This window comes from Rhodoplanes sp. (assembly GCF_013377085.1).
In the GTDB taxonomy this organism is placed as follows: Bacteria; Pseudomonadota; Alphaproteobacteria; order Rhizobiales; family Xanthobacteraceae; genus Rhodoplanes.
Window position 1 is genome coordinate 1 of sequence record NZ_JACAAX010000016.1, and the last position, 113,030, is coordinate 113,030.

107 protein-coding genes and 1 tRNA gene (1 of these 108 running past the window's edge) are annotated in these 113,030 nt (G+C 69.4%); 51 read left to right on the forward strand and 57 right to left on the reverse strand.

What is annotated here, in order from left to right:
• Positions 1–89: 89 nt before the first annotated feature.
• Positions 90–1,319, reverse strand: a complete 1,230-nt coding sequence (locus HXX10_RS12985; protein WP_296522729.1) for an FAD-dependent monooxygenase — start codon at positions 1,317–1,319, stop codon at positions 90–92.
• 63 nt (positions 1,320–1,382) lie between these two features.
• On the opposite strand from HXX10_RS12985, the gene HXX10_RS12990 reads away from it, so the two are divergent.
• The 5 genes from HXX10_RS12990 (at position 1,383) to HXX10_RS13010 (ending at position 5,788) form a co-directional block, all read left to right on the forward strand.
• Positions 1,383–1,829, forward strand: coding sequence for a hypothetical protein (locus tag HXX10_RS12990; RefSeq protein WP_296522884.1), 447 nt, complete (start codon positions 1,383–1,385; stop codon positions 1,827–1,829).
• A gap of 536 nt (positions 1,830–2,365) precedes the next feature.
• Entirely contained in the window at positions 2,366–3,238 is an 873-nt protein-coding gene (locus HXX10_RS12995; RefSeq protein ID WP_296522730.1) for a branched-chain amino acid ABC transporter permease, read from the forward strand.
• 144 nt (positions 3,239–3,382) lie between these two features.
• Positions 3,383–4,405, forward strand: coding sequence for a branched-chain amino acid ABC transporter permease (locus HXX10_RS13000; protein WP_296522732.1), 1,023 nt, complete (start codon positions 3,383–3,385; stop codon positions 4,403–4,405).
• A complete protein-coding gene (locus tag HXX10_RS13005) occupies positions 4,330–5,064 on the forward strand; it encodes an ABC transporter ATP-binding protein (RefSeq protein WP_296522733.1) in 735 nt (244 codons plus the stop codon). Before HXX10_RS13000 ends, HXX10_RS13005 begins: the two co-directional genes overlap by 76 nt.
• Positions 5,054–5,788, forward strand: coding sequence for an ABC transporter ATP-binding protein (locus HXX10_RS13010; RefSeq protein ID WP_296522734.1), 735 nt, complete (start codon positions 5,054–5,056; stop codon positions 5,786–5,788). Before HXX10_RS13005 ends, HXX10_RS13010 begins: the two co-directional genes overlap by 11 nt.
• Positions 5,789–5,971: 183 nt before the next feature.
• Here HXX10_RS13010 and HXX10_RS13015 read toward each other — a convergent pair whose 3' ends face one another.
• From HXX10_RS13015 to HXX10_RS13030, 4 genes are all read right to left on the reverse strand, one after another.
• Positions 5,972–7,036: an amidohydrolase family protein gene (locus tag HXX10_RS13015; RefSeq protein WP_296522735.1), complete on the reverse strand. Its 1,065-nt coding sequence runs from the start codon at positions 7,034–7,036 to the stop codon at positions 5,972–5,974.
• A 408-nt stretch (positions 7,037–7,444) separates the two neighbouring features.
• Positions 7,445–7,885, reverse strand: a complete 441-nt coding sequence (locus HXX10_RS13020) for an FKBP-type peptidyl-prolyl cis-trans isomerase (protein ID WP_296522736.1) — start codon at positions 7,883–7,885, stop codon at positions 7,445–7,447.
• Positions 7,886–8,167: 282 nt separating this feature from the next.
• Positions 8,168–10,048: a CocE/NonD family hydrolase gene (locus HXX10_RS13025; protein WP_296522737.1), complete on the reverse strand. Its 1,881-nt coding sequence runs from the start codon at positions 10,046–10,048 to the stop codon at positions 8,168–8,170.
• A 225-nt stretch (positions 10,049–10,273) separates the two neighbouring features.
• Positions 10,274–11,185, reverse strand: coding sequence for an NAD(P)-dependent oxidoreductase (locus HXX10_RS13030; RefSeq protein ID WP_296522739.1), 912 nt, complete (start codon positions 11,183–11,185; stop codon positions 10,274–10,276).
• On the opposite strand from HXX10_RS13030, the gene HXX10_RS13035 reads away from it, so the two are divergent.
• The 5 genes from HXX10_RS13035 (at position 11,184) to HXX10_RS13055 (ending at position 15,047) form a co-directional block, all read left to right on the forward strand.
• A complete protein-coding gene (locus tag HXX10_RS13035; protein WP_296522740.1) occupies positions 11,184–11,507 on the forward strand; it encodes a hypothetical protein in 324 nt (107 codons plus the stop codon). The two genes, HXX10_RS13030 and HXX10_RS13035, sit on opposite strands and share 2 nt — an antisense overlap.
• A 78-nt stretch (positions 11,508–11,585) precedes the next feature.
• The gene (locus tag HXX10_RS13040; protein ID WP_296522741.1) at positions 11,586–12,029 is read left to right on the forward strand and encodes a heme-binding protein; all 444 of its coding nucleotides are present in this window, start codon (positions 11,586–11,588) and stop codon (positions 12,027–12,029) included.
• Between the two features lie 96 nt (positions 12,030–12,125).
• Positions 12,126–12,779: a maleylacetoacetate isomerase gene (maiA, locus tag HXX10_RS13045; RefSeq protein WP_296522886.1), complete on the forward strand. Its 654-nt coding sequence runs from the start codon at positions 12,126–12,128 to the stop codon at positions 12,777–12,779.
• A gap of 249 nt (positions 12,780–13,028) precedes the next feature.
• On the forward strand, positions 13,029–14,012 hold the full coding sequence (locus HXX10_RS13050; RefSeq protein ID WP_296522742.1) for a D-glycerate dehydrogenase: 984 nt from the start codon (positions 13,029–13,031) through the stop codon (positions 14,010–14,012).
• A gap of 75 nt (positions 14,013–14,087) precedes the next feature.
• Positions 14,088–15,047: a C-terminal binding protein gene (locus tag HXX10_RS13055; protein ID WP_296522744.1), complete on the forward strand. Its 960-nt coding sequence runs from the start codon at positions 14,088–14,090 to the stop codon at positions 15,045–15,047.
• A gap of 103 nt (positions 15,048–15,150) precedes the next feature.
• On the opposite strand, the gene HXX10_RS13060 is transcribed toward HXX10_RS13055, so the two are convergent.
• From HXX10_RS13060 to HXX10_RS13080, 5 genes are all read right to left on the reverse strand, one after another.
• Positions 15,151–15,921 (reverse strand): SDR family oxidoreductase, encoded by a 771-nt coding sequence (locus tag HXX10_RS13060; RefSeq protein WP_296522745.1) that lies wholly within the window; start codon positions 15,919–15,921, stop codon positions 15,151–15,153.
• A gap of 16 nt (positions 15,922–15,937) precedes the next feature.
• Complete coding sequence (locus HXX10_RS13065) at positions 15,938–16,333, reverse strand: MAPEG family protein (RefSeq protein WP_296522746.1); 396 nt, start codon at positions 16,331–16,333, stop codon at positions 15,938–15,940.
• A 170-nt stretch (positions 16,334–16,503) separates the two neighbouring features.
• Positions 16,504–17,811, reverse strand: a complete 1,308-nt coding sequence (hisD, locus tag HXX10_RS13070; protein ID WP_296522747.1) for a histidinol dehydrogenase — start codon at positions 17,809–17,811, stop codon at positions 16,504–16,506.
• Between the two features lie 180 nt (positions 17,812–17,991).
• Positions 17,992–18,945 carry a cyclase family protein gene (locus HXX10_RS13075; RefSeq protein WP_296522748.1) on the reverse strand — a complete coding sequence of 318 codons (954 nt, stop codon included), beginning with the start codon at positions 18,943–18,945 and terminating at the stop codon, positions 17,992–17,994.
• Positions 18,946–19,284: 339 nt separating this feature from the next.
• Entirely contained in the window at positions 19,285–20,202 is a 918-nt protein-coding gene (locus HXX10_RS13080; protein ID WP_296522750.1) for an NAD(P)-dependent oxidoreductase, read from the reverse strand.
• Between the two features lie 224 nt (positions 20,203–20,426).
• On the opposite strand from HXX10_RS13080, the gene HXX10_RS13085 reads away from it, so the two are divergent.
• From HXX10_RS13085 to HXX10_RS13095, 3 genes are all read left to right on the forward strand, one after another.
• A complete protein-coding gene (locus tag HXX10_RS13085; RefSeq protein WP_296522752.1) occupies positions 20,427–21,287 on the forward strand; it encodes a fumarylacetoacetate hydrolase family protein in 861 nt (286 codons plus the stop codon).
• Positions 21,284–22,141 (forward strand): shikimate dehydrogenase, encoded by an 858-nt coding sequence (locus HXX10_RS13090; RefSeq protein ID WP_296522753.1) that lies wholly within the window; start codon positions 21,284–21,286, stop codon positions 22,139–22,141. Before HXX10_RS13085 ends, HXX10_RS13090 begins: the two co-directional genes overlap by 4 nt.
• 128 nt (positions 22,142–22,269) lie before the next feature.
• On the forward strand, positions 22,270–22,896 hold the full coding sequence (locus tag HXX10_RS13095; RefSeq protein ID WP_296522754.1) for a hypothetical protein: 627 nt from the start codon (positions 22,270–22,272) through the stop codon (positions 22,894–22,896).
• A gap of 103 nt (positions 22,897–22,999) precedes the next feature.
• On the opposite strand, the gene HXX10_RS13100 is transcribed toward HXX10_RS13095, so the two are convergent.
• On the reverse strand, positions 23,000–23,302 hold the full coding sequence (locus tag HXX10_RS13100; RefSeq protein WP_296522756.1) for a DUF1330 domain-containing protein: 303 nt from the start codon (positions 23,300–23,302) through the stop codon (positions 23,000–23,002).
• Positions 23,303–23,639: 337 nt separating this feature from the next.
• Between HXX10_RS13100 and HXX10_RS13105 the strand changes: the two genes are divergently transcribed.
• From HXX10_RS13105 to HXX10_RS13135, 7 genes are all read left to right on the forward strand, one after another.
• A complete protein-coding gene (locus HXX10_RS13105) occupies positions 23,640–24,632 on the forward strand; it encodes a tripartite tricarboxylate transporter substrate binding protein (RefSeq protein ID WP_296522757.1) in 993 nt (330 codons plus the stop codon).
• A 142-nt stretch (positions 24,633–24,774) separates the two neighbouring features.
• Positions 24,775–25,218 (forward strand): tripartite tricarboxylate transporter TctB family protein, encoded by a 444-nt coding sequence (locus tag HXX10_RS13110; RefSeq protein WP_296522758.1) that lies wholly within the window; start codon positions 24,775–24,777, stop codon positions 25,216–25,218.
• Positions 25,219–25,221: 3 nt separating this feature from the next.
• A complete protein-coding gene (locus tag HXX10_RS13115; protein WP_296522760.1) occupies positions 25,222–26,751 on the forward strand; it encodes a tripartite tricarboxylate transporter permease in 1,530 nt (509 codons plus the stop codon).
• 231 nt (positions 26,752–26,982) lie between these two features.
• On the forward strand, positions 26,983–27,420 hold the full coding sequence (locus HXX10_RS13120; protein ID WP_296522761.1) for a hypothetical protein: 438 nt from the start codon (positions 26,983–26,985) through the stop codon (positions 27,418–27,420).
• A 148-nt stretch (positions 27,421–27,568) separates the two neighbouring features.
• On the forward strand, positions 27,569–27,946 hold the full coding sequence (gene hisE, locus HXX10_RS13125) for a phosphoribosyl-ATP diphosphatase (RefSeq protein ID WP_296522762.1): 378 nt from the start codon (positions 27,569–27,571) through the stop codon (positions 27,944–27,946).
• Positions 27,947–28,210: 264 nt separating this feature from the next.
• The gene (locus HXX10_RS13130) at positions 28,211–28,792 is read left to right on the forward strand and encodes a YqaA family protein (RefSeq protein ID WP_296522763.1); all 582 of its coding nucleotides are present in this window, start codon (positions 28,211–28,213) and stop codon (positions 28,790–28,792) included.
• Positions 28,793–29,298: 506 nt separating this feature from the next.
• Positions 29,299–30,270, forward strand: coding sequence for an ABC transporter substrate-binding protein (locus HXX10_RS13135; protein ID WP_296522764.1), 972 nt, complete (start codon positions 29,299–29,301; stop codon positions 30,268–30,270).
• Positions 30,271–30,492: 222 nt separating this feature from the next.
• Here HXX10_RS13135 and HXX10_RS13140 read toward each other — a convergent pair whose 3' ends face one another.
• Genes HXX10_RS13140 through HXX10_RS13170 form a run of 7 tightly spaced genes read right to left on the reverse strand, consistent with a single transcriptional unit; the run spans position 30,493 to position 37,036 of the window.
• Complete coding sequence (locus HXX10_RS13140; protein WP_296522765.1) at positions 30,493–30,888, reverse strand: DUF4440 domain-containing protein; 396 nt, start codon at positions 30,886–30,888, stop codon at positions 30,493–30,495.
• A gap of 20 nt (positions 30,889–30,908) precedes the next feature.
• Positions 30,909–32,408 carry a tripartite tricarboxylate transporter permease gene (locus HXX10_RS13145; RefSeq protein WP_296522766.1) on the reverse strand — a complete coding sequence of 500 codons (1,500 nt, stop codon included), beginning with the start codon at positions 32,406–32,408 and terminating at the stop codon, positions 30,909–30,911.
• Entirely contained in the window at positions 32,408–32,887 is a 480-nt protein-coding gene (locus HXX10_RS13150; RefSeq protein WP_296522767.1) for a tripartite tricarboxylate transporter TctB family protein, read from the reverse strand. Before HXX10_RS13150 ends, HXX10_RS13145 begins: the two co-directional genes overlap by 1 nt.
• Positions 32,884–33,876: a tripartite tricarboxylate transporter substrate binding protein gene (locus HXX10_RS13155; protein WP_296522768.1), complete on the reverse strand. Its 993-nt coding sequence runs from the start codon at positions 33,874–33,876 to the stop codon at positions 32,884–32,886. Before HXX10_RS13155 ends, HXX10_RS13150 begins: the two co-directional genes overlap by 4 nt.
• A 1-nt stretch (position 33,877) precedes the next feature.
• On the reverse strand, positions 33,878–35,368 hold the full coding sequence (locus tag HXX10_RS13160; protein WP_296522769.1) for an FAD-binding protein: 1,491 nt from the start codon (positions 35,366–35,368) through the stop codon (positions 33,878–33,880).
• A 13-nt stretch (positions 35,369–35,381) separates the two neighbouring features.
• Positions 35,382–36,329 carry an isocitrate lyase/PEP mutase family protein gene (locus HXX10_RS13165; protein ID WP_296522771.1) on the reverse strand — a complete coding sequence of 316 codons (948 nt, stop codon included), beginning with the start codon at positions 36,327–36,329 and terminating at the stop codon, positions 35,382–35,384.
• Between the two features lie 17 nt (positions 36,330–36,346).
• Positions 36,347–37,036, reverse strand: a complete 690-nt coding sequence (locus HXX10_RS13170; RefSeq protein WP_296522772.1) for a GntR family transcriptional regulator — start codon at positions 37,034–37,036, stop codon at positions 36,347–36,349.
• A gap of 267 nt (positions 37,037–37,303) precedes the next feature.
• Here HXX10_RS13170 and acnA point away from each other — a divergent pair, with 267 nt between their 5' ends.
• The 7 genes from acnA to HXX10_RS13205 all read left to right on the forward strand — a co-directional run bounded on the left by acnA (position 37,304) and on the right by HXX10_RS13205 (position 45,935).
• Positions 37,304–40,018, forward strand: coding sequence for an aconitate hydratase AcnA (gene acnA, locus HXX10_RS13175; protein WP_296522773.1), 2,715 nt, complete (start codon positions 37,304–37,306; stop codon positions 40,016–40,018).
• An 11-nt stretch (positions 40,019–40,029) separates the two neighbouring features.
• On the forward strand, positions 40,030–41,391 hold the full coding sequence (locus HXX10_RS13180; protein WP_296522774.1) for an amidohydrolase family protein: 1,362 nt from the start codon (positions 40,030–40,032) through the stop codon (positions 41,389–41,391).
• A gap of 79 nt (positions 41,392–41,470) precedes the next feature.
• Positions 41,471–42,202: an isochorismatase family protein gene (locus tag HXX10_RS13185; RefSeq protein WP_296522775.1), complete on the forward strand. Its 732-nt coding sequence runs from the start codon at positions 41,471–41,473 to the stop codon at positions 42,200–42,202.
• Between the two features lie 14 nt (positions 42,203–42,216).
• A complete protein-coding gene (locus HXX10_RS13190; protein WP_296522776.1) occupies positions 42,217–42,912 on the forward strand; it encodes an SDR family NAD(P)-dependent oxidoreductase in 696 nt (231 codons plus the stop codon).
• Positions 42,913–43,041: 129 nt separating this feature from the next.
• The gene (locus tag HXX10_RS13195; RefSeq protein WP_296522777.1) at positions 43,042–44,403 is read left to right on the forward strand and encodes a Gfo/Idh/MocA family oxidoreductase; all 1,362 of its coding nucleotides are present in this window, start codon (positions 43,042–43,044) and stop codon (positions 44,401–44,403) included.
• 30 nt (positions 44,404–44,433) lie between these two features.
• Complete coding sequence (locus HXX10_RS13200; RefSeq protein ID WP_296522778.1) at positions 44,434–44,925, forward strand: heme-binding protein; 492 nt, start codon at positions 44,434–44,436, stop codon at positions 44,923–44,925.
• 38 nt (positions 44,926–44,963) lie between these two features.
• A complete protein-coding gene (locus tag HXX10_RS13205) occupies positions 44,964–45,935 on the forward strand; it encodes a tripartite tricarboxylate transporter substrate binding protein (RefSeq protein WP_296522779.1) in 972 nt (323 codons plus the stop codon).
• 45 nt (positions 45,936–45,980) lie between these two features.
• On the opposite strand, the gene HXX10_RS13210 is transcribed toward HXX10_RS13205, so the two are convergent.
• Positions 45,981–46,478: a cupin domain-containing protein gene (locus HXX10_RS13210; RefSeq protein ID WP_296522780.1), complete on the reverse strand. Its 498-nt coding sequence runs from the start codon at positions 46,476–46,478 to the stop codon at positions 45,981–45,983.
• 42 nt (positions 46,479–46,520) lie between these two features.
• A complete protein-coding gene (locus HXX10_RS13215) occupies positions 46,521–47,663 on the reverse strand; it encodes a RuBisCO large subunit C-terminal-like domain-containing protein (RefSeq protein ID WP_296522781.1) in 1,143 nt (380 codons plus the stop codon).
• Between the two features lie 278 nt (positions 47,664–47,941).
• Between HXX10_RS13215 and HXX10_RS13220 the strand changes: the two genes are divergently transcribed.
• Positions 47,942–48,541, forward strand: coding sequence for a hypothetical protein (locus tag HXX10_RS13220; protein WP_296522782.1), 600 nt, complete (start codon positions 47,942–47,944; stop codon positions 48,539–48,541).
• 14 nt (positions 48,542–48,555) lie between these two features.
• Positions 48,556–49,152, forward strand: a complete 597-nt coding sequence (locus HXX10_RS13225) for a TetR/AcrR family transcriptional regulator (RefSeq protein WP_296522783.1) — start codon at positions 48,556–48,558, stop codon at positions 49,150–49,152.
• Here HXX10_RS13225 and HXX10_RS13230 read toward each other — a convergent pair.
• The 5 genes from HXX10_RS13230 to HXX10_RS13250 all read right to left on the reverse strand — a co-directional run bounded on the left by HXX10_RS13230 (position 49,149) and on the right by HXX10_RS13250 (position 54,718).
• Positions 49,149–49,961, reverse strand: coding sequence for an enoyl-CoA hydratase-related protein (locus tag HXX10_RS13230; RefSeq protein ID WP_296522784.1), 813 nt, complete (start codon positions 49,959–49,961; stop codon positions 49,149–49,151). The two genes, HXX10_RS13225 and HXX10_RS13230, sit on opposite strands and share 4 nt — an antisense overlap.
• Positions 49,958–50,749 carry an alpha/beta fold hydrolase gene (locus tag HXX10_RS13235; RefSeq protein WP_296522785.1) on the reverse strand — a complete coding sequence of 264 codons (792 nt, stop codon included), beginning with the start codon at positions 50,747–50,749 and terminating at the stop codon, positions 49,958–49,960. The genes HXX10_RS13230 and HXX10_RS13235 overlap by 4 nt, the downstream gene beginning before the upstream one ends.
• A 45-nt stretch (positions 50,750–50,794) precedes the next feature.
• A complete protein-coding gene (locus HXX10_RS13240; RefSeq protein ID WP_296522786.1) occupies positions 50,795–52,624 on the reverse strand; it encodes an ABC transporter ATP-binding protein in 1,830 nt (609 codons plus the stop codon).
• Positions 52,625–52,714: 90 nt separating this feature from the next.
• Positions 52,715–53,854 (reverse strand): glycosyltransferase, encoded by a 1,140-nt coding sequence (locus HXX10_RS13245; protein ID WP_296522787.1) that lies wholly within the window; start codon positions 53,852–53,854, stop codon positions 52,715–52,717.
• 12 nt (positions 53,855–53,866) lie between these two features.
• Positions 53,867–54,718, reverse strand: a complete 852-nt coding sequence (locus tag HXX10_RS13250) for a hypothetical protein (protein ID WP_296522788.1) — start codon at positions 54,716–54,718, stop codon at positions 53,867–53,869.
• 187 nt (positions 54,719–54,905) lie between these two features.
• Here HXX10_RS13250 and HXX10_RS13255 point away from each other — a divergent pair, with 187 nt between their 5' ends.
• Positions 54,906–55,958, forward strand: a complete 1,053-nt coding sequence (locus tag HXX10_RS13255; protein WP_296522789.1) for a glycosyltransferase — start codon at positions 54,906–54,908, stop codon at positions 55,956–55,958.
• On the opposite strand, the gene HXX10_RS13260 is transcribed toward HXX10_RS13255, so the two are convergent.
• Positions 55,934–57,151: a glycosyltransferase family 4 protein gene (locus HXX10_RS13260; RefSeq protein ID WP_296522790.1), complete on the reverse strand. Its 1,218-nt coding sequence runs from the start codon at positions 57,149–57,151 to the stop codon at positions 55,934–55,936. The genes HXX10_RS13255 and HXX10_RS13260 overlap by 25 nt on opposite strands.
• Positions 57,148–58,308, reverse strand: coding sequence for an LPS export ABC transporter permease LptF (gene lptF, locus HXX10_RS13265; protein ID WP_296522791.1), 1,161 nt, complete (start codon positions 58,306–58,308; stop codon positions 57,148–57,150). Before lptF ends, HXX10_RS13260 begins: the two co-directional genes overlap by 4 nt.
• A 200-nt stretch (positions 58,309–58,508) precedes the next feature.
• Between lptF and HXX10_RS13270 the strand changes: the two genes are divergently transcribed.
• The 5 genes from HXX10_RS13270 to HXX10_RS13290 all read left to right on the forward strand — a co-directional run bounded on the left by HXX10_RS13270 (position 58,509) and on the right by HXX10_RS13290 (position 61,985).
• Positions 58,509–59,180 carry a DNA-3-methyladenine glycosylase 2 family protein gene (locus HXX10_RS13270; protein ID WP_296522792.1) on the forward strand — a complete coding sequence of 224 codons (672 nt, stop codon included), beginning with the start codon at positions 58,509–58,511 and terminating at the stop codon, positions 59,178–59,180.
• Between the two features lie 16 nt (positions 59,181–59,196).
• Positions 59,197–59,880, forward strand: a complete 684-nt coding sequence (locus tag HXX10_RS13275; protein WP_296522793.1) for a prolyl oligopeptidase family serine peptidase — start codon at positions 59,197–59,199, stop codon at positions 59,878–59,880.
• A gap of 143 nt (positions 59,881–60,023) precedes the next feature.
• On the forward strand, positions 60,024–60,581 hold the full coding sequence (locus HXX10_RS13280; RefSeq protein WP_296522794.1) for an HNH endonuclease: 558 nt from the start codon (positions 60,024–60,026) through the stop codon (positions 60,579–60,581).
• Positions 60,582–60,721: 140 nt separating this feature from the next.
• A complete protein-coding gene (locus HXX10_RS13285) occupies positions 60,722–61,138 on the forward strand; it encodes a hypothetical protein (protein ID WP_296522795.1) in 417 nt (138 codons plus the stop codon).
• A 214-nt stretch (positions 61,139–61,352) separates the two neighbouring features.
• On the forward strand, positions 61,353–61,985 hold the full coding sequence (locus HXX10_RS13290) for a DUF488 family protein (protein WP_296522796.1): 633 nt from the start codon (positions 61,353–61,355) through the stop codon (positions 61,983–61,985).
• Here HXX10_RS13290 and HXX10_RS13295 read toward each other — a convergent pair.
• The 7 genes from HXX10_RS13295 to HXX10_RS13325 all read right to left on the reverse strand — a co-directional run bounded on the left by HXX10_RS13295 (position 61,982) and on the right by HXX10_RS13325 (position 72,142).
• A complete protein-coding gene (locus tag HXX10_RS13295; protein ID WP_296522797.1) occupies positions 61,982–63,796 on the reverse strand; it encodes a hypothetical protein in 1,815 nt (604 codons plus the stop codon). The genes HXX10_RS13290 and HXX10_RS13295 overlap by 4 nt on opposite strands.
• A gap of 51 nt (positions 63,797–63,847) precedes the next feature.
• On the reverse strand, positions 63,848–65,671 hold the full coding sequence (locus HXX10_RS13300; protein WP_296522798.1) for a glycosyltransferase: 1,824 nt from the start codon (positions 65,669–65,671) through the stop codon (positions 63,848–63,850).
• Between the two features lie 650 nt (positions 65,672–66,321).
• Complete coding sequence (locus HXX10_RS13305) at positions 66,322–67,299, reverse strand: tripartite tricarboxylate transporter substrate binding protein (protein WP_296522799.1); 978 nt, start codon at positions 67,297–67,299, stop codon at positions 66,322–66,324.
• Between the two features lie 472 nt (positions 67,300–67,771).
• On the reverse strand, positions 67,772–68,929 hold the full coding sequence (locus tag HXX10_RS13310; RefSeq protein WP_296522800.1) for an alpha-hydroxy acid oxidase: 1,158 nt from the start codon (positions 68,927–68,929) through the stop codon (positions 67,772–67,774).
• Positions 68,930–69,306: 377 nt separating this feature from the next.
• Positions 69,307–70,092: an ABC transporter ATP-binding protein gene (locus HXX10_RS13315; RefSeq protein ID WP_296522801.1), complete on the reverse strand. Its 786-nt coding sequence runs from the start codon at positions 70,090–70,092 to the stop codon at positions 69,307–69,309.
• Positions 70,089–70,862: an ABC transporter permease gene (locus HXX10_RS13320; protein ID WP_296522802.1), complete on the reverse strand. Its 774-nt coding sequence runs from the start codon at positions 70,860–70,862 to the stop codon at positions 70,089–70,091. Before HXX10_RS13320 ends, HXX10_RS13315 begins: the two co-directional genes overlap by 4 nt.
• A gap of 329 nt (positions 70,863–71,191) precedes the next feature.
• A complete protein-coding gene (locus tag HXX10_RS13325) occupies positions 71,192–72,142 on the reverse strand; it encodes an ABC transporter substrate-binding protein (protein ID WP_296522803.1) in 951 nt (316 codons plus the stop codon).
• A gap of 137 nt (positions 72,143–72,279) precedes the next feature.
• Here HXX10_RS13325 and hutH point away from each other — a divergent pair, with 137 nt between their 5' ends.
• Positions 72,280–73,821 carry a histidine ammonia-lyase gene (gene hutH, locus HXX10_RS13330; RefSeq protein ID WP_296522804.1) on the forward strand — a complete coding sequence of 514 codons (1,542 nt, stop codon included), beginning with the start codon at positions 72,280–72,282 and terminating at the stop codon, positions 73,819–73,821.
• A gap of 131 nt (positions 73,822–73,952) precedes the next feature.
• Here the strand turns inward: hutH and hutC are convergent, their stop codons facing one another.
• The 7 genes from hutC to HXX10_RS13365 all read right to left on the reverse strand — a co-directional run bounded on the left by hutC (position 73,953) and on the right by HXX10_RS13365 (position 79,390).
• Positions 73,953–74,717 (reverse strand): histidine utilization repressor, encoded by a 765-nt coding sequence (hutC, locus tag HXX10_RS13335; protein ID WP_296522806.1) that lies wholly within the window; start codon positions 74,715–74,717, stop codon positions 73,953–73,955.
• Positions 74,718–74,794: 77 nt separating this feature from the next.
• Complete coding sequence (locus HXX10_RS13340) at positions 74,795–75,601, reverse strand: universal stress protein (protein WP_296522808.1); 807 nt, start codon at positions 75,599–75,601, stop codon at positions 74,795–74,797.
• Between the two features lie 51 nt (positions 75,602–75,652).
• Positions 75,653–75,889: a hypothetical protein gene (locus tag HXX10_RS13345; RefSeq protein ID WP_296522810.1), complete on the reverse strand. Its 237-nt coding sequence runs from the start codon at positions 75,887–75,889 to the stop codon at positions 75,653–75,655.
• On the reverse strand, positions 75,886–77,499 hold the full coding sequence (bchE, locus tag HXX10_RS13350; RefSeq protein ID WP_296522812.1) for a magnesium-protoporphyrin IX monomethyl ester anaerobic oxidative cyclase: 1,614 nt from the start codon (positions 77,497–77,499) through the stop codon (positions 75,886–75,888). The genes HXX10_RS13345 and bchE overlap by 4 nt, the downstream gene beginning before the upstream one ends.
• Positions 77,500–77,510: 11 nt before the next feature.
• The gene (locus tag HXX10_RS13355) at positions 77,511–78,284 is read right to left on the reverse strand and encodes a di-trans,poly-cis-decaprenylcistransferase (RefSeq protein ID WP_296522813.1); all 774 of its coding nucleotides are present in this window, start codon (positions 78,282–78,284) and stop codon (positions 77,511–77,513) included.
• A gap of 94 nt (positions 78,285–78,378) precedes the next feature.
• Positions 78,379–78,786 carry a transcriptional regulator gene (locus HXX10_RS13360; protein ID WP_296522815.1) on the reverse strand — a complete coding sequence of 136 codons (408 nt, stop codon included), beginning with the start codon at positions 78,784–78,786 and terminating at the stop codon, positions 78,379–78,381.
• Complete coding sequence (locus HXX10_RS13365) at positions 78,773–79,390, reverse strand: hypothetical protein (protein WP_296522817.1); 618 nt, start codon at positions 79,388–79,390, stop codon at positions 78,773–78,775. Before HXX10_RS13365 ends, HXX10_RS13360 begins: the two co-directional genes overlap by 14 nt.
• A gap of 277 nt (positions 79,391–79,667) precedes the next feature.
• Here HXX10_RS13365 and HXX10_RS13370 point away from each other — a divergent pair, with 277 nt between their 5' ends.
• Complete coding sequence (locus HXX10_RS13370; RefSeq protein ID WP_296522819.1) at positions 79,668–80,012, forward strand: hypothetical protein; 345 nt, start codon at positions 79,668–79,670, stop codon at positions 80,010–80,012.
• 40 nt (positions 80,013–80,052) lie between these two features.
• Here HXX10_RS13370 and HXX10_RS13375 read toward each other — a convergent pair whose 3' ends face one another.
• Complete coding sequence (locus HXX10_RS13375) at positions 80,053–80,607, reverse strand: disulfide bond formation protein B (protein ID WP_296522821.1); 555 nt, start codon at positions 80,605–80,607, stop codon at positions 80,053–80,055.
• Positions 80,608–80,748: 141 nt separating this feature from the next.
• Entirely contained in the window at positions 80,749–81,123 is a 375-nt protein-coding gene (locus tag HXX10_RS13380) for a hypothetical protein (RefSeq protein WP_296522822.1), read from the reverse strand.
• 1,106 nt (positions 81,124–82,229) lie between these two features.
• Between HXX10_RS13380 and HXX10_RS13385 the strand changes: the two genes are divergently transcribed.
• Both HXX10_RS13385 and HXX10_RS13390 read left to right on the forward strand, forming a co-directional pair.
• Positions 82,230–84,062 (forward strand): hypothetical protein, encoded by a 1,833-nt coding sequence (locus HXX10_RS13385; RefSeq protein ID WP_296522824.1) that lies wholly within the window; start codon positions 82,230–82,232, stop codon positions 84,060–84,062.
• 425 nt (positions 84,063–84,487) lie between these two features.
• The gene (locus HXX10_RS13390) at positions 84,488–84,931 is read left to right on the forward strand and encodes a hypothetical protein (protein WP_296522825.1); all 444 of its coding nucleotides are present in this window, start codon (positions 84,488–84,490) and stop codon (positions 84,929–84,931) included.
• 237 nt (positions 84,932–85,168) lie between these two features.
• On the opposite strand, the gene HXX10_RS13395 is transcribed toward HXX10_RS13390, so the two are convergent.
• Positions 85,169–85,654: a DUF992 domain-containing protein gene (locus HXX10_RS13395; protein ID WP_296522827.1), complete on the reverse strand. Its 486-nt coding sequence runs from the start codon at positions 85,652–85,654 to the stop codon at positions 85,169–85,171.
• 175 nt (positions 85,655–85,829) lie between these two features.
• Between HXX10_RS13395 and HXX10_RS13400 the strand changes: the two genes are divergently transcribed.
• Complete coding sequence (locus HXX10_RS13400; RefSeq protein WP_296522829.1) at positions 85,830–86,294, forward strand: GNAT family N-acetyltransferase; 465 nt, start codon at positions 85,830–85,832, stop codon at positions 86,292–86,294.
• Here HXX10_RS13400 and HXX10_RS13405 read toward each other — a convergent pair.
• The gene (locus tag HXX10_RS13405) at positions 86,236–87,201 is read right to left on the reverse strand and encodes a LysR substrate-binding domain-containing protein (protein ID WP_296522830.1); all 966 of its coding nucleotides are present in this window, start codon (positions 87,199–87,201) and stop codon (positions 86,236–86,238) included. The genes HXX10_RS13400 and HXX10_RS13405 overlap by 59 nt on opposite strands.
• Positions 87,202–87,317: 116 nt before the next feature.
• On the opposite strand from HXX10_RS13405, the gene HXX10_RS13410 reads away from it, so the two are divergent.
• The 3 genes from HXX10_RS13410 (at position 87,318) to HXX10_RS13420 (ending at position 89,919) form a co-directional block, all read left to right on the forward strand.
• Positions 87,318–88,415, forward strand: coding sequence for a mandelate racemase/muconate lactonizing enzyme family protein (locus HXX10_RS13410; RefSeq protein ID WP_296522832.1), 1,098 nt, complete (start codon positions 87,318–87,320; stop codon positions 88,413–88,415).
• Positions 88,416–88,465: 50 nt separating this feature from the next.
• Positions 88,466–89,449 carry a tripartite tricarboxylate transporter substrate binding protein gene (locus tag HXX10_RS13415; RefSeq protein WP_296522833.1) on the forward strand — a complete coding sequence of 328 codons (984 nt, stop codon included), beginning with the start codon at positions 88,466–88,468 and terminating at the stop codon, positions 89,447–89,449.
• Between the two features lie 98 nt (positions 89,450–89,547).
• The gene (locus HXX10_RS13420; protein WP_296522835.1) at positions 89,548–89,919 is read left to right on the forward strand and encodes a hypothetical protein; all 372 of its coding nucleotides are present in this window, start codon (positions 89,548–89,550) and stop codon (positions 89,917–89,919) included.
• A gap of 194 nt (positions 89,920–90,113) precedes the next feature.
• On the opposite strand, the gene HXX10_RS13425 is transcribed toward HXX10_RS13420, so the two are convergent.
• From HXX10_RS13425 to HXX10_RS13460, 8 genes are all read right to left on the reverse strand, one after another.
• Positions 90,114–91,442, reverse strand: coding sequence for a TAXI family TRAP transporter solute-binding subunit (locus tag HXX10_RS13425; protein WP_296522837.1), 1,329 nt, complete (start codon positions 91,440–91,442; stop codon positions 90,114–90,116).
• Positions 91,443–91,559: 117 nt separating this feature from the next.
• On the reverse strand, positions 91,560–91,910 hold the full coding sequence (locus tag HXX10_RS13430; protein WP_296522839.1) for a hypothetical protein: 351 nt from the start codon (positions 91,908–91,910) through the stop codon (positions 91,560–91,562).
• Between the two features lie 93 nt (positions 91,911–92,003).
• On the reverse strand, positions 92,004–94,505 hold the full coding sequence (locus tag HXX10_RS13435; protein WP_296522840.1) for an arylsulfatase: 2,502 nt from the start codon (positions 94,503–94,505) through the stop codon (positions 92,004–92,006).
• 65 nt (positions 94,506–94,570) lie between these two features.
• Positions 94,571–94,864, reverse strand: a complete 294-nt coding sequence (locus HXX10_RS13440; RefSeq protein WP_296522843.1) for a hypothetical protein — start codon at positions 94,862–94,864, stop codon at positions 94,571–94,573.
• Positions 94,865–94,979: 115 nt separating this feature from the next.
• Complete coding sequence (locus tag HXX10_RS13445; RefSeq protein ID WP_296522845.1) at positions 94,980–97,442, reverse strand: arylsulfatase; 2,463 nt, start codon at positions 97,440–97,442, stop codon at positions 94,980–94,982.
• Between the two features lie 32 nt (positions 97,443–97,474).
• Positions 97,475–98,548, reverse strand: coding sequence for an HAD family hydrolase (locus tag HXX10_RS13450; RefSeq protein ID WP_296522847.1), 1,074 nt, complete (start codon positions 98,546–98,548; stop codon positions 97,475–97,477).
• Between the two features lie 138 nt (positions 98,549–98,686).
• The gene (locus HXX10_RS13455) at positions 98,687–100,363 is read right to left on the reverse strand and encodes an arylsulfatase (protein WP_296522848.1); all 1,677 of its coding nucleotides are present in this window, start codon (positions 100,361–100,363) and stop codon (positions 98,687–98,689) included.
• 55 nt (positions 100,364–100,418) lie between these two features.
• Positions 100,419–101,696 carry an anaerobic sulfatase maturase gene (locus HXX10_RS13460; RefSeq protein WP_296522850.1) on the reverse strand — a complete coding sequence of 426 codons (1,278 nt, stop codon included), beginning with the start codon at positions 101,694–101,696 and terminating at the stop codon, positions 100,419–100,421.
• A gap of 465 nt (positions 101,697–102,161) precedes the next feature.
• Here HXX10_RS13460 and HXX10_RS13465 point away from each other — a divergent pair, with 465 nt between their 5' ends.
• A complete protein-coding gene (locus tag HXX10_RS13465) occupies positions 102,162–103,247 on the forward strand; it encodes a transporter (RefSeq protein ID WP_296522852.1) in 1,086 nt (361 codons plus the stop codon).
• A gap of 34 nt (positions 103,248–103,281) precedes the next feature.
• Here the strand turns inward: HXX10_RS13465 and HXX10_RS13470 are convergent, their stop codons facing one another.
• The 3 genes from HXX10_RS13470 to HXX10_RS13480 all read right to left on the reverse strand — a co-directional run bounded on the left by HXX10_RS13470 (position 103,282) and on the right by HXX10_RS13480 (position 106,604).
• Positions 103,282–103,881: a HupE/UreJ family protein gene (locus HXX10_RS13470; protein WP_296522853.1), complete on the reverse strand. Its 600-nt coding sequence runs from the start codon at positions 103,879–103,881 to the stop codon at positions 103,282–103,284.
• Between the two features lie 67 nt (positions 103,882–103,948).
• A complete protein-coding gene (locus tag HXX10_RS13475; RefSeq protein ID WP_296522855.1) occupies positions 103,949–105,373 on the reverse strand; it encodes an FAD-binding oxidoreductase in 1,425 nt (474 codons plus the stop codon).
• A 217-nt stretch (positions 105,374–105,590) separates the two neighbouring features.
• Positions 105,591–106,604, reverse strand: a complete 1,014-nt coding sequence (locus HXX10_RS13480; RefSeq protein WP_296522857.1) for an L-threonylcarbamoyladenylate synthase — start codon at positions 106,602–106,604, stop codon at positions 105,591–105,593.
• Positions 106,605–106,666: 62 nt separating this feature from the next.
• Between HXX10_RS13480 and HXX10_RS13485 the strand changes: the two genes are divergently transcribed.
• The 3 genes from HXX10_RS13485 (at position 106,667) to HXX10_RS13495 (ending at position 109,016) form a co-directional block, all read left to right on the forward strand.
• A tRNA-Pro gene (locus tag HXX10_RS13485) sits at positions 106,667–106,743 on the forward strand.
• Positions 106,744–106,852: 109 nt separating this feature from the next.
• Complete coding sequence (locus tag HXX10_RS13490; protein WP_296522859.1) at positions 106,853–108,361, forward strand: glycosyltransferase family 1 protein; 1,509 nt, start codon at positions 106,853–106,855, stop codon at positions 108,359–108,361.
• Between the two features lie 91 nt (positions 108,362–108,452).
• Positions 108,453–109,016 (forward strand): NADPH-dependent FMN reductase, encoded by a 564-nt coding sequence (locus tag HXX10_RS13495; protein WP_296522861.1) that lies wholly within the window; start codon positions 108,453–108,455, stop codon positions 109,014–109,016.
• 167 nt (positions 109,017–109,183) lie between these two features.
• Here the strand turns inward: HXX10_RS13495 and HXX10_RS13500 are convergent, their stop codons facing one another.
• Positions 109,184–109,432 carry a hypothetical protein gene (locus HXX10_RS13500; RefSeq protein WP_296522862.1) on the reverse strand — a complete coding sequence of 83 codons (249 nt, stop codon included), beginning with the start codon at positions 109,430–109,432 and terminating at the stop codon, positions 109,184–109,186.
• Positions 109,433–109,726: 294 nt separating this feature from the next.
• Here HXX10_RS13500 and HXX10_RS13505 point away from each other — a divergent pair, with 294 nt between their 5' ends.
• The 4 genes in view from HXX10_RS13505 to HXX10_RS13520 are tightly spaced (at most 45 nt apart) and all read left to right on the forward strand, a layout consistent with a single transcriptional unit that may run on beyond the window.
• The gene (locus HXX10_RS13505) at positions 109,727–110,557 is read left to right on the forward strand and encodes a GntR family transcriptional regulator (RefSeq protein WP_296522864.1); all 831 of its coding nucleotides are present in this window, start codon (positions 109,727–109,729) and stop codon (positions 110,555–110,557) included.
• 45 nt (positions 110,558–110,602) lie between these two features.
• Positions 110,603–111,577, forward strand: a complete 975-nt coding sequence (locus HXX10_RS13510; RefSeq protein ID WP_296522866.1) for a tripartite tricarboxylate transporter substrate binding protein — start codon at positions 110,603–110,605, stop codon at positions 111,575–111,577.
• A gap of 18 nt (positions 111,578–111,595) precedes the next feature.
• The gene (locus HXX10_RS13515; protein WP_296522867.1) at positions 111,596–112,495 is read left to right on the forward strand and encodes an isocitrate lyase/PEP mutase family protein; all 900 of its coding nucleotides are present in this window, start codon (positions 111,596–111,598) and stop codon (positions 112,493–112,495) included.
• A 7-nt stretch (positions 112,496–112,502) separates the two neighbouring features.
• A protein-coding gene (locus HXX10_RS13520) for a 3-isopropylmalate dehydratase large subunit (protein ID WP_296522869.1) crosses the window boundary here: on the forward strand, positions 112,503–113,030 show its beginning. It continues 879 nt past the right edge of the window; 528 of the gene's 1,407 nt are visible here — the first part of the coding sequence; it begins with the start codon at positions 112,503–112,505; its stop codon lies beyond the right edge, outside the window.

Genomic DNA, 113,030 nt, shown 5'->3' on the forward strand with positions numbered 1-113,030 from the left:
CCATTGGTGGTCAGACATCATAAATCCGAGCTGATCACCCGGAAACCGTATCAGTTGTTTTGATCCGGGCTGATTACCCGGAACCCGGCTCACGCATGCAGAAAATCCAGCACTGCGGTTTCCGCCATCACGGCCTGCGGAATGCCGTGCCGGCGCGAGCGCGCCGCCTCCTCGGCGGTCTGCGCGGCCTGCAGATAGGCGCCGAGATGGCGGGCGTGCCGGACGATGCGGGCATTGACGGGCAGCCGCGCCGCCTCGAAGCCGCGCAGCGCCCCGGCGATGTCGTCGGCCTCGGCGACCGCCTCGGCCAGCGCGGCGGCATCGTCCGCCGCCTTGGCGACCCCGGCGGCGACATGCGGACGCGCCACGCAGGCGGCGTCGCCGACGATCGCCACCCGCCCGAAGGCGAGCTTTCGGGCCTCGAGATCGTAGATCGGCTGCAGGATCGGCTCGTCCATCAGGGCGACCAGGTCGGCGAGCTGCGGCGCCAGCAGGCGCCGCGCGTCGGCCATCAGCGCCGCGATGGCGGCGCGGCGGATCAGCGGCGGCGGGATCGAGATCGTGTGCGTGGTGCCGGTCTGGTCGGTGAGCAGCTCCTGCAGCGCGCCCGTTTCGTCGGCAGGCCGGTACCAGACCACGTTGTAGCGCCGGTGGCCTGGCCGCAGGTCGTCGTCGGGGCCCGCCACCGGATAGCCGAGAAATTGCTCGCCGGGCGGCAGGCAGAACGTCATGTAGTCGAACAGCGCCGCGTGGGCGTCGGGCGGGAAGGCTGATTCGGCGATCAGGCTGCGCCAGGCGACATAGCCGGCATAGACCGGCACGATCCCGGGATCGCAGATGTGCCGCACCGTCGAGCGGATGCCGTCGGCGCCGACCAGGAGGTCGCCGGATTCGGTGCCGCCGTCGGCGAAGCGCAGGACGACGCCGGCCTCGCTCTGCTCGAAGCCGGCCAGCGCCCGGCCGCGGTGGTAATGGGCGGGCGGAAAGGCGTCGCGCAGCAGGCGCCACAGGCGCTCCCACGCCGTCAGGGTCTGGGCGCAGGCGAGCCGGCCGGCGACGCGCCCGTCCTGCTCGACGATCTGCCGCGTGGTGATCTCCACCCCGAGCCCGCTTGTGTCGAGCCCGAGCGCGGCGATGCGGGCAATCAGGTCGGCCTGGGCCACGATGCCGGCGCCGCGCCCGGAGAGTTCGCTCGCCACCCGCTCGTAGACGTCGACGTCCCAGCCGCGCGACCGCAGCAGCAGACCGCCGAGGAGCCCGCTCATCGAGCCGCCGACGATCAGGGCGCGGCGGCCGCGCCGTCGCGATGGGTCGCGCATTCCCCCCTCCCGGTCTCGTTGTTATATCTAGTTCGTATAATGCGGAGGACCCCCATGAGCGCAATGTCCATGCTGGACAAGAAGGCTGCCGCCGTCGACACCTCGGCCTGGCCGACGAGCATCCGCCAGGAATTCGAGCGCGAGGCGAAGGCGCCCAACGGGTGCGTCGGCCACGAGCTCGTCTCCGAGACCGATACGCTGCGGGTGTGGATGCTCCGCCTCGCCCCCGGCGAGCGCGTCGGCTTCCATCGCCACGTCCTCGACTATTTCTGGACCGCCGTGACGGCGAGCCGCGGCCGCCAGCATCTGATGGACGGCACCACGGTGGAGTACGACTACCAGCCGGGCGAGACGCGGCACGAGACCTACGGCCCGGGCGAGTTCAAGGTGCACGACCTGGAGAACATCGGCACCACCGAGATGGTGTTCATGACGGTGGAGACGCTGAACAGCGCCAACCCGCCGCTGCCGATTCCCGCCGGCGTCCGCCGCGAGGCGGTGGCGGCTTGACGTGACACGGACGCTCTTCCGGCTGGGGGTGGGGCTTTGAAGACCTCGTCATTCCGGGGCGCGAACCGACGGTTCGCGAGCCCGGAATCCATACGCCCGGCGCCCATTGCTCTCGAACTACCGGGGCTATGGGTCCCGGGCTCGGCGCTTTGCGCCGCCCCGGGACGACGGAAGTGACTTCTGCAAAGCCTGCCGCCGGGGAGAGGTGAAAGCGCCGAGTCCGGCCGCCAGCGCTCTGCATCAAAACCACTCTAGCCAACGCCCGCGCCTTCCTGCACACTCGGGCCAAGCAAACGACAAGCTCCGGCGCAAGATCGGGGCGGCGAGGATGACGTTCGGGAGAGGAGACCACGGCGCCGTCCGGCGCATCGCACCACGCATCATTGCCGATATGGTTCGACGTCGCGCGCTTTCGCTCGATGGCGCGCGTGTCGCCGCCGGCTCCGTCCGGCGGCAAAAGCTTTCGATGACGCTCTCCATCGCGATCTTTCGTCTTTGCCCTCCCGTCGTCTGCCGGGCCCTGCCTCGAGGAGTTCATGGTCGAGCTCGATCTGGTGCTGAACGCCCTGCTGGCCGGGCTGCTGCTCGGCGGCTTCTACGCGGCCGTGACGGTCGGCATCTCGATCTCGTTCGGCATTCTCGACATCGTCAACATCGCGCACCCGGCCTTCATCATCCTCGGCTCCTACGTGGCGTATCTGGCCAATGCCGCCTTCGGCATCGATCCGATCGTGGTCGGCGTGCTGGCGCTGCCGCTGTTCTATGTGCTCGGCGCCGCCATCTATCAGATCTACTATCTCTCGTTCGAGCAGCGCGGGCAGGATTCGCTGCGCGGCCTCGCCTTCTTCTTCGGCCTCCTGTTCATCACCGAGGTCGGCCTGATCCTCGCCTTCGGGGTCGACTACCGCTACGTCCAGGCCGTCTACATGGACCGGTCGCTCGATCTCGGCATCGTGCAGATCCCGCTGCGCATGCTGGTGCCGTGCCTCGTCTCGCTCCTGATGCTGGCGGTGCTGCAGCTTCTTCTCACAAAGACCTTCGTCGGCCGCGCCGTGATGGCGGTGGCGCAGGACCAGCTCGCGCTGCAGCTCATGGCCTGCGATCCGGTGCGCATCCGCCGCATCGCGTTTGCGGCGTCGATCGCCACCTGCGCCATGGCGGGCGCCTTCCTGATCGTCATCCAGCCGATCGAGCCGTCGATCGGGCGCGAATATATCGGCCGGGTGTTCGCCATCTGCGTCCTCGGCGGGCTCGGCAGCCTGCCCGGCACGCTGATCGGTGCCATGCTGCTCGGCGTGGTCGAGAGCCTCACCGCGACCTTCTACGGCCCGTCCTGGGCGCCCGCCGTCGGCTTCGGGCTTCTGCTGATCACCCTGGCGGTGCGGCCCGCCGGCCTGTTCGGACGGTAGGCATGATCCGTCGAAATTTCCCCACGACGCTCCGCTCATTCCCGCGAAAGCGGGAATCCAGGTGCGTCAAGCCCTGGGTCCCCGCTTTCGCGGGGACGAGCGGAACGATCCGATCCCGCTGGAACGCATTTCAGGGACGCTGACATGCGCAACAGCCTCTTCATCCTCGTCGTCAGTCTGGTCGCCGCCGCCGTGTTCGCGGCCGCGCTGCTGTTGCGCAGCGACTATCTGCTGTTCGCCGGCTACACGGTGTTGCAGTTCGTCGTGCTGGCGACGGCCTGGAACATTCTGGGCGGCTACACCGGCTACGTGAACTTCGGCACGGCGGCGTTCTTTGCGGTCGGGGCCTACACGTCGGTGTTCCTGCACAAGGCCTTCCCGCTGCCCGTGCCGGTGATGGTCGTGGTCGCAGGCGCGGTGGCCGGCCTGCTCGGCTTCGGCATGGGCTATCTGACGTTGCGGCTGCGCGGCGCCTTCTTCTCGATCGCGACGCTGGCGCTCGCCGTCGTGCTGCAGACCGTGGTGGTCAACTGGCACTACGTCGGCGGCTCGCGCGGCGCCTACATTCTCCGCCCGCCGGCTGGCCCGATCGCCGGCCTGAGCTACATCGAGTATCTGTTTCTGATCATGCTGGCGCTCGCCGCGCTGTCGCTGATCGCAGCGCGCGCCATCGAGTGCTCGCGGCTCGGCTACGGCTTCGCCGCGATCCGCGACGACGAGCTCGCCGCCGAGGCCAACGGCGTGCCGACGCTGCGCCTCAAGCTGATCGCCACCACCATCTCGGGCGCCTTCATGGGCATGGCCGGGGCGCCGTTCCCCTCCTATATCGGCTATATCGAGCCGGCCTCTGCCTTCGGGCTGCCCTATGCGGTCAATGCCATCGCGATGCCGATGATCGGCGGTACCACGAGCTGGGCCGGCCCGCTGATCGGTGCCGTGCTGCTCGGCTCGCTGCAGCAGATCGCCACCGTGACGATCTCGTCGGCCGTCAATCTCCTCATCGTCGGCCTGCTGCTGGTCGGCTTCGTCATCGTCGCGCCGAACGGCATCGTCGGCCTGTGGCAGAGGTTCTTTGGACGGAACAGGACATCATGGCGACCCTCCTCGAAGTCGACGGCGTCGGCAAGCGGTTCGGCGGCTTCATCGCCCTCGACTCCGTCAGCCTGACGATCGCGAGAGGCGAGCGGGTCGGCTTGATCGGCCCGAACGGCTCCGGCAAGAGCACGCTGGTGAACTGCCTCTCGGGCACGCTGGTGCACGAGACCGGCACGGTGCGGTTCGAGGGCCGCGATCTCGCCGGCCTGAAGCCGCACGAGCGCACGCGGCGCGGCCTCGCCCGCAGCTTCCAGCTCCCGCGGCCGTTCGCCAGCTTGTCCGTCGCCGACAACATCCGGGTGCCGCTGCTCTATGCCGCCGCGAGCCGGCGCGGGCGCCATCTCGGCGAGCGCGAGATCACGGACCGCATCGCCGAGGTCTTGGAGGCGATGGCGCTCACCGACCGCGCCCGCCATTTTCCCCGCGATCTCACCCAGGTGGACATGCGCAAGCTCGAGCTCGGCCGCGCCATGGCGGCGGAGCCGACCCTGCTGATCGCCGACGAGGCGATGGCCGGCCTCTCCAATTCGGAGGTCGAGGACATCGTCGCGCTGCTGATCCGGCTCAACGAGACCGGCATCACCGTGATCCTGATCGAGCACATCATGAAGGCCGTGATGCAGTTCTCGCAGCGGCTCGTCGTGCTGGTGTCGGGCCGGAAGATCGCCGACGGCCCGCCGGCCGAGGTGGTGCGCCATCCCGAGGTGGAGAGGGCGTATCTTGGCCAGTAGCAGCATCAGGATCGAGGGCGTCGACGCCGCCTATGGGTCCGTGCGGGTGCTCGAGGACGTGTCGCTCGACGTGCGGGCCGGGGAGACCGTGGTGCTGCTCGGCACCAACGGCAACGGCAAGAGCACCCTGATCAAATGCATCATGGGGCTGTTGAAGCCGCTGAAGGGCCGCATCGCCGTGACGATCGACGGCACGGCGCACGACCTCGCCGGGCTGACCACGGTCGAGATCGTCGATCTCGGCATCGCCCTGGTGCCGGAGGGGAGGCGGTTGTTTCCGCGCCTCTCGGTCGAGGAGAACCTGCTGCTCGGCGCCTTCCGCAAGAAGGCGCGCGCGGCGCTCGCTGACAACCTCGCCTTCTGCTACGAGGCGTTCCCGCGGCTCGCCGAGCGGCGGCGCCAGCTCGCCGGCTCCATGAGCGGCGGCGAGCAGCAGATGCTGGCGCTCGGCCGCGCCCTGATGCTGGCGCCGAAGATCCTCATCGTCGACGAGCCGTCGGTCGGCCTCGCCCCCGTGCTGGTCAGCCGGACGGTCGACACGATCAAGGAGCTGAAGGAGCGCTACGGCCTCACCGTTCTGATGGCCGAGCAGAACTTCACCCAGGCGCTGCGCATCGCCGACCGCGGCTACGTCATCGTCCACGGCCGCATCGCCTTCGAGGGCAAGTCGGCCGACGAGCTCAACAACAACGAGCTGATCCGGAAGTTCTATCTGGGGCTGTGAAGGTGGGGGACTCTGAAATGCGTCGCCGTGCACCGCGCCAGTCGTTCCGGGGCGGCGCTTAGCGCCGAGCCCGGAACCCATAACCCCTGTCGATCGTGGGTCGCCGACACCGGGAGTATGGATTCCGGGCTCGCGGGTCTTCGACCCGCGCCCCGGAATGACCGACTGTGTGGCACTGTCGGTTCAGATCCCCAGGAGCGTCTTCGAGTTGCCGCCGCAGATCTTCGCCACCGTGTCGGCGTCGAAGCCGGACGAGACGATGTGCTCCACCGGCTCGTACTCGGCCATGTCGTAGGGATAGTCGGTGCCGAGGATGACGTGATCCGGGCCGAACACCTCGACCAGCGCGCGGAGCTGATGTGGCGTGAACACCACCGAGTCGACATAGATCTTCTTCAGGTAGCTGGTCGGCGGGTTCGGCAGCGTGCCGTGGGTGTCGGCGCGCGCGCCCCAGGCATGGTCGATGCGGCCCGAATAGGCGGCGAGGTACCCGCCGCCGTGCACCGCGACGATCTTCAGGTTCGGATGCCGCTCCAAGACGCCGTCGAAGATCAGATAGTGCAGCGCCATCGTGGTCTCGAACGGATTGCCGATGACGTTGTTGAAGTAGTAGCGGGTCAGCCGCTGGCCTTCGGTGAAGCCGTTGGGATGCAGCAGCACCACGGCGCCGAGCTCCTCGGCCTTCTTCCAGAATGCCGCAAACGCCGGATCCGACAGCTCCTTGCCGGCCACGTTGGTGAGAATCTGGACGCCCTTGTGGCCGAGCCGCGTCATGCAATGCTCGAGCTCCTTGGCCGCCTCCTCGCCGTTCTGGAGCGGCACGGTGCCGAACACCAGATAGCGGTCGGGATTTTTGGCGGCGTATTCGGACAGGCCCTCGTTGACCATGCGGCTCGCCGGCACGGCGATGTCCAGCGGCACCGTGTAGTAGCACTGGGGCGGCGGGCACATGATCACCTGGAGATCGAGCCCCATGGCGTCGAGATCGGCGAGCCGTTCCTTGAAGCCGGTCATCTGCGGCTGGCGCTCGGCGTCCTGCCTCTGGTTGAGCGCCTTGGTCTCCGGCGTCGCGAAATGGGCGAGCGGGATGGTCGACCAGTCGAGATGCGGCTTGGTGAACTCGGCCGCCCGCGGCACCGCGACGTGGGAGTGGATGTCGATGGTGACGCTCTTCGGTCGGACCTCGCGGCCGGGGCGGCCCTGCGGGCGCGCCGCGCTGGGGCCGTAACGGTTCCAATCGTTCGCCATGAGGCGACTCCTTCTCGTTTGCTGACTGCTGTCTTTGAAAACAGACGTGGAAAGCAGACAGGGCGGGGCGGAAGCTGCCCGATGCGGGGAGGAGCGAGACAAGACCGGGCTCGCCGAACCGCCTGCCGTGGCCGTCGGTCGCATGCCCGCGAAAAACCGCCGGCGGAACGCGACCGTGACCCGTGCTCTGTATAGAAGCCTTCGCGCCGCCTCACAATCCACGCGCGCGACGGTGCTGGGGCGCATTTATCGCAGCATGGACTTGGTCGTTCCGCGGCGCTGCGCAGCAGCGAGCCCGGAACCCATATCCCCTGTGTTGCGAGAGCATTCAGCACCGGGGCTATGGATTCCGGGCCCGCGCGCTCACGCGCACGTCCCGGAATGACGGTCTCGGAGTGACGCCGTCGGCTACTCGATCCCCAAAAGGTCGATCTCGAACACCAGAACGCTGTTCGGCGGAATCTTGGGCGGCGAGCCGGCGGCGCCGTAGCCGAGCTCGGGCGGGATGGTGAGGCGGCGCTTGCCGCCGACCTTCATGCCGGCGACGCCCTGGTCCCAGCCCTTGATCACCTGGCCGCCGCCGAGCGTGAAGACGAAGGGCGACCGGCCGATCGAGGAGTCGAAGGTGGTGCCGTTGGTCAGCTTGCCGGTGTAGTTCACCCGCACGCGCTGGCCGGCGCGCGCCTCCGCCCCGGTGCCGACCTTCAGATCCTGGCTGTTGAGCCCGGCGCCCGGCGCAGCGGCGGCTGGCGGCGCCGTGGCTTCGGGCGCCGGCCCGTCCGACCCGCTGGCGCAGGCCGCCAGCGCGAGCAGCGCGCAGAGCGCCACGGCGGTTCCGCTCCGGTGCATGGTGTCGTCCCTCCTGCCGCCTCCGGCGGCTCCCGGCCGCAGGCTACACCGTCGCGGCGGAGCGGGGAACAGGTCGGGACGGAGGAGGGAATTGGCGCCGGGCGCGCCTTCACCTCTCCCCGCTTGCGGGGAGAGGTCGGGGTCCGCGCGATCAGCGCGAACTCCGGGTGAGGGGGCGTCACCGCAAGTCTCTGCGCCGGGGCGGCGCCCCCTCACCCGGCTCGATCTCGCTGCGCTCGATCGCGCCACCCTCTCCCCGCGCGCGGGGAGAGGGCTTTTGGCTCACCGCCCGCGCACGGGTGAGCCTCGTCCGCTCACGCCCTGCACCGGGCTGACGACGCCGGCCACGGGCGACTCCACCCGTGCGGCTGCGCCGGCCGGCGCCGGGATGACCGGCACCAGCAGCCACGATTGCCGCGTCGGGGTGACGTGCAGCGTCGTGGTGCCGCCGAAAATTTCGGCCGGCCGGTCGTCCGGGTCGTCGTGCAGGAACGGCCCGCAGCCGGTCAGCTCGTTCTTGAAGTTGGACAGCTTGCCGCCGCTGCCGCCCGGCCAGACATAGTCCTTGCCCCGCACCGTGAGGCCGAGCCGATAGCCGGCCGGGATCACGATCGAGGTCGGCCACACCTCGATGTCGAGCTCGACCATCTCGTCGGGCGTCAGCGGCTGCTTCTGGTCGTGGCTGTGATAGGGCCGCCACGGCTCGGAGAGCTTGCGGTCGAGCTTGCGGTGGGAGGCGCGCAGCCAGCCCTGCGCCACCGGCGTGTGCGGATCGATGGCACCCTGGAACGTCACCTCGGTCATGTCGGGGGAGAACACCCGCACCACCAGGAACAGGTCGGCGTCCTCCGTGGTCGAGGAGACGAACAGCTTGGCCGCCATCGGCCCGGTGATCTCGACCTCGTCGGCGAACGGCGCGGTGAGGAACGTGACGCCGTCGCCGAGCGCCGAAAAGCTCACCCGGCCGGTCGTGCCGGAGGGCTCGCGCGTCAGCGAGCCGGTGGCGAAGTCGAGATGCAGCCGCGTCCACTTGGTGCGGGCGAGCGGCCATTCCGTCTCGGCGCGCGGGACGAACTTGTCGACATGGCGCACCTGCAGGAACACCGGCGGCTGGTCGCGCCAGCCGTTGTCCTTGCCGTGCAGGAAATGGTCGAAGAATTTGAGCTGCAGTGCGCGGCCGTAGTCGGTGTAGAAGTGCGTCCAGTGCTCGATGCCGTGCACCTCGAGCCACTTGTCCTTCGACTTGGCGCGGAAGAATCCTTCGAAATTGCCGCGTGGATGCAGCGGTTGCCCGCCCCAGTTGGCGGCCGAGAGGAACGGCACCGTCACCTTCTCCCACACGGCCGAACGGGCCTTGTGATAGTCGTCGTCGAGCGGATGCGCGGCGATCTCGGCGCCGAAGTCGCAGCGGTTCTGCTCCAGCTCCTTCTTGGACAGCTCCTCCGGCCCACACACCGGCTCGCCGGTGGCGCGGCTCTTGGCGCCGCGCTTGCCGAGCCCGTACTGCACGGTCTTCACCTGCATGTCGTACCAGTTCTTGGCGAACGTGCAGAGGATGCCGCCGTGATGCGTCATCTCGCGGTAGAAGTCGGCGCAGCCCTCCCAGATGCACATGGCGGCGAGATGCGGCGGCTGCAGGCCGGCGACGTGCCACTGGTTGATGGCGTAGTAGGAGATGCCGGAGAGGCCGACCTTGCCGCTCGACCAGTCCTGCGCGGCGGCCCATTCGATGCAGTCGTGAAAGTCCTTGGTCTCGCGCGGCGACCAGTGGTCGATGTAGCCGGGCGAGCAGCCGCAGCCGCGCGAGTCGACCCGCACGCAGACATAGTCGTGCGGCACCCATTTCTCCGGGTCGACCACCTCCCAGCTCTGGTAGAGGTTCGACGAGCCGGCCGTGACGTCCGGATGCTTCTCCGCCATCCGGTTCCACGCGCTCGGATAGCCGTCCTGGAAGGCGAGGCCCTTGGCGTAGGGCCCGTAGCTCAGGATCACCGGGTAACGCCCCGGCTTTTCCGGACGAAAGACGTCGGCCCGCAGCACGAGCCCGTCGTCCATGACGATCGGCACGTTCCAGTCGACCTGCATGCCGTCCCGCGTTTCGCTCTTCGCGACGATCGCTGCGTCCGACTTGGTGTCGAGTTTGGTATCGGGCTTGGTGTCCATGTTTCTCTCCCGTTTGGTCTTTGTCGCGGACGCTTGTTGTGTCTCGTCGACCGTTGCTCGTGCCGGCGCGTCAGTGCATTGACTTTCCCCTCATGGTGAGGAGAGGCCGACGGCCGCGTCTCGAACCATGTGGCCCCTGCGGTGCCCGCCCTCGCCCTTCGAGACGCCCGCTGCGCGGGCTCCTCAGGGTGAGGGCGGAGCGAGACGGTTCGATAACGCCGCCCCTCACTTTTTGCGCGGCTTCTTGCTCCGCTTCACCCCGGCCAGGCCCTCCAGCACGGTGCAGACCGCGCCGGTGTCGAGCATGCCGAGGCCCATCGAGCGCGCCGCCGCGTAGATCGGCATGGTGGCGTTGAAGGTCGGGGTCGGCACCCCGAGGCTGTCGGCGAACGCGCCGATCACGTCCATGTCCTTCTGCCACGTCTTGATCTTCATGGTCGGCGGCTCGTACTTGTCGTTCGCCATCATGGGGGCACGCGCCTCGAACATGCGCGACGTGCCGGCGCCCGCCTTGATCACCTCGACCACCAGCTTGGGATCGAGCCCGGCCTTCATGGCCAGCACCATGGCCTCGGCGCTCGCCACGTTGTGGATGGCGACCAGAAGGTTGGCGACGTACTTCATGCGGCTGCCGTTGCCGAACACCCCGAGGTCGTAGACGACCCGCGAGAAGCCCTCCAGCATCGGCCGGATCGTCTTGATCGCCTTGGTGTCGCCCGAGGCCAGCACCACCAGATCCTTGACGGCGGCCTGGCCGCCGGTGCCGCTCATCGGCGTGTCGAGCAGCGTGTGGCCGGCCTTGCGCAGCGCCTTCTCGGCCGCGACCTTGTCCTCGATCGTGAAGGTCGACGCCTCGGCGATGATGCGCGGCGAGAGCTTCGCCGCGACGATCGCGTCGACGACGTCGCGCAGCGCCTGCGGGCTCGGCAGGCTGGTGATCACGGCGGGCGCCGCCGCGACGGCTGCGGCGACGTCCGGCGCGATGATGACGCCGGCGCGCGCCATGGTGCGGCGGCGGGCCGGGTCGATGTCGTAGCCGGTGACGCGCCAGCCCGATGCGACCAGGTTCTTGGCGAACGCGCCGCCCATGATGCCGAGGCCGATGATTCCGACCGCGCCTTTCGACCGAGCCGCCATGGTCTTCTCCAGTCCTGTGTCGAGTGTCGAGGATGTCGCTTGGGTGACGATGATGGTGACGATGATCGTGTCGGGGATCGTGTCGGGGATCGTCGAAAACTGCCGCCTCGACGCTATACGCTCGGTCAGCGTGCTTTCAAGGGACCTTTCTATGCGTGTAGCGATCGCCTATCGTGCCGTCCGCACAATGCGGCGTCCGCGCTCCCGCCTCTCGATACACTGTATGATCTCCTGCACGCGGGCCGCCGACGAGGCGCGGCCAGGACGCAGTGCGCTGCAACAGCGCGGCGTGCGTGCAAGCGACGAGATTCGGGCGCGGTGACGAAACGCATCGCGATCACACCGCATCGCGATCACACGGCATCGCGATCACACGGCATCGCGATCACATGGAGGACACATGACATCGGTCGGATTGTCGCAGGCGAGCATCATCGTCGACACGGCGCTGGCGAAGGGACGGGAGACGGCGTGCGACCCGCTCACCGTCGTGGTGCTCGACGCCGGCGGCCACGTGGTCGCGGTCAAGCGCGAGGACGGCTCGGGCATCATGCGGTTCGAGGTGGCGTTCGGGAAGGCCTGGGGCGCGCTCGGCATGGGCTTCGGCTCGCGCGGCTATGTCGAGCGGGCGAAGGTCAATCCGGCCTTCGTCAACGCCCTGATGGCGGCGAGCGGCGGCCGCGTGGTTCCGGTGCCGTCGGGCGTGCTGATCCGCGATAAGGCCGGCCATGTGGTCGGTGCCGTCGGCATCTCGGGCGACACCTCGGACCGTGACGAGGTCTGTGCCGTCGCCGGCATCAAGGCGATCGGCCTGACGCCCGACACCGGCGGCGCGAAGGCGTAACGCTCGGTTCTTCCCTCTCCCCGCGAGCGGGGAGAGGTGAAGACTGCGTGCAAATAACAATAAATATCAAATAATATCAGGGAGGATCCCATGTCGATAAAGCTCTATTCGTTCTGGCGCTCGCTCGCCACCCATCGGGTCCGCATCGCGCTCGCCCTCAAGGGTGTGACGCCCGACGAGGTGGTGACGATCGACCTGACCAAGGGCGACCAGCACGGCGCCGCCTACGACGCCGTCAATCCGATGCACGCCCTGCCGACCCTGGTCGACGGCGACGGGCCGCCGCTCGTCCAGTCGCTCGCCATCATCGAGTATCTGGACGAGACGCGGCCCGACCCGCCGCTGCTGCCGGCCGATCCGCGCGGCCGCGCCCGCGTTCGCAGCCTCGCCTTGATGGTCGCGGCCGACGCCCATCCGCTGATGGTGCCCCGCGTGCGCGAGTATCTGGAGCGCGAGCTGGGCGTGCCGGAGGCGGCCCGCACGGCCTGGTGCCGCCACTGGATCGCGACGGCGCTCGGCGCCCTCGAACGGCGCCTGTCGGGGGAAGCCGGGACCGGCCGCTTCTGCCACGGCGACGCCGTGTCGCTCGCCGACATCTGCCTGGTCAGCCAGGTCGCCGGCGCCGGCTTCTTTTCGGTCGACACCACCCCCTATCCGTCGGTGCGGCGGATCGCCGAGGCCTGCAGCGCCATCGAGGCCTTCGCAACCGCACACCCGCTGCGGCAACCGGGCGCGCCGACCACCGCGTGAGTTGCGTTTCCAAGGGGAGGCGTATGCCGGAACGGGGGCTTCAATTCACCGAATCGCCTCGATAGAGTCCCGTCCCGTCGCGTCGCCCGGCCGAAGCGTCAGCGCGCTCCGACCGGGCGGGCGTCGCCTTTCGACGCCGCGACGTCCTGAAATCCTGCCGCGACGGCCTCGCCTCTCGACGTCGCTCCTTTCACCTCGTCCCGTGCACCTCGTCCCGTGCACGCCGTCCCGTTCACAGTGGATGCAGGCATGCGCCCCCGGATTTTCGTCACCCAGCCAATCGCGACGTCTGCGATCGCGCTGATGCGCGCCGTCGCCGACGTCGAGGTGCATCCCGACGCCACCGCCCCGATCGCCAAGGCGTCGATGATCGAGGGCGTCAAGCGGGCCGACGTGCTGTTCTGCCTGATGCACGACAAGGTCGACGCCGACGTGATCGCGGCCAATCCGAACCTGAAGGGGATCGCCGCCATGGCGATCCACCCGCAGGACATCGACGTCGCCGCGATGGAGAAGCGTAACATCCCGCTCACCGTGATCCCGCCGATGGTGAGCGAAGCCACCGCCGACATGGCGATGGCGCTGATCCTCGCCTGCGCCCGCCGGGTGCTGGATGGCGACCGGCTGCTGCGCGCCGGCATCTATCCGGGCGGACAGTCGAACTACCTGGCCGGCCTAGGCGTCACCGGCAAGACCATCGGGCTGATCGGCGGCGGCGGCCGCATCGGCAAGCTGGTGGCGAAACGGTGCCGCGGCTTCGACATGAAGGTCCTGTACTCGACGCCGCGGCGCAAGCCGGAGGCGGAGGAGCGCGAGGCCGAGATCGTCTATGCCTCGGTCGACGACCTGCTGCGTCAGTCCGACATCGTCTCGGTGCACTCGCCGCTGCGCGACGACACCCGCCATTCGATCGCCGACCGCGAGTTCGCCCTGATGAAGCCGACCGCGTATTTCGTCAACACGTCGCGCGGGCCCATCGTCGACGAGCAGGCGATGATCCGGGCGCTCCAGAGCGGGACCATCGCGGGCGCCGGCCTCGACGTGTTCGAGCACGAGCCGCACGTCCCGGCCGAGCTGCTCGCCCTGAGCAATGTCGTGCTGACCCCGCATCTCGGCAGCGCCGTGGTCGATCTGCGCGAGGAGATGGCGCTTATCGTCGCCGCCAATGCGGTGGCGCTCGCGCAAGGCACGACACCGCCGAATCTGTTCGACTTTGCGGGCCCGGTGACCTGATCCCGGCCCGACACCCCGATGCCCGGTCGTCGACCGGGTGAGCGTCACAAGGCCTGCCACGACCGGAGCCGATCCATGAGCAAAATCAAAATCGTCGTTTGCGACAGCCCGTTCCCGTCGCTCGATCCCGCCAAGGAGGCGCTGGCGCGCCTCGACCCGATCGTCGTGCAGGCCAAGAGCGCGTCGGCCGAGGACATCCTGGCCGAGGCGAAGGACGCCGACGGCATTCTCGTCACCTACGCCAAGCTGCCCGGCGATCTGCTGCGCCAGTGCAAGAAGCTGAAGGTGATCGGCCGCTTCGGCCTCGGCGTCGACAATATCGACATCCCGGCCGCCAAGGAGCTCGGCATCGTCGTCACCTATGTGCCGGACTACTGCCTGCACGAGGTGTCCGACCACGCGATGGCCCTCCTGCTCTCGATCGCGCGGAAAATCCCGCTGGCCAACACGTCCGTGCAGAGCGGCGAGTGGAAGATGCCCGTGGTGGTGCCGCTGCGCCGCTTCAACACCCAGACGCTCGGCCTGATCGGCTTCGGCGGCATCCCGCGCTCGCTCGCCCCGAAGGCGCAGTCGTTCGGCTTCAAGGTCATCGCCTCCGACCCGTTCCTGCCGAAGGAGATGTTCGACGCCGCCAAGGTCGAGAGCGTCACGCTGGACGAGCTCTATGCCCGCTCGGATCTCATCTCGGTGCATGCGCCGCTGATGCCGCAGACCCGCGGCCTGGTGAACGACGACGCCTTCGCCAAGATGAAGCAGGGCGTCATGATCGTGAACACGGCGCGCGGTCCGCTGATCGACGAGGACGCGCTGGTGCGCGCGCTCGACTCGGGCAAGGTCGCGGCCGCCGGCCTCGACGTCGTCACCACCGAGCCGCTGCCGAAGGACTCCAAGCTGCTCGGCCGCGGCAACGTGGTGATCACGCCGCACACCGGCTTCTACTCGGTCGAGGCGCTGCTCGAGCTCGAGACCAAATGCGCCAAGGACGTCGCCAGCGTGCTCTCCGGCGAGAAGCCCGTCTATCCGGTGAAGATGTGATCAACGTCGTCGGCCACGAGCCGGCTTAGTTTCACCCTCCCCTGGAGGGGAGGGTGAAAGGGTGGCTCGGGCTTGCGCCGAATTCTCGGCCGCAGAGCGTCGCTCAATCCGCCGTCCAGCCGCCGTCCAGCATCAGGGCGGAGCCGGTCATCAACGACGAGGCGTCGGAGGCGAGGAACAGGATCCCGCCTGTCACCTCGTCGAGCTGGCCGACGCGGCCGAACTTGATCTTGGTCGTCACCTCGTCGCGGAACGCCTTGTTCTCGAAGAACGGCTTGGTCATCGGTGTTTCCAGAAAAGTCGGCCCGATGGTGTTGACCCGCACATTGTGCGGCGCCAGCTCGACCGCCATCGCTTTCGTGAAACCCTCCATGGCGTGCTTGGTGGCGCAGTAGATGGTGCGCCGCGCCGCGCCGACATGGCCCATCTGCGACGAGATGTTGATGATCGAGCCGGCCCGCTTCTCGGCGACCAGACGTAAGGCCACGGCGCGCGCCATGAAGAAGGCCGCCCGGACGTTGAGATTGAAGATGGTGTCGAAGTCGGCGACCGTCACGTCCGCCAGAAGCGCCGGGCGGTTCATGCCGGCATTGTTGACCAGCACCTCGTAGGCGCCGCGCGCCGCAAGCGCCTTCTCCATCGCATCGAGATCCGTGACGTCGAGCACCAGCGCGTCGGCGCTGTGGCCGCGCGCCCGGATCGCCGCGGCCGCCGCCTCGATCTCGGCCGCCGTGCGGGCCGCCAGCGTCACATGGGCGCCGGCCTCGGCCAGCACCGCGGCCGCCGCGAGCCCGATGCCGCGTCCGGCGCCGGTGACCAGCGCCCGCTTGCCGTCGACGCGGAACGACGGAGTCTTGGGGAGTTCGATTGTCATCGTCCTGTCCGGGTGATCAGAGGATGCGTGAGACGCGAGCCAGCAGCATCGCGCTCGTGAGGCCTGCGACCGTGAAAGTCATGGCCATGCCGGCGACGCGCAGCCGAAAGTCTTCGTTCTGGCGCGACAGCCCGTAGGCGTGGATGGAGCGGCCGATCAGCAGGGCGAGGCAAAGCAGGTGGATCGACCATCCGGGGAAACCCTGCATCTCGGCGAAGGCGAGCAGCAGCAGCGCGAGCGGTACGTACTCGGCGAAGTTCCCGTGCACCCGGACGGCGCGTTCGAGCTCGGCATTGCGGCTGGTTCCGACCGGCACCCGGGTGCTCCGCCGCAGCCGAATCACCCGCACCGAGAGCGCGATGAAGATCAAAGCAAGGATCGCCGCATAGCCGGGCACGATCGTCGGAACCATGGCCGTCTCCGTGGTGTGTCACGGCGCGGGCGTGGCCCGCGCGTCCGCCGTCCATGCGGAACACCAGCATGGCGCGGCGATCGCCGTGTGTCATCGCACCATTCGGCCGCCGGGTAGCACTGCCTTCACCTCTACCCAGCGGGGAGAGGTGAAGCGGAAGCGGGCGTAGATCACTCCGCCGCCTCGCCGTAGGGGACGTTGCGGTGGCCGTAGCGGCGCACGCGGACATTCGCCTGCTCGGCGTGGGCCACGAAACCCTCCAGCATGCACAGCCGCGAGGCGTACTCGCCGACCATGGCCGAGGCCTCGTCGGTCAGAACCTTCTGGTACGTGCAGGTCTTGATGAACTTGCCCACCCACAGGCCGCCGGTGTAACGCGCCGCCTTCTTGGTCGGCAGCGTGTGGTTGGTGCCGATCACCTTGTCGCCATAGGCGACGTTCGTGCGCGGCCCCAGGAAGAGGGACCCGTAGTTCTTCATGTTGTTCAGGAAGAAGTCCGGGTCGCGGGTCATCACCTGGACGTGCTCGGAGGCGACGCGGTCGGCCTCCGTCACCATCTCCTCGTAGGAGTCGCAGATGATCACCTCGCCGTATCCGGCCCACGCCCTGCCGGCGAGCTCGGCGGTCGGCAGGATTTTCAGCAGCCGCTCGATCTCGCCCATGGTGTCGCGCGCGAGCTTTTCCGAGTTGGTGATCAGCACGGCCGGCGAGTTCGGCCCGTGCTCGGCCTGGCCCAGAAGGTCGGTCGCGCAGATCTCGCCGTCGACCGTGTCGTCGGCGATGATCAGGGTCTCGGTCGGCCCGGCCAGAAGGTCGATGCCGACGCGGCCGAAGAGCTGGCGCTTGGCCTCCGCCACGAAGGCGTTGCCGGGGCCGACGATCATGTCGACGGGCGCGACCGTCTCGGTGCCGAGCGCCATGGCGGCCACCGCCTGCACGCCGCCGAGCACGAAAATCTCGTCGGCGCCGCCGAAATGCATGGCCGCGACGATGGCCGGATGCGGCCCGCCCTTGAACGGCGGCGCGCAGGCGGTGATGCGCCGCACGCCGGCCACCTTGGCCGTGACGATCGACATGTGGGCGGAAGCGACCATCGGGTAGCGGCCGCCCGGCACGTAGCAGCCGATGCTGTCGACCGGGATGTGGCGGTGGCCGAGGATCACACCGGGCAGCGTCTCGACCTCGAGATCCGTCATGGTGTCGCGCTGCTTCCGGGCGAAGTTGCGCACCTGAGCTTGAGCAAACTTGACGTCCTCGAGGTCGCGCTTCGGCACCTGCGCGATGGCGCGCTCGATCTCCTGCGGGCTCAGCTTGAAGCTCTCCGGTGCCCAGCCGTCGAACCTCTCCGAAAGCTCGCGCACCGCCACGTCGCGCCGCTCCTCGACGTCGGCGAGGATGTGTTCCACGGTCTTGCGGACCTGATCGTCCGCCGCCTTGATGGCGCTCGCGTCCATGCCGCGCTTGAGATAACGGGCCATGATCGGCCTCCCATTGTGGCGTCGTTGTTGGTTATGCAGTCCCTGCTCTCGGCGTCGTCATTCCGGAAGCCGGCCGAAGGTCGGCTGTCCGGAATCCATAACCCCGGTCTGTGTGTATGGATTCCGGGCTCGCCGCTGCGCGGCGCCCCGGAATGACGGGACTCTGATCGTGGCTTTTATTTATTTGACCGCCTGCGGGTTGATCGGCGAGCCGGTGCCGCCCGTGATGATCAGGGGCGGGCCGCAGAAGAAGAACTCGTAGACGCCGTCGTCGGCGCAGTCGGCGGCCAGATCCTTGAGATAGAACATCTCGCCCATGCACAGGCCCATGGCCGGGATCACCACCCAGTGCCAGGGCTGGTTGGCCTCGTCGGTCTCGTTCGGCCGCACCTCGACGCCCCAGGTGTCGGAGCAGATTGCCGCGATCTGGTGCTCCTGGCACCAGTAGCAGTTCTCGAACCGCACGCCGGGCGCGTCGCCGCCGGCAAAGCCGCCCCACTGACCTTCGCTGAGGCAGCGCTCCATCTGGCCAGTGCGGACGATGACGAAGTCACCCTTGCGGATCTCGACGTTCTGGGCGCGGGCGCATTTGTTCAGCTCGTCGTTGGAGATCGCCTCGCCGTCCTTGAGCCAGTCGACGCCGCGGAACCGGGCGATGTCCAGGAGCACGCCGCGGCCGACCATCTTGTTCTTCGAATGCTCGATGCCGAGCACGGCGAGGCCGCGCGAATCGATCAGCTTGGCGTCGTGGCCGTTATAGGCCTTGTCCTCGTAGAAGACGTGGCCGAGCGCATCCCAGTGGGTGGCGCCCTGGACGCACAGATTGAGCGTGTCGTCGGCGTAGCGGATCTTGTTCCAGTCCTGCTGGCCGGCCACCGCGTCGGTGCCGGTCGCCAGCATCTGGTGGATCGGGTTGAAGCGGCCGCCGAACAGGCCGGTCTGCGGGCCGTTGCGGTCGAGCGGGATGCCGAGCGCGAAGGTCTTGCCGGCCCGGATCAGCGAGGCGGCGTTGACGATGTCCTCCGGCGAGACGTGGTTGAGGGTGCCGATCTGGTCGTCCTTGCCCCAGCGTCCCCAGTTGCTCAGTTTTTGCGAAGCTTCGGCGATCGCCTGCTTGCCGACTTTGATGTTCATCGGTTTGTCCTTGGTGTCGTCGTGACGGGCGGCCGAATGACGCCGCACCGCCGTCGGCGCCCGTGCGGGCGCTCCCCGTTCAGAATGTCGATATTGGCGCGGTCCTGGCCGCCCGTCTACGGATGGAAACGGGCTAATCGCTGGTCGTTCGCGGCCGGCGACGGCGTTCGGCCGCCGGGCGGGGCGCCGCGGCCGAACGCCGCGGAGGGGAGAGGGCGAGACGTCCCTCCGTCGTTCCGGTGCGGCCCGCAGGGCCGAGCCCGGAACCCAACCCCGGTGTCTCGAGGGTAATCTGCACAGGGGCGGTGGATTGACGGAGCCGGTAAGGCGAACTCCGACCTACCCGGCCGTCGTCCCGACGATCCCCCGCACGATGTCGATGGCGCGGCGCAGCAGCGTCTCGGACGCCTCGGCGGTGCGGAAGGCGGCGTGCGACGTGAGCGTCACGTTGTCGAGCTGCGTCAGCGGGTGGTCGGCCTTCAGCGGCTCGGCATGGAAGACGTCAAGCCCGGCGTGGCGCAGTCGGCCGCTGGTCAGCGCGTCGAGCAGTGCCGCCTCGTCGACCAGGGCGCCGCGCGCCGTGTTGACCAGGATGGCGCCGGGCTTCATCAGGCCCAGGCGACGGGCATCGACGAGGCCGCGGGTCTCGTCGTTGAGGACGAGATTGAGCGACACCACGTCGGCGCTCGCGAGAAGCTCGTCGAGGCCGACCATCGGCACGCCGGCGTCGGGCCGCGGCGTCCGGTTCCAGGCGATGACCTTCATCCCCAGTCCCGAGGCGATGCGGGCGACCTCGCGGCCGATGCCGCCCAGGCCGACGATGCCGAGCGTCTTGCCGAGGAGCTGCATGCCTTCGAGCGGCTTCCAGATGCCGGCCCGGACGGTGCGGTCCATGCGGGCGACGTCGCGGGCGCAGGCGAACATCAGGGCGACGGTGTGCTCGGCGACCGCGGTGTCGCCATAGCCCTTGATGGTATGGACCGTGACGCCGAGCCCGGCGAGAGCGGGAACGTCCATGTAGCTGGCCGCGCCGGTGCCGAGAAAGACGATGTGACGCAGGTCCGGGCAGGCGGCGACCTGCTCGGTCGGCATGTAGGAATGGTCGTCCAGGCAGATGGCGCAGCCGGCCAGGAGCCGCGGCAGGTCCGCCGTCCCGAACGGGATGGTGTTGACGCCGATCGGCGGGTCGTCGGGGCGGTGCACCCGGGCAAAGACGGGCTCGAGCTGGTGATTGCAGTCGATGAACAGGGCTTTCATGGGGGCGGCCGGCGGCTCCGGGTTAAGCGGGCAGGGTGCCGGTTCATAGCGCGATCGGATCGCTTTTCGAAGGGGTTGCGAAGGGGTTGCGGCGAATGGGCCGGTCCGGCCGGGGCCCCGGCCGGGCCGGTGCGGCGAAATCGAAGGGGGCGGCCGTCCCCCGCCGCCTTGCGCCGGAGCGGGGACCGGTGTTGTGTGCGACCGACGATTCGGGGGGACGGGGCATGCGACTCGCGAGCTATGTCACGCACGGCCGGTCCGGGTTCGGTGCGGTGGTCGGAAACGGGGTGGTCGACATGCGGCTTCGCATGGGACCGCGCTTCCCGACGCTTCTCGACGTGCTGCGCGAGGGGGCGCTGGACGAGCTGCGGGCCGGCGCCTCGGGCGTGCGGCCCGACTATCCGCTGAGCGAGATCCGCTTCCTACCGCCGGTGGTCGGGCCGGAAAAGATCATCTGCGTCGGCATCAACTATTCGGGCCGGCCCGGCGAGTACCAGGACCCGGCCGAGGATTCGAAGTTCCCCAACCTGTTCTTCCGCACCCCGGGGTCGCTGGTCGGCCACCTGCAGCCGCTGGTGCGGCCGCGCGAATCCGATCAGCTCGACTACGAGGGCGAGATCGCCTTGGTGATCGGTCGCACCGGGCGGCGGATCCCGCGCGAGACGGCGCTCGACCATGTCGCCGGCTATACGCTGTGCAACGAGGGCACGGTGCGCGATTGGCTGCGCCACGGCTCGCGCAACATCACGCCGGGCAAGAATTTCGACGCCTCGGGGAGTCTCGGCCCGTGGATCGTCACGGCCGACGAGATCGACGGCCGGGAGCCGCTGCGCCTCACCACGCGGGTGAACGGCGAGCTGCGCCAGGACGCCACCACGGCCGCCATGATCTTCGGCTTCGCCGAGCTGATCGCCTATGTCAGCATCTTCGCGACACTGATGCCCGGCGACGTCATCGTCACCGGCACGCCGGTCGGGGCGGGGGCGCGGTTCGAGCCGCCGCGCTGGCTGGAGCCGGGCGACGTGGTCGAGGTCGCGGTCCCCGAGATCGGCGTCCTGCGCAACGAGGTGATCGACGAACCATGACGGATGCCACGTCTGGCATGCGGGCAGCCTGCGTCATCGGCTGGCCCGCGGCGCATTCCCGCTCACCTCTGATCCACCGCCATTGGCTCGCGACCTACGGGATCGCCGGCGACTACCGCATCGAGGCGGTGCCGGCCGCCGAGCTCGAGGATTTCCTGTCCGGGCTCGCGGAGCGCGGCTATGTGGGCGCCAACATCACGCTGCCCCACAAGGAGGCCGTGCTCGCCCTGACGATGCCGGACGAGCGCGCCCGCAAGATCGGGGCCGCCAATACGCTGTGGCTCGACGGCACCAGGCTGCGGGCGACCAACACGGACGCCGAGGGCTTCATCGCCAATCTCGACGCCTCGGCGCCCAATTGGGACCGCGGCATCGAGACGGCGCTGGTGCTCGGCGCCGGCGGCTCGGCCCGCGCCGTCGTCTACGGCCTGATCGACCGCGGCGTGTCGCGCATCTATGTCGCCAACCGCACGCCCGGCCGGGCCGAGACGATCGCCAACCGGTTCGGCTCGGCGGTCCACCCGATCCGCTGGGAGGAGGCGCGCGGCCTGTTCGGCGCCACCCAGCTCCTGGTCAACACCACGACGCTCGGCATGGTCGGCCAGCCGGCGCTCGACTTCGGGCTCGGCCGGCTGGCGGCCAATGCGGTGGTCGCCGACCTCGTCTATGCGCCGCTGGAGACGACGCTGCTCGCGGCCGCGCGCGAGCGCGGCCTGCGCCGCGCCGACGGCCTCGGCATGCTGCTGCATCAGGCGGTGCGCGGCTTCGCGCTGTGGTTCGGCGTCACGCCGGAGGTGACGCCGGAGCTGCGCAAGCTGGTCGAGACGGACCTCTTGGCGCCCGCCAAGGTCTAGGCCGACGGCGATATCCTGGTCATCCCGGGGGGTGCGGGCGTCAGTCAGCGGGCCCGGAGTGACGGCGAGTTGCGGCCGCACGGCCGATCCGCCATCCTGCACGCCCCGCACCGCAGGAGCCCACCCCCATGGCATCCCTCGTCAAGACGCTCGCCGGCGCCGCATTCGCCGCCGTTCTGGCCGGCACGGCTTTCGCCCAGTCGGCGCAGCCGGCCGCCCAGACGGCGCGCATCCGCGGCCAGATCACGGCCGTCGACGGCAAGACCCTGACCATCCGCACCCGCGAGGGCGGCACCGCGTCGGTCGATCTCGCCGACGACGCCCGGGTGATGGCGCTGGAGAAGGCCTCGATCGCCGACGTCAAGCCGGGGCGCTACATCGGCGTGACGGCGATGCCGCAGCCTGACGGCCGCCAGCGGGCGATCGCCATCCACATCTTCACCGAGCAGCAGCGCGGTGTGGGAGAGGGTCATCGCCCCTGGGATCTCAAGCCCGACAGCACCATGACCAACGCCGCCGTCGACACCGTGCTGGCGGAAGGCAAGGACGGCGAGCTTCTCACGGTCAAGTACAAGGACGGCGAGAAGACCATCGTGGTGCCGCCCGACACGCCGGTGGTCGCCTATGCGCCGGGCCGGCGCGACGAGGTGAAGCCGGGCGCCGAGATCATCATCTCGGCCGCCACCCTGCAGCCGGACGGTCGCTGGCGGGCCCCCGCCATCAATGTCGGCCGTGGCGTCACCCCGCCGATGTGAGGCGACTTTCTGTTCACGCGAGATGGTCTGTTCTCGATGAGCCGCCGCCCACCTCTCCCCGCCGGGGAGAGGTGAAGCGGAGAGCGTCGCAGGTGCTTTGATCTCACTTCGTCGCGTCGCCGGCGTCGACCACGATGGTCTCGACCTCGCCGGCACCGCCGCGGCGGAACTTTGCGGCCGCGTCATATTCGGGCGACTTGAAGCAGGCGACGCCCTGCTCGAAGGTCGGGAACTCGATCACCACGAAGCGCTGGAACTTCTCCGGCCCTTCCATGATCTGATAACGCCCGCCGCGTGCCAAGACCTTGCCGCCGTGCTTCTTGATGATGCCGGGAACGAGGTCGGTGTACTTCTTGTACTCGACCGGATCGTTGATCTTGGAGCGGGCAACCCAGTAGGCGGGCATCGCGGTCTCCCTGGTGGATGAAAGCAATGGCGACGAGGAACGCGGTGGCGACAGAAGCGCGGAGGTTCGGTCGCCGGACCGGCGATGTCAAAAGCCGAGACCGCATGGGCCGCACGCAGAATTGCATCGCGGCGGCACGCCGCACCGCCCGCACCTGGCATGCAAAGGGCGCCCGCCTCCACCCCGTCGTGCTCGTGTTCTGTTGACCGCGCCTCCACGCTCGCTACCATGACGGACGAGACGGACCGACCAGCCTCGATGCTGCGCCGCACACCGTCCACGATCAAAACGACCAGACGAAAACGGCGGACAACGCCGGTTCAGGGAGGAAGACCACGTGAGCACCCCCGGTCTCGACCGGCGGAGCCTGATGCTCGGCGCCGCCGTTTCGGTTCCCGCACTGTCACTCGGTCCGGCACACGCCGAGGACTACCCGAGCCGCCCGATCACGATCATCAATCCGTTCCCGCCGGGGGGAGCCGCCGATGTGGTGGCGCGCCCCTTCGCGGCCGTGGTCGAGCCGATCATCAGGCAGCCGATGGTGATCGAGACCAAGGCGGGCGCAGCCGGCGCCGTCGGCGCGCAGGTCGCCGCCAGTGCCAAGCCGGACGGCTATACGCTGCTGATGCATCTCGTCTCGATCTCCGGCTTCGCCGAGGTCGACCGGCTGTTCGGCCGCAAGCCGAAATTCACCCGCGACGACTTCGTGCCGGTCGCCCGGCTGATCGCCGACCCCTGCGTGCTGATCGTCAACGACCAGCAGCCCTACAAGACGCTGCAAGAGTTCGTCGACGACGCCAGGAAGCGACCGAACGAGCTGCTGTTCTCGTCGTCGGGGCTGTACGGCGCGCTGCATCTGCCGATGGCGCTGTTCATGAAGGCGGCCGGCCTGCAGATCCGTCACCTGCCGACCAATGGCGGCGGTCCGGCCCTGACCGCGCTGGTCGGCAACAACGCGCAGGCGCTGGTGTCGTCGATCGCCGCGGCGAGCGGACAGATGAAGGCCGGCAAGGCGCGCGCCCTCGCCTCCTTCGGCGCGACCCGCGCCCCCGCCTGGCCCGACGTGCCGACCATGAAGGAGCTCGGCTACGACCTCGAATACTATCTGTGGGTCGGCCTGTTCGCGCCCAAGGGCACGCCCGAGCCGATCGTGACGAAACTGCGCGACGTCACCCGGCAGGCGGCGGCGAGCGACGCCTTCAGGCAGGCGATGACCAATCTCGGCCAGGACGTCGCCTATCAGGACCAGCCGGAGTTCAGGACCTTCTGGGACGCCGACGCGCGCCACATCGAGGACGCGGTGCGCAGCATCGGCAAGGTGGAGGGATGAGGGGGCACACAAGGGCGTCATGCGCGGGCTCGACCCGCGCATCCATCAAAAGAAGACGGCATCGTCGTTTCGAAACGATGGATCGCCGGGTCGAGCCCGGCGATGACGGTGCGGCTTGGTCACCCATCCGGGCCAGCCTGCCATGAGGCTCAAGCGCGACACCGTCGCCGGCGGCGCCTTCGTCGGGCTCGGCGCCGCCTTGTGGGCGTCGAGCGGCGACCTGCCGGTCGGCTCGCTGGCGATGCCCGGCGCCGGCATGGTGCCGATGATCGCCATCGGCCTGGTGATGGTGCTCGGCGGCGTGCTGCTGGTGCGCGGCACCGCCGGCCCGTCCCTCTCGGCCGACCACTGGAGCGACGCCGACCACGCCATCCGGGTCGTCGTCGCCACCGCCATCGCGACGGCGCTCTACACGCGGCTCGGCTTCCTGATCACGGTGCCGCTGCTGCTGTTCGGTCTCGTCGGCTTGGTCGAGCGGCGGAACATCGTCGCTGCCGCCGCCTTCAGCATCGGCGTCACGGCCGTCGCCTGGCTGCTGTTCGCGATGCTGCTGAAGACGCCCCTTCCGCCCGTTCCCTGGTCGTAGCCCGTGGACTCCACCCTCGACAGTCTGCTGCTCGGCTTTTCGGTGGCGCTGCAGCCGGACGTGCTGCTCTATGCGTTCGTCGGCTGCCTGGTCGGAACGCTGGTCGGCATGCTGCCCGGCATCGGGCCGCTCGCCGGCATCAGCATCCTGCTGCCGGCGACGTTCGGGCTCGACGCCACCAAGGCGATCGTGATGCTGGCCGGCATCTATTACGGCTCGCAATACGGCGGCTCGACCACCTCGATCCTGATGCGCATCCCGGGCGAGGCCGCCTCGGTGATGACCTGCATCGACGGCTACGCGATGACGCAGAAAGGCCGCGGCGGCGCGGCGCTGTGCATCGCCGCGGTCGGCTCGTTCGTGGCCGGCACGTTCGGCGTGATCATGCTGACGCTGGTGGCACCGCCGCTCGGCGCCTTCGCGCTGCGCTTCGGGCCGCCGGAGTTCACGGCGCTCCTGGTGCTCGGCCTCGTCTTCCTCGCCTACATGTCGTCGACCTCGCTGGTGCGCACGTTGCTGATGGCAAGCGTCGGGCTGCTGCTCGGAATGGTCGGCATCGACGTGATGACCGGACATTTCCGCTGGGCCTTCGACATCCCCGAGCTCGGCGACGGCATCGGCATCGTGCCGGTGGCGGTCGGCCTGTTCGGGCTCGGCGAGATCCTGTCGACCCCGAGCCGCAGCGTGACGACCAAGGTGGTGTCGCCGCGGCTCCGCGATCTTCTGCCGAGCCGCACCGAGTGGCGCGAGGCGGCGGCGCCGATCGCCCGCGGCAGCGTGCTCGGCTTCATCATCGGCATCGTCCCGGGCTCCGCCCACATCATCTCGAGCTTTTTGTCGTACGCGCTGGAGCGACGGCTCGCCAAGAACCCGGAGGACTTCGGCCGGGGCGCGGTCGCCGGCGTCGCCGGGCCGGAGTCCGCCAACAATGCCGCGTCGACGGGGGCGTTCGTGCCGATGCTGGCGCTCGGCCTGCCGACCGGACCGGTCACCGCCGTGCTGATGGCGGCGCTGCTGATCCACGGCATCCCGCCCGGCCCGCAGCTCGTCACCGAGCATCCGCAAGTGTTCTGGGGCTTCGTCGCCTCGATGTATGTGGGCAATCTGATGTTGCTGGCGCTGAACCTGCCGCTGGTCGGCCTGTTCGTCAGCGTGCTGCGCATCCCCTACGCGTATCTCTACCCGCTGATCGTGATGTTCTGCATCCTCGGCGTCTACGAGGTGAACCATTCGATCGTCGACGTCTGGATCATGCTGATCATGGGCGTCGCCGGTTATCTGCTGCGCAAGTTCGACTTCGACCCGGCGCCGCTGGTGCTCGGCCTGGTGATCGCGCCGATCCTGGAGATGAGCCTGCGACAGTCGCTGGTGATGTCGAACGGCCACTGGAGCATCTTCGTGCAGCGGCCGATCGCCGCAGCGCTGCTCGGCCTCTGCGCGGCGCTGCTGGTGCTCTCCGCCCTCTCGATCCTGCGGCGGCGGCGCGACTGGCGCACCAAGCTCGCCGCCGAGGAAGCCGGCGATGCCGCCTGACCGGCCGGCTCGAAGAACCGGCTTGGCAATTTCTCGGCTGGGCCCGCGGAACCAACTCCACAATCGCGCATTGTCTTGGTTCACCGCGCCGGTGCGTCACTGCCGGCGCCCTTCCATCGGGTCGGGAAGGGTCGGGCGTATCCCGAGCGTCCATCCGGACGCTGTCGCGCTCCTCGAATCCCCCGCCGCCAAGCCGACACTCCGGACCCCCCGGAGCAACGAGAGGATCACATGGGCAAGAGGAACACCAAGGGCATCATCACGGTCGCAGCCGCGGCGATCGCAGTGGCCGGCTTCGGCTTCGCGCCCGCCACTGCGGCGCCGGCCAAGAGCGACACGCCGGATCTCAGTGCCGGGACCGTGGACGCGAGCGCGCAGCGCCGCGCCTATCGGGGCGGCGTCTACCGGGGAGGCGCCTATCGGGGCGGCTACCGGGCCTATGGCTATCGCGGCGGGGCCGGGGTGCCCCTGGCGCTCGGCGCCGCCGCCGTGACGGCGGCCGGCATCGCCGCCGCCAGCAGCTACCAGCGCAACTACTATCAGCCGGCGCCCTACGGCTATTACGGTGGGGGCGGCTACGCACCCTATGGCGCCTACGGCGGATACGGCGGATACGGCGGCTACGGCGGCTGCGGCAATACCCTCGGCTGCGGCTACGGCCGCTGGTGAGGCCGGCGGCCGGCCGGGCGACGCGCGCCATGCGCGACCGCCCGGCACAGACATCGCGATGCGTGATGGCGCTGCCTCGCAGCGCCATTTTTTTGTTGCTTCCGGCGGTGCGTAGTAGCCCGGTCGCCGCGGACCGTTATGGTTGGGCATGGCTGATTCGATCGATCGACTCTTCCGGGCCGTGATGGCCGAGGCGGAAGCCCGTCCGGCGAGCTCCCGGACCGCGCGCCTGCTGCGGTCCAGCCGCGCCAAGATCGCCAAGAAGCTGGTCGAGGAGGCCGCCGAGGTGATCATCGAGGCGATGGACGAGCACCACGACAATGTCGTGCGCGAGAGCGCCGACCTCGTCTACAACCTCACGGTCCTGTGGGCCTCGGTCGGCGTCAAGCCGGTCGAGGTGTGGAAGGAGATGCAGCGGCGCGAGCGCCTCTACGGCATCGCCGAGAAGCTCGCCAAGCGTGCCCCGAAGCGCGCCCCCAAGGCCCGCCGCAAGCGCCCCGCCGCCCAGGCCCGCAAGCGCGGGTGAGCCGCGGGGCAACCGACCGCCTCCTGCGTCGTGCCGCGCGCACAAAACCGTCATGCGCGGACTCGACCCGCACATCCATCACGCTCCGCAAAAACGCTTTGTTCGCAGGATGATGGATCGCCGGGTCAAGCCCGGCGATGACGCCATGCGTGAGGCTCGCTCGCTGTCCCGCTTGATCGTCTCGAGCACGGCCTCGCGTTTGGTGGCGCCAGCATCCGGAGGCCCCGCATGGACATTGTCACACGCGCCGGTTAAGCAGGCGCCATGTTGAGAAAGCTGTACGACTGGTGCATCGGGGCAGCCGGCAAGCGGCGCGCCGCATGGGCGCTCGGCGCGGTTTCGTTCGCGGAGAGCTCGTTCTTTCCGATCCCGCCCGACACGATGCTGATCCCGATGGCGCTGGCGCGCCCGGACAAGGCCTATTACTACGCCGCCGTGTGCACGGTCGCCTCGGTGTTCGGCGGCATGCTGGGCTACGCGATCGGCGCCTATCTCTACGACTCGGTCGGGCTGTGGCTGATCAGCCTTTACGGCTACGGCGACAAGGTCGAGGCGTTCCGGGAGGCCTATGCCCGCTGGGGCTCCTGGATCATCCTGATCAAGGGCGTGACGCCGATCCCCTACAAGATCGTCACCATCACGTCGGGCTTCGCCGGCTATAATTTCCCGTTGTTCGTGCTGCTCTCGTGCATCACCCGCGGCGCCCGCTTCTTCCTCAGCGCCTTCCTGCTCGACCGCTACGGCCCGCAGGCCCGCGCCGCGATCGAGAAGCGCCTCGGCTTCTGGTTCACGGTGTTCCTGGTGGTGCTGATCGGCGGCATCGTCGCGGCCCTCTACGTCATGTGAGACCAAATCCGTTCGCCGTCATTCCGGGGCGCGCTGAAAGCGCGAACCCGGAATCCAGCGGCGATCTCCGAAGGCATGGCTGGATTCCGGGTCCGGCGCTCCGAAGTCGGCTGCAACCGACTTCGGCACGATATGATGCCGATCCCGGGTAAACCCGGGATCGGTGCGCCGTCCCGGAATGACCTCGGAATCCATAACCCGCCTGTGGCCATGGCGCATCCGCCCCGGTTTCCGGTTCCCCCTCGGCGCGAAAACGATCTAGAGTGCCTCCAGGCGAACGCAGATTTGCCGTCCGGGAGGCCTCGACGTGACTGCATTTCCCCTGCCAGAACCATCCTGCCTGCCTGCCACCCCTCGGCGGGCCCGCCCGCATGGCGCGCCGCCCGGCGCCTCGCGACCGACGACCGCCCGGACCGTCTGACCCGCCGCCGCGCCGCCTCCCGCCGCCCCCTCTCCGGCGCGGATCATCTCTCCGCCACGAGACACAAGACCAACAAGGAGCATCCATGACGCGTGGAGTCCGAACCCTCACCCTCGCCGCCGCGACCGTAGCCCTCCTGGCCGGATCGATCCCCGCGGTCGCGCAGACCAAGCTCACCATCATGGTGTTCGCCGGCATGCAGAACCTGCCGATCTTCGCGGCGCAGGCGAAGGGGTTCTTCGCCAAGCGCGGCCTCGAGGTCGACATGAAGATCGCGCCGAACTCGGACGAGCTGCGCAACGGCCTCGCCGACGGCCGCTTCCAGATCGTCCACGCCGCCGCCGACAACTCGGTCGCCATGGTCGAGATGGCCAATGTCGACGCCAAGATCGTGATCGGCGGCGACGACGGCATGAACCGATTGTTCGTCCAGCCCGAGATCGGCTCGGTCGCCGATCTGCGCGGCAAAACCGTCGCGGTCGACGCGCCCAACACGGCCTACGCGTTCCAGCTCTACGAGATGCTGCGGCTCGCCGGGATGGAGAAGGACAAGGACTACAAGATCGCCATCGTCGGCGCGACCTTCAAGCGGGCCGACGCGCTGCTCGCCGACAAGACCATGGCCGGCACCATGCTCAACCCGCCGTTCTCGCTGCGCGCCGCCAAGGGCGGCCTGAAGGATCTCGGCGAGGCGACCAAGACGATCGGCCCCTACCAGGCCTCCGCCGGCTTCGTGCTCGCCACCTGGGGCCGCGCCAACGCCGACACGCTCACGAAGTATCTCTCGGCCTATGTCGAGGGAATGCGCTGGGCCGCCGACCCGAAGAACAAGGCCGAGGCCGTCAAGCTCGTCGCCGACAACCTGAAGATGCCCGAGGACATCGCGACCGCCGGCTACGAGGCGCTGATGACCGGCATGAGCAAGGACGCCGCCTTCGACATGAAGGGCTTCGAGAACGTGCTGGCGCTGCGCGCCCGCCACACCGGCAAGCCGACCAAGCCGGCGGCGGACTACATCGACCTCTCCTACTATCAGAAGGCGATCGCCGGGATGTGAGACCGGATCCGGGTGATCCCTTCGCTGGTCATTCCGGGACGGCGCGGAGCGCCGGACCCGGAATCCAGTCGAGAATGCAGAGTTTGCAGATGGATTCCGGGTTCGCGCCTTCGGCGCGCCCCGGAATGACGGCGACCCCATCATCCGGAAAGCGTATGAGACCGCCCTGCCCGGGACCTCGTGTCCCGGGCCGCGACCTCTCGACGGCTCGCGTGATCGCGATCAGCCGGGCGCCGCGCGATGCTCCCCGGCGTCGTTCCACACGTCCTGACGACGAATCCCCCGCGCGTCGACCTCGAAGCGGTCGATGAAGCGGATGTCGGAAAAGGGCGTTCCGTTCGGCCATTCGCCGAACAGCATGCCGCGGCAGTAGACGACCCAGGCGTCGTTCTGACGCGAGACCTCCCAGGCCTCGATCGTCTTGCCGATGCGGCGATAACGCGACGCCGAGCCGGCGGCGATCGCGGCCGCCCCTTCGCGGCGCACGCCGCCCGGGAAGGTCAGCACCGCGCCCTCGGTCAGGCAGCCCGATGCCGCCGCGCAGTCGCGCCGCTGCATCGCCGCCAGATAGTCCTTCACCAGGGTCAGCGCGGCTTCGCCTGACTCGATCGACCGCATGGTTTCCCTCCGTCAGGCCATCACAGCTCGTTCACGGCACGCGCCGGGGACAGCACCTTGCGCACCACCGAGAACAGCGGCAGAACCGCGATGACCGCGGTGGACACGAGGATCGTCAGCGCGATCGGCCGGTCCAGCAGGAACTCCCAGGAGCCTCGGCCCAGCATCAGCGTCTGCCGCAGGTTGAGCTCGATCGCACCGCCGAGCACATAGGCGAGGATCAGCGGCGCGGTGTCGAACGCGAGCTTGCGCAAGCCGTAGCCGAGCAGCCCGAAGAACAGCAGCAGGCCGAGATCGAACACGCTGTTGTTGAGCGAGTAGCCGCCGACCAGGATGAACAGGATCAGCGGCGCGTACAGAATCTTGTACGGCACCTTGAGGAGCTGCACCCAGACGCCGATCAGCGGCAGGTTCAACAGGAGCAGCATGACGTTGCCGACATACATGGACGCCACGACACTCCAGAACACCTCCGGCTTGCTCTGGATCATCAGCGGCCCCGGCGCGACGCCGTACATCACGAAGGCGCCGAGCAGGATGGCGGTGACCGGGTTTCCGGGCAGGCCGAGCGTCAGCAGCGGGATGAAGGACCCGGCCGCCCCGGCATTGTTGGCCGTCTCGGGCCCGGCGACGCCCTCGATGGCGCCCTTGCCGAACCGCTCGGGATGGGCCGACAGCCGCTTCTCCAGTCCGTAGGACACGAAGGAGGCGAGCGTCGCGCCGCCGCCCGGCAACAGGCCGATCAGGAATCCGAGCACCGAGCCGCGCGCGATCGGACCGGCACACAGCTTCCAGTCCTCGCGCGAGGGCATGAGCTGCTTGATCGGGACCATCTGCACGCTGCGCTGGGACAGACGCTCGAGGTTGTAGAAGATCTCGCCCAGGCCGAACATCCCCATGGCGATCACGACGACGCCGACGCCGTCGGCGAGCTCGGTGATCCCGAACGTGAACCGCGGCTCGCCGGTGACGACGTCCTGCCCGACCATGCTGAGCAGGAGCCCGGCCAGGATCATGACCAGCGACTTGATCACCGAGCCCTTGGCCAGCACCAGCAGCACGACGAAGCCGAGCAGCATCAGCGCGAAATACTCCGGCGGCCCGAACTTGATGGCGAACTCGACCAGCGGCATGCTGATGAGCGCGATGGCGACGGCGCCGAGCGTTCCGGCGATGAACGATCCGATCGCGGCGATGCCGATGGCCGGGCCGGCGCGGCCCTGCTTCGCCATCTGATAGCCGTCGATGCAGGTCATCACGCTCTGCGCCTCGCCCGGGATGTTGACCAGGATCGCCGTGGTCGAGCCGCCGTAGCTGGCGCCGTAATAGATTCCCGCGATCATGATGATCGCCGTCACCGGCTCGAGGCCGACGGTGAGCGGCAGCAGCATGGCGATCGACGCGCTCGGGCCGAGACCGGGCAGCACCCCGATCAGCGTGCCGATCAGCGCGCCCAGGAAGCAGAACATGACGTTGTAGGGTTGCAGGACCGTGATGAACCCGCCGATGAGACCGTCCATCAAAGTCCTCCCAGGATCCCGGCGGGCAGCCGCACGCCGAGGATCAGCACGAACAGCCCATAGGCGGCGAGCGACGAGACCACGGCGGCGACGAGCGCAAACCGGCTGAACGGGCGTCCGATCCCGATGGCGTAGAAGACATACATCAGGGCGAAGCTCGAGATCAGAAAGCCGGCGACCGGCAGCACCAGGATGAACAGGCCGATCAGCACGATGACGGCCGCGACGCGGGCGTAGCCCCAGGTGTCGGGCGGCTCCTCCTCGACGACGCCGGCCTCGGGCCGGCGAACCGCGCGCACGATCAGCGCCGCCGCCAGGCCGATCATCGCGACCCCGACCGCGATCGGCATCGCCCCCGGCCCGACCAGGCGAAGCGTGCCGACGTCGAGGTCGGTCGCCAGCCAGATCGTCAGGAGGCCGACGGCGAGGAACGCCACGCCGCCGACGAGATCGCGCGAGATCGCGGGCGCGACGATCATTTCGCCATTCCGAGATCGCGCAGCAGGCCGAGATAGAACTTGTCCTCGGCCTCGAGATCGCGCTGGAACTGATCCGGTCCGGTCACGTCGACCTCGGCCAGCGCCCGCTTGGCGAAGTCGACGAACTCGGGCGCGGCGCTGGCCTGCCTGACGGCGTCGGCGATCCTGGCGACGACCTCGTCGGGCGTCTTCGCCGGCGCGAGGAAGCCGACGCGCGGCGGCATGGCGAGATCGACGCCGGCCTCGCGGATGGTCGGCACGTCGGGGATCACCTTGGCGCGAGTGTCGCCGAACTGGGCGATCGCGATCAGGCGCTTGCCCTCGACCTGCGGCCAGATCGCCTGGGCGAAGCCGAGCGCCAGATCGACGGTGCCGCCGACCGTGGCGGTGACGGCCGGCGTCACCCCCTGGAACGGAATGTGGTTGAGCTTGATGCCGGCCGCGCGCGCGAACGCCGCACCGGCCAGATGGGTGGCGCCGCCCGTGCCGGCGCTGCCGTATGTCACCTTGTCGGGATTGGCCTTGGCATACGCGATCAGCGACTTGAGGTCCTTGAAGGCGGCGCCCGGATAGGCGCCCATCATGTTCGGGCCGGTGGTGACCTGGGCGACGCCGCGCAGGTCGGCAAAGCCGTAAGGCAGCTTGTTCTGGTGCGGCGCGACCGTCTGGACCGAGGTGACGGCGAACAGCAGCGTGTGGCCGTCCGGCTTGGCGTTCTTGGCGACATAGTTGGTGCCGACCGAGCCGCCCGCGCCCGGCTTGGTCTCCACCACCACCGGCTTGCCGAGGATCTTCTCCATCTGCATGCCGAGGATGCGCACGAGCTGGTCGGTCGAGCCCGGCGAATACGGCACGATCACGGTGATGGGCTCGGTCGGATAGGCGGCGCGCGCGTTGCGGGTGCCGATCAGCCCGGCCGCCGCCGTCCCGGCGGCGACCTTCAGCATGGTCCGCCGGCTCCACCCGGGCGTCGTCAAGATCTTGCTCATCTCAAATCCCTTCGCGATGGGGGCTTGCGTTGCTCGCAGGTGAAAGCGTGGCGGTCGGCGACCTGCCGGTCGCCGGCTTGCCCTTCGCCGCCGCGGCGCGGCGGGCAGCCGCCCGGCCGGCGATGAAGCCGAGCCCGAGCGCCGACAGCAGACCGTTGCCGGACACGTAGCCGAGGCTGCCGTGACGGCCGCTGATGCCGCAGGCGGCGCCACCGCCGGCATAGAGGCCCGCGATCGGCGTGCCGTCCGCGCGCAGCACGCGGGCCTCGGTGTCGACGATCACGCCGCCCTGGGTGTGGAACAGCGCCGGCGCGATGCGCGTCACCACATAGGGCGGCACCAGCGGCGCGAGGCCCCAGGCGGTGCGGCCGAACGGATCGGCCGCTTCGCCCCGGGCCGCGGCGTCCGCGCTCGCCAGGACGGCGGCGAGGCGCGCCTCCGGGCAGCCGACCAGGCGGGCGAGATCCGCCACCGTGGCGGCCTCGCGGGCGCCACCGTGATCCACGAGCTCGCCGAACTCGGGCTGGCCGGCGGCGGTGAGATCGCGGATGCGACGATCGTAGATCGCGAAGGTCGGCCGCTGGTGGCGGGCGGCGTGCTCGGCGAAGGCCGAGTAGCCCTGGCTCTCGTCGGCGAACCGGGCGCCCGCGTCGTCGACGACGACGCCGCCCTTCTCGACGATCGTCCAGGTGACCAGCGCGCCGTGCGGCTGGGCAACCCCGGCATGAGCCTGGAAGGACGCCATGTTGCCGAGCCGGGCGCCGAGCGCCTCGCCCCACACCACCGCATCGCCCTCGCTGCCGGTGGCGCCGAAATGCGGGATCGCCGCCATGTCCGGACAGAAGCGATCGAGCAGCGCGCGGCTGTTGCCGAAGCCCGAGCAGGCCAGCACGGTCGCCGCCGCGCCGATGCGGGCGGTGTCGCCGCCGTCGGCCTTGGTCACGGCGCCGCACACGGCCCCGCCGTCGACGATCAGCGCCACCGCCGGATTGCCGAACGCGACGGGGATGTCGCGCGCCTCGGTGGCGCGCTCGAGATCTCGGATCAGGTCGGCGCCGCGGCGCGAGGGCGGCGCGTGCAGGCGGCAGACGCTGTGGCCGACATGGCGATAATGGGTGATCAGCGTCAGGTCGACGCCGACGCGGTCGAGCAGGAAGTGCACCAGCTCGGCCGAGATGCCGGCGAGACGATCGACCATGTGGTCGGCGTCGTGGCGGCCGGCCACCCGCCGCAGATCGGCGGCGAAGCGGTCCGGATCGTCGGCGATGCCGGCGGCGCGCTGCAGCCGCGTGCCGGCGGCCGGGATGGATCCGCTCGACAGGACCGTGTTGCCGGCGAAGCGATCGAGCTTCTCCACCACGGCGACCTCGGCGCCCGCCGCCTGGGCGGCCAGCGCCGCCACCAGGCCGCAGCCGCCGGCGCCGACGACCAGCACGTCGACCTCGGCGTCGAAGCGCGCGTCGAACTCCGCGGCCGGTACGAGCGAAACCACCTTGGTCCTCCGGCTATTTCTCGGCCGGCGCGATGCCGTACTTGGTTTCCAGCACGTCGGTCGTCAGCAGCCTGGCCTCCAGGCTGCGCATCTCGGAATAGCCCATCAGCGCCGTGATCTCGTCGATGCCGGCGACCATTTCCGGATGGTCGACCGGCTCGCCGGTGGCGACCACCTGCTTCATCATCTCCAGCGCATTCGACATGGCGCGGATGGCGGCGCCCGGCAGCATGCGCGGCAGGCTGACGCGGCGCACGCCCAGCGCCTTCAGGCGCGGCAGCGGGATCAGCGGCGTCGTCGGCCGCGCGCGGATGCCGAAGCCCATGTTGATCGAGACGGGCACGCCGGCCGCCGCGACGATGCGGGCGATGTCCTCCTCGCGCTTGACCGCGTCCGGAAAGATCATGTCGGCGCCCGCCTCCGCATAGGCGCGGACGCGGCGGACCGCACCCTCGATCCCCTCGATCGCCAACGCATCGGTGCGCGCGACGATGACGAAGCCGTCGTTGCGACGGGCGAGGCACGCCGCCTCGATCTTCTTCACCATCTCGGCGAGCGGAATCACCTCCTTGCCGGGCATGTGGCCGCAGCGCTTGGGCGCGACCTGATCCTCGATGTTGATGCCGGCGACGCCCGCCTCCTCGAACATCTGCACCGTGTAGTGGACGTTCATCGGGTTGCCGTAACCGGTGTCGGCGTCGCAGGTGATCGGGATCGCGACGGACCGGGCGAGATAGCGGCAGTGGTCGACGTTCTCGCGCAGCCCCATGACGCCGATGTCGTCGATGCCCAGGATGGCGTTGGAGATCGCCGCGCCGCTGGTGGCGGCACACTTGAACCCGGCCTTCTCGACCAGCCGCGCGCTGTAGCCGTCGTAGATTCCGGGCGCGACCATGAGCTCGCCGGAGTTCATGTAGGCGCGGTACTGCTCGACCTTGCCGGTCGCTGCTTGTGAATTCACCAAGGCCTCACCCTGTGTCATGCCGCCGAGACGTCGGCATCGGTGCCGACGGCTTCGGCCGAAGCGGGAAGATGGCGCAGCACGTTCTCGGCCGCGCGGGCGATGTGGGAGCGCATCAGCGATTCGGCGAGCTCGCCGTCGCGATTGCGGATGGCCAAAACGATCTGCCGGTGCTCGGTATAGGCGATAGACCGGCGCTCGCCGGCGGAGCCGGACCAGCGCCGGTACAGGCGCAGCAGATGATAGAGATCGCCGCACAGCGTATCGACGATGCGGGCGTTGCCGCTGGCGCGCACGATCCGCTCGTGGAAGTCGAACGTCTCGGCGGGAGACTGGCGGTCGTCCGCGCCGAGGCCGATGCGGCGATTGTGGTCCAGACCGGCCGCCAGCGCCTCGACGTCGGCCGGGTCCATGCGCTGCGCGGCGAGCCGGCTGGCATAGCCTTCGAGCGCCTCGCGCATCTCGAACAGCTCGCGCACGGCCCGCGGCTCCAGCGTGATCACGCGGGCGCGCATGAACGGCTCCCGCGAGACGAGCTGGATGCCCTGCAGCCGGCGCACCGCCTCGCGCACCGGACCGCGACTGACACTGAAGCGCGCGGCCAGGACCGACTCGTTGACGACGGCGCCGGGCGGCAGCTCGCAACTATAGATCAGGTCGAGCAGCCGCTCGAACACGTCGTCGCCCAGAGTGGCCTTCTGCGCCATGTGCGATCCTCGACGGACGGAAATAGTGTCAACACTCTCACAAATCTTGTGAGAGGCGTCAATGTCGCTGGCCGGGGTCATGGCGGTCTCTGATGCGCGAATTTCGGCCATTTTCATGCATTTCTTGGGCAATCCGCTCAAATTTGCAGCAGACCGGGAAAGCGCGCATCTCTTCCCAAGACGGGAAAATGAGCTATAAGTGTCAACAATTCAGGGAGCGGCCCGTGCCTCCTTCCGGCACGGCTGCCGACGTCACGGACAACATCGATGACCGCCGCCGGTGATGATGACGACGTCCCGCTGAACTGGGGCGCAGACACGCTGGCGATCGCCGACGTCGCCGCCACGGCCGCCCGCGCCGGCCGCGCCGTCGCCGAGATCCCGTATGCGATCCGGGTGCTGGTGGAGAACCTCAAGCGCCATCGCCGCGCCGGCCCACCCGGCGTGGTCGGCTCAGACGACGTCGCCGCCGCCGTCCTGTGGGACCGGAACCGCAACCGCGGCCTGCCGCTCCATGTCGAGCGGGTGATCCTCCCGGACTCGAGCGGCCTGCCGGTGCTGCTCGACCTCGCCGCGCTACGCGACGCCGTCGCCGCCCGCGGCGGTGATCCGCACCAGGTCGAGCCGGTGGTGCCGGTCGACCTCGTCGTCGACCACTCGCTGCAGGTCGACTGGGCCGGCGCGAGCGACGCCATGGCGGCCAACATGCGGCGCGAATACGAGCGCAACGGCGAACGCTATCGCTTCCTCAAATGGGCGGACGGCGCCTTCAAGTCGCTGCGGGTGTTTCCGCCCGGCACCGGCATCATCCACCAGGTCAACCTCGAATTCATCGCCGAGGTCGTGCGGCGCCGGAGCCACGGCGGCACGCTGTGGGCCGTGCCGGACTTCGTCATCGGCGGCGACTCCCACACGCCGATGGTCAACGGCATCGGCGTTCTCGGCTGGGGCGTCGGCGGCATCGACGCGGAATCGGCCATGCTCGGCGCCGCCTACGTCCTCCCCTGCCCCGAGGTGGTCGGCGTGCGGCTCGACGGCACGCGACGCGCCGGCGTCACCACCACCGACATCGCGCTCGCCGTCACCGAGCGGCTGCGGCGCGAGACCGTCGTCGCCGCGATCGTCGAGTATTACGGCGACGCCGTGGATGCGCTGGCCATTCCGGAGCGTGCCACCATGGCCAACATGGCGCCGGAATACGGCGCCACGGCCGGCTTCTTCCCGATCGACGCACGCACCATCGACTACCTCGCGCTGACCCGGCCGGGCCGCGACCTCGCCGGCCTGGTGGACGCCTATGCCCGGCGCAACAGTCTGTTCCGGCACCCGGACGCACCCGTTCCGCACTATCAGCGCACGATCGAGATCGATGTCGGCGCCATCGGCGCAGCCGTCGCCGGGCCGCGCCGGCCGCAGGACCGGCTGGATCTGGCCGCCGTCGCCGCCGATTTCTCGCAGCGGCTCGCGCGGCCGCTCGCCGCCGGCGGCTTCGCGGCGAAACCGGCTGCGCCGACGGCCGCGCCTGCCGCCGACCGCCCCGACAACGGCACGATCGACGACGGCACCATCGTCATCGCCGCCGTCACCTCGTGCACCAACACGTCCAACCCGGCCGTCATGCTCGCCGCCGGCCTGGTCGCCAAAAAAGCGCGGGCGCGCGGGCTCACGGTCGCGCCGCACGTCAAGACGTCGCTGGCGCCGGGCTCGCGGGTGGTCACCCGCTATCTCGACCACGCCGGCCTGCTCGGCGATCTCGAGGCGCTCGGCTTCCATGTCGTCGGCTACGGCTGCACCACCTGCGGCGGCAAGTCGGGCCCGCTCGCGTCCGATATCGCGCAGGCGATCGAACGGGACGGCCCGGTCGCCGTCGCGGTGCTGTCCGGCAACCGCAATTTCGAGGGCCGCATCCATCGCCTGGTGCGGGCGAACTACATCATGTCGCCGCCGCTGGTCGTCGCCTACGCCCTGGCGGGCCGCATCGACCGCGATCTGTCGCGCGAGCCGGTCGGGCACGATGGCGACGGCGCGCCCGTGATGCTCGCCGACCTCTGGCCGAGCGCCGACGAGATCGCCGCCGTGATGCCGCACGCGCTCGATTCTGCCCTCTTCGCCGAGGTGTACGGACACGCCTCCGCCGATCCGCTGTGGGACGGGCTCGCCGCCCCCACGGGCGAGCGCTACTTGTGGGACGCGGCGTCCACCTATCTGGTCAAGCCCCCCTTCTTCGACGACACGCCGGCGCCGCTCGCCGACCGCATCGACGGCGCCCGCGTGCTCGGCCTGTTCGGCGACTCGCTCACCACCGACCACATCTCGCCCGGCGGCGAAATCCCGGCCGACAGCCCGGCCGGCCTCTATCTCCAGGGACAGGGCATCGCGCCGCGCGACTTCAACACCTATGTGGCGCGCCGCTGCAACCACCACGTCATGGCCCGCGCCACCTTCGCCAATCTGCGCATCAAGAACCGGCTGCTGCCCGACCGCGAAGGCTGGTTCACCATCCATCATCCGAGCGGCGAGACGGTCACGTTCCACGAGGCGGCCCGCCGCTATCTCGACGCCGGCACTCCGACGATCGTGCTGGCCGGCCGCGAATACGGCACCGGCTCGAGCCGCGACTGGGCCGCCAAGGGCTCGGCGCTGCTCGGCCTCCGGGCCGTGATCGCCGAATCCTACGAGCGCATCCACCGCGCCAACCTGATCGGGATGGGCATCGTGCCGCTCGCCTTCAGGGACGGCGAAGGCTGGGCGAAGCTCGGCCTCACCGGCCGCGAGACCTGCACGATCGAGAACCTGCGTGCCGGCGTCCGCACCAGCGCCCCGATCACCGTCACGACCCGCGACGGCGACCGCACGATCACGTTCGCGGTCACGGCCCAGGTGTTCACCGAAAGCGAGCGCCGCCAGATCGAAGGCGGCGGCATTCTCGCCATGATGGTCCGCGATCTCTCGGCCGCGCCGCAGCGCGCGACCACGCCTTGAGGAGTGATCCCATGCTCGATGTGGTTCTCGCCGGCGGCGAGCTCGTCATTCCGGAGACCGGAGTCGTGCGCGGCTCGGTCGGCATCAAGGACGGCAGGATCGCCACCGTCGCCGACCCGGACGAGACTCTGGCCGCGCGAAAAACCGTCGACTGCCGCGGCAAGTGGGTGATGCCCGGCCTGATCGACCCGCACACCCATATCGGCTTCGGCGACAAGGAGCACGACTTCCAGACCGAGTCGCGCTCGGCGGCGCTCGGCGGCGTCACGGCACTGTTCACGTTCCACCGCTCGGCCGACCTGCGCGAGTCGTCCGCACCCTGGATCGCCCACGGCGAGAGGCTGAGCTGCATCGATTTCGGCCTGCATTTCGGCCTCACCAGCGCGCTGCATGTCGACACCCTGGTCGAGACGGCGAAGCGCTTCGGTGTCAGCTCGTTCAAGGTTTATCTGATGTACAAGGGCGCCGCCGGCGCCGCCAAGGGCTTCACCGAGATCGACGACGGCCTCTTGTTCCGCACCATGCTGGAGGCGCGCAAGGTGCCGGGCGGCGTGGTCGGCGTGCATTGCGAGAATGTCGAGGTGATCCCGGTGTTCCGCGGGCCGCTCAAGGCCGCCGGCCGCACCGATCTCGCCGCCTGGGACGAGCAGAGCCCGGACTTCCTCGAGGCCGAGAACGTCAGCCGGGTGATCTATTTCGCCGCCAAGGCGGACTGCCCGGTCAACATCGTCCATCTGTCGAGCGCCGAAGGCCTCGGCATCATCCGGCGCCACCGCGCCGTCTATCGCAATCCGGTGCACGTCGAGACCTGCGCGCACTACCTGACGATGACGCGCGACGACCCCAGCGGCTTCCTCGCCAAGGTCAATCCGCCGCTGCGCCGCCAGGCCGATTGCGACGCGCTGTGGGAGGGCATCATGGACGGCTCGATCGAGACCGTCGGCTCGGACCATGTGCCGCGCAAGGTCGCCACCAAGGCGCCGGATCTGTGGGGCGCCAGCGCCGGCTTTCCCGGCCTCGCCACCCTGCTGCCGCTGATGATCGAGGAGGGCCACTACGCCCGCGGCGTCCCGCTCACCCGCATCGCCGCCGTGACGAGCCTCAACGTCGCGCGTCTCTACAACGTGCCCTCGAAGGGCTCGATCGCGGTCGGCAAGGACGCCGACCTGATGGTGATCGATCCGCACGAGACCCGCAAGGTCGACCACGCCGCGCTCGCCTCCTATTCCGACTACACGCCGCTGCAGGGCCGCGCGCTGCGCGGCTGGCCGGTGCACACTTTTGCGCGCGGCCGTCATCTCGTCGACGGCGGGCGCCTCACCGAGACGGCGCTGACGGCGCCGGCCGGCCACTATCTCAGGCGCGCCGTGTGAGGCCGCTCATCCGCAGAGGACGGGCCGCCACCGACGCGGCGACAGCACGACACAGGACACCGGACGGAAGGTCGACGACATGACGCAGACACGCATCTGGGACAAGTTCCTCACCGCGCGCGACCAGAAGGTGCTGGCGGCCTCCGGCTACGGCAAGCGCGGCGGCTTCGGAACGCGGCCGGCGCTGTTCATCATCGACGTGCAGTACAATTTCTGCGGCGACACCCCGCAGGACATTCTCGACGGCCTCAAGCAGTACCGCACCCATTGCGGCCGCGAGGCCTGGGACGCGGTCGCCCATATCGAGCCGCTGCTGCACCTCGCCCGCGAGAAGAATTTTCCGGTGTTCTACACCGAGAGCGCGCGCCGCACCGACATGCTCGATTCCGGCGTCCAGGTCGGCAAGAGCCATCGCGGCACCGAGAAGACCGTGATCGAAGGCACGCATGCGACCCAGACGGTCGAGCCGCTGGCGCCGCGTCCGCAGGACATCCGCATCGGCAAGCGCAAGCCGTCGTGCTTCTTCGGCACCATCTTCATGAGCCACCTGAACTTCCTCGACATCGACACGCTCATCCTGACGGGCTGCACCACCTCGGGCTGCCTGCGCGCCACGGCGGTCGACGCCTACTCGTACAATTTCAAGGTCGTCATCCCGGAGGAGTGCTCGTTCGATCGCTTCGAGGCGAGCCATGCCGTCAATCTGTTCGACCTGAACTGCAAGTACGCCGACGTCATCCCGACCGCCGAGGTCGAGACCTATCTGGGCGGCCTGCCGGTCCGCCCGCCGTTCACCGCGCCCGTCGGTTGACCGGGGCTGCGGCGATGACCGACCGGCGCGCCATCGTCACCGGCACGGCCTCGGGCATCGGGCGCGCCATCGCCCGGCGGCTGCTCGCCGACGGCTGGGAGGTGGTCGGGCTCGACCGCGAGCCGCAGGGGGAGAGCGCCGGCTTCACGCCGATCACGATCGACCTGCTCGATCGCGACCGCCTCGGCGAGATCGCCGAAAAGCTCGCCGCCGGGCGGCCGACCGCGCTGGTGCATTCGGCCGGCATCATGCGGGCCGACGACGACCCGGAGACGCGCGACACCGGCGGCGAGACCTTGTGGCACCTGCACGTCGCCGCCGCCGAGCTGCTGATCAGCACGCTGACGCCGGCGATGCCGGATCGCGACGGCCGCGTCGTGGTGATGTCGAGCCGGGCGGCACAGGGCCGGCCCGGCCGCATGTTCTATGCGGCCTCCAAGGGCGGCGTCGAAGCCATGGTGCGCTGTGCCGCCGGCGCGCTGGTGGCGCGCGGCATCACCGTGAATGCCGTCGCGCCGGGCGCCACCGACACGCCGCAGCTCGTCGACCCGGCCCGCGCCGGCGCCCCCATCCGGCTGCCGCCGATCGGCCGGCTGATCGCGCCCGACGAGGTCGCCGCCCTGATCGCCTTCCTGGTCGGCCCATACGGCGGCGCCATCACGGGCCAGACGCTGACCATGTGCGGCGGCGCCAGCCTGACGCTCGCCTGACGCGTCCGGCGGTCGGACCGGTCGCGATCGCCGCCAGGATCTCCGCAACGCGACGCGTGACGGCCGCGCCGGAGCCTCGTTAAGATGCCGGCAAGCGATCCGAAAAAAATCGTCGCCGGGAGGTCCGTCGTGAATCTGTTCCAGAAGCTCGTCGAGCGCGAGGAGGCCGGGCTGCCCGTCACGGTCGGGGTGATCGGCGCGGGCAAGTTCGGCACCATGTTCCTGGCCCAGGCGCGGCTGACCCGCGGCCTGCACGTGGTCGGCGTCGCCGACCTCGACGTTGTTCGCGCCAGGCGTCAGCTCGCCGCGGCCGGCTGGGAGGAGGAACGCAGCACCGCCACCTCGCTGGCCGACGCGATCGAGACGCGCCGCACCCATGTCGGCCCCGACGCCGACGCGCTGATCGCCCAGCCGGACGTCGAGGTGATCGTCGAGGCGACCGGCGTGCCGGCCGCCGGCATCCGCCACGCGCTGGCGGCGATCGCGCACGGCAAGCATGTGGTGATGGTCAATGTCGAGGCCGACGCGCTCGCCGGTCCGCTGCTCGCCCGCGCCGCCCAGGCGGCCGGCGTCGTCTACAGCCTCGCCTGGGGCGACCAGCCGGCGCTGATCTGCGAGCATGTCGACTGGGCGCGTGCCTGCGGCTTCAAGGTGATCTCGGCCGGCAAGGGCACACGATACGAGCCGCACTACCACGCCTCGACGCCCGACACAGTGTGGGACATCCTCGACAAGTATCTGTCGATCGCCGACCGCGGCTCGATCAATCCAAAAATGTTCAACAGCTTCGTCGACGGCACCAAGTCGGCGATCGAGATGACGGCGGTGTGCAACGCCACCGGCCTGCTGCCGCAAAGCGACGGCCTCGCCTTCCCGCCGGCGAGCCGCTTCCAGCTCGCCGACGTATGCAAGCCGGCCCGCGACGGCGGCACCCTGGAGACGGCCGGCGTCACCGAGGTGGTCTCCTCGGTCAACCGGCAGGGCCGCGACGTGCCGCATCATCTGGCGCTCGGCACGTTTGTCGTGATCGAGGGCGAGACCGAGTATGCGCGGCGCTGCTTTCGGGAATACGCCATGCTGCCGGATGCGAGCGGGCGGTATGCGGCACTCTACCGGCCGATCCACCTGATCGGGCTGGAGCTCGGCATCTCGGTGGCGAGCGCTGCGCTGCGCGGCGAGCCGACCGGCAGCCCGACCGGCTTCCGTTCCGACGTCGTCGCAACCGCCAAGCGCGCGCTGCGCCGGGGCGAGGTGCTGGACGGCGAAGGCGGCTTCTGCGTGTGGGGCAAGCAGACGCCGGCGGCGCGCTCTCTCGCCGACGGGCTGCTGCCGCTCGGCCTCGCCCACGGCGTCACGCTCTTGCGCGATGTTCCGGAGGGCGCAGCCTTGCGCTGGGCCGACGTGACCATCGACGAGACCGACATCGCCGTGAAAACGCGGCGGGAGATGGAGGCGTCCTGTGGCGAGACGGCAGGTGCATCGGCGCGTTGAGAGACTGCTCTCGAATCGGAGGATCGAAATGTGAGTGACTACTACGTTCATCGCCTGCAAGTGTCGATGTCGCTGGCGACGGCCGACAAGATCGCGAACGAAGCCATCGCGGCCGGTCACGAAGCGAAGCTGCTGCCGTTGACCGTAGCGATCCTCGACGCCGGCGGCACGCTGGTCGTTCTCAAGCGGGAGGACGGATCCGGCATACTGCGCGGCGATATCGCCATCGGAAAAGCCTGGGGTGCGCTCGGCATGGGCATTTCCAGCCGCACCATCCGCGATCGCCTGCGCGAGCGGCCGGCCTTTCAGAGCGCGCTCGCCGCGGCATCGGACGGACGGTTCATTCCAGTTCCCGGCGGCGTTCTGGTGATGAACGACAGGAAAGACGTGATCGGCGCGGTCGGCATCAGCGGCGACGCGTCCGACAAGGACGAGTATGCGGCCGTCACGGCGGTGCAGCGCGTCGGGCTGATGCCGCATCCCGAGATGCCGGCCGAGCACTGGCGCGAGGCCGGCCTGTGACGACACGATCGACGAAACGAGACCGGGAAGGAGTCCAGATGAAGACGCTTGCGGCCGCAATCATATGCCTTGGCGCCTTGCTGTCGCCGGCAATGGCGCAGGACGCTTATCCGAGCCGCGCTATCCGCCTGGTCGTCCCCTTCCCGGCCGGCGGACCGACCGACGTCTTCGCCCGGCAGTACGCGGCGCGGATGTCCACCGTTCTCGGCCAGCAGATGTTCGTGGAGAACAAGGCCGGTGCGGCCGGCGCGATCGGCTCGGCCGAGGTCGCCCGAGCCGCGGCGGACGGCTACACGCTGCTGTTCGGGACGGCCTCGACACACGGGCTGTACAATCTGCTGTCGAAGAATCCGGTCTACGATTCCCTGAAGGATTTTTCCCCGGTCGCCATCGTCGGCGCGGCGCCGGCGGTCGTCGTCGTCCATCCCTCGGGACCTGCCGACCTGAAGGCCCTGGTCGCGGCCGTGAAGGCCAATCCGGGTAAGCTGCAATACGGCTCGCCCGGCACCGGCACGTTCCTGCATCTCGCTGGCGAGATGTTCAAGACCGAGGCCGGCAAGCTCGATATTCCACACATCCCCTACAAGGGCGCCGCCCCGGCCATGAACGATCTGATCGGCAACCAGATCGGCATGGTGATCGATACGCTCGGAACGTCGCTTCAACAGTACCGTGCCGGCACGGTCCGCATCCTCGCGGTGGCCTCGGCGAAGCGGTCCGAACTGGCGCCCGACATTCCGACCGTGGACGAGGCGCTGAACATCCAAGGCTTCGAAGCGGGCTTGTGGAACATGGTGGCCGTACCCGCGGCGACACCGGCTGCGGTGGTGGCGAAGCTCTCTGACGCCACGTCGCGCGTCATGGCGGATGCGGAGTTTCAGGCGCAGTTGCGCAAGCTCGGCATCGATCCGGTCACCGACTCGTCGCCCGCGGCTGCCCGCGCCTTCATCGAACGGGAGCGGATGCGCTTCAAGCCCGTGGTCGCAGCTTCGGGCGTCAGCATCGACTGACCGTTGGAGCGGCCAGACGGGGCCTCCAGGAACGGTCCGTCCGATTCACGTTTTCGTCTGATCATCGGATGTCGACACCGCCGGCGTGCCGCCCAGGAAGGTGGCGATCACGGGATCTTTCACGAGCACCGCAAGATCATCGGCGGTCGGCAGTTGCGGCTTGTCGCGCCTCGCATTGACCAGGCACAGGAAGCCGAGCAACGCGTCGCCTGTCGCACGGAACTGATGCCAGGTCATCGGCGGCACCGAGACGAGATCACGCTCCGCGACCGCCCGCACGGTGTCGCCGATCAGGCAGTGGCCGTGCCCGCGAAAAATCATCACGGCGTGGACGTGCTCGTGCCGCTCCAGCGTCGAGAAGCCGCCGGGCGCCACCTCGAAATAGCGCAGCTCGCCGTCGAGCGCCGGATCCGAGAACAGGATCTGGCGCGTCACCGCCTTGAACAGCGCGCGCTCGTCCTCCTTGTAGGGCATTTTTTCGACGCCCTCCCAACGGAAGTCTTGTTCGGCTTTTCGATAGTGAGTCGGCTGGTCGGTCGTCATGACGATCTCGTTCGGTGCATCTTCACGCTGCGCGTTTCGACCTCATGGTGAGGAGCGGATCGAGGTCCGCGCGCGCACGGCTTTCACATAATCATGCCCATGCACGGCGGCCACGAAATCCGCCGTTGCTTCGATCAGCCGCGGACCGGCCTCCAGCAGCGCGCCACCGATCAGCAGCATGACGTCGGGACCGTAAAAGTCGAGGAGCTCCGGCACGCGCTCGCGCGTCATGCCGCCGGCCGGCCCCGGCAGGCTCGGCGCCAGACCGTGCCAGGGTGCGCGCGCCGCATCGGCCAGCGCCCGGCATGTCTGCGCCGACCAGCCGAAGCGTCCGCCGAAATTCGGATAGACGATGGCGTCGCAGCCGATCAGGCGAAAGAGCTTGCCGAACAGCAGCGGCGGCGCGACGCGGCTCGCCCCGCCGAGCGCCGGATGGGCGACGAAGGCCATGTCGGGGTTCTCGGTCACCAGCGTGCGCACCGTGGCGAAGCCCGCCACCATCGGGGCGACCATCACGGCGGCGACGCCGGCGGCGCCGGCGCAGGCGAGCTGGACGCGCATGCTATCGAGGTCGCCCGAGAGGTTCGGCACGTAGAGCGTGGGCCGCCCGGTCTTTCGCACCGCCTCGCGCACGGCGTCGGCGATCCGCGGCACCCGCGCCGCGAACGGCGCATAGCTCTGGTCGGCGATGCCGTGGTCGTCCTTGATCAGGTCGATGCCGCCGGCGGCGAACTTTTGGGCCAGATCGGCGAGCGCCGCGGGCGGCAGGCCCTGCGGCTTCAGCGCCGTCGCCGTCAGGGCGCGGCGCTCGGCGCCGAGGCGGCCGCGAAACCCGGCGATGCCGTGCCGCGGCCCGCCGAAACCCGCGGCCATGTCGTCCGGCAGCGCGACGTCGGCGAGGACCACGTCGTCGTGCAGCGACGAGTTGCCGAACAGCATGTTCAGAAGCTGGCCGGCATCGGCCTCGATGGTGGCGCAGGCGAGGGCGATCGTCACGGCGAAGCGGTCGGCGCCGGCCGGCTCGATCGCGTCGACGCGGCCGACGATCCCGTCGCGCAAAGCCGCATCCGTGATGGCCGCGACCGGCATCTCGACGCTCTGCTCGACCGCGAGCGCGCGGGCGCGCGATTCGACCGCCTGAACCCCGCAGGAGACCAGATACGTGACCTTCAAACGACCGCCCACGCCTCACTCCCGACTATTCACGACGCAGCCTTCGGCGCCCCGCGCGCTCTGCTTGTCGGAACACGATCCCGAAAAGTCGGACTTGGTTGTCGGAAAAGATCATGCTCGGCACAAAACTTAGAGCGAAAAGACCAGACCAGGAAACGGCATCCGGCTCCAGCAGGCACGCGATGCAAAAGCCTGCCCGCCGCAAAGCCGAACCAGGACTGCCACGGCGGCGTCCAATCTCCGCCATGAAACGCTGATTCTATGGAGCTGGGGACTGGGGGAGTATGTGTATGGTGGGCTGGCCGAAGCTCCTTCGGAGCGTGACGGCGCGTGCGCTCGTCAGGCGTTTTTCGAAAGATCTGGTGATCGCGGGCACGGCGACGACAGCCGCGGTGCTCGTCCTGGCAGCCATCCACGACAATCCGATGACGGACAAGCCGCCGCGGCCACCCGCGGATGTGCTGCGGACCGCCATCCGCATCGAGCCGCCCGCCACCGTGACGGTGACGAGCCATCTCACTGAAGCCGAACCTGCAGCCACGCCCGCGCCACACGCTTCCATCCGGAAGCGGAGCGGACCGCGGCTGTCCGGCCCCGAGACGACCCGGCCCGTTGCGCCGGCCCAGCGTCTCGCCTCGGCCGCACGACCGGCGCCCTCCGGCGCCGCGATCTCCGACGAGCCCCCAACCGTATCGCCGCCGCTCGACCTGCAGGCCTTCGCCCGGACCTCCGACGGTCCCAGGGCGAGCCCCGAGACCGAGCGTCCTTGGACTTTCGGTTCATCGCTCCGCCTCGCGCGCACGGCTGCCGAGACGGCGACCAGCAGGGTGCTCGCATGGAAACACCGCGTCACGACTTCGACCGCTTGGCTGCTCGACGGCCTGCCTTGACACGCGAGCGGCTCTTGCGAGCCGCCATCGCGGTCTTCGCGGACCACGGCTATGCGGGCGCCTCGGTGCGCCGCATCTGCCAGCGCGCCCGCGCCAATCCGGCCGCCGTGAAGCACTATTTCGGCAACAAGGACGGCCTCTATCAGGAGGTCCTGCACGTCGCCTCGGCGGCCTTCGCGGGTGACGAGACCGGCAAGATCGAGCGCGGCGAGCGCCCGCCCGAAGCGATGCTGCGCGACATGATCCGCCACCAGCTCCGCCCGGTGCTGCGGCGGAACACGATCGGCCGCTATCTGCGGGTCTTCGCCTGGGAGGACATGGCTCCGTCGCGGCCCTACAAGCAGTTCCTCGCCGCCGGGCGCGTGCCGGTCGTCGCCCGGGCCAGCACGATCGCGCGCGAGCTCTTGTCGCCCGATGCGACCAGCGAGGAGGTTGCGGTCGCGACCGTCTGGCTGATGAACCAGGCGATGCCGTTCGTGCGCAGCCGCGACACCCTGACGGCGCCGCCGTTCGGCCTGCGCTTCGACCAGGCCATGGTCGACCGGCTCGCCGACCGGCTGACGCGGCTGGCGCTCGCCGGCCTCGCCCGCGCGCCGGCGCGGCTCGATTAGGAGGTCGCCTTCGGCTTCCGATCCTGCGGCGCCCAGGCGGGCGGACGGCGATCGCGAAAGCTCGCCCGCCCCTCGACGCCCTCGGACGCCTCGAAGCCGCGCCGGAACTTTTCGCGCAACGTGTCCATCAGCTCCGCGGTCGGCGCGCGGCCCGAAAGCTCGCGCAAATCCTGCTTGGCGACGGCGGTCGCGGCGGGCGCCGACAGCAGCACCTCACCGATCACGTTTTCCAGTTGCTGCTCGATCGCGGCGGCCGAGCAGATCCGGTGGGCGACGCCGAGCCGCAGCGCCTCTTCGGCGCCGATCCGCTCGCCCGTGATCAACAGCCGCCGCAGGGCCCGCGCGCCCAGCGCCCGCTCGAAGAACGGCAGATAGGGCGCGACCGGAAAGCCGAGCCGCAGCTCCGGGACCGCGAAGCTCGCATCGTCGGCGGCGAGCAGCACGTCGCAGCAGGCGGCGAGCGCGAAGGCGCCGCCCATGCAGGCGCCATGCACCAGCGCGATGGTCGGCTTCGGGCAGGCATCGAGCGCCAGGCACACGGTCGGCATCACCACGCCGCCGCCGTCCTCTCGCCCGACGATCGCCTGCGGATCGCCCAGAACGTCGCCGCCGACGCCGAAGTGGCGTCCGCTGCCGCGCAGCACCAGCGCCCGCACGCCGGCGTCGGCCGAGACGCGCGCGATGCCGTCGGCGAGCCCCTCGAGCATGCGCCCGTCATAGGCATTGCCCTTGTCGGGCCGGTCGAGCGTCAGGGTCGCGACGCCGCGCGAATCGCAATCGAGACGGACGGCGCTCGTCGGCGCGGTCACGCACCGGCCCCGTCGAGGAAGTCGAGCAGCACGCGGTCGAACAGCGCCGGCTGGTCGAGATTGGAGATATGGCCGGCGCCCGGCATCTCCTCGTAGCGCGAGCCGGGCAGCGCCGCCTGCAGTCGCCGCATCGCCGCCGGGGTGGTGCCGTCCTTCTCGCCGACCACGAACATCACCGGGCTGCGGATCGACGCGGCCGCGGGGCGCATGTCGTGATCGGCGAGCGCCGCGGCGCATCCGACGAAGCCGTTCACCGGGGTGGTGCGGATCATCGCCCGCAGGCGGTCGAGATGAGCCGGCGCGGCCGCCACCGTCTCGGGCGGGAACCAGCGTCCGATGGTCGGCTCGACCAGCGCATCCATGCCGTGCTGGCGCGCCACGACGATGCGCTCCTCCCAGCCCCGCGCGCTCTCCGGCGTCGAGGCGCCGCCGGTGTCGCAGGCGACGACGCGGTCGACCCGGTCGGGATTGCGCCCGGCGAAGCCGAGCACGGTGGCGCCGCCCATCGACAGGCCGACCACATGGGCGCGACGGATCGCGAAGGCGTCGAGCAGCGCGGTAAAATCGGCGAGCAGCAGGTCGAACGTGTAGCGGCCGCCCGGCGCCTCGCTGCCGCCGTGGCCGCGCTGGTCGTAGCGCAGCACCCGGAAATTTCCGCGCAACGCCTCAGCCTCGGCATCCCACATGGCGAGGTTGGTCGCCAGCGAGTTGCTGAACACGACCCACGGAGCGCCTTCGGCGCCCTCGACCTCGCAATGGATGTTGATGCCGTTGGCTCTGATCTGCATGGACATCGCCTGTTGGGCCGACCGACCGGGTGCGGGAGGCGGACGTCAGCCCGCCGCGACCATGTCGCCGGCCGGCGCCGCGGTCCCGTGGTCGGCGAGGCGGAGCTGATAGAAGGTGGCGTATCGCTGGCCCCGGCGGAGCAGCTCCTCGTGGCTGCCGGCCTCGACGATCTCGCCGCGCTCGACGACGTGGATACGGTCGGCATGGGCGATGGTGTAGAGGCGGTGGGCGATCACCAGCGTGGTGCGTCCCTTGATCAGCTCCGCCATCGCGGCCTCGACGAAGGACTCCGCCTCCGAGTCGAGCGCCGCCGTCGGCTCGTCCAGCAGGATGATCGGGGCGTCGCGCATCAGCGCGCGGGCGATGGCGATGCGCTGGCGCTGGCCACCGGAGAGCTGGGTTCCCTGCTCGCCCACCTTGGTGTCGTAGCCGTCCGGGAACGTCATGATGAAGTCGTGCGCATAGGCGGCCTTGGCGGCGGCGACGATCTCGTCGTCGGTCGCGCCGATGCGGCCGAGCGCGATGTTCTCCTTCACGGTGCCATGGAACAGGAAGACGTCCTGACCCACATAGGCGAAGGCGCGCCGCAGCGAATCGGGCGACACCTCGGCGACATCCTGGCCGTCGATCAGGATGCGGCCCGCCTGCGGCCGGTACAGGCCGAGCAGCAGGTTGAAGATCGTCGACTTGCCGCCGCCCGAGACGCCGACAAAGGCCGTGACGGCGTGTGGCTTGGCCTCGAACGACACGTTCTTGAGCACCGGATCGCCGGGCCGATAGGCGAACTCGACGTTCTCGAACTGGACCTTCCCGTCGCCGACCGCGAGCAGCGCCGTGCGGGTCTCGCCGGGCGGTGTCGGCAGGTCGAGCAGCTCGAACAGGATGCGCACGCCGACCAGGCCGGACTGGAGCTCGATGTTGAGCCGCGCGATCCGCTTGGCCGGCTCGTAGGCGAGGATGAAGGCCGTGATGAAGGAGATGAACCCGCCGGGCGTCGCATCCAGCACCAGCACGCTGTAGCCGCCGATCAGCAGCACCGAGGCGATGGCCATGCCGCCGAGCGTCTCCATCAGGGGCGTCGAGCGGTTGGAGACCCGGGCCAGCTTGTTCGACGCCTCCTCGATGGCGTCGACGTGGTGATACACCCGCTGGCGCATGACGTCCTCGAGATTGAACGCCTTGATGATCTTGAAGCCCTGCGCGGTCTCTTGCAGGGCCTGCAGGATCATCACCGTGCCGCCGAACTGGGTCATCGTGATGTTGCGCACCCGCTTGATCAGCTTGCGCAGGGTCAGCACGGCCGGCGGCATGATCAGCAGGCCGACGATCGACAGCAGCGGCTGCTGGTAGACCATCACGACGATCAGGCCGAGCAGCGTGAGCAGGTCGCGGCCGAGCGCCGTGATCAGCATGTTGAGGACGCCCGAGGCGGCGCTGGCGCCGTAATTGACCCGCGCCACGAACTCGGAGGAGTGCTTGTCGGTGAAGAACGACAGCGTCTGGTTCACCAGCCTGTCGAAGCTCTGCTTCTGATTGCCGGCGATGATGCGGTTCGAGATCCGCGCCAGGGTGACGGCCTGCCCGTAGGTCGAGATCCCCTTCACGGCGAAGATCACGATCGCCGCGAGCGACACCGCCGCGACGCCGTAGAAGCTCTTCGAGACATAGACCTGGTTGACGGCCGAGCCGATCAGATAGGCGGTCGCCGCCGTGCAGGCCGCGCCCATTCCCATGAAGCAGAAAGCGATCGCATAGCTCTTCGCATGGCCGCGGCCGAACTCGCTCAGCAGCCGAATGATGATGTTCCACGTGCCCGCCGGATCACCTCCGCGGCGGTCCAGCCATGTGGCTAAATACCTGAAAATACTGTGCATCGACGACTCGTTTGGACGGCGGACCGGTGGCGGGCGGGACTGTAGTCGATCGTCGTCCCCACGTCCAACCGCACGGGACGCACAGCCGCCCTACGGGGGGGCCGGTGTTGCTGCAGACACAAACGGCCGACCGGCCCGCCGCAGCGTCGTCTCGACGACGTGCCGCGCGATCGCGGCCGGGGTGTGATGGGCGAGCACATGGGCGCGTCCGGCCGCGGCGATCGTCGCCAGGCGCGGGCGATCGGCGAGCGCGGCGCGCACGGCGCGGGCGAGGCCGCCGGGCTCGACATCGTAATAGAGCGCGTGCTCGCCGTCGACGAGCGGCGCGTGCTGCATGATGGACGGCCGGTTGGCGAGCGGCACCGAGCCGCACAGCGCCGCCTCGTAGAGGCGGAAGCATTGCCAGCCGTAACCTTCCGGCGTCCACACCAGACGGGCGCGGGCGAGCCGGTCGAGATACGCATCGAGCGGCAGCGGCGCATCCGGGATGTCGATCACGATGCCTTCGTGGCGCAGCGACAGCAGCTCGTCGAGGCCGCGCTCGCGCACCGTGGAGGAATCCTTCACACGGCCGGCGAAGAAGACATCGGCGGTCTTCTCGTGATCGGGGATCGGGCTCGGGACGGTGCAGCCGAACACCTGGAGCGGCACGCCGAGCGACAGCGGCGCGAGCTTCTCGAGGCGGCGGCGGTTGCGCGCGACGCGGCGGAAGCGTGCGGTCGGCACCCGCCAGTGCAGCGTTCCCGTGAAGGCCTGCCAGTTGTCGGGCGGCAGCTCGCGCTTGAACCACACGGTGGCGCGGTCGAGCAGAAACGCGTTGGCGCGATCGATCACGGCGGGATCGTCGAAGTCGAGCACGGCGATCGGCGCGGCGACGCGGCCACGCAGAAGCTGCGGCGCCAGCGCCCGCGCCAGCGGCAACGATCCGTGCATCACGCTGCGCCGGAACACGAGTCGCCCGAGCGCGCGAAAACTCCACGGCGCGAAGGGGAGCGCGTGGACGACGACGAGATCGAAGGACGGATCGGCGAGACGCGCGGCGAGCTCGCGCAGCGTCGCGACCGTCACCAGATGGCGGCCGCGTTCGGGATCGGACGCGGTCTCGTCGGGCCAGGTCGAATAGAACTGCGTCGTCTGCGGAAACGCCGCATGCATGAAGCCGGTCTGGCCGATCTCGAGGATCCGTGGCGCGGCGGCGCCGGAGTCTGGCACGCGGGAGGATTCGGGCATGGCGGCGCAGCCTCAGGACGAGGCCGCGGTCTCCTTCTCGACGAAGGGCCGCATGGCGGCGGCGAGATGAGGCATGATGATCGCCTCGACGCTGTCGCGCTTCTCCTCGAACAAATCGGACCGCCCCATCAGGCCGACCTCGTGCAGCCACGCGCCGACCCATTGCAGCGGCCCGTCCTCGACGGCGAGACCGGGGCGGAACGGCACGAACCGCGTCTCCGCCTGCCGGATCGTCGTGAGGTCGATATGGCTGTACAGCGGCTCCCAGTTGCCGCCGCCGGTGTCGAGCCCGATGAACCAGTCCTGGCCGAAGTCGAGCGGCAGGCCCGCGACCTTGTCGAAGCGGAACATGCAGAAGCCGGCCCACAGGAACCAGCGCTCGCCGTTGCGGCGGACCTGGCCGTAGACGTCCTGCTCGGCGAGCGGCGCGAAGGGATCGTCGGGCGCGGTCGGAAACAGATCGTCGTCGATGAAGCCGAAGGCGTGCGGCGCCGCCGGGCGGATCAGATTGTGCCAGGTCCAGTTCAGCGCGATGCCGTGCGAACGGCTCGGCGCCTTCCCGGTCCACGGATTGGGCGGAAGCTGCAGGTAGAGCGCGCCCTCCGCCTCGACCACGTGGCGCAGGCGCGTCGCCGTCTCGGGCGTCGGCGAATTGTCGGCGATGACATGGACGACGTCGGGAACGTAGTGGCGCAGCAGCGCGATCTGCCAGCGCGCCGCATTGACGTCGGCGAACGCCACCGTGACGAGCACGTTGCGCCCGGCGATCTCCCGCATGATCGCGCCGACATCGCCGACGACCGCCGGCCGCCGCCGATAGGCGGTGTCGACGGCGCGATATCGCGCCGTCTTGAATATGTGCATGAGCGGGCGCAACCGGGCCCACTCACGCAACGTATAATCCGACAAGGCCCGCGGCATGTCTCCGTCATACGGAATCGGGCCGGATTGCGCCAGCCTCGGCTTTCGGACGGAGCCGACCGGCCGCGCCCCCGGTGGGGCTAGTCCGGGTGGGGTCGTCGCGGCGGCGCGGTGTCTCTATACTGGACCGATGACGATCCGGGTTTCGGTGGTAATGCCGGTCCGCGACGGCGGTCCGTGGGTGCGCGAGGCCGTCGAAAGCGTGCTGGCGCAGGATTTCGGCGCCTTCGAGCTGATCGCCGTGGACGACGGCTCGACCGACGACACCCCGGCGATTCTGGCCGAAGCGGCGGCGCGCGATGCCCGGGTCCGGGTGCTGCAGCCGCAGGGGCGCGGCCTGGTGGCGGCGTTGACCTGCGCGGTCGCGGCGGCACAAGGGGCCTACCTGGCCCGGCTCGACGCCGACGACGTGGCGGCACCGGGCCGACTCGGGCGCCAGCTCGCCGTCATGGAGGCACGGCCCGCCCTCGGCCTGTTGGGGAGCTGGGCCGACAAGATCGACCAGAGCGGGGCGCCGATCGGCCGGCTGACGCCGGAGACCGATCCGCACAAGCTCGTCGACCTGCTCGCCCGCACCAACCCGTTCATCCATTCCTCGCTGATGCTGCGCACCGAGCTGGTGCGCTCGCTCGGCAGCTATCGCGCGGCCTTCGAGGCCGCCGAGGACTACGACCTTTGGTTGAGAGTGGCCGAGGTCGCCGAGGTCGCGAACCTGCCCGAGGCGCTGATTCGCTACCGCTGGCATCCCGGCAATGTCACGAGCCGCAAGGAGGTGCGGCAGTGCTTCTCGGTGCGGCTGGCGCAGCATGCCGCCGCCGCCCGCCGGGCCGGACGGCCCGATCCCGCCGCAGCCCTCGCGTCGCCGCCCGACTGGACCGATCCGGCCTGCGACGCCGCCTTCTTCGCCGAGGATGCGCGGCTCTATCGGGTGCTCGCGCTGGCCGACCCCGACACCGCACCGGCCGGGAGCACGCCCGTCGACCTCGCCCCGCTTCTCAGCCCATCGACGCCGTTGTCGCATCGCGAGCGAAAGCTCGCCCAGCGCGCCCTGGCGACCCTGCTGCGCCGGCCGGACCTCGCCGGCGGAACCGGCGCGGCGGAGCTCCTGTGGCACGCCGTCCGGCTGCATCCGGCCCGCGCCGCCTCGCTCGCCTGGCGCTATTTCACCGGCGCAACCGCCTGAGCCCCGACCGGCGCCGGGCCGCCCCGCGCCGCAGCCTTGGCGGAAGCCGTCTCGATGATCAGGTCGGCGGCCTTTTCGCGCCCGGCGTAGAGGTCCGGGCTGGCTCCATAGGCCGCCCCGGCCGCCGACCAGGCCGCCCGCCGGGCCGGATCGCTCGCCGTGGCGAGCGCCGTCGCAAATGCCGCCGCGTCGAACGGCTCGGGCACGACGAGCCCGGCCCCGGCCGCCGCCACATGCTCCGCATAGCCGCACACGCCGCCGGCGATCACGGGCAGGCCGTTCACAACAGCTTCGAGGATGACCGTGCCGGTGGTGTCGAGCCGCGCCGGATGCACCAACAGGTCGGCCACGGCCATCACGGCCGGCACATCCTCGCGATGGCCGAGCCAGATGACGCGATCGGCGACGCCGAGCTTTCGGGCGAGTCGGAGGGTCTCGCCGGCGGCCTTGTCGGTCGCGGCGAGGCCGGCGACCAAGAGGCGCGCATCGGGATGCCGGACCAGGGCCCGCAGGGTGCGGTCGAGCCCCTTGGTGGCGGGCTGCACGGCGACGGCGAGCCAGACGATCTCGCCGCCGAGCCCCAGCGCCGCCCGCAGGTTGTCGCGCGTTCCGTCGCGGCGCAGCGCCGGCTGGCGGCGGGCGAGCGACAGGGTCGGCGGCAGCACCGTGATGCGCTCCGGCTCGGTGCCCCAGGCCGCGCGGTAGGACTCCGCCTGCGCCTTGCTCAGCAGCAGGAGCCGGGTCGCCCGGCCGGGCGCAAAAGACTCGGCCTCGAGGGCTCGAAATGCCCGGTAGCGCGGCAGCAGCGCCAGAATGGGCACCTCGCTCATCCGGGCGGCGATCGACGGATCGGCGCAGTAGAGCGCGTCGAGGCCGGGGAGCTTGTTGAAGCCGATCACGGCATCGAAGCGCGCCGCCTCCGCGGCGACGCGCGTCGAAAAGGCCGCCTGCCGGCCGTGATTGGTGCGGGCCGCGACCGGCAGCGCGCGCACCGCGAGATCGTCGGCGAAATCGCCGGCCGCCCGCTCGGCCGTGAGGATCTCGACCGCGTGGCCGCGCGCCTGCACGACCCGGGCGAGCGCCAGGCAGTCGCGCTGCAGCCCGCCGCCCGGAAACAGCTTCACGATCGCGAACGCCATCCGCAGGGCCGGCGCGGCAGCCGGCGCGATCCGGGAGCCGGCGGTCGTCGTCACCGCAACGCCGGGCGCGACAGCCTGGCGAGCAGCCGGTCGCGGATCATGCGGAAGTCGACGGCAGTCTCGTACTCGAGACCGCGGCCCGTGTAGATGGCGAAGAGGCCGAGGCCGATCGATCCGAGCAGGGCCGGATAGAGCAGATAGAGCGCGCCCGGCGAGCTCTGCCCGATAGCCATGCAGGCGAAGCCCATGATGCGCAGGCCGAACACGCCGGCGATCACCAGCACGGTGGACATCATCCGGCCCTGGCGGGTCGAGCGCGGCGTGCACAGGAGCACGAAGGCGATCACCACGAAGGCGAGCGGATAGAGCGGCGCGACCAGGCGGTCATGCAACTCGACCTGGAACTGGTTGGGCGCCGACTTGAGCAGCTTGTCGTCCGCATCGGGAAAGAGCAGCTCCCACAGATATCGCTCGCGCAGGCCGTAGGAGACCCGGCCCGCCACCGTGTAGGGCGAGAGGTCGAAGGCGTAACGCTCGAACTTCACCATGGTCGGGTCGCGGTCGGCGTTGCGGCGGCGCTGCACCCAGCCGTCGGTCATCACCAGATAGGTGCCGCGGGCGGTCTGCAGGATGTTGCCCTGCTCGGCCAGGATGGTGGCGCGCTCGGCAGGGTCGCGGAAGTCGTCGATCAGGATGCCGCCGAACTGGCTGTCGCTGCGCTTCTCGCGGATGTGGAAGGTGAGGCCGCGCTCGATCGACGTGAAGGTGCCGGGCCGCACGATGTTGGCGACCACGTCGGCACGGACCTTGGCGAGCCGCTCGTTCATCTCGCGCTGCAGGAACGGCGACAGCCACGCGGCGATGAAGGCGACCATCAGGCAGACCACGACGGCCAGCAGCAGGAAGGGTCGGAACAGCCGCTGCGGTGACACGCCGGCGGCGCTGATCACCACGAGCTCGGAGTCGTTGTTGAGCTTGGTCAGCGTGGTGACGACCGCGATCAGCATGGCGATCGGCGCCAGCACCAGCATCAGGGTCGGCACGATCAGGCTGGTGATCCCGAGGAACACCAGCACGGTCTGGCCCTGGCCGGTGATCAGATCGATCTGGCGCAGGATCTGGGTGACCCAGATGACCGCGGTCAGACTGCACAGGACCAGCAGGAACAGGTTGAAGCCGGTCTTGAACACGTATCGGTCGAGCGAATCCATCGGGTCTCGTCGCGGGGGCCCGGCGCGCCGCCGGCCAGCCAGCCCATTCGGGCGATCTTATAGGCGATGTTGTGACGCTTGGCACGCGACGGCGTCGCAGGGGGCGTGGGCGAGGTCGGCCATGCCGCACCGACCACCGGCCGGGATTCCGGGTTCCGCCGGCGGGGCGGAGGGCTTATCTCCGGGCCATGGATGGTCCGATGCCGCCTGCCCTCCCGCCGCCACGGATCGACACCGAGGCCGATCTGGCCCGCGGCGTCGCTTACCTGATCGCCGCCGACCCGCGGCTTGCCGCCGTGCTGGCGACCGGCGGTCCGCCGCCCTTGCGACGCCGGCCGGGCGGCTTCGCCGGGCTCGCCGCCACGGTGCTGGGCCAGCAGCTCTCCACCGCCAGCGCCGCCGCCATCGGGGCGCGGCTGTTTTCGGCGATCGACCCGTTCGAGCCGGCGGCCGTGCTGAAAGCGCGGCCCGCACGCCTCGCCCGGATCGGGCTGTCGGCCCCGAAGATCAAGTCGCTCAAGGAGATCGCCCGGGCGCTCGGCTCCGGCGCGCTCGACCTCGAGGCGATCGCGGCGATGCCGGCCGACGAGGCGCATCTGGCGCTGGTCGCCGTGCATGGGATCGGGCCGTGGACGGCCGACAGCTACCTGTTGTTCTGCCTGGGACACGCCGATGCCTGGCCGGCCGGCGACCTCGCCTTGCAGGAGGCGCTGCGGCTCGCCTTCGCGCTCGACGCCCGGCCGACCGCCAAGGCCATGATGGCGCTCGCCGAGCCGTGGCGGCCGTGGCGCGGAGTGGCGGCGTTCCTGCTGTGGACCTATTATCGCACCGTCAAGCAGCGCGATCCCGTGCTGCCCGGGCCGCCGCCCTGACCTCGAGGAGATGCCCGTGCCCGCAGTGCTCGACGGCCCCCGCCTGGAGCCGCGTTCGAAAAGACCGGCGCGCCAGCTCGTCGTCTTCCTGCACGGCTACGGGGCCGACGGCAACGACCTGATCGACATCGGCCGCATGTGGCAGGAGATCCTGCCCGACGCCGCCTTCGTGTCGCCGCATGCGCCGCGCCCCTGCGGCCAGGCGCCGGTCGGCCGCGAGTGGTTCCCGCTCACCTTCCGCGAGCCGGGCGAGCGCTGGCGCGGCGTCAATGCCGCCGCCCCGGGGCTGGACGCCTTTCTGGACGCCGAGCTCGCCCGCCACAACCTGCCGGGCCAGGCGCTGGCGCTGGTCGGCTTCAGCCAGGGCACCATGATGGCGCTCCATGTCGGCCTTCGCCGGGCCGTCGCGCCGGCCGCAATCGTCGGCTATTCGGGCATCCTGGTGCTGCCCGACGACGGCGGCGCCGAGGCGGCCGAGCTGGTGGCGAAGGACGTTCGGGCGCGACCGCCGGTGCTCTTGGTGCACGGCGCCGAGGACGAGCTCATCCCCGTCGAGGCCCTGATGCAGGCCGCCAATGGCCTCGCCGTGCTGGGCGTGCCGGCCGAATGGCACATCTCCTACGGAATCGGCCACGGCATCGACGAGGACGGCCTGCGGCTCGGCGGCGCCCTGCTGGCGCGGCGATTCGGGAGCCGCTGAGCGGCGCCGGTGTCGCCGGACCGCCGCAGGTCACGAAAAATCGAGGAGGACCCGTCCGGCTTCACAACGCTGTCACGCCTGCCTATAAGATACGGGTGCTGGTTGCTGCGCTGCAGCGGTCCGAGAAACGAGGTGGAGGAGCGTTGAACGCTCATACTTCCCCGAGCGGATGGCCGGTTCTCGTGCTCAACGCCGACTTCCGTCCGCTGAGCTATTACCCGCTGTCTCTGTGGTCGTGGCAGGACGCGATCAAGGCGGTGTTTCTCGATCGCGTCAACATCGTCGCGCATTACGACAAGGCCGTGCACAGCCCGACCTTGGAGCTGCAGCTCCCGAGCGTGGTGTCGCTGAAGACCTTCGTGAAGCCGACGACCAATCCGGCCTTCACCCGGTTCAACGTCTTCCTGCGCGACCGCTTCTCCTGCCAGTATTGCGGCCAGCACGAGGATCTCACCTTCGACCACGTGATCCCGCGCTCGCGCGGCGGCCAGACGACGTGGGACAACGTCGTCACGGCCTGCGCGGCCTGCAACCTGCGCAAGGGCAGCAAGACCCCGACCGAGTCCGGCATGCGGCCCGGCCAGGTGCCGTTCCAGCCGAGCGTCAACCACCTGCACCGCAACGGCCGGCTGTTCCCGCCCAACTACCTGCACGACTCGTGGCTCGACTATCTCTACTGGGACACCGAGCTCGATCCGTGAGGGCTTCGCGCGGCACCCGTACGCCCGCCCCGATTCGCCGTGCTATGGATCGCGGCTCGGCCGAACCCTGCCTCGTACGGGCAGGACGATGGCCGACGCTCCCCTGCCGGACCGCCCGGCGAACACGAAGAACCACTCCGATGGACCGATCCGTTCTGCTGTCGATGGCGATGCTGTGTGCTGCTTCGGCGTATGTGTGTGCCGAGGAGCGCGCGCGGCCGAACAACCTGTTCACGGCCTCGGGGTTCAAGGTCAAATACGCCGACACGCCCGAGAAGCTCGCATTGCTGCGGTCGTTTCCGCCCGACAAGCTGGCGATCCGGCGGAAAGGCGGCAAGAGCTACTACGTCTACGCCGACCCGAAGGGCTGCGGCTGTGCCTATGTCGGAACGCCGGAGGCCTGGGCGGCCTACCAGAACGGTGGCACCGTGACGCCGTTCGACCCCAGCGGGGGATCGCCGCCCGCCTATGTCCGCGACGTCGAGGACAGCATCGCCGAGGACGGCTCGATCGACATGCCGGGCAGCCTGCTGGGGAATTTCCTCGACCAGGAGTGATACGAGTCTCGGATGATTCGTTCGGTGGTCATTCCGGGACGGCGCGGAGCGCCGGACCCGGAATCCAGCCGAGAACGCAGAGTTTGCCGCTGGATTCCGGGTTCGCGCCTTCCGGCGCGCCCCGGAATGACGGTGAGCTTTTCATCCGGAAAGCGTATGACGGCGTTCCGCAAAGCCCCCGGGATCGATCCGTGACGAGGCGCCCAGCGAGGCGATGACGGCTCCGGTCGAGGTGCTCACCATCGGCCACTCCGCCCATTCGGCGGAGGCGTTCGTCGCGCTGCTGCGCCGCGCCGGCATCACCGCGATCGCCGACGTGCGCAGCTCCCCCTGGTCGCGCCAGAACCCGCAATTCAATCGCGAGCCCCTGCAGAAAAGCCTGCAGGAGAATGGCATCGCCTACGCGCATCTGGGCGATGCGCTCGGCGGCCGGCCGCGCGAGACAAGCTTCTATTGCGACGGCGTCGCCGACTACGAGCGGATGGCCCAGGCGCCGGGATTCTTGGACGGACTCGACCGGGTGATCGCCGGCGCCCAAAAATACCGGATCGCCCTGATGTGCGCCGAGCGCGACCCGCTGACCTGCCACCGCTGCCTGCTGGTCGGCCGCGCGCTGGCCGAACGCGGCGTCCATGTCCGCCATGTCCTCGACGATGGCGCTCTGGTTCCCCAGTCCGAGATCGAGGAGACGCTGCTGGCGCTGTCGGGCCGCGCCGGCGACGACCTGTTCGCGCCGCGCGCCGAGCGGCTGGCGCTGGCCTACCGGGCACAGGCGCGAAAGCACGCGTTCGCCACGCCCGAGCGGGCGGGCGGCATGCCTGCGCGCCGCACGGCGCGGCCCGACTAGGGCGTCGGCGCCGACATCGTGGACCTCTCGTCCTGGATCGTCGCCAGCGCCGGCTCCGCGGACTCGCCGCCGGCGCCTGACGACATCGTCTGCACCGAAACGCCGCTCGCATGGACGAGGAACGGAGCGTCGGCATCGTCCTGCAGCACCACGATGCCGGCGAAACGGCGGCGCGCCTGCAGGGTGCGGACGAGAGGATCGAGCGGGACCGGTTTTCGCGATCGTCCGTGACGGATCGACAGGCCGCGGGCGAGAGCGGACGTCGCGATCACGACCAGCCGCTCGGCGACACCGGCGGCGCCGCGGCGCCGGCGCGTCCAGGCGGAGAGCTGTGCGGCGCTGTCGGCGAGCCGTTCCACCATCTCGTCGCGCAGCGCCCGGCGGCCGCGGCCGGACGCCGCGACCACGAGCTCGAGGACCGGAACGCCGCGCGCGGCGAGTTGCGCGAGATGCCGGCGGCACAGCGCCGCCGCGTGCTCGCTGAGCTGCGCCGAGCGGACATAGAGGACGGGGCGCGGGGCGGCGCGCGGCGCTCGCTCGGCCGTCAGCCGGTCCGTCATCGCGTGCCACCGCGTCAGCCGCGCGGCGACGCCGTCCCGCGTGCCGTCGACGCTCGCGCCGCCGCGACGGGAACCGTCCAGCAGCACGGCGGCCCGGGCGGGCCACGACGTCCAGTCGTCCACGAAGACCGCGAGACTGCCCTCGCCCTCCTCCTCGGCCTGCGCGGCGATCCCGGCGGAGGCGACGACCGGGCGGCAGGCGAGCGAGGCTTCCAGGAACACGCGGCTGACCCGTCGACCGAAGACCGCGGCGTCGTAGGGCAGCAGGAGCACGTCGGCGAGGCCGAGCAGCGCGTCATAGGCGGTATCGGTCAGAAGCTCCCGGATCACCGTGACGCGCGGGTGCCCGTCGAGCGCGTCGACCTCGGCGGATCGCCCGGTCGTCCCGGTCGGCGCCTGCACGACGAGATGAAAGCGCGGATCGGCGTCGAGCGCCTGCACGATGGCCGGCAGCCGGCCCTGGCCCTTGTCCGGACGCATCGACCCGGGGCACCAGGCGATGTGCCGTCCCGACCGCTTCAGCGCCGCGAGCCGACCGACGACACCCGGCCCGCCGCTCTCGGCCTCGCCGTTCGCGGGGCGCGCGGCGACGGCGCGGAGGCGGTCGATCTCGCTGGTGCCGAACACGTCACCGATGTCGTCGACGGGCGCGCCGAGCACATCGGCGAGGCGTCGTGCCAGCGGCGCGTTGGTCGCGAAGCAGTGCAGCGCGTCGCCCCATCCGGATCCCCGCAGGCGCGCCGGCAGCGCGTCGAGCCGCAACGGGCGATACCAGTGAGCGTAAAGCTCGGGCTCCTCGTGGAACAGCAGCGCAGTGGGCGGCAGCTCGCCGTCGAGGAGCAGCGGCAGCGCCGACAGCTCGGCCAGGATCGCCGGCGTCGCGGTCGGCACGAGCAGGCGGACGTCGCGGCTCCGCCGACGCTCGCAGGCCAAGGCGTCGCGGACGATCGCGGCGAACGGCGACAGCGTGCTGCGGGCGCGCGACGGGTCGCGTCGTCGCCACAGCCCCCCGCCGCGTCCCGCGTCGCGATCGCGGAGCTCGTAATAGGAGCGCGAGAACACCGGCGCGACCGGCGCATCGCCGATCCTGGCGGGACCGTCGTAGACCGCATGCGCCAGGATCCGCACCGACCATCCGGCGGCGGCGAGACGATCGACCAGAGCGTGCGCATAGCGCCACGGATGACCGAACCGGCCTTCGAGGTGCGGCTCGACGATCAAGACCGTGCCGCCCGCGGCGTGGTCACCCATCCGGCGTCCCCCGAAAGTCCTCGTCATCGGCGCGTCGCGGCCGAAGCACCGTCAGGCATCGGACGAGACCATGGGCGGGCGCACCTCCTCGCGCGTCTCGGTCCGGAGGAGCGAGGCGACGTGGTCCGCATAGCGCCGTCCGATCGACGACCAGTCGGCGGTCGCCCGGGCGGCGACGCGGGCTCTGGCGCCGAGCCGGCGGAGCTCCTCGCGCTCCATCGCCGCGAGGTTCCGCAGGGAGGTCTCGATGTCCCCGGTCTCGACCAGGATCAGGTGCTCGCGAAGCGGCGACCCGGCACCGCGCGCGCCGAACCGCGTCGTCATCACCGGAAGTCCGGCGGCGGCGTACTCGAACAGCTTGATGTTGCTGCCCGACCCGGAGTCGATCGGGTTCAACGCGACATCGGCGATCAGATAGGCGGCCCACTTGGTGCTTTCGTCGATCTCGCCGAGGCACACGACATTGTCGGGCTTGGCCGCCTTCGTCATGTCGTGCCAGCAGACCGTGCCGACGAGCAGGAAGACGATGTGCGGCAGGTGTTCCGCCGCCCGGAGGATCCGCGCGACCGCCTCGAAGTTCGGGTAGTGATACGAACCGCCGAAAATCGCCACCAGGCGCGAGCCGATGCCCAGATCCGCGCGCACCCGGTCGAGCTGGTCCGGCGCGAGGCGCGGAACCCCGAGCGCATCGACCCCGTTTTCGACGAGTTCGATCCTGGCACGATCGACGCCGTACTCGGCGACGAGGCCGTCCCGATCGTCCTCGGAGCAAGACACGATCAGGTCGGCGCGCTCGACGGCGGTGCGCTCGATGGTCCGGACGGCCTCGAGCAGCGCCGGATGGCGCTCCAGCAGCGGCTGCTTCAGCCGCACCTCGACGTTGTGGGCGTCGTAGACGATCGGAATCGAGCGGTCGCCCAGCGCGTCGATCAGCGCGCCGATCGAGTAGGCGTGCGTGCTGATCGCGATGTCGGCGTCGCGGAGCCTCTCGGCCAGGACGTGCTGATAGGCCCGACATTCCTGCCAGTACATGGCATAGGCCGCGTCGGACGCCATCTTCACCGTGTCGTCGACGGCGTCTGCCAGACGATTGAAGCCGGTCTCGGTGGCGATCCTGATCTCCTGGAAACCGGGGCCGAACGACAGGCTGCTGTTGCTGCCGAGCCGATGGGGAACGACAATCTCGACGTCGAAGTGCTTCGACAACTCACGGGCGAGGAAGAAGACCCGCCGCTGGCCACCGTGCGTCACCGGCCACACCGGATAGAGATTGGCGATCACGACCTTCCTGGCGCGGCGCGCCGACCGCGACTGCACCTCGTTCAGCCGATGCAGGCATTCGAAGGTGAGCCGCCGCAGCGAGAGGGCGGCGCCCAGCCTGACCGAGAGCCGCCGCACCCTCTCCCGGAAGATTTTCAGGATCAGCCGACGCAGGAGCAGCAGGCCGGGGCGGCGCAGCCGGTCCGCGAGCCGCCAGAGCCTCGCCTCCCACTCGATGCCTTTCACCTTCGGGCCGCGTCTTTCGCGGCGGTTCTCGGCGTCGAGCGCGAGAATGAAGTCGAGCTTCCGCCAGACCCGGTCTTCCGTGTCGAACGTCCGATACTCGGCGGGGCTCGGCCGCCGTCCGCGCAGGGCGAAGCTCGCCAGCTCGACGAATTCGTGGTGATCGAAGCAAAGGAGATCCTCGATCTGCCAATCGTGCCGGCTCGGCAACAGGTTCAGCACGCTGCGATGCGTGTTCGGTGCGCCGGGCACGAAAAGGAGCCGCTTGACGTCGGCACAGAAGTCGTAGCGGCAGTCGGCGGCGCCGTAGTCCTCGAGGATCCTCAGAAACGCATCAGCGGAAGGCAGCTTGGAACCGTCGTTATGCGTCATGATCCGCCCGAAACAGGTCTCGCTTCCGCCAACGATCAGCCGGTGCCGAATCGCGGCGCCCCGCGAGGGGGACGGCCTGGACAGCGAGCGGCGATTCTCGGTGGGCTAGCCGATTACGTAAACCATACCTCCACGCCACCGACCAGGGAAACCCTCGGACATGATCGCCCATAACGCCGCACGCCGGTTCCGCCACCTGCGGCTTTAATGCTCGACGAACTCTATCTCAAGGATTGGTTTTCGCGGCCGCGATCGGCTGCGGAGCAGCCTGGCTGCACGCGCCGTACACCGCGCACGACGTCGGCGTCCGCCACGTCCTCGACGACGGCGCCCAGGTTCCTCGATACGAGATCGAGGACAGGCTACTGGATTTGTCGGGCCGGGCCGGCGACGACCTGTGCGCGCCGCGCGGCTGGCGCTGGCCTATCGGGGGCAGGCGCGAAAGCGCGCGTTCGCCGCGCTCGAGACGAATCGACGCCACCCGGCCGGCACGGCGGCGGGATGATCACCCCGCGAGATGGCAGGCGGCCAGACCGCGTTCGAAGACCGACCAGGAGCGCGGCCAAGACGCGCTGCGAGGCGCGCCCGGCCTTCGGGCGCGCACTCGCCGGGCAGACGGCGGACGTCGAGACCGGCTCGACGCCGGCCGCTCACCAGCCGGTCAGCTTCTTGGTGGCGATCTCGTTGTCCTTGAGAAACTTCTTGTTGTCGTCGCCCTTGATCATGTGGACCAGGAGGCCGAACGTCTCCGCCTTCTGCTTGTGCTCCGGCGACGTCAAAATCGTCTTGAGCGCGGCGAGCAGCTTGGCCTGGACGTCCTTGGGCGGTCCGGCGGGCGCCGCGATGCCGCGCGACACCGACCAGTCCTGGTTGAAGCCCTGCTCCCGAAAGGTCGGAACCGTCGGATGGAACTGCGAGCGCTCCGGCGCCATCACGCCGAGCCCCCGGAAGGAACCCGACCGCGCCTCCGCGATGATCTCGCTGACGTTCGAGCTGAGAACGTCGATGTGGCCGCCGAGGGCCTGGGTCTTGCCTTCCGCCGTGCTGCGGAAATGCACCGCGATCATCCTCACCTTGCTCTCCGCCTGGTTGGACAGGAGGGCGAGATGATCGTCCGACCCGACCCCGTAGGTCGTGACCGTGAGCGTATCGGGTTTGGCCCGCGCCGCCTCGATCACGTCCTTGACGGTCTTGTAGGGCGAGTCCGCGCGCACCGACCACGCATTGTAGTCGAGCACATGGCTGACCAGCGGCGTGAAGCTGTCGAGCGTCTCGGTGCGCTTGTATTGCGGGTCGAGATAACCGGCATAGAGGCTCGGCACGTTGAACAGGCCGAGCGTGTAGCCGTCCGGCCGCGCCTGCGCGAGCGCGCCCCAGCCGACCCAGCCACCACCGCCCGACCGGTTCTCGACGGTCACGGACTTGCCGAGCAGCTTCTCCAGATCGGTCGCCAGCATGCGGGCGCCGATGTCGGTGCCGCCGCCGGCGCCGTAGGGCACGATCAGCGTGATGTTGCGTTCGGGGTACTCGGCCAGCGCCGGTGCGATGGCGGCCGAAAACGCCAGTGACAACGCCGAAAGGCCGGCCGCCACCGTAAAGGCTGTGCGTGTCGCGGTCTTGGAGGGCATGGTAGTCCCCTGCGGTCGGCCCAGGATGGGCGCGAGGTCGGCGATGGGCGTGACAGACGTGAGGCGGCATCAGACCGGTCGGTCCGCCGCTCGCAGGTGGATCACCTGCGCTTCGAGCAATGATGCATCATCCGCACAAACGAGGATCACGCCAGCGGGCCGGCCCGAACGGCCGGTAGCACGCCCGAATGCATGTGCGGTGCAGCACCGAACATGGCCACATCCCTGCGAGGACTGCGGGTCGTGGGAGGCGGCGCAGTCATGTCACGCTCGCCGCTCTAGCCCTCGAAAACCGAAACACGGACGGCGTCGAACTTGCGTCCCGGGACCGCGTTCCCGCCTCCGAAGGAACTCCCGGCGAGAGAGTCTCCAAGCGAAGTGCGAACCGGTTCGCCCGAAGAAAACGCTCCTACTCCCAAATCCCGGGGCGCGTTCCGACGCAAAACCGGGAGCCACTTTTGCTGAACCCGCTCTAGGTCGGGCCGCCCACCCGCCGCACCACCGACGAACCCGCCGCCTTCAGCTCGTCGATCGAGCCGAGGCCCATCAAAGCGAGCGTGATGGCGATCTCGGTGCGGAGAATGTCGATCGCCTGGGCGACGCCGGCCTCGCCGCCGACCGCCAAGGCAAAGGCATAGGCGCGGCCGAGCAGCACGCCGGAGGCGCCGAGCGCGATCGCCTTGACGATGTCGGCGCCGCGGCGGATGCCGCCGTCGACCAGCACGTCGAAGTCGCGCCCGACATGGTCGATGATCCCGGGCAGCACCGAGATGGTCGACGGCGCGCCGTCGAGCTGGCGGCCGCCGTGATTTGACACCACGATGGCGTCGGCCCCCGCCTGGCGGGCCAGCGCGGCGTCGGCGCGGGAGAGGATGCCCTTGATGACCAGCTTGCCGGGCCAGCGCGAGCGCAGCCAGGCGACGTCGTCCCAGCTCACCGTGCGATCCATCCGCCGCGACAGGCTGGCGGCCTGCTCGAGTGCGCCGCGGCCGAACTCCGGATGCTTCTCCAGCGCCTCGACGGCCGGCAGGCCGAGCCGCAGCAGATCGACGAGCCAGGCCGGCCGCATCATCATGCTGGCCAGCATGGCGGGCGTCGGCCGCGTCGCCGAGCGAAAGCCGTTGCGCACGTCGCGCTCGCGGATGCCCGTGACGGTGCAGTCGACGGTGAGAAACAGGGTGGCGACGCGCGCCTCCGCCGCGGCGGCGAGGAGCTCCTCGTTCAGGCCGCGATCGTCCAGCATGTAGAGCTGGAAATGCAGCTCACCCGTCACGGCCTGCGCCAGCGACCCGATCGAGGCAATGGAAAAGGTGGAGAGGCAGAAGCCCGTGCCGGCCGCCGCCGCCGCGCGCGCCGCCAGCATCTCGCCGCGCCCGCGATAGAGTCCCAGGAACCCGACCGGACCGAGCATGAACGGCAGATCATGCCGGATGCCGAAAAACGTCGTCGCGAGATCCGGGATGCGGCCGCTCGCCAGCACCCGCTGCTCCAGCACCAGATCGTCGAAGTCGCGCCGGTTGGCCGCCAGCGTCGTCTCGCCGAAGCTGCCGCCGTCGATGTAGTCGAAAAAGAGCTTCGGCAGGCGCGAGCGCGCGGCCTCGCGCATGTCGTCGATATTGACGATCGTCATCTGTTCGATATCCCCGGGGCGCAGACCGGTTTTCGCCGGACTCGCCCCACACTCCGCTCATTCCCGCGCACGCAGGAATCCAAGGCCACACGTCGTGCCGCTCCTGGGTCCCCGCCTTCGCGCTACGGGATGCACAGATCTCGTTTTGTCGAGACCATCTGGTGGTACGGCAAAAAGAGCGCCTTCCCCACCGTCGTCATCGCCGGGCTTGACCCGGCGATCCATCATCCTGCGAACAAAGCATTTTTGCGAAAATCGATGGATGCGCGGGTCGAGCCCGCGCATGACGCTCTCATGCATGGCAAGCGATGTGTGCATCCCGTAGCGCCTTCGCGGGGACGAGCGGAAACGGGGCCGCTTCACCATAAAATTGTCCCTCAATGCTCCGTCGCGGCCAGCACGGCCTCGGCGCGGATCTCCTCGGTGAGGCGCGCCTTGAGCTCGGAGAAGGCCGGCGTCGTCTTGAGGTGATAGTCGCGCGGATGCGGCAGGTCCACCGTGATGTCGGCCTTGATGCGGCCGGGGCGCGCCGTCATCACCACCACGCGCGAGGCGAGAAAGATCGCCTCCTCGATGTCGTGGGTGACGAACATCACGGTCTTCTTCTCGCGCTCCCAGATGCCGAGCAGCATCTCCTGCATCAGGCCGCGCGTCTGGGTGTCGAGCGCACCGAAGGGCTCGTCGAGCAGCAGGATCTCGGGATCGTTGGCGAGCGCACGGGCGATCGCGGTGCGCTGCTGCATGCCGCCGGAGAGCTGCTTCGGCCAGTGATGCTCGAAGCCCTTCAGCCCGACCTTGCTCACGAAGTCGGCGACGATCGCGGCGCGCTCGGCCTCCGGCATGCCGCGCTCGGCGAGCCCGAAGGCGATGTTCTCGGCGACCGTGAGCCACGGGAACAACGTGTAGGACTGGAACACCATGCCGCGATCGGCGCCCGGCCCCTTCACCTCGTGGCCGTCGAGCAGCACGCGCCCGGTGGTCGGCCGGTCGAGCCCGGCGACGATGCGCAGCAGCGTCGACTTCCCGCAGCCGGAGGGCCCCAGCACCGTGATGAAGTCGTTCTGCGCCACGCCGATGGTCATCGGCTCGAGCGCGCGGGTGGGACCTGCGCCCTTGCGGCCCGGGAAGCGGCGCGACACCCCCTCGACGAGAAGCTTGGTCATGCGAACTTCCACGGGAAGAGGACGCGGTTGACGGCCTTGAACAGGAAGTCGGAGACCAGCCCGATGACGCCGATGACGATGATGCCGAAGATGATCTGGCCGGTCGCCAGCAGCGACTGGCTGTCGACGATCATGTGGCCTATCCCGGAGGACGCGCCGATCAGCTCGGCGACGATCACATAGGTCCAGGCCCAGCCCAGCACGAGCCGCAGGATCTCGGCGATCTCCGGGGCGTTGGCCGGCAGCATGACGCGGGCGACGATGCCGCGGTCGCGGGCGCCGAGCGTGTAGGCGGCCTCGACCAGGTCGCGCCGTGTCCCGCCGATCGACAGCGCGACCATCAGGATGATCTGGAACACCGAGCCGATGAAGATCACCATCAGCTTCTGCACCTCGCCGGTGCCGGCCCACAGAATCAAGAGCGGGATGAAGGCGGAGGCCGGCAGGTAGCGCGCGAACGAGACGAAGGGCTCGAAGAAGGCCTCGATCGGCTTGTAGGCGCCCATGGCGATGCCGAGCGGCACCGCGACGATCGCGGCCAGCACGAAGCCGCCGAACACGCGCCACACCGTCATGCCGATGTCGTGCAGGAAGCCGTAGAGCACGAACAGCTCCCAGCCGTCGCGCAGCATGGTCAGCGGATCGGCCAGGAACGTCTTCGACACATAGCCGCCGAAGGTCGCCCACGACCACGCCGCGAACAGGAGCACGAAGAACAGGATGCCCAAGACGATCTTGGCGGTACTGCCGACCGGCTCGAGCGGTTTCATGGGCTGATGTCTCGTTCGGGCGCCCGGGGCCGGGGGACCGTGAAAGATCCCCGTAAAAGACGCGCGGAGGCTGCGGAGTCAACGGCCGAGGACGCAACCCGGACGTTCGTTTCAGGTTTTCGGAGCCGGCGCCGTCCTGTCGTGCCTTGCACGACCCTCCTCCTCATGGTGAGGAGCGATCCGCAGGATCGCGTCTCGAACCATGTGGCCACCAAGGGTGTGGGGCCACCCTCGCCCTTCGAGACGCGGCCTGCGGCCGCTCCTCAGGGTGAGGGTGGAGAGAGGTCGGCCGGCGCGTCACTTCACGGCGGGTCAGGTGGCGCCGTGCATCACTTCACGAAGCGGTCGTCGACAATGGCCTTGATGTCGGGCTTCTGCTTGATGATGCCGGCCTCGAGCAGGATGGCGGCGGCCTCGTCGGAGAACCTGAAGATCTCGTCGCTCAGGAATTTCTGGCTCGCCGCCTTGTCCTGCCAGCGCAGATAGGAGGCCGACTTGCCGAAGTCCTCGGCCGACTGCCGCACGTCGGCGCCCATGATCTCGTAGGCTTTCTGCTTGTCGGCCGCGATCATCTCCAGCGCCTGGAAGTAGCTGTCGGCCAGCGCCTTCGCGGCCTTCGGATTCTCGTCCAAAAACTTCGGCGTGCAGCCGACCGTGTCCATGATCATCGGATAGTCGAGCGTGGTGGCGATGATCTTGCCGGCCTCCGGCTTGTCGCGCACCGCGCCGAGATACGGCTCGTAGGTCATGGCGGCGTCGTTCTGGCCGGCCAGGAAGGCCTGCGCGGCCGGACCGGGCTCCATGTTGACGACGGTGACGTCCTTGACGGTGAGGCCGTTCTTCTTGAGGAACCAGGCGAGCGTGAAATAGGGCGCGGTGCCGGGCGCCGAGGCCGCGATGGTCTTGCCCTTCAGGTCGGCGATCGACTTGATGTCGTTGCGCACCACCATGCCGTCGGCGCCGTAGGACTTGTCGAGCTGAAAGATCTGCTTGGTGGCGACGCCGGCGGCGTTCCAGACGATCCAGGTCTCGATCGTGGTGGCGGCGCACTGGATGTCGTTGGCCGCGATCGCCAGGTGGCGGTCTTTCTGCGGGATCTTCTTCAGCGTCACGTCGAGGCCGTTCTTCTCGAAGATCCCGGCCTTGGCGGCGAGCGTGAGGGGCGCGAAGCCGGTCCAGCCCGAAATTCCGATACCGACCTTGGTGTTCTGGGCCTGCGCCGTGCCGGCCAATCCGAATGCCGCGATGCACGCGATCGCCGACAGCTTTCCAAACCGCATGGGACCCCCCACGTTGAAATTCGGGCGGATTTGAACAGAAGGGCCAAACCGTGTCAAATGTATAGACATAACGCAGATTGGCTGGTTTTTAGGCAACGCCGCGGCATCGGCGAGGCCTCGCGGAGGCGGAAGAGACGATGACGACAAACATCACGCCCGGCGACGTTGCGCTCTCCGACTGGCGCGCCATCTATCGCGGCGCTCCGGTCGCGCTCGATCCGGCGACGCGGGCGCAGGTCGCGGCGAGCGCCGACGCCGTGCAGAGCATTCTCGCCAAAGGCGAGCCCGTCTACGGCATCAACACCGGCTTCGGCAAGCTCGCCTCGGTGCGGATCGGCGATGCCGATCTGGAGACGCTCCAGCGCAACATCGTGCTCAGCCACGCCGCCGGGGTCGGCGCGCCGATGCCGAAGCCGGTGGCGCGGCTGATGATGGTGCTGAAGCTCGCCAGCCTCGCCCAGGGGGCGTCGGGCGTGCGCCCCGCGACGCTCGACCTCCTCGCCGCCATGATCGCCGAGGACCTGATCCCGGTGGTGCCGGCGCAAGGCTCGGTCGGCGCCTCCGGCGATCTGGCGCCGCTCGCCCACATGACCGCGGCCATGATCGGGGTCGGCGAGATTTTTTCCGGCGACGCGCGCCGGCCCGCCGCCGAGGCGCTCGGGAACGCCGGACTGTCGCCGATCGTGCTCGGCGCCAAGGAGGGGCTGGCGCTCCTCAACGGCACGCAGTTTTCCACCGCCTATGCGCTCGCCGGGCTGTTCGAGTCGGAGCTGCTGTTCCGCTCGGCGCTGGTCACCGGAGCGCTGTCGACCGACGCGGCGCGCGGCTCCGACACGCCGTTCGATCCGCGCATCCATGCGCTTCGCCGTCACCGCGGCCAAATCGAGACCGCCGACGCGCTGCGCAACCTGATGGCCGGCAGCGCCATCCGCACGTCGCATCTGACCGACGATCCGCGCGTGCAGGACCCCTACTGCCTGCGCTGCCAGCCGCAGGTGATGGGCGCCGCCCTCGACGTGCTGCGCCAGGCCGCCGGCACGCTCGCCACCGAGGCGAACGGCGTCTCCGACAATCCGCTGATCTTCGCCGACACCGGCGAGGCGCTGTCGGGCGGCAACTTCCACGCCGAGCCGGTGGCGTTCGCGGCCGACATGATCGCGCTCGCCGTGTGCGAGATCGGCTCGCTCGCCGAGCGCCGCATCGCCATGCTGGTCGATCCGGCGCTCTCGGGCCTGCCGGCATTCCTGACGCCAAAGCCCGGCCTGAACTCCGGCTTCATGATCCCGCAGGTGACGGCTGCGGCGCTGGTGGCCGAGAACAAGCAGCGGGCCTATCCGGCGAGCGTCGATTCGATTCCGACGTCTGCCAATCAGGAGGACCATGTCTCGATGGCGGCGCACGGCGCGCGCCGGCTCGGCGGCATGGTCGAGAACGCCATGCACGTGATCGCCATCGAGCTTTTGGCGGCGGCGCAGGGCTGCGACTTTCACGCGCCGCTCCTGTCCAGCCCGCCGTTGGAGGCGGTGCGCCGGCTGGTGCGATCGCGCGTTCCGCATCTCGACGACGACCGCCACCTGCATCCCGATCTCGTCGCCGCCGCGAATCTGGTGCGCAGCGGCGCCGTGGTCGACGCAGCCGCCCCGATGGCGCTGCCGGGATTTGATGCGGACGAGGCGTAATCGCGAACTGATCAGTTCGTCATTCCGGGGCGCGGGCTGAAGGCCCGCGAGCCCGGAATCCATAACCCCTGTCTGTGAGTATGGATTCCGGGCTCGCCGCTGCGCGGCGCCCCGGAATGACAAAGGAGAATTCACCGTCCGGCGCCGGCGTCGGTCGACGGGGTGAAGCGGGCGACGAGCTTCTGGCGGTCGCCCGGATACCAGACCCGCACCGCCGTGATCGGCTGGTCGCTGCGCCAAGTGCGGCGCTCGATCACCAGGCAGGCGGTGCCGACCGGCACGGCGAGCTTTTCGGCGATCGCCGCATCGGCGCCGGCGGCCACGATGGTGTGCTCGGCCTCGTGCCAGGGCACGTGGCGCAAGAGCCAGGTGCCGGGCAGCTCGGCCGCAAAATCGGCCGCCGCCGCCTCGGGCACGCTGTCGAGCGCGATCAGCCGGTCCTCCAGCGCATAGGGCCGGTCCTCGGCGACATGCCGGCACAGCAGCGCCAACACGGGCGCGCCGGCGGCGACGGCGATCCGGCCGCGGTCCTCGCGGGTCGCCCGCCGCCGCGCGCGCGACAACAGCTCGTAGCGATAGGTTTCGCCGCGGGCCAGCACCTCGGCCTTCACGTCGGGGATGCGCAGCACCGCCGACTGCCCGACCGGCCGGCGCACGAAGCTGCCGGCCCGGCGGCGACGCTCGATCAGGCCGGCCTCCACCAGGCTCGACAGCACCCGGTTGACCGTCATGCGGGCGCAGCCGTACTGCGCCATCAGCTCGTGCTCGAAGGGAATGCGGTGGCCCGGGCTCCAGGCCCCCGACAGGATGCGATCCTCGATGTCGGCGCGGATGCGCTGGTGCAGCGACCGCTCGATCGGCTGCTCCGTCCTGGCGCGTCCGCCCGCGGTCGACATGGGTCCTCCAGACTCCGGAGCGCGTTCAGCCAACGCCCGGTCCGGTCGTCGTTTCGAACGCGCTCACGAGCGACACCTCAGCACGCGCACAGCACCGGCACGGTGAGCTCGCGCAGCGTCGGCTTGGGCCGGCCGCGATCGAACAGCGACAGGCTGGCGCGGCCGGTGAGGCCGAGCGTCATCAGATCGGCGCCATGGTCGGACGCGAAGTTCAACAGCACGTCCATCATGGTCTCGTCCTCGAGCGCGAAAGGCTCGAACTGGGCCGCGACGCCGTGGCTCTTGAGATGCGCCAACGCCCGCTCGGCGAACTCGCTGCGCTGCTCGCGCTCGTAGGCATAGAGCACCAGCGCGTCGGCGTCCGTCGTCACCAGGGTCAGCCCGTCCTCCAGCGCGCGGGCTGCGCTGGCGCTCTCGCTCCAGGCGAACATCGGCCGCCGCCCGACATCGGGGAAATGCCCGGCATAGGGCACGACCAGCACGGGCCGGCCGCTGGCGCTGCAGACATGGCCGGCGAGATCGGCCGGCACGATGCGGCGCACCGAGTCCTCGTGCTGGCCGACGACCGTCATGTCGAAATAGGTGGCGAGCGCGCCGAGGCGATGCAGGATCTCGTCCTCGCCGCCGCGGTTGAGGTCGATCCACTCGGCATCGCGCAGGCTGCCGGCGGCCGACGAGAACGCCGTGCGGCTGGCGGCGGCGGCGTCGGCATAGACGGCCGGCGGCCAGTCGGCGACCACGCCGACCCGGTGCGCCTCGGCGAGCTGGCCGAACACGCCGGTCAGCCGCGCCTGATGGCGCTCGGCGAGCCGCACCGCCAGCGCCAGCCGCTCGGCGGCGCGCGACCCGGTGTCGAGGTGGACCAGAAGGTTCTTCAGAGCCATGTCGTTCCTCCATGGGCGATGATCGATGCACCGCCGCGTTTTGTAAGTCGGTCATCGAAGCGGGCGCGGGCGTCCTCGCGGGCCCGGAGCCGGGGATTTGGACGCGTCGCGCCGCAGGGCGGCATCATGCGGCGGGACGGCGCGCAGGGCGGCATTACGCGAAACGCCGCGTAGCGCGGCGAGCCGCTCGGCGTCGCGCCGCCGGCCCCAGCCGAAATGCCAGACGAACGTCGCCGCGAGCACGACGCCAGCGGCGATCATCTCCACCAGGACCGGCGTGTAGCTCATCGCCCTCCCCCCGCGACCTCACGGGCCGCCGATTCTGCGAGGATCGCGCGGGCGCCGCCCGGCCGCAACCTCCCGTTCCCGGTCGGAGCCGGGTTGAGCACATGTGCCAGCTCCCGCAGCCGGTCGAGCGCCATCGCCTCCTCCTCGGCCGCCTGCGGCGCGCCCCAGAAGGCCGACAGCGTCGGCCCGGTCGCGGCCGGCCGATGGCGCAGGAAGCCGAAGACCTCGTGCGGCCACACCCGCCGGCCCATGGCCGTGTACCAGCGCATGGCACGGCGCAGGCTGCGGTCGGGATGGAGCCAGGTGCGCCACAGCGCCCGCGGACGGAGCTGCAGCACCGCCTCGGTGAGCTTGACCCAGGCGAGCACCCGCCAGGCCGGCATGTGGCGGGTCGCCAGCACCTGATGCTTGTAGTCCCAGCGGGTGCGGTCGGTGCGGATGACCCGGCGGTGGGCGATGTCGCCGAACAGCGGCGTCCAGCGGTGCGGCGTCACGTAGAGGAGCTGGACCTGATCGGGATCGTAGGACAGCAGCCGCCGCATCCCGGCGAACAGGCTGCGGTCGGTCTCCTCCTCGAAGCCGACCACCCAGGTCGCCATCGACAGGATGCCGTGCTGGCGCAGCAGCCGGATCGCCTCACGATCGGTCGCGGTGCGGGATCCCTTGCGGACGCGGTCGAGCGTGGCGGCGTCGGTGCTCTCCAGGCCGAGCAGGAAACGCTCGAAGCCGGCCCGCTTGTAGAGATGGAGGATGTCGGCGTCGCGGACGATGTCGTCGGCCCGGGTCGAGCCGACCAGGATCAGCGGCACGTTCTCGGCAATCAGCGCCTCGAGAAAGCGCCGCCAGGCGGTGCGCGACACCGTCGGGGTCTCGTCGGCGAAGTTGATCACTTTGACGCCGTGCTCGCGATGCAGGCGGGCGAGCTCCGCCGCGAACATTTCAGGGTCGCGGTGCCGCCACCGGGTCCAGAACCCGCGCTGGCCGCAATAGGTGCACGGATGCGGGCAGCCGCGGGAAAACTGCGCCACCACGGCGCGCAGGCCGCCCCAATAGCTGTAGCGGGCTTGGTCGATCAGCTCCCAACCGACCCGCCAGGCGTCGAGGTCGCGGATCAGCGGCGCCGCCGGAGTGGCGACCGGAGCGCCCGCTTGCCGGAACGCGATGCCGCGTACCGCGACGAGCGGCGTGCCGGCGTCGAGCGCCGCGACCAGGCGCCGGGCCGTCTCCTCGCCCTCGCCGCGCACGATGGCGTCGACATGCGGCTCGTCGCGAAGAATCTCGCGCCAGTGATAGGTCGGGAAGACGCCGCCATAGATCACATGCGCGGATGGCAGCGCCGCCGCGACGGCGCGCGACACGGCGGCGATCACCGGGTGGCCGGAGGTCGAGCCCGAATGGCCGAACAGCACGGCGTCGGGCTGGAAGGCGACGGCCTCGGCGACGATCTCGGCGGTCGACAGCGGCGCGAGTTCGGCGTCGAGCAGCCGGACCTCGTGGCCGTCGTCGATCAGCGGACCGCCGATCGCCAGCAGGCCGAGCGGCGGCAGGTGGTCGTCCGGGATGCGGCTGCCGATCGCCGGATGCGGGACATTGACGAGCAGGAGGCGCATGGCCTTCCTCCTCACGCGGCGCTGGACACCGCGGCGGCGGGCTCCTGCGCATCGGCCGCGCCGAGGCCGCCGAAGCGCCGCTCGCGGACGGCGAACCACGCCACCGCCGCGGCCAGATCCTCGGCAGAAAAGTCCGGCCACAGGCGCGGGACGAACAAGAGCTCCGCATAGGCGCATTCCCACAGCAGGAAGTCGGACAGCCGCTGCTCGCCGCCGGTGCGGATCAAGAGGTCGACGTCGGGCACCGGCTCGCCGCTGCCGTCGCCGCCGGCGAGAAGCTGCGCGAATTTTTCGCGGGTGAGCGGCCCCTGCGCCGCCGCCCGCATGGCGGCGTCGACGATGGCGTCGCGGGCCGAGTAGTCGAGCGCGACCCGCAGGTCGAGCGCGGTGCCGCCCGAGGTGGCGAGCTCGGCCGCCGCGATCTCGGCGGCGAGGCCGGCCGGCAGGCGGTCGCGCCGGCCCATCACGGTGAGGCGGGCGCCGGCCTCGGCGAGCCGCGCCGTCTCGGCTCGCACGAAGCGGCGCAGCAGCGCCATCAGGGCGGCCACCTCGGTCGCCGGGCGGCGCCAGTTGTCGGCCGAGAAGGCGAACAGCGTGAGCGTCTTGATGCCGAGCGCCGGCGCCGCCTCGACGGTCCGCCGCACCGCCTCGACGCCGGCATGGTGGCCGGCCGGCCGCGGCAGGCCGCGCGCCGTCGCCCAGCGGCCGTTGCCGTCCATGACGATGGCGACGTGCCGGGGCGCGTCGGCGGGCATTTCACTTTGCGCTACAAAGCGTTGGGACATGGATGACCTCGGACGGAATGGGGCGTGGCGTTGATCGGAAAGACGGCTGGGCGGGATCGCAGGCGGGCCGGTGCGGCCCGCCGAAACGTCGGGTTCAGGCGGGGGCGGGATCGTCGGCGAGGCCGGTGCGATTGAGCGGGGCGGCGCTGTCGGCCGCAGCGGCCGCGTCGCGCACGACCTGCTCCAGCACGGCGAGATAATCGAGGAAGCGGCGGCGGCCGTCGGCCGTGATGCGGCAGAGGGTTTGTGGCCGGTTGTGCTCGTAGCCTTTCAGAATCTCCACCAGCCCGGCTTCGGCCAGCACCTGCAGGTGCCGGCTGAGATTACCGTCGGTGAGGCCGCACAACCGCTTGAGGTCGGCGAAGGCGAGGCCCTTCGGATGGGCGATCAGCGAGGTGAGGACGCCGAGCCGGGCTTTTTCGTGCATCACCCGGTCGAGCCCCTCATAGGCGAAGCGGCCGGTCCCCGAGGCCGCGCCCGATCTCGTCTCAGAATTCGTCATGGGGGCCTCCGAGCGCGCGGTGCAGGATCGCGGCGAACAGGAGCTGGCCGATGCCGAAGGGCAGGCCCATGGCCCAGGGCGACAGCCCGCGGTCGGCGGCCGAGACGGCCAGCACGACGAGGCCGCAGCCGAGATACCAGGCGCCGGCCATCGCCATCGCCTGCGGCAGCGCCCGGCTGGCGGCGAAGATGCCGAGACCGAAGACGATCTGCCACAGGCCGGGAAGCATCCACAGGGCGTCCGGGGCGAAGCGGACGACGACCACGGGCAGCAGCGCGCCGGCGACCGCGGCCGGCACGAACTGCACGGCGGCGGCATGGATCATCTCGTCGGCGAGCCGGGAGTGCAGGCGGCGGGAGCGCGTCACCGCCTCGGCGGAGGCGACCACGACCCCGAGCACGGCGGTGACGATCCAGATCGCGACCCAGGTCGTCGGCTCCGCCAGCGGATCCGCGAGCCAGGCGGCCTGGGCGGCGGCCGCCGCCCCCGCCATCAGGCCGGTCAGCGCCACCGTGGCCGGACCCCAGCCGCGAAACTCCGAGCCGCGCGCGAGCTGCGACTTGATCGCGTCGATGTCGGCCAGGGCCTTCTGCAGGTCGGTCATTCGCCCCCTCCGCGAACTTTACGATGCAAAGCATACTCCGATGCAAACCGAGTGCAACTAGGTTTTACTGCTCATAAAGGCGTCGGAGGCAGGATCCGGGTTGACTCTGCCACCATCGGTTCTAAATCGGCTGGTCATACGGGGCTGCGTGCAGCCCGCCGTTTTCGCAAGCTCATGTTTTGCAAGCCCGCGCCCTGCCGGGACGCGCGGCGGGCGCAACCCGGACGGTCGTCTCGGAGACGGTCGTCCTGGAGACGGTCGTCCTGGAGACCGCGCAATGAGAACCATTCCGTCGGCGCCGCTGCGCCGGGTGGCTTCCGATCTCGACGCCATGCTGCATCCGGCCCATGCCTTCGTGCATCCGGAGGCCGTGGTCGACGATCCGGACCTCAGCCTCGCCGAGAAGCGGGCGATCCTGATCGCCTGGTCGTCGGACGCCGCCGAGGCGCCGGGCGGTGCCGGCTCCGTGCGCCCGGTCGAGGTCGAGGCGATCCTCGAGGCGCTGCGCGGGCTCGATCGTGCCGCCCAGTTCACGTTGGAGGACGGCGAGCGCTGCCGCGTCGCGCTGCGCCAGCGCTGGCGCCGCACGCTTTTGCGCGGACGCGCCCGCGGCCGCGACTGACTCTCCGCTGACGAGATAGTCGAGTAGAGCCGCCGGCCGCTCAGGCCGGCCGGCGAAGCGTGCGCGCCAGCCCCCAAAAGGCGACCAGCGCCAGCCCGGTCGACATCAGCACGTTCCAGCCGGCGAGCGACAGGCCGAGGAAGCGGAACAGCACCACGTCGCAGCGGATCACCGAGGTGGACTGCATCTGGCTCAACAGGCTGCCGGCATTGCCGAACGGCGCGATCTCGCCGGTGCAGTCGCTGGGGCCGGTCCAAAAGCCCCATTCGACGCCGGCGTGATAGGCCCCGATCCCGGCGGCCGTGAGCAACGCCAGCGCCAGCGCCCCGAATCCGAGGGCCGTGAGGGCGCGGGGCGCCCGCCGCCACGCCATCAGCGCGACCGCCAGCGCAATCGGCACCGCGACATAGTGGGGCACGCGCTGCTGCAGGCAGAGCGGACAGGGCGGAATTCCCACAAAGTGCTGGAAGAACGAGGCGCCGAGGACGACCGCGGTCGAGGCGACCGCCACCACCAGGGCCGCGACGGCGGCGGGGGGAAGGCTTCGGCCGGTGTCGGCCTCGTGGGACGCGACGGCGTCGGAGCGGAACGTCATGACGGGGGCCCATGTGGCTGGCGGCGATGCAGCCCCGGCCTTGTGTCCCGTCATTTCGGCCAAGGCAAGGCCGGACTCGTCCGGCCGGACTGGTCCGGGCGAACGTGTCCGCCGACTCCTCCGGCCGAATCCGTCCGTCGGTCAGCTCGCGCCGCCCTGCTGTCCGGTCTGGCCGGCCGTCCGCTTCGGCCGCGGCAGGCCGCACAGCGGCACGCCGGTCCACGGCAGCAGCGCCGACCCGGACATCAGCGACGCCCACGGCGCCAGGGCGAGCTGCATGGCCTGCGTCCAAAAGGTCAGCGGGTTGGTCGATTCGAGAAAATCCCCGAACGCCGCAAACGACGGCATCGCCTGCAGATGGATGGAGATGCGCTCACCGGCGCCGTCCGGCAGGGTGCCGTGGGTGACCTCGATCTGCAGGTTCGGCAACTGCGTGGCGGCGATCACGGTGTTTTGGCCCGCCTTGTCGTCCAAAATCTCGCCCTCCACCGGGGCCTTTTCGCTGCGCTCGTCCACGACCTATCTCCTCGCAAAACCCACCGATCAACAATTTTCCGCACGACCCCCGATCACGGCCGGGCCGGCCCGACGAGCCAACGACGCGCCGGCGGCGCGGTCAAGCGGCTCGATCAATCCAGGGCTGTGGCCATGGGCGGCGGCGTCGACCGGCGCGATCCGCTGCACCCCGGAAAGTCGGTCACCGCTCCCCGCCGCGGGGAGCGGGAGAGCCGCCGCCGTGCCCTTCACCCTCCCCTGGAGGGGGAGGGTCGGGGCGCGCGACAGCGCGCGCCGGGGTGGGGTGAAGCCGCAAACGCTGGCTTCGCCGATCACCCCCTCCCGACCGGCCTGCGGCCGGTCGACCTCCCCCCTCCAGGGGGAGGTCACGAAAAACCGCTCCCGCGACGCGCTTTTCGCGCCCGGGCTGTGCCCATGACCTGCGCCCTCGTCCTTCAAAGAAAGACCGAGGGAGGCGGAGCGCCGGCAGGCGCTGCACCTGAAATTCTGCGTCCGTCGGGACGCAGCGCGCATCGAAGCGTCGATGCGCCCGCCTCCCGGCGCTCCGCCGCGGCGATTTTGGGCTTTCGGGCCGCGCTTGGATCCCGTCCCGACCGGGGATGGGGATCTTTCAGCGATGCTCCTCGCGCCCGGGTCGTTTTGCCCGGAGGGCGGAGCCCCAAAAACCCCCGGGAGCCCGGGGGACGAACCCGGACCCGCAGGCGCCGCATCCGCCGGCCGGATTTCCCGGAAGTTCCGGCGGCCGGTTTTTCTTCCGCGCGTCGCGCGAAAGAAGGAAGCCGGCCCGCTCCGCCGCCCGACGTCACCGGTCGACGTCCCTCGACGAGCGAGATTTTCGGATTTTACGGGAGGTTTTTGGAGCGGGGATAAGTTTTTTGAGGCAGAGCGGGGGCGCTGAGGCCGAGGGTGGGCATAGACGCTTTCGCACACCGCGCTGTTTGCTAATTGGCTTATAATTAATATAATAGTGTTTCGGAAAAGCCGTGTACGAGCAGCGTGGGGATGGGTTGAGCAACGCGCCCCATTAATGATAACCTGTTCCCACGATAGATCCCGCAGGACTTTACCGATCCCAGGGGCTCTATTTTGGCCTGACGGAGGGAAGGGTGTCGAAGGCGGTGGCACATGACAGTCTCTCGGCCTGGGAACGCTTGCGTGAGGCGGGCGGACTGGAGCTGGACGGCCGCGATATGGATTTTCAAGAACGGCTAAAAATCGCATTAATGCCTTCGGCCCTAACTCTCGAAGAGGCATTGCGTGCCAAATCAACCGACGATCTGGTCAGGGCGTTTTTCGGCCTCATCCAGCCCTTTGCGGAGATGTTTCGCGCCATTCTTGATTTCTTCAAGGTCGCTGGTGCCCGCGAAGGACGTGATCAATGGGAAATTCACATCGAGGATGAGCATCTTGATCTGACCCATTTCCAGAAATTTGTCGAAGTCTGGAACTCGTTGGAATGGGACCTCGATGTGCCAGACGTTGATTTCCGTGGCGCATGGGCAGTCAATGACGCCACCCGAGATTTAGCCGATGTTGTTGCACCGCTTAGATTCCTCGACAAAGACTGGCGAGGAACGACCGGCCTCGCAGACGTCGATCTATGGCTCAAGGCTTACGCGCGCGGCGAATATTTGCCCTATCCAACTTCTCTTCAGCCGGCCCGCATTGCGCCGCCGCTCGCGGACGCAGCGGCGATCGCCATCGCAAGCCTCGATATCGTCCGCCGAACGTGGCCAGACCGCAACGCAATGCTCGAAGAGCATCGCGCCCGCCACTTTACGTCCGACCGAGCTGACGGCTTCAGCCCGCGCACTATCGCCCAGAATGAGACCGATTATTGGCTTGGCAGCACGACCGCCCAACTCGCGGCATATGCAACACTGGACGAGCCCAACCGGCAGGTCTTTGCTGAGCGGCTGGCGCAAACACTTAGCAGCTATCCGCGGCGCAAAATCGGTGTGCGGGCCAAACAACCGGAGTTGGAGCGGATATTATCGTTGCCACTGTGGCAGCGACGCCACGAGCTTTACGCCGTCTGGATCGCAACCGAAATCGTCAATGCGCTCTCCGGCCACGATTGCGAACTCCATCATGAAGACGGACGCATCGTCTTTGCATTTCGTGAGACCGTCGTGGCCACCGTGCACAGCAGCCGGCCCGAGGTCCGTCTCATCGCCGAACGGCGACAACCGCTCGGCAATCCGCTCGGTCGTGGGCGCACGGCTAACGTTCAGCCCGACTACGGATTATGGCGTGGCAGCGGCGAGCGTGAGACCTGCGGCCTAGTGGTCGAGGTGAAGCACTACAAGCGCAACGCGCCGGCGCAGTTTCGCGAGGTGATGGTCGACTACGCCCGTGCCCATCCGCAGGCGAAAGTCGTGCTCGTCAGCCACGGAGCGGCCGGCGAACATTTCTACGATATCGATGCTGACGTCCGTGACCGCTGCCGCGCAATCGGCGAGTTGACCACAAACCATCGAGAACAGCGCGCGGTCTTCCGAGAGATTGTACGTGATTATGTGAAAGAACCGGTGCCGCGAGCAGGCGAAGACAACGCCGCGGCGGCCACAGCAATTGCTGTCGACATATCAGGATCAATGGATGAGGCGCTCGCTGCGCCAAGCCTCCTGGGCCTTGTCGAACAACTCGCCGGCGGGTGCATTGAAACGCTTGCATTGATAGACACCGAAATACGAAAGATCTGCAAGGTAGCGGAGGCCGCCGATGCGATCCGCAGTACACCGCGCGGAAGCCAAACAAATTTGCGTAAGCCGCTCCTGCGTTTGCTGGAGGATCATGCGTGCGTTATCGTTGTGACCGACGCAGACGGGTTAGCGGAACTCGGCGATGAGGCTTACTTCGACAGGCTTTCCGTTCGGCCGAATGGCCCGGCGTCATTCGAAGTCGTCAAGGTCCATCGCGGCGCTCTCGACAGATAAAGCCAGCGGCGATTTCAGGCAGAGTGGCCGACGAACTCACGATCATCAGAATGGATTGCACGGCCTGCTGGTGCAGCTATGGGGGCTGGCACGCCCTCTACATTGCTTACCCATAACCAAGGATTTCGAAAAAAATCGGGCCGTCGGAGACGTAGAGTGCTGACGCAGCCTCATTTGGGCCGTTTAAGGCGTTTGGCTGCTTTCGGGTCACTAGCTGACATGCTGGTAGTTTGATCGCCCGCACAATGTCCGACCAGGCACACCCCGCGACCTGCGCCTCCGATCCAGGGGATCCGCCACCACCAATACCGGCACGATCCGCCGCATCTTGATCCTCCGCCCTCATACCCCGCAGATCACCACCCGCCCATTGACGCCCGCCGCTCCGGATGCTCGGTTCGGCGCGCCGAAAAAGCGGAGGCTGCATGTCCACCGAATCCCAGCTCCGGGACAAGCTGCGAAAAATCGAGGCGCTGTTCGCGGGGGCGGGGACGCCGGGGGAAAAGCTGGCGGCGGAGGCGGCGCTGCTTCGCATGCGGGCGCGGCTCGCCGATGTCGAGCGCTCGGACCCGCCGATCGAGATGAAGTTTTCGGTCGCCGACACCTGGTCGGTGCAGCTCTTTCTCGCGCTGGTCCGGCGCTACGGCCTACGGCCGTACCGCTATCCGCGGCAGCGGCGCAACACCGTGATGCTGCGGGTGCCGAAGGGCTTCGTCGACCAGGTGCTGTGGCCGGAGTTCACCGAGCTCGACACGGCGCTGCGGGCCTATCTGCACGAGGTGACGCTGCGGGTGATCCGCGAAGAGATCCACGCCGACACCAGCGACGCCCCGGAGGTGTCGGCGCCCGCCGCGCTGCCGCGGCGCTGATCGCCGGCGGGCGGCCCGATCGCGTCGGGGCAAGCCTCTCCCCGCGGCGGGCTGTGGATGTGGTCGAGACGATCTTGCGGCGCAGCCGAGCGCACCTGTCGTCCTGAGCCGTCATCGCCGGGCTTGACCCGGCGATCCATCCTCCTGCGGATAAAGCGTTTTTCCGAAAGGTGATGGATGCGCGGGTCGAGCCCGCGCATGACGGCTTGGATGCGAGGTGATGGTGCAGCCGGCCGGCTACCGCACCGGGCGCAGCTTGAGGGCCGAGATGCCGAGCGTGACGTTGAGCGCCACCGAGCCCTCGAGCGACAGGGGCTGCAGCGCGACGGAGCGGTTGGAGCCGCCGATCAGCACATTGGCGCCGACCCCGACGCCGATCGCGGCGTCGGCGCTGGCGCCGACATACTCGCCGGCGAGCGCGCCGGCCGCCACCCCGTTGGTCGGCGCCAGCACGGCCCAGGCCAGGCGGCCGCCGGCGCTGATGCCGATGTCGATGCCGACCGTGTTGATGGCGCCCTCGTAGTTCTGGGGCGGAATCGGCGCATTCTGGGTGAACTGGCACTGCATCGACTGATGCCCGGCGATGATGAAGCCGATGCTCGGGTCGAGCCTGCAATTGAGCACGCCGGTCTGGGTCCAGGCGCCGGGCGCCTGGGCGTCGGCCGGCGCCGTGAGCATCGCGACCGCAGCGAGGGCCGCCAGGGTCGAAATCGTCTTGATCATCGAAAGGGTCCTCCGACCGGAATGGTCGGTCCGTCCATACCGCCTCTCCCGCCTGCCGGGCAACGGCAGATACGGGCGAGACACAGCGCGGACGTCGATCGGCGCACAGCCGGCCCCGTACCGCGAACCGAATTTCCGTCCTATGCTGGCGCGGTCGAATCCGCCGAAGTGCTCCATGCCGCGCCCCCCTGCCCCGCCGCCGTCGATCCGCCCCTTCGGGCTCTCCGATTATCCGGCGGCCCGCGCGCTGTGGGAGCGCAGCGACGGCATCGGCCTCAGCGCCGCCGACGAGATCGGCGCCATCGAGGCGTTCCTGGCGCGCAATCCGGGGCTCAGCTTCGTCGCCGTCGTCGACGACGCGCTCGCCGGCACGATCCTGTGCGGCCACGACGGCCGGCGCGGGCTGATCTACCACCTGATCGTCGCCGAGCCGTATCGCCGGCGCGCCATCGGGGCAGCGCTGCTGCGGCACGGCCTGCGGGCGCTGCGCGGCGCCGGGGTCGACAAGTGTCACATGCTGGTCTTCACGGCCAACCGCGACGGCATCGCCTTCTGGCACCGCGTCGGCGCGCAGGAGCGCGTCACCCTGACGCTGTTCTCGATGGCGACGCGGGCGGACGGCGGACCCGACGCGGGCTGACGCCCGCCGGCGCCGGCTTCGGCGCGTTGTCGGCGATGACCTCCCGCACGATGGCGACGAAGTCCTGCGCCAGCCGCGACTGCGGGTGATGGCGCGGCTGCACCAGCCGGCCAACCACCTCGATCGCCGGCCAGAACGGCCGCATCACCAGATCGTCGCCGGGCGCCCCCATCAGGCCCAGCCCGTCCAGCAGGGCGACGCCGGCGCCGGCCCGCACCAGGGCGCAGGCGACGGTCGACTGGGTCACTTCGATGGCGATGCTCAGCGGCACGTCGGCATCGGCGAAGGCCCGCATCGCCAGGAGGCCGAGCGGGAGCTGCCGGCTCAGGCCGATCAGCGTCTCGTTTTCGAGATCGGCCGGCCGCAGGCGCGGCTTCGCCGCCAGCCGATGGGCGCGCGGCATCACGCAGCCGAAGGCGGTCGCGCACAGGTCGCCGACCGACACGCCCGGCACCGACATCGAATCGATGATGAAGCCGAGGTCGGCCTGGTGATCGGCGACCAGCGTGGCGACCTGCAGGGCGCTGGTCGCCTGCAGCGTGATGACGACGTCGGGGCGCGGCGCGCGAAACCGCGCGATCGCCGCCGGCAGCAACGCGTTGGCGAAGGCCGAGATGGCGGCGATGCGCAGCACGCCGGCCCGGCCGGTCCGCAGCTCGACGGCGCGGCGCTGCACCCCGTCGAGGGCCGCGAAGGCGGCCGTGGTCTGCGGAAAGAGGGCGCGCGCCTCCGCCGTGGCGATCAGCCGCTTGCGGCGCCGCAGGAACAGGGCGAAGCCCAGCCGCTGCTCCGCCTGCTGGAGGATGCGGCTGACGGCGGGTTGCGAGATGTGCAGCGCCTCGGCCGCCGCCGTGACGGTGCCGAGCTCCATCACGCGGCGAAAGACGTCCAGTTCGCGCAGGCTCAACATCATAACCACAGAACATGATTGATGCAGCAAACGGCATTTTGAGCACATGAAGCGCGGCGCCACAATGCGGGCCGGACGACACCCCGGGTCGCCCGCCGCGGATGGACCGAACCATGCCTGCACCGACCATCGCCAGCATCGACGCCATCGCGCTGCGCATCCCGTTCGACCACTGGGCGCCGGCGCCGCTGTTCGCCGGCCGGCCGCGCACCACCCTCGACACCGTACTGGTGCGGGTCGTCACCGACGGCGGGGTGGTCGGCTGGGGCGAGGCCTATGGCAGCTTCTGGTCCGCCGTGGTCGCCGCGATCGACGAGTGGGTGGCGCCGCTGGCGGTCGGCCGCCGCGTCGACGACGTCGACCTGCCGGGACAGATCGAGCGCACGCTGCACAATCTCGGCCGCGCCGGCGCCACCGTGCATGCGATCAGCGGCCTCGACATCGCCCTGTGGGATCTGCGCGGCAAGCTCGCCGGCGTGCCGGTCTCGACCCTGCTGGGCGGCCGCCGGCGCGACCGCGTCGAAGCCTATGCCTCGCTGCTGCAGTACAACGGCGACCTCGCGCAGATCCGGCGGATCGTCGACCGCGCCCTCGGCGAGGGCTTTTCCCAGATCAAGCTGCACGAGCGCACGGCCGCTGCCGCGGCGGCGGCCCGCGCCGCGGCCGGGCCCGATGTTCCGCTGATGGTCGACACCAACTGCGCCTGGCTGCCCGCGCAGGCGGTCGAGGCCGTAGCCGCCTTCGGCCCGTCGAATCTCCTGTGGATCGAGGAGCCGATCTGGCCGCCCGAGGATTTCTGCGCGCTCGCCACTGTCCGGGCCGCGACCGGCATCGCCACGGCGATCGGCGAGAACGCCGGCAACGCGCTCGATTTCGCAAAGATGCGGGCGGCGAACTGCGTCGACTACGTGCAGCCGAGCGCCATCAAGATCGGCGGGCTGACGCCGCTGTGGCGCATCTGCACCGAGGCCGAGGCGGCCGGCACGACCTGCGTGCCGCATTCGCCGTTCTTCGGCCCCGGCTATCTCGCCACCATCCAGGTGCTGGCCGCCAAGGACCGCGAGAGCGCGCTGGAGCGGTTCTACTGCGACCTCGCCTACGATCCGTGCGGCGCGTTCGCGCCGATCGAGTGCGGATATCTGCAGGTGCCGGACCGCCCCGGCCTCGGCGGCGACCCGGACCCGGACCTTTTCGCACGATTTCGCGTCTGACCCGAAACAAACACGACCCTAAACAAGCAACGTCGTCCCGGGAGAGAGACATGACCAGGAGCAGCCGGCGTGAGGTTCTGACGGGCGCGGCGGCCTTGTCCGCGGCGGCCCTTTTCGGGCGCCCGGCGCGCGCCCAAAGCTATCCGCAGCGGCCCATCAAGGTGGTGGTGCCCTATGCGGCGGGCGGCGCCTCCGACATCGTCGCGCGTCTCGTCGCCGCGCCGATGGGCCAAAGCCTCGGCCAGTCGCTCTATGTCGACAACCGCGGCGGCGGCGCCAGCCAGATCGGCACCCAGGCGATCGCCACCTCGTCGCCGGACGGCTACGCGATCGGCGTCGTCGACAGCGCCTTCACGGTCAATCCCGGCCTGTTCGGCAGCAAGCTGCCCTACGACACCAAGCGCGACTTCACCCCGATCTCGCTGCTGGCCAGGACATCGCTGGTGCTGGTCGTGCCGGCGGCGCTGCCGGTCAAGAGCGTCGCCGAGCTGGTCGCGCTCGGCAAGGCGAAGCCCGGGTCGCTGACCATGGCGACGGCCGGCATCGGCACCGCGGTCCATCTCGGCTGCGAGCAGTTCCGCCAGGAGGCCGGCCTCGACGTGGTGTCGGTCCCGTATCGCGGCGGCGGCCCGGCCATCATGGATCTCATCGCCGGCAAGGTGGACTTCAACTTCAGCACCATTCCGGCCGTGCTCGAGCAGATCCGGGCCGGCACGCTGAAGGCGCTCGGCATCACCACCGGGCGCGTCGACCAGCTTCCGGGCGTGCCCAGCATGGCCGAGGCCGGGCTGCCCGGGGTCGACGCCGCGCCCGACTTCGGCCTGGTCGGACCGGCCGGGCTGCCGGCCGACATTCTGGCCCGCCTCGCCGCCGCGGCGCAGGCCGCAGTCCGCGACGCGGCGATCCGCAGCCGCATGGAGGAGATCGGCTACCAGCCGATCGGCTCGACGCCCCAGGAGTACGCCGCCCATATCGACACGATGATCGCCAAGTGGCGGCACATCATCGAAGTCGGCAACATCAAGCCGGAGTGAGGCGGCGCCTCCTCTGTGAGCGACGCCACGGCGATGGCAGGGACTCGCAAAAACCGTTATCCTGCCGCCGGCTCGGATCGAGATGCGCAGGGGACACGATGTCCGTCGTTCGACTGGTGGTGCTGGCGTTGTCCTTCGTCGCAGGGACCGCGTATGCCGATGTGAGGCACGCACAGGTGCCAACTGGCGCGCAGGGGACCTGGATTCCGGCGACCGACAGTTGCCCCGGCCAAGCGGCCGGACGGATCGTTCTCACGGCGCAGACCTACGAGGCCGCCGACGGACCCTGCACGATCGACTGGGTGGAGGAGCGCGGCGGAGAACCGGGCGCGATCTATTCCGTCCACATGGTGTGCCGCGCCGCATCCGGCGACAAGCCCGCCAACATGATCGTCTGGATCAAGGCCGCCGACGACGGCGCCATCGGCCCGAACTTCGGCAGCCTCGTGTCCTACCGCCGCTGCCCGTAGGCCAGGGTTCGTCGACGTCGATCGGACTCCGCTCGTCCCCGCGACAGCGGCACGGGATGCATGCATCGCGTCCCGTGCATGAGCGCCGTCATGCGCGGGCTCGACCCACGCATCCCTCGAGCTTCGCAAAAACGGCTTGGTCGCAAGACGATGGATCGCCGGGTCAAGCCCGGCGATGACGCCGAGCTTCAACGCTACCCGGCGGCCTGCGGCGTCGGCGAGGCGGCGGCCGCCCCCGTGCCGCCGGGCCGGCGCTTGTGGATCAGCTCGCGGATGTGGGTCACGCGGCTGCTCGCATTGTTGAAGACGTCGGCGGAGATCTGGTCGGCGACGAATTTCTCGACGAACCATTCCGACAGCTTGTCGAGCTCGTGCTCGGTGGCGTCGAGGCGCTCCGCCGCCGGGGTCCTGGCCTCCTCCAGCAGCGCCGGCAGGCGCGCCACCTGGGCCCGCAGCTCGCGGATCTGCCGGCGGTTGCGCAGCGAGCTGGCCCAGGCGGCCAGCGCCCCGAACGCGCCCGTGAACATCGAGGCGTAGTAGAGGTAGTTCATCGTCTCGTCGAGCAGGTCCGGCGTGTCGCCGTTCAGATAGGCGATGGTGCCGGGATGGGCCGGCAGCACCACGTCGCGGTCGGTCGGCGGCGCCGCGAGCTGGCCGGCCTGGGGCAGCGAGGCGGCGATATCGGTCTTGGTCGCCAAGAGGAGACGGGTCAGCTCGCCGGCCGCGTAGTTCGAGAGCGACGCCCGCGCCACCAAGAGGACGCTCGCCGCCACCGTGGTGGCGTCGTCGGAAGGCGCCGCCGGCGAGCCGCCGAAGCTGCCCTCCGGAATGTCGATCTTCTCGTAGACCGGGAAGCGGGCCGTGATCGCCTCGGCCTCGCCGAGATCGATGAATTTCGGCGGCTTCTTGGTGGCCTTGCGGAACACCTGGACGGCGTCGGCGATCGGCCCCGGACCGATCGGACCGACGACGACGACGGCATGGACATGCTTCTTGGCGATCGCCTCGGCGAGGTCGGCAGGGGCGAGCTGGACCACCCGCTTGTTGTCGATCGCATAGTAATCGAGCAACGCGCGGGCGAGCGGATCGACAGCCCCGCCGGCCGTCACGACGCCGATGCGCTCCCCCGAAAGATCCGACACGCTGTCGGCCGAGGACGACGCCGGCACGAGAACCACGGCGAACAGCTTGCGCAGCACGAAGATGCTGCGGCCTTCGGCGGCGTTCGGATCGTCCTGGCGGGCGACGGCGAGATCCGCCTCGCCGTTCTTCAGCGCCAGGGCGCTGGCCGCGACGCTCGGCGTTTCCACCATGTCGACACTGACCCGCGGATGGGCCTTCGCCAGCTCGCGCCGGAAGGCCGCGACGAACTTGCCGCCCTCGCCGGAGAGCGGCCCGGTCGCGATCCGCACCACATAGGCCTTGGAGAACAGAAACGGATAGGTCCGCCAGACCATGAAGGCCGTCACGCCGAGCACGACGACGACACCGAACACCAGAGTCGGAATCAGAAACCGGGGCACGTCATCCTCCGCGCCGGGACATCATGGTCGTCCGGTCGCAGCGGCGGCGACGCCGCCGCTGCGCCGAGACGAGCTCTCGGCTGGACTGGTCCGCGCCGACGACTCAGCGGCGACGACTCAGCGGCGACGGCGCGCCGGCGGCGGCGGCGGCTCCATCGGGCGCTGCCAGATGGTGCCCCTGTCGAACTGGATCGTCATGCCGTCGGGCGAGTAGACGGCGCCCTGCCAGGCCCCCGCGACCCAGATCCGACCCGGAGACTGGACCCAGCCCGTCGACGCGACGCCGCCGTCGTTGACGACGTTGAGCTGCGTTCCGTACTGGGTGATGAAGGCCATGCTGCCGATCGGGCCGAGGCAGTTGGCGACGCATTGCCAACGCCCGTTCAGATCGACGCCCTGCACCTGCGCCGAGGCGCCGCCGGCGACCACGGTGGCGATCAAGGCACCCAGAACCACGCGCATTCTCATGCTCTTCTCCCTGTTGGACCTTCGTCGGCGACGGCCGCCGTGGCTCGGGTGCCGCCGCCATGCACGTTTGGTGAGGCCCGGACTGCCCCCGGGTCAGCGCGAACCGTCGACCGCGGTGGCCTGGGCGCTCTCGAGCTTCTTGATGTCCTCGGCCGACAGCGTCGGCCGGTCCACCTTGATGGTCAGCCTGTTCAGCTTGGCAGTCAACGGGAACGGCGGTCGGTAGTCGGCATCGTTGACGCCGGTCAGCGTGTCCGAGCCGATGTCGAAGGATTCGTCCCACTGCAGGATCATCGGCAGGGTGCGCGGCATGGCGACGGTCTGCACCGCCTTGCCGTCCACCTTCAGCGTGCCGGTGCCGGGCCGGCCGACGCCGCTGAAGCTGTTGAACGCCAGCGTGCCGGCGCCGAGCCCGTCGTACTTGAAGTCGAACTCCAGCGTGTGGCGGCCGGGCGTGAGCACGTCCGGCCCCTCCCACCTCACCCGCTCGAGGTCGACCAGGTTCCACAGGAACACCGGCTTGCCCTGCTTGAGATAGAAGCCGTAGCCGGCGAAGCGCCCGCCGGAGGTGAGGATCATGCCCTCGGCGCCGCCGGACGGCACCTCGATGTCGGCCGTGATGGTGTAGGACGTGTTCAAGAGCAGCGGCGAGTCGCCCTGCGGCAGCCCGGTCATCGGCCGCGTATAGACGAACTCGGTGCGTCCGGCCGTTATGTTCGGGCGCGGCGCGACGATGCGGGCGGCCACCGACGCGTCCAGCGGGAAGACCTGGTGCTTCTTCGCCTCGGCGACGAACATGTCCTTCAGCTCTTTGACCTTCTGGGGATTCTTCGCAGCCAGGTCGGTGGTCTGGTTGAAGTCGGTCTTGAGATCGTAGAGCTGCAGCACCTGGTTGTTCAGCGGGTCCGGGTTCGCCGCCCCGAACGCCTCCCACGGCGCACGGTTGACCTTGGTGCTGAGGAACCAGCCGTCGTTGTAGAGCGCCCACTGGCCCATCATCTCGAAGTACTGGGTCTTGTGCCGCGACGCCACCTTGGCGTTCTTGGCATCGAACGTGTAGGCGAAGCTGGTGCCTTCGATCGGCGCCTGCTTGATGCCGTCGACCGTGTCGGGGGCGCGGATGCCGGCGGCCTCGAGGATGGTCGGCACCACGTCGATGACGTGGACGAACTGCTCGCGCAGGCTCCCCTTGTCCTTGATGCGGGCCGGCCACGACACCACCATGTTCTGGTTGATGCCACCGAGCTGCGAGGCGTTCTGCTTGAACCACGGGAACGGCGTGTCGAAGGCCCACGACCAGCCGGCCGACATGTGGTTGTAGGTCTGCTCGGTGCCCCAGACGTCGTAGAACTTCATCTGCACGTCGACGGGCAGCGCGTTCAGGCCGTTGAAGAACGCCACCTCGTTGGGCGTGCCCATCGGGCCGCCCTCGGCGCTGGTGCCGTTGTCGCCGTTGATGTAGATGATCAGCGTGTTGTCGAGCCGGCCCATGTCCTCGAAGGCCTGGATCACGCGGCCGATCTCGTGGTCGTTGTAGGCCGCATAGGCGGCGAAGATCTCGACTTGGCGGATGAACAGCTTCTTCTCGTCCGCCGAGAGCGTGTCCCACTCCTTCAGCACCTCCTTCGGCCACGGCGGCAGCTTGGCGTCCTTGGGGATGACGCCGAGCTTCTTCTGGTTCTCGAAGATGGTCTCGCGCAGCTTGTTCCAGCCCTCGTCGAACAGCTTCATCTTGCTGATCTTGTCCACCCACTCCTTGGTCGGGTGGTGCGGCGCGTGGGTGGCGCCGGGCGCGTACTTGATGAACAGCGGCTTGCTCGGCTGGATCTGGTGCATCCGGTTCATGTAGTCGATGGCGTCGTCCGCCATGCCGGTGACCAGGTTCCAGGTGCCGGGCGGCTTGCCCTCGAACGGAAAGATCTGCGTCGTGTTGCGGAACAGGTTGGGCTGCCACTGGTTGGCGTCGCCGCCGACGAAGCCGTAGAAGTACTCGAAGCCCATGCCGGTCGGCCACTGGTCGAACGGCCCGACCTGGCTGGCCGCGAAGGCCGGCGTGTTGTGGTCCTTGCCGAACCACGAGGTCGCGTAGCCGTTGTCGAGCAGGATGCGGCCGATGGTGGCCTTGTCGCGCGCGATGATGCTGTTGTAGCCGGGGAAGCCGGTCGACTGCTCGGAGATGACGCCGAAGCCGGCCGAGTGATGGTTGCGCCCGGTGATCAGCGCGGCACGCGTCGGCGAGCACAGGGCGGTGGAGAACACCCGGTTGTAGCGCAGGCCTTCGTTGGCGATGCGGTCCATGGTCGGCGTCGGGATGACGCCGCCGAACGTCGACGGCACGCCAAAGCCGGCGTCGTCGGTGATGATCAGCAGGACGTTCGGCGCGTCCTTGGGCGGCACCACCCGCGGCGCCCACCAGGGCTTCGACGTCAGGGCGTCGTTCTTGATCACACCGCCGAACTTCGGGTCGGGAGGCGGGAGCTGCTGTCCGCCGATGCTGGTCGTGGCGCCGGGCGAACCCGGGGTGCCGGTGACCTGCTGAGCGGCGGCGGGCCCGAGCGACCAGCAGGCGGACATCAGCAGGGCCGCCGCAAACATGGGCGAAACACCGCGAGATGACGATTGCGACATCATCGAAAGAACCTCCATGAACTGGCTTCCGATCATTTGGGCACGGAACGGGTGTCGCCCTCGGTCGATCGGTCGAGGGCGAGCGTTGCCGATAACGCCGCATGGATCGCCACCGCAGGCCACAGGAACACTCCCGTCGATTCGGCCGTCAGCCCGACCCAGGCGAGATACAGCGCCACGCCGGCGCTGTAGGTGAGCATGCCGACACGCGGCGGCCCCGGCCAGCAGGCGATCCCCAATCCGAGAAGCGCGATGCCGGTCACACGCGCCACGACCGCTTCCACCCCGGACAACCGCACACCGAGCAGCATCTCGCCGACGAACACCGGCACGACCAGCAGGGGCCAGACCGGTGATCGCCTCTCCGACTGCGACGAGCTTCAGCATCCCTGCCACGCCTTTGGTCGCACTGCAGCTTGCATTCGCGGAAGGCGACGGCACCTAGCGGCGTCCGGCACTCTGCTCCGGCTCGAGTTTGACGGTCAGCTTGTCGATCCTGCCGGTGAACTTGAACGGCACATCGTAGCGATACTCGATGAGCGCCAACGGCGTGCGGGTGTCCTCTCCGACGTCGAAGGTCTCGTCCTCCGGGAACGTGATCGGCGTCGTGTGCTTGATGGTCTTCTTGTCGACCTCCTTGCCGTCGACGGAGAGCACGCCGGTGCCACCCTTGCCCAGACCCGGCGCGTCCGGCTTGAAGTCGAACACAATCGTGTGCTTGCCGGCGCTCAATTCTGGCCCCTCCCAGACGGTGCGCTCGAGGTCGAGCAGGTTATAGAGAAACACCACCCGGCCCCGATTGAAGCCGAACTCGCCCTTGCTCAGAAGCAGGCCGTAACCGCCGAAGCGCCCGCCCTGGGTGACGATCATGCCTTCGGCGCCGCCGTCCGGAATCGTGACCTCGGCTGTGATGGTGTAGGCCTTGTCCAGGATTCTCGGCGCACCGCTCTGCGGCACGCCGGTCAGCCCGCCCCGATACGTGAATTCCGTTCGTCCCGCCGTCAGGCTTGGCCGCGGCGTGTTCCAGCGGGCGAGCGTCGAGTTGTCGAGCGGCAACACGTTGTACTTCTTCGCCTCCGCGTAGAAGACGTCCTGCATCTGCTTGAGCTTGTCCGGCATGCGGGCAGCGAGGTCGTTGGACTGGGTGGGATCCTCCTGGACGTTGTAGAGCTCCCACTTGTAGCCGGAGATGACATCCGGCGGCGTGGCGCTGCTCAGCTCCCACGGGAGGGTCACTGGGGTCGTACACGCCACCCAGCCGTCGCGATAGATGGCGCGATTACCGAGCATCTCGAAGTATTGCGTGGTGTGCCGCGTGGGCGCAGTGGCGTTCGCCTTGTTCCACGTGTACGCCATGCTCACACCTTCTATCGGGTGCTGCTTGATGCCGTTGATCGTGTCGGGCGCCGGAATGCCGGCGGCTTCGAGGATGGTCGGCACGATATCGATGACGTGGTGAAACTGACGGCGGATGCCACCCGCATCGGTGATGTGGCCGGGCCAGGACATGGCGACGCCCTGGGCCGTCCCGCCGAAATGCGACGCCACCTGCTTCATCCACTTGAACGGCGTGCTCATCGCCCACGCCCAACCAGCCGAAAAGTGCGGGAAGGTCCGCTCGGAGCCCCAGAACGGATACCAGAGGAACTGGTCCTTCACCGGCACGGCGACACCGTTGAAGGTGGTGAACTCGTTCGGCGTGCCGTTGATCATGCCTTCCGCGCTCGCGCCGTTGTCGCCGCTGATGTAAATGATCAGCGTGTTGTTGAGTTCGCCCATCTCCTCGACTGCCTGGATCACCCGGCCGATCTCGTGGTCCGTGTAGGCGAGATAGGCGCCGTACACGTCCATCTGTCTGGTGAAGAGCTTTTTCTCTTCCCAGCCGAGCGAGTCCCATTCCGGCAATTCCTTCGGCCACGGCGTCAACGTCGCGTTTTCGGGCATGATGCCGAGCCGCTTCTGGTTGGCGAAGATTTTCTCGCGAATCTTGTTCCAGCCCTCGTCGAAGAGGTGCATGTCGCTGATCTTCTTGATCCACTCCGGCGTCGGGTGATGTGGCGCGTGCGTGCCGCCCGGAACGTAATAGACGAAGAACGGCTTGTCCGGCGCGATCTCCTTGAGCCCTTTCACGTGCTGGATCGCCTCGTCGGCCATGGCCGTGGTGAGGTTCCATCCTGGATTGCCCTGGAAGGGGTAGATGGCCGTCGTGTTGCGGAACAGGTTCGGTTGCCACTGGCTGGCGTCGCCGCCGACGAAGCCGTAGAAATAATCGAAGCCCATCCCGGTCGGCCATTGATCGAACGGTCCGGCCTGGGTCGCCTGGTAGAACGGCGTGTTGTGGTCCTTGCCGAACCACGAGGTCGCATATCCGTTCTCCTTCAGGATGGTGCCGACGGTTCCCTTCTCGATCGGGATGATCGAGTCGTAGCCGGGAAAGCCGGTTGCGATTTCGCCCACCACTCCGAAACCAACGGAATGGTGGTTGCGGCCCGTGATAATCGCCGCCCGCGTCGGTGAACACAGCGAGGTCGAGTGAAAATTCGTGTAGCGCAGCCCCTCGCGCGCGATGCGGTCGAGCGCCGGTGTCGGAACAACACCACCGAACGTACTCGGCGCGCCGAAGCCGGCATCGTCGGTCATGATCAGCAGCACGTTAGGAGCGCCTTTCGGCGGCACCACGCGCGGCGCCCACCAGGGAGTCGACTCGGAAGCTTTTTCCTTGATCACGCCGCCGAAGGGCGGGTCGGGCGGCGGGAGCTGCTGACCGGTGATCGTCGTCGTGGCACCGGGCGAGCCCGGCGTGCCGGTGACCTGCTGAGCCGCTGCGGGCAGAGCGATCCAGCTCGCGCCAAGCAGCAACCCGGCGACGAGCCCGACTCGTGAAACCTTGGTCTGGGATGTCATCGCGGAACGCCTCCGTTATCGATGCTTCGTCGTCAGTCGAACGCAAATACGCGTCGCCAGTCGTCCTTCATGCTGATCACGACCCAGCCCTGCCGGGTCGCCGCGTCGAGCAATGTCTGTGGGAAGGTGCCGACCTTGCTGTCGGGCAGGCCCTTGGCGGGCCCGTAGGCATATTCGCGCCCGGCGTCGTCGTGCAGGACGATCAACGACAGGCGGGCGCCGCCGCCGGCCTTGGTGTATTCCAGCATCTCGCGATCGCCCGTCGAGTTGCCGAAGGCGACGACGGGCCGGCGCCCGATCATCAGTTGAATGCCTTCCACCTTGCCGGCGTTGTTGTCGTTGAGCAGGATCCTCGGTTCCCGGGTCAGGAACGGTTTGCCCGCCTTGTCGTAGCCGAACTTGGTCCCGCCCGCGGTGCCGACCACCTGCTCGGGCGGGATGCCGTAGAGGCGCTCGGCATAGGTGCGGACGAAATCCTGGCCGCCGCCGGTGACGATGAAAGTCTTGTAGCCGTTGTCCCGCAGATATTTCAGAACCTCGAGCATCGGCTGATAGGCGAGGTCCGTGTAGGGGCGGTTCCAGCGCGGATGCCGGGCCATTTCCATCCACCGGGTCGCCTCGGCCTTGAAGTCGTCGACGCTCATGCCGGTGAGGGTGGCGGCGAGGATCTTGTGCAGATCCGGCAGCGACAGCTTCGCCATCGCGGCGCGATCGCCCGACAGCACCGTCCTGAACGGCTCCAGCTTCGCCAGCTCCGGCTTCGCCTTCACGACCGCCGGCACCCGCTCCAGACAGTAGACGACCTGGGTGTAGAGCGGCTGCTCGACCCACAGCGTTCCGTCCTGATCGAAGGTGGCGATGCGTTCCGCCGGCGGCACGTAGCTCGGATGCGCCGTGTCGGTGGTGGTGCGCACGAAATCCACGATGGCGCGTTTCGCCGCGCCGTCGGTCCAGGACGGCAGCGGGTCGGCCGCGGTCGCCGGCTGCGCGATGACCGCGGTCGACGACAGTCCCGGGGCGATCGACACGGCGGCCATCGACGCGGTGGCCATCGTGGCGAGCAGCGCGCGCCGACTGACTTCGGGATTCACACGGGCTCGCGTCATGATCGGATCCCTTCGGCGTCGCACGGTCCGCAGGGCATTCCCAGGACCGGCGATGCCGTCATCTCGAACGGCGCCCTGCGAGAGGGCCGGGCGGACGGCCTGCCGGAGCAGGCCGTCCACCACGACGTTTCGGTCAGCCTACTTGGCCATCGCGTTGCGGGCCGCCTCGATCTTCGCCTTGACGGCGTCGAGGTTGAAGCTGGCGCCCTTCTGCATCGGCGGGAACTCGACCGCCGTCATGGCGAGCTTTTCCACCTGCTGCTGGACGAAGACGAAGCGCCAGAACTCGTACTTGAACCACTGGAAGTATTCCTGTGACCCCGACTTGGTGCCGTCGTCCGGCCAGCCGGTTCGCTCGAACGGATCGAGGCGCAGGTTGATCAGATAGGGCACGTCGGGCCGGGTCTTGGCGCCGAGCCAGCCGCCGGGCTGGTCGATGAAGCGGTATTTGAAGTCGCCGACCCGCACCGCGCCGAGCTCGCTCTCGCCGAAGTACCAGACCTCGTTGCGGCTGGACGGCCCCTTGCCGGTGATCAGGTTGGTCTGGTCGTAGCCGTCGAGATGCACCTTGTAGGTGCGGTCGCCGAGCTGCTTGCCCTGCTTCAGCTCCGCCACGATGTTGGGGTTGCCGGCGGCGGCGACCAGGGTCGGGAACCAGTCGAGCCCGGAGACGACGCCGTTCTCGATCTTGCCGGCCGGCACCTTGCCGGGCCAGCGGATCATCGCCGGCGCCCGGAAGCCGCCCTCCATCACGGTGCCCTTGCTCTGCGCGAACGGCGTCTGGCCGCCATCCGGCCAGGTGAACACCTCGGTGCCGTTGTCGGTGGTGAAGATGACGATGGTGTTGTCGTCGATGCCCATGTCCTTGAGCTTCTTCATCACCAGGCCGACGTCGTCGTCGAGCTGCGCCATGCCGGCTTCATGGATGGTCCAGCCGTTCGTCGAGTTGCGCAGCGCCTCGTATTTCGGCGACAGATGCGTGACGATGTGCATCCGGGTGGGGTTGAGCCACAGGAAGAACGGCTTGTTGTCGGCCTTCGCCTTCTCGACAAAGTTGAGCGCGAGGTCGCGGATCTCGTCGTCGACCGTCTCCATCCGCTTCGGGCACAGCTCGCCCTTGTCCTCGATCCTCTGCTTGCCGACCTTGCCCCAGCGCGGATCGACGGTGGCGTCGTCGGTCGTGGTCGCGAAGCTGTGCAGCATGTTGCGCGGGCCGACCTGGTTGCGCAGCTCCTGCGGATAGTTCGGGTGGCAGGGATCCTCCATCGCATCGAGGTGGTAGAGATAGCCGAAGAACTCGTCGAAGCCGTGCACGGTCGGCAGGAACTCGTTCTTGTCGCCGAGATGGTTCTTGCCGAACTGGCCGGTGGCGTAGCCCATCGCCTTGAGCGTGGTGGCGATCGTCACGGCCTCGGCCGGCAGGCCGGTCGGCGCGCCCGCCTGGCCGACCGTGGTCATACCGGTGCGGACCGGCAGCTCGCCGGTGATGAAGTTCGCCCGTCCCGCCGTGCAGCTCGCCTCGGCGTAATAGTCGGTGAACAGCATGCCTTCGGCGGCGATCTTGTCGAGGTTCGGGGTGCGGCCCGCCATCATGCCGCGGCTGTAGGCGCCGATGTTCCAGATGCCGATGTCGTCGCCCATGATGACGACGATGTTGGGCCGCTGCGGTTGCGCCGCCGGCGGCTGTTGCTGCTGTTGCTGGACCGGCTGCGGCGCGGGCTGCCGCGCCGGCTGCTGGGCTACGGCGGACCCGCACAACAACGACACGGATGCGAGCACGGCTGTGCAGCCGAGAAGTCTCAGTCTGGCCGTCATATATGGTCCTCCATGAAATACGTTATGCCGTTCTTGTGGTATGACGGCTTGCCGATCAGGTCGGGACGATCGCGGGCTGGCGGGCCCGGATGCCGGCCGCGATGCGGTCGACCTCGGGGCCGGCGTGAATGAAAAAGCGCTTCAGGCCGGCGCACAGATAGTTGAGGCCCGGCTCGCCATCGGGCGTGCGGATCAGCCGGTTCTTCGGGCATTCGCCCCAGCAGTCGGCCAAGACCTCGCAGCCGCGGCAATAGGCCGGCAGCGTCTCCGACTTGGCGTATCCGAATTTCACCTGCCGGCGTGACAGCACCATGTCGGCGAGCGGCGTCTCCCGCATCGAGCCGAGCCGGTACTCCGGATAGACGTAGTGGTCGCAGGAATAGACGCTGCCATCGTGCTCGACGGCGACCGCCTTGCCGCAGAACTCGCCGTAGATGCAGATCTGGCTCGGCAGGCCGAGATGGCGCGCCACCAGGGTCTCGAAGTGGTTGACCAGAACGACGCCGAGGTCCTTGCGGCGCCATTCGTCGAACACCCGCGACAGGAAGTAGCCGTAGTCGTCGGGATCGACCGACCAGTCGGTGACGATCGAGTCCGGATGGCCGGGATGCGCCGCCGGGCTGTCCTTGAGCGGCAGCCGCGCCGGATCGTGCGCCTGCGGCGCCGTCGTCTCGAAGTCCTTCGCCTCGACGATAGGGATGAACTGGATGGCCTTGGCGTCGAGCTCGCTGCGCAGGAACCGGTAGATGTCGAGCGGCCGGCGGGCATTGCCGCGATGGACGCAGGTCAGCGTCGCGAACGGCACGCCGAAGCGGCGCAACAGGCCGGCCGCCGCCATCACCTTGTCGAAGGTCGGGGCGCCGCCCTTGTTGACCCGGAAAGGGTCGTGCAGCTCGCGCGGCCCGTCGATGCTCAGGCCGACCAGGAAGCGATGCTCCTTGAGGAACCGCGCCCAGCTCTCGTCGATCAGCACGCCGTTGGTCTGCAGGTCGTTCTCGATCCGCTGGCCGGCCTTGGCGTATTTGCGCTGCAGCGCCACGACCTCGTGGAAGAAGCCCAGGCCCCGCAGGGTCGGCTCGCCGCCCTGCCAGGAGAACACGACCTCCGGCCCGGTGACGCCGGCGATGTAGTTCCGGATGAACAGCTCGAGCGTCTCGCCGTCCATGTCGGCGGCACCGGGCCCGCCGGGGAGCGTCTCCTTGCTCAGATAGAAGCAATATTTGCAGTCGAGATTGCAGCGCGATCCGGCCGGCTTGGCCATGGCGTGAAAGCGCCGCGCTCCGTGCGCAGCATAGGTCAGCGGAGCATCGTATTTGTCGATTGAATCGGACATACGCACCGAGACATGACGGATGATGTCGCTGACCGCGACGGCGCGCCACCGTAGCACGCCGATGGTATGGGTCTCGGCCTAACCGCCGACGACGACACCGACTCGCGGGTTTGTGATACGCTCAAGAACCATTGCAATCGACCGTGCCAGCACATTGTTTTCGACGCCGCGTGCCGGCGGTGGCCTGGAGGTAGGGCCGGGTTAATCCATCCCTATCTGTCCAAGTCCGGGCCTGTCCGGAGTCGCCGTGGCGGGCGGGTTACACTCGGTCGAAAACTCGGCAATAGCCCCATCGGAACTCGACCCCTGCATGGTCACGTTCGACGCTGCAGCCTATGCTTGATCACAATCGAAAACGGTTACCTTCTGGCAGCGCTGTCGCGCCCGCATCCACGACAGGCACGCCGGAAGCCGGCACGGTCGATCTTGCGAGGCGATCCGGCGCCTCGACGCAGGGGGAACGGCATGACCAGCACGCAGACACGGAGCGCGACCCGCTCGATCGTCGCCTCGGCCGGTATCGTAGCCGCCACGCTCGCGCTCGGCGGCGCGAGCGCATCGGCCGACGAAGGCGGCGTCAGCTTCTGGCTGCCGGGCCTTTTCGGCAGCCTCGCGGCGGCGCCGCAGCAGCCCGGTTTCTCGCTGACCTCGATGTATTATCACACGTCGGTGTCGGCCGGCGCGTCGGTCGCCCGCGCCCGCGAGATCACGATCGGGCGGATTCCCGCCTCGATCTCCGCCAACGTCCAGGCGGGCCTGAGCGCCGACGCCGACCTCGCCCTGGTGGCTCCGTCCTACACCTTCGCCACGCCCGTGCTGGGCGGCCAGGCCACCATCGGCATGATGATGGTGTCGGGTCGCAACAGCGTCGGTGTCGACGCGCTGCTCAACGCCTCGGCGCTGGTCGGACCGTTCGCGGTGTCCGGATCGCGCTTCGACCGCGTCGACAGCGCCGTGACGGGCGTGGGCGATCTCTACCCGCAGTTCATGATGCGGTGGAACGCCGGCGTGAACAATTACCTGGCCTACGTCACCGGCGACATCCCGGTCGGCGCCTACGATCCGAGCCGGCTCGCCAATATCGGCATCGGCCACGGCGCCGTCGACGGCGGCTTCGGCTACACCTATTTCAATCCCGCCACCGGGCACGAGTTCTCGGCCGTCGCCGGCCTCACCTACAACTTCAAGAACCCGGACACGCAGTATCAGAACGGCGTCGACCTCCATGTCGACTGGGGCGCCTCGCAGTTCCTCACAAAACAGCTCCAGATCGGTCTGGTGGGGTACCTTTATCAACAGATCAGTTGCGACAGCGGCTCCGGCGACCGGGTCGGCTGCTTCGAGTCGCGGGTGGCGAGCGTCGGCGCCCAGATCGGCTATATCGTGCCGATGGGCGAGGTTCAGGGCTATCTCAATCTGAAGGCCTACAAGGAGTTCGAGTCGGAGAACCGGCCCGAGGGCTGGAACGTCTGGCTGACGCTGGTGCTGTCGCCGGCCTCCGCCACGCCCCCGCCGGCCGCCACGCCGACCAAGCGGCTGTCGCTGAAATAACGGCGCCCCGCCCGCCGCGCCGCGGCCGAAACGGTCAGCCCAGCGCGAGCACCACCCCGACGCCGGCCACGCATGCGCCGGCGAGCCGCGCCGCATGCGGCCACGTGATCCGCCCGAGCTCGAAGCCGAGGCCGATGCCGGCGAGATGCAGCATCGCGGTCGCCGCGACAAAGCCGAGCCCGTAGGCGAACGGGCTCGAAGCCGACGGCATCTCGGCGCCGTGCGCCCAGCCGTGGAACAGCCCGAACACGGCGACCAAGAGGGCGGCCGGCACGACCGGCAGGCGGGCCCTCAGGGCGATCAGCAGGCCGAGCACGATCACCGAGCCGGTCACCACCGGCTCCACGGCCGGCAGCGACACACCGGTGGCGCCGAGGATCGCCCCGACGACGAGCAGCCCGACAAAGGCAACCGGCACGGCCAGCACCGCGACCCCGCCGAGCGTCGCCGACCACAGGCCGACCGCCAGCATCGCGGCGAGATGGTCGGGGCCGAGCAGCGGATGCATGACGCCGTCGGCAAAGCCGTGAACGTGGGCGGTCGGCTCCCCATGCGCCGACGCGGCGGTCGCGGCGGCGAGCAGGACCAACGCCACCAGGGGCGCGGTGCGGGCGAGATCGCGGACATGTCTCATCGAGGTCTCCTGGCGTTCGATATCCGATCCCCACCGGGCAAGACGCGGGCCAAGCCGGCGCCGCCCCTCACACCACCTTGCCGGGATTGAGGATCGACTTGGGGTCGAGCACCGCTTTCAAGGTGCGCATCAGGTCGAGCGCGACCGGATCCTTCACGCGCGGCAGATAGTCCCGCTTCATAACGCCGATGCCGTGCTCGGCCGAGATCGAGCCGCCGCGGGCCAGCACCTCGGCGAACACCGCGTCCGACATGTCGTCCCAGCGGGCCAGATAGGCCGCCTTGTCGGCGCCGACCGGCTGGCTGACGTTGAAATGGATGTTGCCGTCGCCGAGATGCCCGAACGGCACCGGCCGGCAACCCGGCACGACGCGCTCGGCCGCTTCGGTCGCTGCGCGGATGAAATCCGGCACCGCGGCGACCGGCACCGAGACGTCCTGCTTGATCGATCCGCCCTCGTAGCGTTGCGCGTCGGAGACGAACTCGCGCAGCCGCCAGAAGGCGTTGCGGTGCTCCAGGCTTTCCGCCATCACGGCGTCGGTGACGAGGCCGCGCTCGATGCCGAGCGCCAGCGTCTCCTCCATCACGTCGCGCAGGCCGGTGCGGCCGCCCGACGAGAGCTCGACCAGCACGTACCAGGGGTGGATCGAGGCGAGCGGATCACGCATGCCGATGCCGTGTTCGACGGCGAACTCGATGCAGATGCGGGCGAGCAGCTCGAAGCTGGTCGCATTGCCGCCGGCGCGCTCCTGCACCAGGCCGAGCAACGCCAGCGCCGCCTCGGGCGAAGAGAGGCCGACGAAGGCGGTCTCCACCGACTTCGGCGCCGGGAACAGCTTCAGCACGGCCGCCGTGATGACGCCGAGCGTGCCCTCGGCGCCCATGAACAGGTGCTTGAGCTCGTAGCCGGTGTTGTCCTTCTTCAGCTTGTTGAGGCCGTGCCAGATGCGCCCGTCGGGCAGCACCACCTCGAGCCCGAGCACGAGGTCGCGGGCGACCCCGTAGGCGAGCGCCGCGGTGCCGCCGGCATTGGTCGAGAGGTTGCCGCCGATCGTGCAGCTCCCCTCGGCGCCGAGCGACAGCGGGAACAGCCGGTCGACCGCCGCGGCCGCCGTCTGCGCCGTCTGCAGCACCACGCCGGCCTCGCACGTCATGGTGTTGGAGGCGGGGTCGATGTCGCGGATGCGGTCGAGCCGCTTGAGCGACAGCAGGATCTCGCCCGCGAACGGGATCTGGCCGCCGACCAGGCCGGTGTTGCCGCCCTGCGGCACCACCGGCACGCCGAGCGCGCTGGCGAGCGTCAGGATCGCGGCGACCTCGTCGGTGGAGCCCGGCCGCAGCACCAGCGGCGTATGGCCGTGATAGAGGCCGCGCGGCTCGACCAGGAAGGCCTCCTGCTCGGCCGGATCCGTGACGGCGTGGCGCTCGCCGACGATGGCGACGAAGCGGGCGATCTGCTCGGCGGCAAGGGTTTTTCGGAATGGCTTGTTCATGTGGACCGGACTTTAGCGCGTTCTTGCGGGCGTGTGGATGGCAGGGCCGACCTTCACCTCCCCCTGGGCAGCGCGGCGAAGCCGCGCCGGGGAGGTCGCCGAGCGGAGCTCGGCGGGAGGGGGCGATCGGCGAAGCCGGTGTTTGCGGCCTCACCCCACCCCGACAGCCTTCGGCTGTCGACCCTCCCCCTCCAGGGGAGGGTGAAGGAACGGAGCCTCACCCCCGCGGGGCGGCGGCGCGGGCGAGGCGGTCGGCGATGGCAGCGCCGAGACCGTGGCGGGGAATCGGCGCGACCGCGATGACGGCGGCACCCGACGCATCGAGCGCCCGCAGATGGGCGAAGAGCGCCGCCGCCGCCTCGGCGAGGTCGCCGTGCGGCGACAGGTTCAGCACCCGCACGGCGTCGCCTGCGCCTTGCGGCAGCGCCGGGCCGAAGGCGAGCAGCGCCTCGCCGGGTGCGACCGCGGTCGCGCGCAGGCGTATTTTTGCCCGCGGCGCATAGTGGGAGGCCAGCATGCCGGGAGCGATCGGGCCGGCCTCCGGCACGAGGCCCGGCCCCGGATCGGCCGCCGGCTGAACCGGGTCGGCGAGCGGCGCCCCCAACACCTGCTCCAGCGCCTCGCGCGGAAGACCGCCGGGGCGCAGCAGCCGCGGCGTCCCGCCGAGGCAGACCACGATGGTCGATTCGAGCCCGACCGGGGTCGGCCCGCCGTCGATGACGAGGTCGATGCGCCCGGCCAGATCGGCGACCACATGGGCCGCGGTGGTGGGCGAGACATGGCCGGAGCGATTCGCGGAGGGGGCCACGACCGGGCGGCCGCAGGCGAAAAGCAGGGCCTGGGCGACGGGATGATCGGGCACCCGCAGGGCGAGCGTGTCGAGTCCGGCGGTGGCGAGATCGGCGACCGGGCAGCCTTCGGCCTTCGCCACCACCAGGGTCAGCGGCCCCGGCCAGAATGCCGCCGCGAGCTTTTGCGCCGCCTCGTCGAAGCGCCCCAGCGCCTGCGCCGCAGCCGTATCCGGCACATGGGCGATCAGCGGATTGAAGCGCGGCCGGCCCTTGGCCGCATAGAGCCGGGCGATCGCCTTTGCATTGGTGGCGTCGGCGCCGAGCCCGTAAACCGTCTCGGTCGGGAAGGCGACCAGGCCGCCGGCCAGGAGCGTGCGCGCGCCGGTTGCGGCCGCTTCGGGCCCTGCCGCCAGCACGCGCGTCAATATCATTGCCGTCACATCGTCTCCCGTGCTTGCCGGCACAGAATCCCTTGGCTATAAGTCCGTCCTCGCCGGCGGGACGGAGTGTAGCGCAGTCTGGTAGCGCACCTCGTTCGGGACGAGGGGGTCGCAGGTTCAAATCCTGCCACTCCGACCATTCCGCCGAACGACGCGACTGCCGGCCGAGGGCGTAGGCCCGCCGGACGTCGCGAGTCAACGAGGGCCGCCGGCTGAGAGGGCCGCCCCCAGAGGCGAACGCGCCTGCGATGGTGATCGAAGCGGCGCCGCGGCTTCTTCTCGATCTGTCGTGGAGCCTGCGCTGGGCCGGCTCGCCGGTCGGCATCCTGCGCGTCGAGCGCGAGCTGGCCCGCTATGCCTTCGCGACCCTCCCCACCGCGCATGCCGTCTTTTTCGATCCCGACACCAGGCAATACCGGCTGCTGGACCGCGCCATCGCGCAAAAATTCCTGGCCGGCGACGCCGTGCTCGACACGCTCGGGCTGCGCGATCCGGGCCGGGTCGGGCGGCGCAAGAGCGACCGCATCCCGAAATTTCTCCGGCCGGCCGCCCGCTGGCTGCTGCAGTCGCGCCACATGCTGCTGCAGACGCTGGAGCGCCGGCGGCTCGCCGCGACGAGCCCCGCGGCGGCGGAACGCCTCGCGCGCCTGCAGGCGCCGCTGATCGCCGGGAAATATCGCGGCCTGATGGTGAAGCCGGACGGCTCGCGGCGCGACTTCGTCCCGCTCGATGCGCTGAAAAGCGAGCCGATAAAATTCCGGCCCGACGACATCCTGCTGTGCGCCGGCGCCGGCTGGTCGCACACCGACATCGACGCGATTCGGGCCCAGAAGCAGGCGACGCCGTTCCGCCTCGCGCTCGTCTGCTACGACATCATCCCGATCCTGTTCCCGGACTTCTACAAGCCGCACGACGTCGAAAGCTTCACGCATTATTTCGAGGGTGCCTTCCCGGCCGCCGACCTGGTGCTGGTCAACTCGCGCCGGGTCGAGGCCGACGTGCAGACCTGGTGCGCGAGCCGCGGCCTGCCGCTGCGGCAGACCACCGTGGTGCCGCTCGGCGCCGACATCCCGGCCGCCACGGCGGCCCCGGGCGGCGCTGCCGCGCCGGCGGCCGGGGCGCTGCCGCACGGCCTCGAGCCGCAAAAATTCGCGCTGTTCGTCAGCACCATCGAGCCACGCAAGGGCCACCGGCTGCTCTACGCGGTGTGGCTGCGCCTGCTCGAGGCCGGCATCCCCCAAAAAACCGGCTTCAAGCTGGCCTTTGTCGGCCGTCCCGGCTGGATGGTCGACGACCTGGTGCGCGCGCTCGACACCGATACCCGCCTGCAAGGCACCCTGCTGCGGCTCGACCGGATCGACGACTCGACCATGCGGGCGCTGCAGGCGGGCGCCGCCTTCGGCCTCTATCCGTCGCGCTACGAGGGCTACGGGCTGCCGCTGGTCGAGGCGTTCCATCTCGGCAAGGCCGTGATCGCCTCGACGGGCGGCTCGCTGCCCGAGGTCGCCGGGCCGTTCTCGCCCTGCCTCGACCCGGAGGACGCCGACGTCTGGTTCTCGACCCTGCGCCGCTGGATCGAGGATCCCTCCGCCCGCGCGCCCTACGAGCAGACGATCCGGACCTCGTTCCGCCATCCCGGCTGGACCGAGGCCGCAGCCCTGATCTTTGGCCGCATCGAGGCCCTGCTGGCGGTTTCGGCCAGCACGGACGCCGACGCGAGCGCCGCGGCAGCCCGCGTCCGGGGTCAGGTTTCCTGAAGGTACCTTCTTGCGGACGCGCGCTCCGGCTCCCTAATCAGGGCCGATGCCTGTCATCCGTTCCATCCACCGGACAAAAAGCGAGATCTCCGTGACGCTTCGCCTGCACACCATCGTCGCCAGCACCCGCCCGGGCCGGGTCGGCCCCGTCGTCGCCCGCTGGTTCCACGACATCGCCAAGGCGCATGGCGGCTTCGACGCCCATCTTGTCGACCTCGCCGACTTCGCCCTGCCGATCTACGACGAGCCGAACCATCCGCGGATGCGCAAGTACGAGCACGCCCACACCAAGGCGTGGAGCGAGAGCGTGGCGGCCGCCGACGCCTACGTGCTGGTGACGCCCGAGTACAATTTCGGCCCGACGCCGGCGCTGCTGAATGCGCTGAACTTCGTCTACTCGGAGTGGGGCTACAAGCCGGCCGCCTTCGTCAGCTACGGCGGCGTCTCGGGCGGAATCCGCGCCGTGCAGATGACCAAGCTGATCCTCACCACGCTGAAGGTGATGCCGATCCTCGAGGCCGTCGTGGTCCCGTTCGTGGCGCAGCAGATCAAGGACGGCACCTTCACCCCGAACGACATCCAGAAGACGGCCTCCAAGGAGGTTCTCGACGAGCTGAAGAAGTGGGCCGAGGCGCTCAAGCCGCTGCGCGGGTGAGCGGACAGCGACCATAACAAAGCCGGACAGGAAACTCGGTCATTCCGGGACGGCGCGAAGCGCCGGACCCGGAATCCAGCCGAGAACGCCGAATGTGTTGCTGGATTCCGGGTTCGCGGCTTTGCTGCGCCCCGGAATGACCGAGACCTGATCAGCCGGAGTTCGTGTCACCCCTTCGCATCGACGACGGCGCGGCAGGCCGGGCTGAGGCTGGGGCGGGCCTTCTTCAGGCAGGCGATGATCTGATCGACCCGCGGCGCCTCGGCGCCGCACAGCCGGAACACGTCGCTGGTGCAGGCGGCGCGCTGCTCCGGGACGGGCGCCGCCACGACGGGAGCGACGTTGCCGGCGAGCATCAGGGCGACGGCGAGGGCGAGACCGCAGGCGGACCGGATCCGGCGCGATCGGGGGGTCATGGCGGAGTCCTCCGCGGGCGCGGACACGGCCGGCCCATGCGACGTTTCACTTGGCCGTATCTAGCTCGGCTGCGCAGTCCGGTTCCGTGAGACGGGTCACACGGCGACACGACTGGACCGCTCGTGGTCGGGTGCGTTCGGTCTCGCGTCCCGGACCCAGATCGCTCCCTCGCTCCCTCGCGCATGGCGCTCCCGCCGGGCCGGCAACCTGTGGCGAACCGGCCGCGGCGCGGCGGCGACCGGACCAACTGGTTCCATTGACGGAACCAGCGGCCGTTCCTAACGTGCCTCGCCATGCCGACGCAACCGACCCCCCCGACCTCCGTCGCGTCACGCCGCCAGCGGCCGCGCGCGACGGCGATTGCGCCGCTGCACCATTACCACAACGTCCATCTGGTGCTGCGGCAGCGCATCCTCGACGGACGCTATCCGCGCGGATCGCTGCTCGCCGGGGAACGCGACCTGGCGGCCGAGTTCGGCGTCGCCCGCGTCACGGTGCGCTCGGCGCTGGCGGCATTGCAGCGCGACGGCCTGATCCGGCGGGAGCAGGGCCGCGGCACCATCGTCACCGAGCCGGCGCCGGCCCCGAGCCGAAGCGACGCGGTCGACGCCTTCGACGTGTTGTTCGACAGCATCCTGTCGCTGGGCCTGCGCAGCCGGGCCCGCGTGCTGGAGTTCGGTCCGGTGGCGGCGGTGCCCGCCGTCGCCGCCGCGCTGCAGCTCGACGACGGGGCACCGGTGCTGCGCATCGTGCGCCAGCGCACCCTCGACCAGCGCCCGATCTCCTACACGATGGCGTGGTTGCCGACCGCGCTGGGACGCGGCCTCGGCCGGCGCGAGCTGACGGCGCGCCCACTGCTGAGCTGGCTGAAGTCGCAGGGCGTGCGCGTCGAGCGCGCCGACGAGACGCTGTCGGCCTGCGCGGCCGAGCCGGCGGTCGCCGCCGAGCTCGACGTGCCGCTGGGCGCCCCGCTGCTGGAAGCGCGGCGCACGCTGTTCGACGCCGCCGGCCGCCCGGTGATGCACTTCGTCGGCCGGTATCGGCCCGAACGCTACCAGTATCGACTGCAGCTCTCGCGTGAGCCCCGCGCCGCTCGCGTCGAGGTGATCTCCGAACGCGGCTGACCGGCACGGCCTGTCCCCCCAACACCCAACGAGCGGATGTTCCCGATGAAATCCCTCCTCGTCTCCTGGCTGGCCGCCGCATCGCTGCTGGCCGCCGCGCCGCCGCCGGCCGCCCAGGCCCAGAGCGTGTCGACCAGCCCGATGAAGCTCATCGTCGGCGCCTCGCCCGGTGGCAGCACCGACATGCTGGCGCGCGGCATCGCCGACGAGCTGGGCAGGGCGATGGGCCGGCCCGTGGTCGTCGAGAACAAGGCGGGCGCCGGCGGCAAGCTGGCGGCGCTCGAGGTGGCGCGGTCCACCCCCGACGGCACCACGCTGCTGGTGTCGTTCACCAGCCACACGATCAACGCCGCCCTGTTCCGCAAGCCGGGCTACGATCCGGTCGCCGACTTCACGCCGATCACGCTGCTGGCCAAGGTGTCGAGCGTGCTGGTGGCGCGGCCGGACCATCCGGCCAAGGACCTGCGCGACCTGGCCGCCCGCGCCAAGACCGACGGCCAGGACCTGGTGTTCGCGATCGGCGGCACCGGATCGTCGCTGCACATGGACACCTACGAGTTCGCCGCCGCCACCGGGCTCAAGGTGACCCAAGTGCCGTTCAAGGGCACGTCGCCGGCCGTGACCGACGTGATGGCCGGCCATGTCGACCTGATGTTCGCGCCGGTCGGCACCACCCGGACGCTGCTGGAGGCCGGCAAGCTGCGGGCGCTGGCCGTGACCGGGCCGACGCGCGTGCCGGTGCTGGCCCAGACGCCGCCGATCACCGACGCGGTGCCGAACTACACCAGCAATCAGGGCTGGTTCGGCGTGCTGGGGCCGGCCGGGATGCCGCCCGAGCTGACCGCCCGGATCCACGCCGGCATCCTCAAGGCGCTGAGCGACTCCAAGCTGAGGGCGCGCCTGGAGGCGGACGGCAGCATCGTCGACGGCAGCGGGACGGAGGCCTTCACGGCTTTCCTCGAATCGGACCTGAAGCACCGGGTGTCGCAGGTCAAGGCCTTCGGCATCGAGCCCGAATGAGCACGCGAGGACAAACACATGCGTAAGACCACCCGGCTCAAGGAGCTGATCCTGGCCCCCGACCTCTTGGTGATGCCCGGCGCCTTCGACCCGCTCTCGGCGCGGATCGTCCAGGAGGCCGGCTTCGCGGCCGTGCAGTGCTCGGGCTTCGCCATGTCGGGCACGTATCTGGGACTGCCGGACTACAGCTTCCTGTCGTTCTCGGACATGCTGGCCATCACCCAGCGGATGGTCGACGCGGTCGCGCTGCCCGTGATGGCCGACGGCGACACCGGCTTCGGCAACGCCGTCAACGCCTGGTACACGGTGCGCGCCTTCGAGCGCGTCGGCGCCGCCGGCATCAACATCGAGGACCAGGTGATGCCGAAGCGCTGCGGCCACCTGGACGGTAAGACCATCGTGCCGCTCGACGAAGCGGTGGCGAAGATCCGCGCCTGCGCCGAGGCGCGCACCGATCCCGACTTCGTCATCAACGCCCGCACCGACGCGCTCGCCGTGGCCGGCATCGACGAGGTGATCCGCCGCGGCAACGCCTATCTGGAGGCCGGCGCCACCATGGTGTTCATCGACGGCATGACGTCGAAGGCGCTGACCGAGCAGGCGGTGCGCGCGATCCGCGGGCCGGTCGCCATCAATCTGGTCGAGGGCGGGCGCTCGCCGCGCGACTTCGGCTTCGCCGAGATGCAGGCGATCGGGGTGGCGCGCGTCAGCCTGCCGCTGACCACGGTGCTGGGCGCCATCCAGGGCATGCGGCAGGCGCTGGCGGCGCTTCGCCAGCACGGCGGCATCGCCGGCAGCGCCGGGCTGGTGGCGCCGTTCGACGACCTCAAGCATCTGGTCGGCTTCGACGAGGTGTTCGCGCTGGAGAAGCGCCACCTCGCCGGGCTTCGTCCCGAACCGCAGACCGCCGGGAGCTGAGGCCACCATGGCAGGCCGCACCGTCATCGACCGGATCTGGGACGCCCATGTCGTCGCCGAGCTCGGCGGCGGCCGCGCGCTCCTGCACATCGACCGCATCTTTCTGCACGAGCGCATGGGACCGGCGCTCTTGGGCGGGCTCGCCGCCGCCGGGCGGCGGCCGGCGCAGCCCGGCCTCGTGTTCGGCGTGATGGACCACACCGTCGACACCAAGCCGACCCGCAGCGAGAGCACGGCCGGCGGCGGTACCTTCATCGAGACCTTCCGCCAGCGCATCGCGCAGGCGGGCATCCGGGCCTTCGATCTCGACGACCCGCGCCAGGGCATCGTCCACGTGGTGTCGCCCGAGCAGGGCATCGCGCTGCCGGGCTGCACGCTGGTCTGTCCCGACAGCCACACCTGCACGCTGGGCGGTATCGGCGCGCTCGCCTGGGGCATCGGCTCGACCGAGGGCGAGCACGCGGTGGCGACCCAGACGCTGGTGCGACCGGCGCCACGCCGCATGCAGATCCGCTTCGACGGCCGCCTGGGCGCC

Excerpts from the sequence above, each read along its gene's own strand:
- HXX10_RS12985 (WP_296522729.1), bottom strand. The coding sequence starts at position 1,319 with ATGCGCGACCCATCGCGACGGCGCGGCCGCCGCGCCCTGATCGTCGGC.
- HXX10_RS12990 (WP_296522884.1), top strand. The coding sequence starts at position 1,383 with ATGTCCATGCTGGACAAGAAGGCTGCCGCCGTCGACACCTCGGCCTGG.
- HXX10_RS12995 (WP_296522730.1), top strand. The coding sequence starts at position 2,366 with ATGGTCGAGCTCGATCTGGTGCTGAACGCCCTGCTGGCCGGGCTGCTG.
- HXX10_RS13000 (WP_296522732.1), top strand. The coding sequence starts at position 3,383 with ATGCGCAACAGCCTCTTCATCCTCGTCGTCAGTCTGGTCGCCGCCGCC.
- HXX10_RS13005 (WP_296522733.1), top strand. The coding sequence starts at position 4,330 with ATGGCGACCCTCCTCGAAGTCGACGGCGTCGGCAAGCGGTTCGGCGGC.
- HXX10_RS13015 (WP_296522735.1), bottom strand. The coding sequence starts at position 7,036 with ATGGCGAACGATTGGAACCGTTACGGCCCCAGCGCGGCGCGCCCGCAG.
- HXX10_RS13020 (WP_296522736.1), bottom strand. The coding sequence starts at position 7,885 with ATGCACCGGAGCGGAACCGCCGTGGCGCTCTGCGCGCTGCTCGCGCTG.
- HXX10_RS13025 (WP_296522737.1), bottom strand. The coding sequence starts at position 10,048 with ATGGACACCAAGCCCGATACCAAACTCGACACCAAGTCGGACGCAGCG.
- HXX10_RS13035 (WP_296522740.1), top strand. The coding sequence starts at position 11,184 with ATGGTCTTCTCCAGTCCTGTGTCGAGTGTCGAGGATGTCGCTTGGGTG.
- HXX10_RS13030 (WP_296522739.1), bottom strand. The coding sequence starts at position 11,185 with ATGGCGGCTCGGTCGAAAGGCGCGGTCGGAATCATCGGCCTCGGCATC.
- HXX10_RS13040 (WP_296522741.1), top strand. The coding sequence starts at position 11,586 with ATGACATCGGTCGGATTGTCGCAGGCGAGCATCATCGTCGACACGGCG.
- HXX10_RS13050 (WP_296522742.1), top strand. The coding sequence starts at position 13,029 with ATGCGCCCCCGGATTTTCGTCACCCAGCCAATCGCGACGTCTGCGATC.
- HXX10_RS13055 (WP_296522744.1), top strand. The coding sequence starts at position 14,088 with ATGAGCAAAATCAAAATCGTCGTTTGCGACAGCCCGTTCCCGTCGCTC.
- HXX10_RS13060 (WP_296522745.1), bottom strand. The coding sequence starts at position 15,921 with ATGACAATCGAACTCCCCAAGACTCCGTCGTTCCGCGTCGACGGCAAG.
- HXX10_RS13065 (WP_296522746.1), bottom strand. The coding sequence starts at position 16,333 with ATGGTTCCGACGATCGTGCCCGGCTATGCGGCGATCCTTGCTTTGATC.
- hisD (WP_296522747.1), bottom strand. The coding sequence starts at position 17,811 with ATGGCCCGTTATCTCAAGCGCGGCATGGACGCGAGCGCCATCAAGGCG.
- HXX10_RS13075 (WP_296522748.1), bottom strand. The coding sequence starts at position 18,945 with ATGAACATCAAAGTCGGCAAGCAGGCGATCGCCGAAGCTTCGCAAAAA.
- HXX10_RS13080 (WP_296522750.1), bottom strand. The coding sequence starts at position 20,202 with ATGAAAGCCCTGTTCATCGACTGCAATCACCAGCTCGAGCCCGTCTTT.
- HXX10_RS13085 (WP_296522752.1), top strand. The coding sequence starts at position 20,427 with ATGCGACTCGCGAGCTATGTCACGCACGGCCGGTCCGGGTTCGGTGCG.
- HXX10_RS13090 (WP_296522753.1), top strand. The coding sequence starts at position 21,284 with ATGACGGATGCCACGTCTGGCATGCGGGCAGCCTGCGTCATCGGCTGG.
- HXX10_RS13095 (WP_296522754.1), top strand. The coding sequence starts at position 22,270 with ATGGCATCCCTCGTCAAGACGCTCGCCGGCGCCGCATTCGCCGCCGTT.
- HXX10_RS13100 (WP_296522756.1), bottom strand. The coding sequence starts at position 23,302 with ATGCCCGCCTACTGGGTTGCCCGCTCCAAGATCAACGATCCGGTCGAG.
- HXX10_RS13110 (WP_296522758.1), top strand. The coding sequence starts at position 24,775 with ATGAGGCTCAAGCGCGACACCGTCGCCGGCGGCGCCTTCGTCGGGCTC.
- HXX10_RS13120 (WP_296522761.1), top strand. The coding sequence starts at position 26,983 with ATGGGCAAGAGGAACACCAAGGGCATCATCACGGTCGCAGCCGCGGCG.
- hisE (WP_296522762.1), top strand. The coding sequence starts at position 27,569 with ATGGCTGATTCGATCGATCGACTCTTCCGGGCCGTGATGGCCGAGGCG.
- HXX10_RS13130 (WP_296522763.1), top strand. The coding sequence starts at position 28,211 with ATGTTGAGAAAGCTGTACGACTGGTGCATCGGGGCAGCCGGCAAGCGG.
- HXX10_RS13135 (WP_296522764.1), top strand. The coding sequence starts at position 29,299 with ATGACGCGTGGAGTCCGAACCCTCACCCTCGCCGCCGCGACCGTAGCC.
- HXX10_RS13140 (WP_296522765.1), bottom strand. The coding sequence starts at position 30,888 with ATGCGGTCGATCGAGTCAGGCGAAGCCGCGCTGACCCTGGTGAAGGAC.
- HXX10_RS13145 (WP_296522766.1), bottom strand. The coding sequence starts at position 32,408 with ATGGACGGTCTCATCGGCGGGTTCATCACGGTCCTGCAACCCTACAAC.
- HXX10_RS13150 (WP_296522767.1), bottom strand. The coding sequence starts at position 32,887 with ATGATCGTCGCGCCCGCGATCTCGCGCGATCTCGTCGGCGGCGTGGCG.
- HXX10_RS13155 (WP_296522768.1), bottom strand. The coding sequence starts at position 33,876 with ATGAGCAAGATCTTGACGACGCCCGGGTGGAGCCGGCGGACCATGCTG.
- HXX10_RS13170 (WP_296522772.1), bottom strand. The coding sequence starts at position 37,036 with ATGGCGCAGAAGGCCACTCTGGGCGACGACGTGTTCGAGCGGCTGCTC.
- acnA (WP_296522773.1), top strand. The coding sequence starts at position 37,304 with ATGACCGCCGCCGGTGATGATGACGACGTCCCGCTGAACTGGGGCGCA.
- HXX10_RS13180 (WP_296522774.1), top strand. The coding sequence starts at position 40,030 with ATGCTCGATGTGGTTCTCGCCGGCGGCGAGCTCGTCATTCCGGAGACC.
- HXX10_RS13185 (WP_296522775.1), top strand. The coding sequence starts at position 41,471 with ATGACGCAGACACGCATCTGGGACAAGTTCCTCACCGCGCGCGACCAG.
- HXX10_RS13190 (WP_296522776.1), top strand. The coding sequence starts at position 42,217 with ATGACCGACCGGCGCGCCATCGTCACCGGCACGGCCTCGGGCATCGGG.
- HXX10_RS13205 (WP_296522779.1), top strand. The coding sequence starts at position 44,964 with ATGAAGACGCTTGCGGCCGCAATCATATGCCTTGGCGCCTTGCTGTCG.
- HXX10_RS13210 (WP_296522780.1), bottom strand. The coding sequence starts at position 46,478 with ATGACGACCGACCAGCCGACTCACTATCGAAAAGCCGAACAAGACTTC.
- HXX10_RS13220 (WP_296522782.1), top strand. The coding sequence starts at position 47,942 with ATGGTGGGCTGGCCGAAGCTCCTTCGGAGCGTGACGGCGCGTGCGCTC.
- HXX10_RS13235 (WP_296522785.1), bottom strand. The coding sequence starts at position 50,749 with ATGCAGATCAGAGCCAACGGCATCAACATCCATTGCGAGGTCGAGGGC.
- HXX10_RS13240 (WP_296522786.1), bottom strand. The coding sequence starts at position 52,624 with ATGCACAGTATTTTCAGGTATTTAGCCACATGGCTGGACCGCCGCGGA.
- HXX10_RS13245 (WP_296522787.1), bottom strand. The coding sequence starts at position 53,854 with ATGCCCGAATCCTCCCGCGTGCCAGACTCCGGCGCCGCCGCGCCACGG.
- HXX10_RS13250 (WP_296522788.1), bottom strand. The coding sequence starts at position 54,718 with ATGCACATATTCAAGACGGCGCGATATCGCGCCGTCGACACCGCCTAT.
- HXX10_RS13255 (WP_296522789.1), top strand. The coding sequence starts at position 54,906 with ATGACGATCCGGGTTTCGGTGGTAATGCCGGTCCGCGACGGCGGTCCG.
- lptF (WP_296522791.1), bottom strand. The coding sequence starts at position 58,308 with ATGGATTCGCTCGACCGATACGTGTTCAAGACCGGCTTCAACCTGTTC.
- HXX10_RS13270 (WP_296522792.1), top strand. The coding sequence starts at position 58,509 with ATGCCGCCTGCCCTCCCGCCGCCACGGATCGACACCGAGGCCGATCTG.
- HXX10_RS13285 (WP_296522795.1), top strand. The coding sequence starts at position 60,722 with ATGGACCGATCCGTTCTGCTGTCGATGGCGATGCTGTGTGCTGCTTCG.
- HXX10_RS13290 (WP_296522796.1), top strand. The coding sequence starts at position 61,353 with ATGACGGCTCCGGTCGAGGTGCTCACCATCGGCCACTCCGCCCATTCG.
- HXX10_RS13295 (WP_296522797.1), bottom strand. The coding sequence starts at position 63,796 with ATGGGTGACCACGCCGCGGGCGGCACGGTCTTGATCGTCGAGCCGCAC.
- HXX10_RS13300 (WP_296522798.1), bottom strand. The coding sequence starts at position 65,671 with ATGACGCATAACGACGGTTCCAAGCTGCCTTCCGCTGATGCGTTTCTG.
- HXX10_RS13305 (WP_296522799.1), bottom strand. The coding sequence starts at position 67,299 with ATGCCCTCCAAGACCGCGACACGCACAGCCTTTACGGTGGCGGCCGGC.
- HXX10_RS13310 (WP_296522800.1), bottom strand. The coding sequence starts at position 68,929 with ATGACGATCGTCAATATCGACGACATGCGCGAGGCCGCGCGCTCGCGC.
- HXX10_RS13315 (WP_296522801.1), bottom strand. The coding sequence starts at position 70,092 with ATGACCAAGCTTCTCGTCGAGGGGGTGTCGCGCCGCTTCCCGGGCCGC.
- HXX10_RS13320 (WP_296522802.1), bottom strand. The coding sequence starts at position 70,862 with ATGAAACCGCTCGAGCCGGTCGGCAGTACCGCCAAGATCGTCTTGGGC.
- HXX10_RS13325 (WP_296522803.1), bottom strand. The coding sequence starts at position 72,142 with ATGCGGTTTGGAAAGCTGTCGGCGATCGCGTGCATCGCGGCATTCGGA.
- hutH (WP_296522804.1), top strand. The coding sequence starts at position 72,280 with ATGACGACAAACATCACGCCCGGCGACGTTGCGCTCTCCGACTGGCGC.
- hutC (WP_296522806.1), bottom strand. The coding sequence starts at position 74,717 with ATGTCGACCGCGGGCGGACGCGCCAGGACGGAGCAGCCGATCGAGCGG.
- HXX10_RS13340 (WP_296522808.1), bottom strand. The coding sequence starts at position 75,601 with ATGGCTCTGAAGAACCTTCTGGTCCACCTCGACACCGGGTCGCGCGCC.
- HXX10_RS13345 (WP_296522810.1), bottom strand. The coding sequence starts at position 75,889 with ATGAGCTACACGCCGGTCCTGGTGGAGATGATCGCCGCTGGCGTCGTG.
- bchE (WP_296522812.1), bottom strand. The coding sequence starts at position 77,499 with ATGCGCCTCCTGCTCGTCAATGTCCCGCATCCGGCGATCGGCAGCCGC.
- HXX10_RS13355 (WP_296522813.1), bottom strand. The coding sequence starts at position 78,284 with ATGTCCCAACGCTTTGTAGCGCAAAGTGAAATGCCCGCCGACGCGCCC.
- HXX10_RS13360 (WP_296522815.1), bottom strand. The coding sequence starts at position 78,786 with ATGACGAATTCTGAGACGAGATCGGGCGCGGCCTCGGGGACCGGCCGC.
- HXX10_RS13365 (WP_296522817.1), bottom strand. The coding sequence starts at position 79,390 with ATGACCGACCTGCAGAAGGCCCTGGCCGACATCGACGCGATCAAGTCG.
- HXX10_RS13370 (WP_296522819.1), top strand. The coding sequence starts at position 79,668 with ATGAGAACCATTCCGTCGGCGCCGCTGCGCCGGGTGGCTTCCGATCTC.
- HXX10_RS13375 (WP_296522821.1), bottom strand. The coding sequence starts at position 80,607 with ATGACGTTCCGCTCCGACGCCGTCGCGTCCCACGAGGCCGACACCGGC.
- HXX10_RS13390 (WP_296522825.1), top strand. The coding sequence starts at position 84,488 with ATGTCCACCGAATCCCAGCTCCGGGACAAGCTGCGAAAAATCGAGGCG.
- HXX10_RS13395 (WP_296522827.1), bottom strand. The coding sequence starts at position 85,654 with ATGATCAAGACGATTTCGACCCTGGCGGCCCTCGCTGCGGTCGCGATG.
- HXX10_RS13400 (WP_296522829.1), top strand. The coding sequence starts at position 85,830 with ATGCCGCGCCCCCCTGCCCCGCCGCCGTCGATCCGCCCCTTCGGGCTC.
- HXX10_RS13410 (WP_296522832.1), top strand. The coding sequence starts at position 87,318 with ATGCCTGCACCGACCATCGCCAGCATCGACGCCATCGCGCTGCGCATC.
- HXX10_RS13415 (WP_296522833.1), top strand. The coding sequence starts at position 88,466 with ATGACCAGGAGCAGCCGGCGTGAGGTTCTGACGGGCGCGGCGGCCTTG.
- HXX10_RS13420 (WP_296522835.1), top strand. The coding sequence starts at position 89,548 with ATGTCCGTCGTTCGACTGGTGGTGCTGGCGTTGTCCTTCGTCGCAGGG.
- HXX10_RS13430 (WP_296522839.1), bottom strand. The coding sequence starts at position 91,910 with ATGAGAATGCGCGTGGTTCTGGGTGCCTTGATCGCCACCGTGGTCGCC.
- HXX10_RS13435 (WP_296522840.1), bottom strand. The coding sequence starts at position 94,505 with ATGTTTGCGGCGGCCCTGCTGATGTCCGCCTGCTGGTCGCTCGGGCCC.
- HXX10_RS13445 (WP_296522845.1), bottom strand. The coding sequence starts at position 97,442 with ATGACATCCCAGACCAAGGTTTCACGAGTCGGGCTCGTCGCCGGGTTG.
- HXX10_RS13450 (WP_296522847.1), bottom strand. The coding sequence starts at position 98,548 with ATGACGCGAGCCCGTGTGAATCCCGAAGTCAGTCGGCGCGCGCTGCTC.
- HXX10_RS13455 (WP_296522848.1), bottom strand. The coding sequence starts at position 100,363 with ATGACGGCCAGACTGAGACTTCTCGGCTGCACAGCCGTGCTCGCATCC.
- HXX10_RS13460 (WP_296522850.1), bottom strand. The coding sequence starts at position 101,696 with ATGTCCGATTCAATCGACAAATACGATGCTCCGCTGACCTATGCTGCG.
- HXX10_RS13465 (WP_296522852.1), top strand. The coding sequence starts at position 102,162 with ATGACCAGCACGCAGACACGGAGCGCGACCCGCTCGATCGTCGCCTCG.
- HXX10_RS13470 (WP_296522853.1), bottom strand. The coding sequence starts at position 103,881 with ATGAGACATGTCCGCGATCTCGCCCGCACCGCGCCCCTGGTGGCGTTG.
- HXX10_RS13475 (WP_296522855.1), bottom strand. The coding sequence starts at position 105,373 with ATGAACAAGCCATTCCGAAAAACCCTTGCCGCCGAGCAGATCGCCCGC.
- HXX10_RS13490 (WP_296522859.1), top strand. The coding sequence starts at position 106,853 with ATGGTGATCGAAGCGGCGCCGCGGCTTCTTCTCGATCTGTCGTGGAGC.
- HXX10_RS13500 (WP_296522862.1), bottom strand. The coding sequence starts at position 109,432 with ATGACCCCCCGATCGCGCCGGATCCGGTCCGCCTGCGGTCTCGCCCTC.
- HXX10_RS13505 (WP_296522864.1), top strand. The coding sequence starts at position 109,727 with ATGCCGACGCAACCGACCCCCCCGACCTCCGTCGCGTCACGCCGCCAG.
- HXX10_RS13510 (WP_296522866.1), top strand. The coding sequence starts at position 110,603 with ATGAAATCCCTCCTCGTCTCCTGGCTGGCCGCCGCATCGCTGCTGGCC.
- HXX10_RS13515 (WP_296522867.1), top strand. The coding sequence starts at position 111,596 with ATGCGTAAGACCACCCGGCTCAAGGAGCTGATCCTGGCCCCCGACCTC.